Below are 113408 nucleotides of genomic sequence, written 5' to 3' on the forward strand. Positions count from 1 at the left end.
TTGTTATGCATCAGGGCGGGAAAGTCCCGCCCGACTAAAATAAAGACTACAGGCGTGCGGCGAGCACATCTTCCAGCTTCTGCTGGTCAACCGCGAACTGGCGGATGCCGTCAGAGAGTTTTTCAACTGCCATTGGATCCTGATTATGTTCCCAACGGAACTCCGCCTCGGAGAGCGGCGACGGCTGGTGGAAACCTTCAGTTGAAGGCTCCAGTTTGCGCTCAAGCGGCGCATCACTGTTCTGCAACTCTTCCAGCAGGTTAGGTGACAGGGTCAGGCGGTCGCAGCCTGCCAGCGCGATAATCTGCTCCACTTTACGGAAGCTGGCGCCCATGATGATGGTGCTGTAACGATGCTTTTTGTAGTAATCGTAGATGCGACGCACGGATTTCACGCCCGGATCTTCATCTGCCACGTAGGGGTCCATGGGTTTGCGCGAGTTATACCAGTCGTAGATGCGTCCAACGAACGGGGAGATCAGGAACACGCCCGCTTCGGCACAGGCACGCGCCTGAGCAAAGGAGAAGAGCAGTGTCAGGTTGCACTGAATGCCGTTTTTCTCCAGCTCTTCCGCTGCGCGGATGCCTTCCCAGGTCGAGGCCAGCTTAATCAGTACGCGTGAGCGATCGATACCGTGCTCTTCATACATCCGAATCAGTTTTTCTGCTTTGGTCACACACATGCCACGATCGAAGGAGAGGCGCGCATCCACTTCGGTCGAAACACGGCCCGGTATGCTTTTCAGGATTTCCATACCAAGGTTGATCGCCACTTTGTCGCTGGCGTTGATAATCTGCGTCTCTTTGCTGCCGCCCTGTTTTTTGGCGTACTCAATCGCGTCATCCATCAGGTGCTTATACCCTTCGAGACCGGACGCTTTCAGAATGAGTGAGGGGTTGGTGGTGGCGTCTTCCGGATGGTAATTACGAATCGATTCGATATCACCACTGTCCGCCACCACGGTGGTGAACTGTTTTAGGGCTTCTAGCTGGTTCATCTCTAAACTCCTTGAAAAGAAAAATGAAAGCGAACAGGGGGCACCTCAGGCCTCGCAGCCGGTCTGTGGCATGTTCTGCTACCGGGAACGCGAACCCATAACATTGCAACAGAGAGTTTCTGATGAACATGCGGTTTCTCTGATTGTTGCGCTGCGAGGCGGTGCGAAGGAGCCGTCATGCGGTGTTAACCGTGGGGTGCGCCATATTCCACCCATAAGCATAGCAGTCAGGAGGAATGACGCAGGCCACACTGTAGCAATCTGTGCCCTGTAAAAAAGAAGAGGCCGATCAGGCGAGAGGTAAGCGCAGCGCGGGTTGAGACCCGCGCTGCAGCGGCAGAAACGATCAGACTGGCAGGTTCAGCCAGTTCTTCACCGGCAGGAAATCGCGATAGAGGGCGGCTTCAGGTGAGTCGGCATCGGGCTGATAATCATATTCCCAGCGCACCAGCGGGGGCATCGACATCAGGATCGACTCAGTGCGACCGCCGGTCTGCAGACCAAACAGCGTGCCGCGGTCCCACACCAGATTAAACTCCACATAGCGGCCACGGCGATAGAGCTGGAACTGACGCTCACGATCGCCCCACGGGTGATCTTTACGGCGCGCCACAATCGGCCGATAGGCATCCATAAAGCCGCGGCCTACCGCCTGCATAAAGCTGAAGCTCTGCTCAAAGTCGGGCGTGTTGAGATCGTCAAAAAACAGGCCGCCAATGCCGCGCTGCTCATCACGATGCTTCAGATAGAAATAGTCATCACACCACTTTTTATAGCGCGGATAGACATCCTCGCCAAAAGGCTGGCAGAGGTCAGCGGCGGTCTGGTGCCAGTGCAGCGCATCTTCTTCGAAGCCATAAAAAGGGGTCAGGTCAAATCCGCCACCAAACCACCAGACCGGATCGGCACCCGGTTTCTCCGCGATAAAAAAGCGCACGTTGGCGTGGCTGGTGGGCACATAAGGGTTGTTCGGGTGGATCACCAGCGACACGCCCATCGCTTCAAAACTGCGACCCGCCAGCTCCGGCCGGTGTGCAGTGGCGGATGCCGGCATCTGATCGCCATGCACGTGCGAAAAGTTGACGCCCGCCTGCTCAAACACCGCGCCGTTGCGCAGCACGCGGCTCTGACCGCCGCCGCCGCCAGGGCGCTGCCAGCTATCTTCAGCAAACGCTGCGCCGCCATCTTCAGCCGCCAGCTGGTTACAAATCTCATCCTGCAATGCGAGCAGGAACGCTTTTACGCGGGAAATATCAGCCATTTTTTCGCTTATGGTTTGTCAAAGTCTGACGCGATTATACGCAAAACCGCGCCGCTTGCATGAGTGCGGCGAGTCGCACGGCCTGAACCGACGACATGCATCAGGCGTTGCGGCGATCAAACTCATCAAAGTAATTGACGATGCCGCTGGCAATAGCAGAGGCGATTTTCTGACGAAACGCGGTGGTGCCGAGCAGCTGCTCTTCACGCGGATTAGTAATAAAGGAGGTTTCGACCAGCACCGAGGGGATCGACGGTGACTTGAGTACTGCGAAGGCCGCCTGCTCGGTGTGCTGGCTGTGAAGATGATGAACCGGGCGGATCTGATCCAGGACATGCTTGCCCAGCGTCAGGCTGTTTTTGATGGTGTCCGTCTGCACCAGATCGAACAGAATCTGCTGCAGATAGTGATCCTGCTGCTGCGCTTTCACGCCACCCAGCTTGTCCGCATCGTTCTCCCGCTGTGACAGATAACGCGCCATCGAGCTGCTGGCACCGCGATTAGAGAGCGCAAACACCGAGGCACCGCTGGCATCGGGACTGGTAAAACCGTCGGCATGAATCGACATAAAGAGATCTGCGCCGTGCTGGTGGGCGATCTCTACCCGCTGATAGAGCGGAATAAAGTGGTCGCTGTCGCGGGTCAGACGCACTTCTATGCGCGGATGGCTCTGTAGCTGACGCTGCACGTTACCGGCAATCTCCAGCACGATGTGTTTCTCTTCGGAACCCTCTTCGCCAACGGCACCAGAGTCGATGCCGCCGTGACCTGGGTCGATCATCACGATACGTTTCCCGTTCTTAGCGGGCGGGGCAGGGCGCGAGTGACGATTTGCACCAGTAAGCGCAGACTGCTCTTTAGCCTGAACCGCGCGCGGCGATAAAATGGCCAGAGCCAGCCCGGAAAGCAGTAACTGACGGCGATGAATCAAACGTTTAAGCAGGTGCATGTGCGGGTCCGGTAACAGGAATCTTGCCGGTGTTATAGCCTAAGGGGCTGCTGCCTGCGATCACAGAACCATTTCAGGGCATTACTTTGTATTGCAGGTCGCGAACAGTAAATTTGCGCTTTTTTATTTGTCGCCCGTCATGGAGGGTTGCGTGCGGCAGAGAATGCGTGATAATCAGCAAATTGTGCTTATTTGCAGGTAAAGAAGATGGAAATCCGCGCCTTCCGCCAGGAAGATTTTGAAGAAGTGATCACCTTATGGGAACGTTGCGATTTGTTACGGCCATGGAACGATCCTGAGCTGGATATCGAACGCAAAATGAATCACGACCCCGATCTCTTTCTGGTCGCTGAAGTGGGCGGCGTGGTCGTGGGCACACTGATGGGCGGCTATGATGGCCATCGCGGCGCGGCTTACTATCTGGCCGTGCATCCCGACTATCAGGGACGCGGCTTTGCGAATGCGCTGATGAATCGTCTGGAGAAGAAGCTTATCGCGCGCGGCTGTCCGAAACTGCATCTGATGATCCGCGAAGAGAATGATCAGGTGGTGGCGTTCTATGAGAAGCTCGATTATGAGCCGGTTGATGCGCTGCTGTTTGGTAAACGTTTGATCGAAGATCGTGAATACTAAGCCGTCACCGGGCTATCTGCCGGACGAGTATGACGCCAGAGGGCAGCTGCGGCTGCCGTTTCTTTTTTGGCTGATCCTGTTACTCCAGGCACGGACCTGGCTGCTGCTGGTAATGGCCGGGGCGTCACGGCAGCAGGGCAACGATCTGCTGGCGCTGTTCTATCCGGATCGTCAGGCGTTCTGGATCGGTCTTGCGCTGGGTTTACCGGCGCTGGCGGGCCTGCTACTGACCGGGTATCGCACCCGCCTGCCGCGACTCTGGCAGCACTGGCGCAGCGTGCTGGCGCTGTCGCTGCTGGTGAATCTGCTCTGGCAGGGAATGCAGTTTGTGCAGGACGATCTGCTCACCTCACCGCTGCCATTGCTGCTGACGTTGTTTGACCTGCTGGCGCTGATCTGGCTGCAATCCAGTCGCCGCTGTCGCGACTGCTTTCTGCCCGAACATCATCTTCACTAAACTTTTTGTCGCTTTGCGACTCCAATCAGTTCCGCCTTTCCGGCATCGCATTTACAGGAGTTCTCATGAAAGCTGTTCGTTCCACGCTACTGATCGCCGCCGTTGTACTGAGCGGCTGTGCCAGTTCGGGTTCCGGCGCTGACAGCAGCCAGCAGGCAAGCTGGTGGAATCCGCTGACGTATCACTGGTCTTCGGCGCTGCCGTGGAACTGGTTCGGTTCCTCGCTGACCGCGACTGAACAGGGTGTGGGTGGGTTAACTGCCTTGACCGCCATGAAAGAGGACGCGATTAATGCCGGACTGAACGGTGACTATAGCCTGCGTCAGGGCATGCGCAGCCAGAATGGTCAGGTGGTCTCTTTCTGGCAGGCGCTGGATGATGGCAACGTTAAGCTGGTGATTTACGGGCAGTCGCAGGTCGAACGTATTGAGGTCATGGACAGCGCAATCGCCAGCAGCGATGGCAGCAAAGTGGGTGATGTCTTCAGTAATAAGTTCAGCAAAGCCTTCGACAACTGCACCTTAGCCAGCGGCACCGATGCGCGTGACGTGGCATGCCGTGCGCCTGGCAGTCAGCATCTGACCTATGTTTATCAGGGTGACTGGCATGGACCAGAGGGATTAATGCCCTCGGACGATACGCTGAAAAGCTGGAAAATCAGCAAGATTGTCTGGCAGCGTTAATCCCTCGTCTTCAGCGCGCCGCCCGTCAGGCGGCCGCTGAGCCTCTCAAAACCTTTGCCGGCGCGCACGGCACGGGGTTCCTCCTCCCCATCGGCTTTTGCTGATTTCTGCATAAACAGTGCCGTCGTCTTATGCTTTTTTCGACTTTGAAATCATCAAACGATATATAAAACCGTTACTGGTTTTCACTGAGTTATAAATAAACTGGTGCCTCAGCGGGTGAGATCCGCATCAAACTTTTTCAGGGTGCCAAATGACATTACAAGCGATGAAAAAAATCGTGAGCGGTATCGCGTTGTCGCTGAGCCTGGCCGGCGCAGCCAATGCCACTGAACTCCTCAATAGCTCTTACGATGTTTCGCGGGAGCTGTTTGTCGCCCTGAATGCTCCCTTCGTTAAGCAGTGGGATGCCAGCCATCCCAGCGATCCACTGACCATTAAGATGTCGCACGCCGGTTCATCGAAGCAGGCGCTGGCAATCCTGCAGGGACTGCGCGCGGATGTCGTCACATACAATCAGGTTACGGATGTGCAGGTGCTGCACGATAAAGGCAACCTGATTGCCGCAGACTGGAAAAGCCGTCTGCCGAATAACAGCTCGCCTTTCTACTCCACCATGGCGTTTCTGGTGCGCAAAGGGAATCCAAAACAGATTCACGACTGGTCAGATTTGACCCGAAGTGATGTGAAGCTGATTTTCCCGAATCCGAAAACCTCCGGGAATGGCCGCTACACCTATCTGGCCGCCTGGGGCGCAGCGGAGAAAGCGGACGGGGGCGATCAGGCCAAAACCCGTGCCTTTATGACGCAATTCCTGAAAAACGTTGAAGTGTTCGACACCGGCGGTCGCGGTGCGACCACGACCTTTGCTGAGCGTGGCCTGGGCGACGTATTAATTAGCTTTGAGTCCGAAGTGAATAACATTCGCAACCAGTACGGCAAAGATGAGTATGAAGTGGTGGTGCCGAAAACCAACATTCTGGCGGAGTTTCCGGTGGCATGGGTGGATAAAAACGTCACCACCAATAAAACCGCTGATGCGGCCAGCGCTTATCTGAACTATCTCTACACGCCTGAAGCGCAGAATATTATTACTCACTACTACTATCGCGTGAACAATGCACAGCTGATGGCGGAGCAGAAAGATCGCTTCCCGCAGACCAACCTGTTCCGGGTGGAAGAGGCGTTTGGCGGCTGGGATAAGGTGATGAAGACGCACTTCGTCAGCGGCGGTGAGCTTGATAAGTTGTTAGCGGCGGGGCGCGGATAATGTTTGCAGCCAGCCAGAAACGCGTGTTGCCCGGCTTTGGTCTCAGCCTCGGCACCAGTCTGCTCTTTACCTGTCTGATTCTGCTGCTGCCTATCAGCGCGGTGATCATGCAGCTGTCGCAGATGACGCTGCAACAGTACTGGGATGTGGTGACCAATCCGCAGCTGATTGCCGCCTATAAAGTAACGCTGCTCTCTGCAGGCGTCGCCTCACTGTTTAATGCGGTGTTCGGCATGCTGATGGCATGGATCCTGACCCGTTACCGTTTTCCGGGCCGGACGCTGCTGGATGGCCTGATGGATCTGCCGTTTGCACTGCCTACGGCGGTGGCGGGTCTGACCCTGGCCGGACTCTTTTCGGTCAACGGCTGGTATGGACAGTGGTTCGCTCAGTTCGACATCAAAATTTCCTATACCTGGATTGGTATCGCCATCGCCATGGCCTTTACCAGCATTCCGTTTGTGGTGCGTACCGTACAGCCGGTGCTGGAAGAGTTAGGCCCGGAGTATGAAGAGGCGGCCGAAACGCTGGGTGCCACGCCGTGGCAGAGCTTCCGCCGCGTCGTGTTGCCGGAAGTGGCACCGGCGCTGCTGGCCGGGACTGCGCTCTCCTTTACCCGCAGCCTGGGTGAATTTGGTGCGGTGATCTTTATTGCCGGTAACATCGCCTGGAAAACGGAAGTCACCTCACTGATGATTTTTGTCCGGCTGCAGGAGTTCGACTATCCGGCGGCCAGCGCCATCGCCTCGGTGATCCTGGCGGCATCGCTGATTCTGTTATTTGCGATTAACACATTACAGAGCCGCTTTGGCCGTCGTCTGGGAGGTCACTAATGGCTGAGGTTTCACAGATTAATCACGCTGCACGTCAGCCAGTGAACTGGGGCAAGTGGCTGCTGATTAGTATCGGCGCGCTGATCTCGATTCTGCTGCTGGTGGTGCCGATGGCCTCCATCTTCTGGGAAGCGCTGAATCAGGGGCTCATTGTCGCTCTCAGCAATCTGGCGGATCCGGACATGCTGCACGCCATCTGGCTGACCGTAATGGTGGCGCTGATCACCGTACCGGTTAACCTGGTGTTCGGCACGCTGCTCGCCTGGCTGGTGACGCGCTTTACCTTTCCGGGGCGTCAGTTGCTGCTGACCCTGTTCGATATTCCTTTTGCCGTGTCGCCGGTCGTGGCCGGTCTGATGTATCTGCTGTTCTGGGGCGTTAATGGCCCGGCAGGCGGCTGGCTGGATGCGCATAACATCCAGATTATGTTTGCCTGGCCTGGCATGGTGCTGGCGACGGTGTTTGTGACCTGTCCGTTTGTGGTGCGCGAACTGGTGCCGGTGATGCTGAGTCAGGGCAGTCACGAAGATGAAGCGGCGGTGCTGCTGGGCGCCTCTGGCTGGCAGATGTTCCGCCGCGTAACGCTGCCGAACATTCGCTGGGCGCTGCTGTATGGCATCGTGCTGACCAACGCCCGTGCGATTGGTGAATTTGGTGCGGTCTCGGTGGTATCGGGATCGATTCGCGGTGAGACCTACACGTTACCGCTTCAGGTTGAATTATTGCATCAGGACTACAACACCGTTGGCGCGTTTACCGCGGCTGCCCTGTTAACCCTGATGGCAATTGTGACGCTGTTTCTGAAAAGCATTGTGCAGTGGCGTTTAGAGCAACAGCACAAACGCCTGCAACAGGAGGGAAATCATGAGCATTGAGATTAACAAGATCAACAAATCCTTTGGTCGCACATCGGTGCTGAACGATATCTCTCTGGATATTGCCTCGGGTGAAATGGTGGCGCTGCTTGGCCCATCAGGCTCGGGTAAAACCACGCTGCTGCGCATTATTGCCGGGCTGGAGCATCAGAACAGCGGTCATATCCGTTTTCATGGCAACGATGTCAGCCGCCTGCATGCGCGCGATCGTCAGGTCGGTTTTGTCTTCCAGCACTACGCGCTGTTCCGTCATATGACGGTATTCGACAACATCGCCTTTGGCCTTACCGTGCTGCCACGTCGTGAGCGTCCTTCAACGGCGGAGATCAAACAGCGTGTTACCCGTCTGCTGGAGATGGTGCAGCTGGCTCATCTGGCGAATCGCTTCCCGGCACAGCTGTCGGGCGGTCAGAAACAGCGTGTGGCGCTGGCGCGTGCGTTAGCGGTTGAACCACAGATTCTGCTGCTGGACGAACCCTTTGGCGCGCTGGATGCTCAGGTACGTAAAGAGCTGCGCCGCTGGCTGCGTCAGCTGCATGAAGAGCTGAAATTCACCAGTGTGTTTGTCACCCACGACCAGGAAGAGGCGATGGAAGTCGCGGATCGCGTGGTGGTGATGAGTCAGGGCAATATTGAACAGGTCGGCACGCCAGATGATGTGTGGCGCGATCCGGCGACCCGTTTTGTGCTGGAATTCCTGGGTGAAGTGAACCGCTTTGATGGCGAGATTCAGGGATCACAGTTCCATGTTGGCGCGCACCACTGGCCGCTGGGCTATACCTCGGCCCACCAGGGCGCGGTTGAGCTGTTCCTGCGTCCTTGGGAAATCGACGTCTCACGCCGCAGCAGTCTGGAAACCCCGCTGCCGGTACAGGTACTGGAGGTGAGCCCGCGTGGACATTTCTGGCAGCTGGTCGTCCAGCCTGCCGGCTGGCAGAGCGAGCCGGTTTCGGTGGTGTTTGAAGGTGAGCAGACAGCGCCGATTCGCGGCGAGCGTCTGTTTGTTGGCTTACAGCAGGCGCGTCTCTATAAGGGCGATACGCCACTGCGCGCAGTTGCCTTTGCACAAAGCGCCTGATATTTTCTCTTCAACACCGGGCGGGAGTGACACTCCCGCCTTTTTTTCGCATCTGGTTTGTAAGATGCCAGGAACCGCACCGTGACGACTCTCGAAAATACCATCGGCAATACCCCGCTGATTAAGTTGCAGCGCCTGACGCCCGCCAACGGCAGCGAGGTCTGGCTCAAGCTGGAAGGCAATAATCCGGCAGGTTCGGTAAAAGATCGCGCGGCCTGGTCGATGATCAATCAGGCAGAGCTGCGTGGTGATATTGCACCTGGCGATCAGCTGATTGAAGCTACCAGCGGCAACACCGGGATTGCGCTGGCGATGATCGCGGCGATGAAAGGCTACCGACTTCGCCTGCTGATGCCCGACAACATGAGTCAGGAGCGGCAGGACGCGATGCGCGCCTATGGCGCAGAGTTAATCCTGGTGCCACGTGAACAGGGCATGGAGGGCGCACGCGATCTGGCCCAGGCGATGGCGGCGCGCGGTGAAGGCCGGGTGCTGGACCAGTTTAATAATCCCGATAATCCGCTGGGTCACTATCAGACCACCGGCCCGGAATTGTGGCAGCAGTCGAACCAGCGCATGACTCATTTTGTCTCCAGCATGGGCACCACCGGCACCATTACCGGCGTGGGGCGTTATCTGAAAGAGCTTAATACGGGCGTGCAGGTGATCGGTTTGCAGCCCAGCGAAGGCAGCAGTATTCCGGGTATTCGTCGCTGGCCGCTGGCCTATCTGCCGGGGATCTACCGTCCCGATCTGGTGGATGATGTGATGGATATGACGCAAAAGGAAGCGGAAGAGACGATGCGCGCGCTGGCACGCCGTGAAGGCATTTTCTGTGGCGTCAGTTCAGGCGGCGCGGTGGCGGGTGCGCTGCGCATTGCGCAGGCCAATCCTGGCAGCGTGGTGGTGGCGATCGCCTGCGATCGCGGTGACCGTTATCTCTCTACCGGACTCTATCATCAGTAACCTCTGCCAATGCGGAATCAGGCCTGTGCGTGCATTTACTGCCCACAGGCCTTTTTTTAACCCCAATTTTCAGTGCCAGACAGACTGAATCTGTAAGGATCGCGTAAATCAGGCTGCGCGAATGTTCAGCACAGGACAAAATAGCGGCAATTCTCCAGAGAGATAACCATGAAAATTTTGCTTGTTGATGATGATGTCGAATTAGGCACGATGTTAAGTCAGTACCTGATCGGGGAAGGGTTTGATGCCCAGCTGGTTCTGACCGGCAGCGCCGGCGTGCAGGGCGCGTTATCGGGAGAGTTCACCGCCATGATCCTGGACATTATGCTGCCTGACATGAGCGGCATTGATGTGTTGCGTCAGGTGCGCCAGAACAGCCGGATACCAGTGATTATGCTGACCGCCAAAGGCGATAATATTGATCGCGTGATCGGTCTGGAGATGGGCGCGGATGACTATATGCCCAAGCCCTGCTATCCCCGTGAACTGGTGGCGCGTCTGCGCGCCGTATTGCGCCGTTTCGAAGAGCAGGCGCCACAGCCAGACGCCAGAGAGCCGCTGCGCTGGGGAGAGCTGATGCTTAATCCCGCCACCCGCATAAGCGAATGGCAGGGTAAAACCTTTGATCTGACGGCGTCGGAATTTAATCTGCTGGATCTGCTGCTGCGTGCGCCGGACAGAGTGGTGTCAAAAGATGAGCTCTCCGAAAAGGGACTCGGTCGTCCGCGTGAAGCCTATGATCGCAGCGTCGATGTGCATATCAGTAACATTCGTCAGAAGCTCAGTGCATTAACCGCTGACAGCATCAACATCGAAACCGTTCGCAGCATCGGCTACCGTATTCGATGAAGCAGAGTTACCGTGGACGCATGTTCTGGAAGATCTTTATCGGCTTCTGGATCGTTTTCGTCATTATGAGCCAGCTTATCTGGCTCGGCTTTACGCTCTCCGGTAAACGGCATGAACCGCCTGAACTCGTGGCTATCCGTCGTATTGTGGATCTGCAGATGACCTCCGCCGCGGCAGTGCTGGAGCGGGGCGGGCCTGACGCGCTGAACGCGATGCTCTCGGACTGGGATAACAGCGATCGGCAGTTCTTCCACGTCACCCAACAGACAAAGCCGTCCCAATCAGAAAACAGCGGCAACCTGGATATCAGAGGGCGCTTTCCTGAAGAGGTGGTGCGCTGGGTTCGCGGCGCGGATGGCAAAGCCTATCAGCTGCGCTACGACCTGGATGGCATGCGTAAAGACAGCACGCTGAACATGATGCCGCGCAAATTTCTGAATATTCCTGAGCCGATGTTTGTCTTCGCCGGCTCGGTGGGATTGCTGTTCAGTCTGCTGCTGGCCTGGAATCTGACGCGACCTATGCGTCAGCTGCGGGAAGGATTTTCCCGCGTGGCTGAGGGCGATTTAAGCGTGCGGCTGTTTCCGATCATGCGTAAGCGCCACGACGAGATCTCAAACGTCGCTGAAGCCTTTGACGCCATGGTCGAGCGGCTCGATACCCTGGTGCGCGCCCGTGAAGAACTGTTGCATGATATCTCACATGAGCTTCGTTCACCGCTGGCGCGACTGCAGCTGGCGACCGGGCTGGCCAGACAGACGCCAGAAAGTGTGAATAGTTCGCTTGATCGCATTGATGAAGAGGCGCGTCGGCTGGACAAGATGATCGGTGAACTGCTGACACTGTCGCGGGCTGAGCATGAAAGCATCCCGGATGAGCAATATTTTGATCTGACCGGCTTGCTGCAGGCGGTTATTACCGATGTCCGTTATGAAGCGCAGATCCCAGGCGTGCAGGTAGAGTTGCAGGTCGACGGTCGGGCTGATTACACCGTGCGAGGCAATGCAGAGCTGATACGGCGCGGAGCAGAGAATGTATTACGCAATGCGCTGCGCTTCTCTCAGCCAGGGCAGCGGATTGATGTTCATCTGCGCGCAGAACAGCAGTGGCTGGTGATTCAGGTGCGCGATCAGGGGCCGGGTGTCGATGAGGATAAACTCTCCAGCATCTTTGACCCGTTTGTGCGGGTGAATTCGCCGCTGATGGGCAAAGGTTATGGTCTGGGACTGGCTATCGTTCGCAAGGTGGTGCTGGCGCATCATGGTGAGGTCGAGGCAAGAAACCGGCCAGAAGGCGGACTGGAACTGACGCTGCGTCTGCCGCACTGGCAGCCCTGAACAGGCATACAGCAGAAACGATAACGGCACCCGCGGGTGCCGTTATGTTATGAACGAATGCTTACTTTCTGATGCGAATCACCGGCGTTTCGCCGACGGTGACCTGGCCAGTCAGCTTAATCAATTCCTTGATTTCATCCATGTTGGAGATGACAACCGGTGTCAGGGTTGATTTCGCTTTCTCTTCCAGCAACGGCAGGTCGAACTCGATAACCACGTCGCCTTTTTTGACCTTCTGGCCTTCTTCAGCGATGCGTTTGAAGCCTTCACCTTTCAGTTCAACCGTATCGATACCGAAGTGGACGAACAGCTCAATGCCATTGTCTGATTCGATCGAAAAAGCGTGATTGGTTTCAAAAATCTTACCGATAGTGCCATCAACAGGAGCAACCATTTTGTTGCCGCTGGGCTTGATCGCAATACCGTCGCCCACGATTTTTTCTGCAAACACCACATCTGGTACGTCTTCAATGTTCACGATTTCGCCTGACAGAGGCGCTACGATGTCAATTGTCCCAGCGCTATCCGTTTTTTCGCCAAAAAGTTTAGAAAACAAACCCATGATCTTCTCCTAAGCAGTAATTTGGGGCCAGCATCATGCGGATTAGCAGAGCGTTTTTTCCTTAATGAACTTGTTTACCAGGTTCATTAAATCTTCCGCTGTCGGTTGAGCCAGTGCCTGCTCCGCCAATGCCTTCGCATCTTCAAAATTAGTATTACGAATGATTTTCTTGATGCCAGGGATAGAAATGGCACTCATGCTGAACTCGTCCAGCCCCATTCCCAGTAACAGTAGTGTAGCACGTTCATCACCTGCCAGCTCACCACACATGCCGGTCCATTTACCTTCAGCGTGAGATGCATCAATGACTTGCTTGATTAAGTTAAGCACAGACGGCGCCATTGGGTTGTACAGGTGCGAGATCAAATCATTACCACGATCGACCGCCAGAGTATACTGCGTCAGATCGTTTGTCCCAATACTGAAGAAGTCGACTTCCTTCGCCAGATGATGAGCAATCACGGCTGAAGCCGGGGTTTCCACCATGATGCCGACTTCGATGCTCTCATCAAAGGCTTTACCTTCTTCACGCAACTGCGCTTTCAGCAGTTCCAGTTCCGCTTTCAGGCTGCGTACTTCTTCAACCGAAATAATCATCGGGAACATGATGCGCAGTTTACCGAAAGAGGAGGCGCGCAGAATGGCACGCAGCTGCGCATGCAGAATCTCTTTGCGGTCCATGGCGATACGGATAGCGCGCCAGCCGAGGAACGGGTTCTCTTCTTTTGGCAGGTTCATGTAAGGCAGGTCTTTGTCGCCGCCGATGTCCATGGTACGCACGATAACGGCCTGTGAACCCATAGCTTCAGCGACGGCTTTATACGCCTGGAACTGCTCTTCTTCGCTTGGCAGTGAGTCACGATCCATAAACAGGAATTCGGTGCGGTAGAGACCCACGCCTTCAGCGCCGTTACGTTCAGCACCGGCGATATCGCGCACAGTACCGATGTTGGCGCAGACTTCAACCTGATGACCATCCAGCGTAACGGCTGGCAGATCTTTCAGCTTAGCTAATTCATGTTTTTCCGACAGATACTGGTTCTGTACGGCTTTCAGCTCTTCCTGAATCGCTTCTGAAGGATTGACGTGAATCGCATTGTTAACGCCATCCAGAATCAGGAAATCGCCATTTTTAACCGTGACGGTCACATTGCCGGTACCGACAATGGCTGGGATCTCCAGCGAGCGCGCCATGATTGAGGTATGTGAGGTACGGCCACCCAGATCGGTGATAAAGCCCAGCACCTTCTTCAGGTTCAGCTGTGCGGTTTCTGACGGCGTTAAATCTTTTGCCACCAGAATGGATTCGTCCGGAATAGCGCTCAGGTCAACGATATGCAGACCGAGGATGTTTTGCAGCAGACGCTTACCGATGTCACGTACGTCAGCCGCACGCTCTTTCAGATATTCGTCATCTAACTCCTCCAGTGCTTTCGCCTGGCCATCGATGACCGAGTAAGCAGCAGCATCGGCAGAAGCGTGATCTTTTTTGATCAGGTCGATGATTTCCTGCTCCAGCTCTTCATCTTCCAGCAACATAATGTGGCCTTCGAAGATTGCTGCTTTCTCTTCACCGAGGGTTTCACCCGCTTTGACGCGAATCGCTTCCAGTTGTAATGCCGCTTTGCTGCGGCCATCGAGGAAGCGCTGAACTTCCTGCTCAACCTGGTCATCAGAAATTTTCTTGCGGTTGATGACGATCTCGTCTTCTTTCAGCAGCAGTGCTTTGCCGAAAGCGATACCTGGTGATGCTAAAATGCCTGAAATCATAACGCTACCTTTTAATCACGATGGCTGATGGGACTCTGTGCGGTGCCATTGTCGCGGGACACGTACTCTACGAAAGCAATAACGCGGACAGGTTGTCCGCGATCAAGATGTTTGCACTCAATGGCGCAGAGGAGTCGATTTGCTGGAGAGCTGAGCGGAGATTACTCCAGTTCAGCCATCAGTTTGACCAGATGCTCAACTGCTTTCTGCTCGTCTTCACCTTCCGCGGAAAGGGTCACAACCGTTCCCTGGGTTAAACCCAGTGTCTGCAGCTTGAACAGGCTCTTCGCGCTCGCTGATTTACCGTTAGAGGTCACGGTAATTTCTGACTGGAAAGCTTTGGCTTCTTTAACGAATTGCGCAGCTGGGCGAGTGTGCAGACCGTTTGGTGCAGTAATGGTAACTTCTTGCTGGAACATTCTATTTCCCCAACGTTATCAGGATGAGTGTTATGGATCTAAAGTCTAGCCTGGAGCCTTTACTTTAGCCTGTGTAGGTGCGCGGGTATAGCTTCATGCTGACCAAAGACGCGCATGCGTCAAATCTACAGTCCGTTGCGTCTCAAAACCGATTCTACACGTCACCGGTTAATTATGCCGTGATTCGCCGTTTCACTGAATCCGTAAATCGATTCAGCTTGATCCACTTCAAACGCGGATTAATTTCAGGCATCGAAATAATTGGCAGTCTAAATACCAGAGCGGCGTCACTGAAATCAATCTGCCGGGTGATGAAAGTGAGATCTGCACCACAAAAAAGCACCCGATTGGGTGCTTTTTTCTCCATTTTCGGACTATCGGCCTCTGCTACTGAAGCTCTTTTTCAGTGAAGAGATCGGCAAACAAGGCGGTACTCAGATAGCGTTCACCGGAGGAGGGGAGGATCACCACAATATTTTTGTTGGCGAAGGCTTCATCTTCCTGCAGCTTCAGCGCCGCGGCAACGGCAGCACCGGATGAGATACCGGCCAGAATACCTTCCTCTTCCATCAGCCGACGCGCCGTACTGATCGCTTCTTCATTGGTGATGGCCACGACGCGGTCCACCAGATTCAGCTCAAGGTTGCCCGGGATAAAGCCTGCGCCGATACCCTGAATTTTGTGTGGGCCGGGCTTGATCTCATCGCCCGCCAGCGCCTGAGCAATCACCGGGGAATCGGTCGGCTCAACCGCGACGGTAATCAGATCTTTTTTGCCTTTGGTGTTTTTGATGTAGCGGCTCACGCCGGTCAGCGTACCGCCGGTGCCGACACCGGCAATAAAGACATCCACTTCGCCGTCCGTGTCTTCCCAGATTTCCGGGCCGGTGGTCTTTTCATGGATTTCCGGGTTGGCCGGGTTGCTGAACTGCTGCAGCAGCACATATTTATCCGGATTGCTGGCAACAACCTCTTCAGCTTTACTGATGGCACCTTTCATGCCTTTGGTGCCTTCGGTCAATATCAGCGTCGCGCCCAGCGCCTTCAGCAACTTACGGCGCTCAACTGACATGGTTTCTGGCATCGTCAGCGTTAATTTATAACCGCGCGCTGCGGCGACATAGGCCAGAGCAATACCGGTGTTGCCGCTGGTCGGTTCAACCAGTTCAACACCCGGTTTCAGAATACCGCGTTTTTCTGCGTCCCAAATCATATTGGCACCGATACGGCATTTTACGCTGAAGCTCGGGTTACGGGATTCAACTTTCGCAAGGATGCGGCCGTTACCGATGCGGTTCAGTCGAACCAATGGCGTATGACCAATTGTCAAAGAGTTGTCTTCATAGATCTTACTCATAGCCTGTCCTTAACTGTATGAATTATTGGGAACCCTATGAGCATACCTTTTCTGCCTGGTGGCGGAAGGAAAGAAATCGTATATCTATATGTCGCCCGGCAATAAGCCCTGCTAAAAAGAGCATAAGGCGCACTGATGAATTTAGCGCAACTCATCACGTGCCAGCGTTGGCCGGTAGCGATCGACCCACATGGCGGTGGCACCGCAGACGGCAACCGGCATGATCACCAGGTTCAGAACCGGGATCATGGTGAACAGACTGATTAGCGCGCCAAACTGCATATTGGCCGTTTTGTGTTGACGCAGGGCGTTGCGCATCTGCTGAAACGGCACTTTGTGGTTATCGAACGGATAGTCGCAATACTGGATGGACAACATCCAGGCGCTGAACAGGAACCACAGCACCGGCGCAACGGTCTGGCCAAAGCCAGGAATAAAGTAGAGCAGCAGCAGTCCCAGCGCGCGGGGCAGGTAATAACCCAGTTTTTGCAGCTCGCGCTTCATGATGCGCGGCACATCCTTAATCATCCCAGCCCAGCCGCTGTCCGGCAGGGGCTTGCCTGTCAGGCGGCCTTCCAGTTGCTCGGCCAGCAGGCCGCAAAACGGAGCGGCAATTAAGTTTGCCAGGGTCGAAAAGAAGTAGCTAAACACCAGCACAATCGCAATCACCGACAGCGGCCATAACAGATAGCTCAGCCACTGCAGCCAGTCCGGAATATGGGCCATCAGACGCGGGATCCAGTCACCGAGACGATAGAACAGCAAGATGAAAGCGCCACCCAGCATCACGATATTGATCAGCAACGGCATCACCACAAAGCGGCGAATGCCAGGCAGACGTACCAGTTTCCAGCCCTGGCTAAAGTAGTGCATGCCGTTAAAATTTGAGACGGAATTCTCAATGGCCATAAAGCCAGTTCTCCTGAAGATGTTAAGGCGCGCCCACTATAACCTGGCTTTTTCTCCAGGCCAGGTGCCGTTTGGGTAAAAAAACAGCGAAAAAGCGTGGGTTGCCTATCTTATTTGTCAGAAAATAGTGCACAGACTTGCACTTGTGTAGCAGGGCAAATACAGTTAGAGGATAAAGTTTGCCGCGGTGGCAAGGTATTGGAACAACAGAGAATACAATGATGCAGGATTTGCGTCTGATATTAATCGTTGTTGGCGCGATCGCCATTATAGCGCTCCTTCTTCACGGGCTGTGGACCAGCCGTAAAGAGCGTTCGTCAGTGTTCCGCGATCGCCCGCACAAACGTCTAAAACAACGTGATGAAAATGATGAGCAGGACCTGATTGACGACGAGGATGATGGCGTCGGCGAGGTTCGCGTTCGTTCTGATCGCAACGTACATCAGGAACCGCGTTTCGATGAGATTCGCGAGCCACAGCCAGAAGCGCCGCGTAAGCCTGCGCCCGCTGAGCCTGTGCGTCAGCCTGCGCCACGACCCGCACCGCAACCCGAACCTGAAAGCGACCCGCTTTTTAACACGGCACCGCAGCCTGCTCCGCAGTCGCGCCCTGAACCGGTTCGTCAGCAGCCCGCACCCACTTTTGTCGCGCCGCCCGTTCAGGCCGACCCACTGCTGGATCTCGACCCGCTGGAATCTGTACAGCCAGCACCGCAGTACCAGGCAGAACCTGAGCCGCAGCCTGAAGTGACATCGGCGCCCGCGCCAGCACAGCCTGCTGCTAAAGCGCCAGCGGAAAAACCGAAAGAAGCGGTACTGGTGCTGCATGTTGCCGCACACTCGGGCGGTGAACTGAACGGTGAGGCCCTACTGCAGGGTATTCTCCAGGCGGGCTTCCAGTTTGGTGAAATGAACATTTTCCATCGTCATCTCAGTCCGGCTGGCAGCGGCCCGGTATTGTTCAGTCTGGCCAATATGGTTAAGCCGGGCTCATTCAATCCTGACCTGATGACCGATTTCAGCACGCCTGGCATCTCTATCTTTATGATGGTGCCTTCTTATGGCGATGCGAATCAGAACTTCAAGCTGATGCTGCAGTCGGCTCAGCGTATCGCTGATGATGTAGGTGGCGTGGTGCTGGATGATGAGCGTCGCATGATGACACCACAGAAGCTGGAAACTTACAAAGCGCGTATCCGCGATGTGGTTGGCGTCTGAGACCTGCGCTAAACGCTATCTGAATTGTTAAAAACAAACCCCCGCCTGTCGGGGGTTTTTTATCTGATGGGGCTTTATGAAATCCGTCCAGGATCACATCACCGAACTGCGCACCACGTTGCGCCATCATGAATATCTCTATCACGTTATGGATGCGCCGGAAGTGCCGGATGCTGAATACGATCGTCTGATGCGCGAACTGCGTCAGCTGGAAGAGGAACACCCGGATCTCATTACGCCAGACTCGCCGACACAACGTGTGGGTGCCGCGCCGCTGACGGTCTTCGAGCAGGTGCGCCATGAAGTCCCGATGCTGTCGCTGGATAACGCCTTTGATGAAGCCACGTTTATGGCTTTCAACAAGCGGGTGCAGGATCGGCTGAAAAGCAGTGACGACATAACCTACTGCTGTGAACTCAAGCTCGATGGCGCTGCGGTCAGCCTGATGTATGAAAATGGTCTGCTGGTCCAGGCCGCAACGCGCGGTGACGGCACAACCGGCGAGAACATTACCGCCAATGTCCGCACCATTCGCGCTATCCCGCTGCGGCTTAAAGGCGACAACATTCCGGCACGGCTGGAAGTGCGTGGCGAAATATTTATGACGCAGCGCGGCTTTGAAAAGCTGAATGAGGAAGCACGCCGGACTGATGGCAAAGTCTTTGCTAATCCGCGCAATGCCGCAGCCGGTTCTCTGCGTCAGCTGGATCCGCGCATTACCGCCAAACGTCCGCTGACCTTCTTCTGCTACGGTTTTGGCCTGCTGGAAGGCGGTGAGATGCCGCACAGTCACATGGGGCGTCTGCAACAGTTTAAAGCCTGGGGCCTGCCGGTCAGCGACCGCATTAAGCTGGTGCACAACGCAGAAGAAGCCCTGGCCTTCTATCGTGATATTGAGCAACAGCGTCCGAATCTGGGTTTTGATATTGATGGCGTGGTGATCAAAGTCGATTCACAGGAACTGCAGGAAAAACTGGGCTTTGTGGCGCGCGCGCCGCGCTGGGCGATTGCCTTTAAATTCCCGGCACAGGAACAACTGACCTGGGTGCGGGACGTCGAATTTCAGGTTGGCCGCACCGGGGCTATCACACCGGTGGCTCGCCTTGAGCCGGTGCAGGTCGCGGGCGTGATCGTCAGCAATGCCACGCTGCATAATGCGGATGAAATCGAGCGGCTGGGATTACGCATCGGGGATCGGGTGGTTATTCGCCGCGCCGGTGATGTGATCCCGCAGGTGGTCAACGTGGTGCTCGCCGAGCGCCCTGAACAGACGCGTGAAGTCCTGTTCCCGGCACACTGTCCGGTTTGTGGTTCCGAGGTTGAACGGGTCGAAGGGGAATCGGTTACGCGCTGCACGGGCGGTTTAATCTGCGGTGCTCAGCGCAAAGAGGCGCTGAAGCATTTTGTCTCGCGCCGGGCACTGGATGTTGATGGCATGGGCGATAAGATTATCGACCAGCTGGTGGAGAAAGAGTACGTCAACACGCCAGCGGATCTGTTCCGTCTTACTGCGGGCAAACTGACCGGACTGGATCGCATGGGGCCGAAATCGGCGCAAAACGTTGTCGACGCGCTGGAGAAAGCGAAATCGACTACGCTGGCGCGTTTCCTCTATGCACTGGGCATTCGTGAAGTGGGTGAAGCCACCGCTGCCAATCTGGCTAACCATTTTGGTGAGTTGCAGAAGGTCATGGATGCCGATCTTGAGGCGCTGATTGCGGTGCCGGATGTCGGCAAAGTCGTTGCGGCACACGTGCGCAACTTCATGGAAGAGGAAAGCAACCGTGAGGTTATCCGCCAGCTGGTCGAGGATATCGGTATTCACTGGCCGCAGGTGGTGGTGGTGAGAGCCGAAGAGATCGACAGTCCGTTCGCGGGTAAAACGGTGGTGCTGACTGGCTCACTGTCGCAGATGAACCGCGATGATGCCAAAGCGCAGCTGATCGCGCTGGGCGCAAAAGTCAGCGGCAGTGTCTCAAAGAAAACTGATTTGCTGATTGCCGGTGAAGCGGCTGGTTCAAAGCTGGCGAAAGCAGCGGAGCTTGGCATTGAAGTGATTGATGAAGCGGAAATGATCCGCTTGCTGGGAGCCTCAGATGGATGAACATCAGCTGGTGGCGATAGCTAATACGCCTATGCCGTTTGGCAAATATAAGGGGCGGATGCTGATCGATCTGCCTGAGCCTTATCTGCTGTGGTTTGCCCGCAGTGGGGACTTTCCGTCTGGTCTGCTGGGTGATCTCATGCAACTCACCCTGACAATAAAAATTGAGGGTCTGGAAGGGTTAGTTAAACCGCTTCAGACCCGCAAGTAACGCTGCCCGCACTGGCGGGCAGCCGATCTATTTCTGAGACTCCATTACCGAATCCTTGACCTGCACAGCCTGCTGCTGCTTCTCATTGGTCTTCTTATAACGTCCGGCAATAAATGAGCAGACCATCAGCTGTACCTGATGGAAAATCATCAGCGGCAGCACAATAATCCCCACGGTACTGGCCGGGAACAGGATATTCGCCATCGGCACGCCATTCGCCAGACTCTTCTTCGAACCACAAAACAGCACCACAATCTCATCGGCGCGTTTAAAGCGGAACAGACGCGAGGCCAGCAGGTTGATAATCAGTACGGCGGTCAACAGGATGATTGAGCCTGCCACAATCCACAGCAGCGTAATCAACCCAACACGATGCCAGATGCCGTTAACCACCGCTTCACTGAAGGCGGAGTAGACTACCAGCAGAATGGAGGTCTGGTCGGTTTTGCCAATCAGGCTGCGGTGCTTTTCAACCCATCCCCCGATCCAGCGCCGGGAGAGGTGTCCCAGTACGAAAGGCACCATCAGTTGCAGCATAATCTTCCCGATCTGCTCCAGTCCATCGCTGGGCGCGCTGCTGTGAATATCCATCACCAGGTTCACCAGCAACGGCGAAATAAACACACCCAGCAGGCTTGATGCAGAGGCGCTGCATACCGCTGCCGCAACATTACCGCCCGCCATGGAGGTAAACGCGATAGCAGACTGCACGGTCGCAGGCAGGATACAGAGGTAGATAAAGCCGGTATAAATTTCCGGGCCGACATTAACCGGATGCCACCAGACCAGCAACAGACCCAGCACTGGAAACAGCACAAAGGTGCTGAACATAATCCACAGATGCAACCGCCAGTGACTGCTGCCTGAGATGATCTTTTCACGCGACAGCTTGGCACCATGCATAAAGAACAGCAGTGCTATCGCTGCCGTCGCGAGATAGCTGAATATATCAACGTAGATCCCTCTGGCTGGCAGGAAAGAGGCCAGCAGCACAGTGATGATGAGTTTAATCATCATCGGATCGAGTTTTAAAAATCCCATTGTTAAATTCCGGTAAATTTTTCAATAGCGCGATTGTGCGTGAAACCTGTTTAGAAATAAAATTGATTTATTGAATTAATCTATGAGCAGAATCGATGAATTACACCCTGCGTCAGCTACGAACCTTTATTGCGGTGGCACACTATGGCGGATTCAGCCAGGCGGGGCAGGCGATAGGTCTGAGTCAGTCGGCGGTAAGCCACAGTATTAAAGAGCTGGAAGCGGAAACCGGCGTGCGATTGCTGGATCGAACCACCCGGGAGGTGATGCTGACTGAAGCGGGAAAACAGCTGGCGTCACGCATGGAGCGCCTGCTGGAGGAGATTCATACCACGCTGCTGGATATCCGCAGTTTTGGCGAACAGCGCAGTGGTACCGTCAGGGTGGCAGCCAGCCAGACCATTTCCGCTCATCTGATGCCGCAATGTCTGGCCGCCAGCCAGCAACACTTTCCTGACATCAAAGTGATCCTGCACGATCGCGCCCAGCAGTGGGTGCTGCAAAGTGTGCGTAACGCCGAAGTCGATTTCGGGATTGTGATTGGGCCACTCAGCGACAGCGATTTTGACAGCATCGCGATTCTGGATGAGCCTTTCCTGCTGCTATGCCGTGATGATGATCCGCTGGCGCAGGTGGAAAGGGCAGAATGGTCAATGCTGGATGGCCGCACCATGGTGCTTCAGGACTACGCTTCCGGCAGTCGGGTCCTCATTGATGCGGCGATGCAGCAGCAGAATATCAGGGCTGAAGTCGTTCAGGAGATTGGTCATCCCGCTACGCTGTTTCCGATGGTACAGGTGGGGATCGGCATCAGTATTCTGCCCGCGCTGGCGTTACCGTTACCGGCGGATCGCGCATTAACGGTGCGGCGTCTATATCCTGAAATCAATCGCAGCCTCACGCTGATCAAGCGTAAAAACCGCTCGCTTACGCCTGCTGCCGAAGCGATCTGGCAGGAGGTGCGCCAGCAGGCGACGCTGCTGGCGCAACAACGCGAGGCCAGGCCCGCATTTTAGATGTAGACGTCAATTTTGTTGGTGTCGGTAGGGCGGTTAATCCCGTCTGCTTTGCTCTCACTGACGGACGAGCTGTCACTCTTTGGCTGATCCTGCTCGGCCTGCTTCTGTTCCAGCTGAGCAATCTGTGCCTGCAGCATGGTGATTTGTGACTGATACATCTGCTGCATTTCAGACTTCTGTTCGTCAGTCAGTTCTTTGTTGTCGGCCAGCTCTTTGACTTGCGTTAAGACGTTCTGAATCTGTTTATTCAGCGCCGCGACCTGAGAGGCAACACTGCCGCCACCGCTGTCACCGCCACTGACTGCACTGCTTAGAATTCCGGAAATTGAAGACATCATTTTTCTCCCTGTAAGTTGTCAGATACGTTATCGGCACGCTGTGAAACGACTTGAGAGCTGAAATTGTTAAGGTTGCGAAAAGGTGAGAGCTTATCTGTTAAGCCAATGTCAGTGCTCCCTGATCCAGCACGCTTTTTAAAGCCTGAAGTCGCAGAAAAGGGCAGTTCAGATTTAAGCATGGTTAAGTCAGTGCAGCAGAAACGAAAAAAGCGCCTTAAGGCGCTTTATTCTGAATTGGTGGGTCGTGCAGGATAGCCTCGGCCCGTCGTGGGCCTCGCCCTGCGGGTGATGCTGTCGCATCAGCCTGACTCGCTCCCTGCGATTCAGTCGAACCTGCAGCAGGTTCTCATCCTGCACGGTAAAGTCCGTGCCCCGGAAACGAAAAAAGCGCCTTAAAGGCGCTTTATTCTGAATTGGTGGGTCGTGCAGGATTCGAACCTGCGACCAATTGATTAAAAGTCAACTGCTCTACCAACTGAGCTAACGACCCGAAGTGGTGGGTGATGACGGGTTCGAACCGCCGACCCCCTCCTTGTAAGGGAGATGCTCTACCAACTGAGCTAATCACCCACTTCGTACTTCAGTACTACTAACAGGCAAGATATGGTGGGTGATGACGGGTTCGAACCGCCGACCCCCTCCTTGTAAGGGAGATGCTCTACCAACTGAGCTAATCACCCATATCTTCATACCTGTTCACTGCGGGCCACGCTGTTAAGAGTGGTGGGTGATGACGGGTTCGAACCGCCGACCCCCTCCTTGTAAGGGAGATGCTCTACCAACTGAGCTAATCACCCCCGCTGTGTGGAGTCGCATTATAGGGATAGTTGATTTTGAGTCAACGCTTTTTAAAACATAAATGTGCGTTCGGTTTATTTTTAAACACCCTGTCGCGCTTTTAGCCAATGTGCTGGTTTTACTGGCAGAAAAGCCCCTTTTCCCGGGCGGCAACTGGCGGGCATGCATTGAGGATTCACCGTCAGATGCTAGAATGTGCCCACTGTTTTTTCGCGTCTAACCTGTTTTTTGTCATCCAGACAGAGAACCCGCGCATCTAAGGCAATACTCAATGAAAATCAAAACACGCTTCGCGCCCAGCCCGACTGGCTATCTGCATGTAGGTGGCGCCCGTACCGCACTTTACTCCTGGCTCTTTGCCCGTCACAACCAGGGCGAGTTCGTGCTGCGCATTGAAGATACCGATCTGGAGCGCTCCACGCCGGAAGCTATCGAAGCCATCATGGATGGCATGAACTGGCTGAGCCTTGACTGGAATGAAGGCCCTTACTACCAGACAAAACGTTTTGATCGTTACAACGCGGTCATTGATGAAATGCTGGAAGCGGGCACAGCCTATAAATGCTACTGCTCTAAAGAACGTCTGGAAGCGCTGCGTGAAGAGCAGATGGCCAACAACGAAAAGCCGCGTTACGACGGCCGCTGCCGTGACAGCCATGAACATCATGCAGATGATGAGCCGTGCGTTGTGCGTTTCCGCAATCCGCAGGAAGGTTCGGTCATCTTTGACGACCAGATCCGTGGCCCGATTGAGTTCAGCAACCAGGAGCTGGATGATCTGATCATCCGCCGCACCGATGGTTCGCCAACCTACAACTTCTGCGTCGTCGTGGATGACTGGGATATGGGCATCACCCATGTGATTCGCGGTGAAGACCACATTAACAACACGCCACGTCAGATCAACATCCTCAAAGCAATTGGCGCGCAGGTTCCGGTGTATGCCCACGTCTCAATGATCCTGGGCGATGACGGCAAAAAGCTCTCCAAGCGTCATGGCGCGGTAGGGGTGATGCAGTATCGTGATGATGGCTACCTGCCAGAAGCGCTGCTCAACTACCTGGTTCGTCTGGGCTGGTCACATGGCGATCAGGAAATCTTCAGCGTGGCCGAAATGGCTGAGCTCTTTACCCTGGATGCGGTCAGTAAGTCTGCCAGTGCGTTCAACACTGAGAAACTGCAGTGGCTGAACCATCACTACATCAATACGCTGCCGCCAGAATATGTGGCGACACATCTGCAGTGGCATATTGAAGAGCAGAAAATTGATACCCGCACGGGCCCGGAACTGGCGAAGCTGGTTGGTCTGTTAGGCGAGCGCTGCAAAACGCTGAAAGAGATGGCTGCATCCTGCCGCTACTTCTATGAAGACTTTGCAGAATTTGATGCCGATGCCGCGAAGAAACATCTTCGTCCGGTAGCTCGTCAGCCGCTGGAAGTGGTACGCGATAAGCTGGCCGCGATCGAAGAGTGGACGGCTGAAAACGTACATCAGGCTATTCAGAGCACCGCAGATGAGCTGGAAGTCGGGATGGGGAAAGTGGGCATGCCGCTGCGCGTGGCCGTAACCGGTGCCGGTCAGTCACCCGGACTGGATGTCACCGTGGAAGCGATAGGCCGCAGCCGCAGCGTTGCACGTATTGAGCAGGCGCTGGCCTTTATCAGTGAGCGGGAAGCGCAGGCTTAATAAACAGAACCGGAAGCTTCGCGCTTCCGGTTTTTACTCTTCAGTAATATCCAGACGCTGCAACATGCCTTTAATACCTATCCGTAATATCAGCGCTGACAGCTGCTCCTGTTCAGCCTGACTCATTTGTGGAACCGCATTCACCAACAGTGCCGTCAGTGAATCTGCCGGAACCCTGTACATTGCGGCGGGTTCGTGCAGGCTACGCGTCGAATGGATAAATTTTTCTACGCGATCATCGACATGAATCAATCGCGCCTTGCCGCCCTGAATGCCGGGTCTGGGCAGGGTGGTCCAGTTTTCGCGCTTAATCCATTTGTTCACTGTCTGTCGGCTCAGGCCCGTCTCTGAGGCGAGTTCTTCGGGTGTTAACCATTCCTTTTTCATCATACCTTCCCTGATAAATTCACCTTACTCTTCGCTGATTCCCAGTCGCTGCAAAACGCCCTTGATACCTTCGCGTAAGATTAGTGCAGTGAATTGATCCTGCTCGTCCTGAGTCATTTGCTGGACGGAACTTATTAATAACGCAGGTAATGAATTAGACGGAGTGCCATAAGTTGCCGTCGGCTCGTTAAGGTTACGGGTCGACTGAATAAAACTTTTCACGCGCTCATCAATGTGAATCAATCGGGCTTTACCGCCTTGCACACCGGGCTTCGGCGTGGTCGTCCAGTTTTCCCGCTTGATCCATTTATTCACCGTTTGCCGACTGTAACCCGTCTCTGCAGCCAGCTCTTCGGGGGTAAGCCATTCCTTTTTCACGATGCAGTCCCTGATTAATACATTAGCAGGACATATTACAGCAAAACGTAACGGGTGAAAGTAACTGAAGCTGAAATTGCCTTTTGTCTCTCGACAAAAGGCAAAACATCATTACTGAGGATTACTGGCGGGTTCAGCGGCAGGGCGGAATGCAAGGAAATAGGCCAGACCAACGAACACGGCACCACCCACGGCATTGCCTGAGAAGACGGCAATAAAATTAGGGAAGTACTCTGCCCAGCTCATCTGACCGGCAAAAATGGCGGCCGGAATAATAAACATGTTAGCGACAACGTGCTGGAAGCCAATGGCCACAAATGCCATCACCGGGAACCACATGCCGAAGATCTTGCCGACCACATCTTTACTGGCAAAGGCCAGCCATACCGCCAGGCAAACCAGCCAGTTACAGCCGATGCCGGAAATAAAGGCGTGCAGGAAATCAGCGTGGACTTTTGCAGAGGCGATAGCAACGGTCTTCTTCAGGTAATCGCCCTCGGTCATACCCAGCATGTGACCAAAGAACCAGGCGACAGCCACGCTGCCGAGAAAGTTAGCCAGGGTAACCCAGAACCAGTTGCGCGCCACGCTCATAAAGCTGATGCGACGGGCGAACCAGGCCACCGGTAAGGTCATCATATTACCGGTCAGCAGTTCACCACCCGCCAGCACGGTCATGATGATCCCCACCGGAAAGACCGCGGCGCCTAACAGGCCGCCAAAAGAGCCCCATTCAGCGGGAAGGGTGTTGATCACGTGAAGATCCAGCAGGAAGCCGGTCGCAATAAATGCGCCCGCCATAAAGCCGAGAATCAGAAGGATGCTGACAGGTGCACGGCTTTTAGCCACGCCTGACTGGATCGCCAGTTGTGCGATTTCTTTAGGTGTATGCAGCGACATAGTATCTCAGTAGTTTTTTTATGATTAATGGGACGATAACGCCTGGTGGACGCGTGGTGCGCGGGAGAGGGTCCCGGGTACCACTAAATTAGCGGGCTAAGTTTTGCATGCGAAAAAGCCGAAGACAAGAAAATTCCTATAACATATTTAACCGTGAATTAACCTGACGGCAGACTGAATAACAGTTAAAAAACGGTCCTGTGTGAACAGACACGATTTTCCCCTGCAGCATGCTGCTGAAACTTCGCAGGTTGCCGCCTTTTTCAGCGATCAAACAGAGAATGTCATTTTGCCGTTGACACCCCGGAGGGGGTTTCATATTATGCCGTCCGTCGCTTAACGCGACAGTTTTTCGGTTCGGGGCTATAGCTCAGCTGGGAGAGCGCCTGCATGGCATGCAGGAGGTCAGCGGTTCGATCCCGCTTAGCTCCACCAAACTTCTTCCCAAAAGTTTGGCACTGAAAAACGATTCCAGATGTGGGGGTATAGCTCAGCTGGGAGAGCGCTTGCATGGCATGCAAGAGGTCAGCGGTTCGATCCCGCTTATCTCCACCATTTTCTGACACGCCGTTGTCAAAATCCTTTCTGATTAATCTCTTATTCGCCAGTTTCTGCGGATCCCAACGCTATTGCTTTGCCATACGCGCTGCTGCGCACGCTTAATTGCGTTATCAACCGGCATAACCTGCTATGACATCCGATGCTGTTTGCGGGACGCTGTGCCGCCTGTTGTGCACTATCTGAATGCAGATGTGACATGTGCAATGAAAGAGTTAACGCAGGAAAGTGGAATCAGCGGGAAGCAGAGCAAGGATAGAGCAGAAAGAGAAGGGCGAGACCTGCTCGCCCTTTGATGCTTAGAGTAGTGCGCAGAACCGTGCTTAGAACGCCAGAACCAGACCGGCGATAGCGGCGGAAAGCACGCTCACCAGCGTAGAGCCGTACAGCAGCTTCAGGCCAAAGCGGGAAACCACGTTGCCCTGTTCTTCGTTCAGACCTTTAATCGCACCGGCCACGATGCCGATAGAAGAGAAGTTAGCGAACGAGACCAGGAACACAGAAAGAATACCTTCTGAATGTGGCGACAGCTGACCCGCGATTTTCTGCAGATCCATCATGGCAACAAACTCATTCGACACCAGCTTGGTCGCCATAATACTGCCGACCTGCAACGCTTCGCCAGCAGGCACGCCCATCACCCAGGCAAACGGATAGAAGACAAAGCCGAGAACGCCCTGGAAGGAGATGCCGAAGATCAGATCAAACAGCGCATTCAGACCTGAAATCAGCGCGATAAAACCAATCAGCATGGCGGCAACGATAATCGCGACACGGAAACCGGCCAGGATATACTCGCCCAGCATCTCAAAGAAGCTCTGGCCTTTGTGCAGATCCTGCAACTGCAGATCTTCTTCGTTTTCTACACGATAAGGGTTGATCAGCGACAGCACGATAAAGGTGCTGAACATGTTGAGCACCAGCGCGGCGACTACATACTTCGGCTGCAGCATGGTCATGTAGGCGCCGACAATCGACATCGATACGGTCGACATCGCGGTCGCGGCCATGGTGTACATGCGGCGCTGTGACATTTGGCCCAGGATATCTTTATAGGCGATGAAGTTTTCTGATTGTCCCAGTATCAGAGAACTCACGGCGTTGAAAGATTCCAGTTTTCCCATGCCATTCACTTTCGACAGTACGGTACCAATACCGCGAATCACCCATGGCAGGATACGGAAATGCTGCAGAATACCGATCAGCGCAGAGATAAAGACGATAGGGCACAATACGTTAAGGAAGAAGAAGGCCAGACCTTTGTCGCTCATGTTGCCAAAGACGAAGTTAGTACCCTCAGCGGCATACTTCAGCAGATGGTCAAAGAAGCCCGCGAATCCTTTGACGAAACCGAGTCCCGCTTCTGAGTTCAGGAAGAACCAGGCGAGCACAATTTCAATCACCAGTAGCTGTATAATGTAGCGAATGCGAATGCTTTTACGATCGTGACTAACCAGCAAGGCGAGTATCCCGACCACCACCAGTGCTAAAAGAAATTGCAAAATATGGGACATGGTTGCTCCAAATTTGAGGAGGGTTGTATTTTGTTGCGTATTCTATGTAACGCGTTACTTAAAAACGAGATCTGAACCACAATATAAGTATTCGCTATCGTTATATTTTCCAGAAAAGTTCCAGAGATCACGTCCTGTTTACAAATACTTCACTTCAGATAACCACATAATTATTGTCTGAATTTTACACCGGGCGTAAAGTGACACTATTGCTCACATTTTTAGCAATCACATCCTTTACTGTAATGTATAGCAATGGCTATACTTTATAGCAGCATCTATTACACCGATAACAATAAACGAATTTCACTTGCACCTGCTAACCCTTAAGCTGCCGGGGCAGGCAAATGTTCAGACAGGGTACCGGATATGTTTGAAAGTCGTACCGCCGAGCGCGCCGCTCGCGGAGTCAGAAAAGTCAAACTCGCACTACTGGGGCCCGCTTTTATCGCCGCTATCGGCTATATCGATCCGGGCAACTTTGCGACCAACATTCAGGCGGGCGCTGCTTACGGCTACAAATTGCTGTGGGTGGTGGTATGGGCGAACATCATGGCCATGCTGATTCAGCTGATGTCAGCCAAGCTGGGTATCGCTACCGGCAAAAACCTCGCTGAACACATCCGCGATCGTTTTCCCCGGCCTGCCGTCTGGTTTTACTGGGTGCAGGCGGAAATTATCGCCATGGCCACTGACCTGGCGGAATTTATCGGTGCCGCGCTGGGGTTCAAACTGCTGCTCGGCATTTCTTTGATGCAGGGCGCGGTGCTGACAGGCATCGCCACGTTCCTGATATTGATGTTACAGAGCCGTGGGCAAAAGCCGCTGGAGCTGGTGATTGGCGGACTTCTGCTGTTTGTGGCGGCGGCCTATATCGTCGAACTCTTCTTCTCTCAGCCCAGTGTCAAAGAGCTGGTGATCGGTATGGCGCTGCCCGCGTTACCAACGTCGGATGCCGTATTCCTGGCGGCGGGTGTGCTGGGTGCGACCATTATGCCGCACGTGATTTACCTGCACTCCGCGCTGACGCAGGGCAAAAGTGAGGACAGCAAAGGTCAGCGGTACTCCTCAACTAAACTGGATGTGGCGATTGCCATGACCATCGCCGGATTTGTTAACCTGGCGATGATGGCGACCGCCGCAGCGGCGTTTCACTTCAGCGGGCACAGTAAAATCGCTGAACTCGATCAGGCCTATCTGACGCTGCAACCGCTGTTAGGTCAGGCAGCGGCGACGGTGTTTGGTCTGAGCCTGGTGGCCGCCGGATTATCTTCAACGGTGGTCGGTACGCTGGCGGGGCAGGTGGTGATGCAGGGCTTTATCCACTTCCATATTCCCCTGTGGGTGCGCCGAACCGTCACCATGCTGCCCTCTTTTATTGTCATCTGGGCCGGCTGGGACCCGACAAGGGTTCTGGTAATGAGTCAGGTGCTGCTGAGTTTTGGTATTGCGCTGGCGTTGATTCCGCTGCTCTCCTTTACCGGCAACCGCGAGCTGATGGGCGATGATATGGTTAACTCGCGTCTGATGCAGAATACCGGGCGACTGATCGTGCTGCTGGTGATTACGCTGAATCTTTACCTGCTGGTGGGTGAAGCGCTGGGGCTGTAGCGGTTATGGTAAACAAGAAAACGCCCGGCTATGCCGGGCATTTTCTTGTTGGCAACGTCTGGCCAGGTTCGCAGTGATACCGCGCCAGCGCAGGAAACACGGTCAGATCGGAAAGACGCAAAATCCGTCATCCATGACATGCTCGGCCCGCGCGATTACGCACCTCATCCTTGAGGTGCGCCCGTAGCCGGGCCAACGCGTTGCGTTGTTCAAAAACGCTCCCGGCGTTTTTGTCCATGGCGCGGGACGCTTTCCTCTTCTGACCGTGTTCCCTGCGCGTTGAGTTTATGCGTTGCGGCCAGAATCACACTGATTGAAGTCTTTGTGTTGTCTGAAACGCCCGGTTCTGCCGGGCGTTTTTATTAATGGCGATCGTGTCCGCGATGGTCAGGACCACGACGGTCATGATGATCCCAGCCACGATCACGATCGCGGCGATACTGATGTTCCCAGCGACGCTCACGGTCGCGCTCATGCCAGCGGCGTTCGCGCTCCCACTGCTGCTGACGACGCCACTCTTCGTGTCGCCACCAGCGGCGTTCGTTGTAAGAATAGCGGTCGTTCCACCAGCGCGGTTCACGCCAGCGACCACCATCCCAGTAATAGCCTCGGCGATCGCGATCGCCAAGATTCAGGGTGACGCCGGGGGCCAGAGTAATAGAGGCACTGGAGGCCTGGGCTGTGTGGTGTGCCAGCGGCGACAACAGGGCCAGCAGGGCAGCAAAAATAAGGGCTCTTTTCATTTTCTTCTCCTCATCAACAGTCTGACGCTGTTGCGGCGCAGCGATTATGCCTGCGTATTGCTGTTGTTACCGCATCATTGTGTCGGAGGATTGTGAGGAAATTGGGGAGAGAAAGGGGTTTGAGACTATTCTGGCGCAGAAAACGCCCGGCCTCAGCCGGGCGCTAAAACCGTTACAGCAGCGCCGCGTCAATCGCAGCTAACTCGCTGTCGCTGAACTGACGGCGAGCGAGCATCGCCACCGCGTCATCGATCTGGGCTGTTTTGCTGGCTCCGATCAGTACTGAAGTCACACGCTCATCGCGCAGCACCCACGCCAGCGCCATCTGCGCCAGCTTCTGTTCGCGCTGCTGCGCAATAGCATTAAGCTTGCGGACTTTCTCCATCTTCTCATCCGTCAGCTGGTTCTCATTCAGGAACTTGCTGCCGCTGGCCGCGCGCGAATCTTCCGGAATGCCCTGCAGATAGCGATCGGTGAGCACGCCGCCTGCCAGCGGAGAGAAGGCGATACAGCCGACGCCCGCATCGCCCAGCGTCTGAATCAATCCCTGCTCAGGTGTGCGTTCAAACATCGAATAGCGCGGCTGGTGAATCAGACAAGGGGTGCCGAGATCGCGCAGGATAGCTATCGCTTCGGCGGCGAGATCGGCCGGATAGTTAGAAAGGGCAGCGTAAAGCGCTTTGCCCTGGCGCACCACATGATCCAGCGCGCGCATCGTCTCTTCCAGCGGGGTTTCCGGATCGGGACGGTGATGATAGAAAATATCCACATACTCCAGCCCCATTCGCTTCAGGCTCTGATCCAGACTGGCGACCAGATATTTACGCGAACCCCAATCCCCATAAGGCCCCTGCCACATGGTATAGCCCGCTTTTGTGGAGATGATCAGCTCATCACGATGGGCACGAAAATCTTCCCGCAGAATACGCCCGAAGTTCTCTTCAGCTGAGCCAGGGGGTGGACCGTAATTGTTGGCTAAGTCGAAGTGCGTGATGCCAAGGTCAAACGCATGACGCAGCAGCTCACGGCTGTTATCGACCCGGGTACTGTCACCAAAGTTATGCCACAGCCCCAGCGAAATGGCGGGCAGTTTAATGCCGCTGCGGCCGCTGCGGCGATATTCCATCTGTTGATAGCGATCGGGATGAGGGAAAAGGGACATTCAGCGCTCCTGGGTAAAAACGGGGATATGTGCCAAAAGTCTATCAGTGTATACGGTTACACTCAGTGACAGCGCGCTACAATTCGCATTTTTACAGAATATTCCGCCAGCGTAACGTCGCCTTTCCAGCCATTGCGGCTGGCTAAAATAGCGGCACGCCTCGCTAATTTCATCCTCTGTCAGATACTTAACCCGACTCTTCCCTGAAAGGAATGCGCAATGTCAACTTTTACTGTTGGAGATTACCTGCTGACCCGTCTGCAGGAGATTGGTGTAAAGCATCTGTTTGGCGTGCCGGGCGACTATAACCTGCAATTTCTTGACCACGTCATCGCCCATCCGGCCATCAGCTGGGTAGGCTGCGCTAATGAGCTTAACGCAGCCTATGCGGCAGACGGTTATGCACGCTGCAACGGCGCAGGAGCGCTATTGACCACGTTTGGTGTGGGCGAGCTCAGCGCGATTAATGGCATTGCAGGCAGTTATGCCGAGTATCTGCCGGTGATCCATATCGTTGGCGCGCCTGCGACGCAGGCCCAGTTGCAGGGGGATTGTGTTCATCATTCGCTGGGCGATGGCGATTTCCAGCATTTTATTCGCATGGCCGCAGAAGTCAGTGCGGCAACGGCACAGCTTACCGCCGACAACGCCACGGCTGAGATTGATCGGGTGATCGTCTGTGCGCTGCAGGCCCGCCGTCCCGGCTATTTATCGCTGGCCGTCGACGTGGCGGCCATGGAGGTGCAGCCACCCGCGCAGCCCCTGAACAGTCATCAATCCTCTTCGCCCGCAGCGCGTCGCGCTTTCAGCGACGGGGCGGAACGTTTGCTGGCACCGGCGCAGCGGGTTTCACTGCTGGCCGATTTTCTTGCGCTGCGCTGGCAGCAGCAGTCCGCACTGGCCGCGCTGCGTGAACAGTGTGCGATTCCCTGTGCCAGCCTGCTGATGGGCAAGGGGGTTCTGGATGAACAGCAGCCGGGTTACGTCGGTACCTATGCCGGTGAGGCCAGCGCAGGTCAGGTGTGCGAACAGATTGAGCAGGTGGATGTGGCGATCTGCGTCGGGGTGCGATTTACCGACACCATTACTGCAGGCTTCACGCAGCAGTTTAACCCTGAGCGACTGATTGATCTGCAGCCCTCCAGCGCCAGCGTGGGCGGTGAACGTTTTGCGCCACTGTCGATGGCGGATGCGCTGAGCGAACTGCTGCCGCTGTTTGAACGCTATGGCCAGCAGTGGCAACCCGGTGCCACGCCGCCCGCCGCGCAATCTGCAGAACCGGCGGCAGTGATCAGCCAGCAGGCGTTCTGGCAGGCGATGCAGGCATTCCTGCAACCCGGTGACCTTATTCTGGCCGAGCAGGGGACAGCTGCCTTTGGGGCCGCCGCGTTAAGATTGCCCTCGCAGGCGCAGCTGGTGGTTCAGCCATTATGGGGATCAATCGGCTATACTCTTCCGGCAGCGTTTGGCGCGCAGACTGCCGATCCTGATCGCCGGGTTATCCTGATCATCGGAGACGGTTCGGCGCAGCTGACAATTCAGGAACTGGGTTCGATGCTGCGTGACCAGCAGCGACTGATACTCTTTTTGCTGAATAATGAAGGCTATACCGTTGAACGGGCGATTCATGGCGCAACACAACGTTACAATGATATTGCCCAATGGAACTGGACGGCCTTACCGCACGCCCTTAGCCTGCAGGGCCAGGCGCAGAGCTGGCGTATCAGTGAAACGGTGCAGTTAGAGGAAGTGATGGCGCGACTCTCAGAGCCGAAGTGGCTCTCTCTGGTTGAAGTCGTCATGCAGAAAGAGGATTTGCCGCCACTGCTACGAAAAGTCACCGCCTGCCTGAATCAACGCAACGGCGGCTAAGATTCAGATAGTTGCCGCTGTGCAGGGTGAACTATCGCGGTTAGGCTGTAGCACACCTGAGTAAGACGCTCACCAATCGCACCGGTGAGCGTTGTTGTTTTATGGGCAGAATTTTATAGTGTCCTCCAACTCTTAAGACCCCAAGCGGAGCAACAGAAGAATGACAACCTATGCCTTGGTCGGCGATGTCGGCGGTACTAACGCACGCCTCGCCCTGTGTGAGGTGGAAAGCGGCAGCATCACCCAGGCCAAAACATTCTCAACATCAGAATACGACAGCCTCGAAGCCGTCATCCGCCACTATCTTGATGAACAACAGCAGGACGTTAAAGATGGCTGTATTGCCATTGCCTGCCCGATTACCGATGACTGGGTTGAAATGACCAACCATGACTGGGCGTTTTCCACGCGCAAGCTCAAAGAGAACATCGGTTTTGAACACCTGGAAATCATTAACGACTTCACTGCGGTATCTATGGCGATCCCGATGCTGACCGCCGAAAACGTGATTCAGTTTGGCGGTACAGAGCCAGTCAAAGATAAACCTATCGCGATTTATGGTGCCGGCACCGGATTAGGCGTCAGCCATCTGGTGCATGTGGACAAGCGCTGGGTCAGCCTGCCAGGTGAGGGCGGTCATGTCGACTTCGCTGCCAACAGCGAAGAAGAAGATCAGATCCTGGAAGTGCTGCGCGAAGAACTGGGCCATGTTTCAGCGGAACGTGTGCTGTCAGGTGCCGGTCTGGTTAACCTCTATCGTGCGATTGTTAAAGTGGATAATCGCGTGCCGGAAAACCTGAAGCCGAAAGATGTCAGCCAGCGTGCGCTGGATGACAGCTGCACCGACTGCCGTCGCGCGCTGTCAATGTTCTGCGTCATCATGGGCCGTTTCGGCGGCAACCTGGCGCTGAATCTCGGCACCTTTGGTGGTGTCTATATTGCCGGCGGCATCGTGCCACGCTTCCTGGAGTTCTTTAAGTCGTCGGGTTTCCGTGCGGCGTTTGAAGATAAAGGCCGCTTCCGCGACTATGTTGCCAGTATCCCGGTTTATATGATTACGCACGACCAGCCTGGCCTGCTGGGCGCGGGCGCGCATCTGCGCCAGACGCTGGGTCGCGAAATCTGATTCTGCTTTACCTCGCGCGCACTGCCATTCTGCGCGCGAGCGATTTTCCCGATCTGCCTGCTTCAGCGGGGCAGGATCGGGAAAACCCCCCGGATTTTTTGCTGCTCTCCTGCTTCGCCACCCCCCTTTCTGAACAGGTCTTTAACCCTCCTGCGCTACAGGCGCATCAGCTGTCGAAACTGCTTCACCTTACTGCGGCTGACCGGCACCTGAAACTCCAGATCGCGCAGCTTCAGCAGATATGTATTGTTAAACCACGGCTCGATTTCACGAATCTTGCTGAGGCTGACGCAGTAAGAGCGGTGGCAGCGGAAAAATTGCTGCTCCGGCAGGCGTGAACAGAACTCGGTAATATTCATCGACATCACGTAGGATTCGCGCCGGGTATAAACAAAGGTCAGCTTCTCATGCGCCTCAACGTAGTAAATATCATTCACGTCAGTGACGATAATGCGCTCATCTTTGATCAGGTTGACCGTCTGCGGCGCGGGCGTGGCGCTGAGATGGCTGACCGCCTGCTGCGCCTGCGCTGTGGCTTCGAGCTTGTTCAGCATGGTAACAATCCGCGACTCCTGATAGGGCTTGAGAATGTAGTCAAACGCCTCCAGCTCAAACGCTTCCACCGCATGTTCTTTCCACGCGGTAATAAAGACAATCAGTGGCTTGTGGGCAAACTGATGGATATTCTGTGCCAGCAGCATGCCATCCAGTGAGGGGATGTTGATATCGAGGAAAATCACATCAACCCGATGCTGTTGCAGGTACTTCAGCACGTCCAGACCATCGTCAAAACAGGCTTCGATCTCGATTTTGCTGTGATGCTGAATCATCCAGCTCAGCTCCTGCTGCGCCAGGAATTCATCTTCCACAATAATGGCTTTCATAACAGATTCTCCGCCAGGCGCTGGCCATTCTTACTCAGCGTAAAGGAAATCTCGGTGCCCGGCTGATGCCGCACGATATTCAATCCCTGACCCGACAAAAGTTTTACCCGATGATGCACATTAAGCAGGCCGATTTTATTACCGGGCATTTCGTTACGCGCCACCCGTGCTATCACTTCGTCACTGATGCCCTGACCGGTGTCCCGCACCGAGATCCGTACCTGATCGCCCAGATCACGGACGCTCAGCGTCACCACGCCTTTGCCTTTACAGGGCTGGATGCCATGGACAATGGCATTCTCCACCAGAGGCTGGATCAGCAGACTCGGCAGCAGAAAATGGAGATCCTCATCGACGTCATAGATCATCGTCAGCTTATCGCCAAACCGGGCCTGCTCGATGGCGATGTAATCTTTCACCTGCCACAGCTCTTTACGGATGTCGATTAGCTCATCGTCGTTCAGTTCCAGGTTGTAGCGCAGATAGCGTGACAGGTTTATCACCAGCTGACGGGCGGTATCGGGATTGAGCCGGATAGAAGAGGAGATAGCATTCAGGGCGTTGAACAGGAAATGAGGATTTATTTTACTTTGCAGCGCACGCAGTTCCGCTTTATTAGCCATCTCGCGCAACTGCTCGGCACGCGACACTTCAAGCTGGGTTGAGATGATTTGTGACAGGCCGATCGCCATCTCCTTCAGCGAGCCGGTAATACGGTGTGCGCGGCGATAGTAGATTTTCAGCGTGCCGGTGACTTTGCCTTTCTCCCACAGCGGGATCACAATCATGGAGTGAATATCTTTGGTTCGATGCGCTTCATCGTTGTTCTTAATGATAATTTTACCGCTGGCGATCGACTGCGCCGTGGTGGGACTGATGCCATCATCCCCATGTTTATAGTTGTGTTCGCCATAGCCGACGTAGGCCAGAATCTGTTTTTTATCGGTCATCGCCACTGCATCGGCTTTGATCTCCCGTCGGATAATGTCACAGATGTTGCGCAGCGAGTCGCTGTTCACCTGACGAAACAGCGGCAGAGTTTTATTGGCGATCTCCAGCGCCAGCTTGGCCTGGCGGGCGGCAATCGCCTCTTTTTCCCCCTCGACGCTCTGCACCAGCAGTACAATGATGCCGATACTGGAGGCACCGAGGATCATCGGCAGAGCAATTTCTGACACAATCGCCAGCCCGAGTGAGGTGGGGCGCGCCCACACAACAATCAACAACATCGTCAGGGCTTCACAGAGCATGCCGCCGACGATACCGGCACGCCAGCGGTGCTCTTTCAGTACCCGGCGATTAATACCGCCCGCGACGATACCGGCAATGATGCTGGTAATCAGGCAGGGCACGGAGGTCACGCCGTGAATATCGATCAGAAAACGGTGCAGACCGGCGATAACCCCGGTGGCGATCCCGACCCAGGGGCCAAACAGAATGCCACCCGCCATCACGGCGATGACCCGCACATTCAGCAGTGAACCATCGACATCGACACCCGACCAGGTACTGAACAGCGCAAACAGGGAAAAGATGGCAGTAACGGCTACTTTCTCCGCACGGGTGTGTTCATCTTTTTGCAGCAGCTGACGAAACGGGCGGGTGCGTGTCAGGAAGAACAGGCAGATCAGCATCAGGGCGGCGCGGTCAAATACTGCCAGTAACATCGTGAAGTGGGAGGACACAGGCGACTCGTCGGCAATGGAAAGTGCCTCTATGATAAAAAATGTGATCGCGAACCGCTAGCGTCCCGATCAATCACGGCGGGAGTTAGTGTTTCAGATCAATTTTTACGGCATATCTGCAAAAAGAGGAAAGGTTGAGTGCATTAAAGGGGAACAGTTTTTTCGCCCTGCAGAGGCTGGTCGCTAAGGTGGTGTTTTGCTATGTTGCGCGATGAGGTGCGCCAGTGACCGCTGGAAAACCGCGCCCATCGGGAGCAGCAGATGCAACTTGTCACCGCCAGATTAACCCTGAGTAAATTACAGCCAGAAGACTGGCAACTGTTTCGTGCCGTCCATGAAGATCGCAACACCATGACCTGGGTGAGCGAAGTCCCCGATGAAGCGGATATCCGCCAGCGCTTCACCGAGCGTCTGGCACCCTGGCAGGCGAGCAGTTTTCATATGCTCTGCCTGGTTGCGCGACGTCGTGACAACGGTGAGCCGATTGGCCTGTTTGGCTGCAGCCCCGAATGGGAGCCATACCGTCAGGCGGAGGTGGGCTATATGCTGCTGCATCGCCACTGTGGTCAGGGATATGGCAGCGAAGCCCTGGCGGCGCTGTGTCAGTTTTTGCTTGAAGCCGATTTCCACAAACTCAAAGCGATGGTGATTGAAGGGAACTGGGCGTCACGCCGTATTCTGGAGAAAAACGGCTTTCAGCTGGAGGGCACGCTACGGGATAATTATCTGCTGAACGGCTGCTGGGTGAACGATTGGCTGCTGGGGCGGCTGAATCCGCAAAAATAAAAATATTTTCCGCCACCCTCGACAAAATGATCCTCGCCACGTTATGTTCGTAACGGGTCACCACAGTGACCCGCGTCGCTCGGACGGTCCGGGCGCTTACGTAATCCAGAGGACATCATGGCTGATAACAGCACACCCCGTCGTTTCTCGCGTATCGAACGCTTACCCCCTTACGTTTTTAATATCACCGCTGAACTGAAGATGGCTGCGCGTCGGCGCGGCGAAGATATCATCGACTTTTCGATGGGCAACCCGGATGGTCCGACTCCGCCGCACATCGTCGAAAAGTTATGCCAGGTGGCGCAGCGTGACGATACCCACGGTTATTCCACTTCTCGCGGTATTCCGCGCCTGCGCCGGGCGATCTCGCGCTGGTACGCCGATCGCTATCAGGTTGAGATCGATCCTGAATCAGAGGCTATTGTCACCATCGGTTCCAAAGAAGGCCTGGCGCACCTGATGCTGGCGACGCTGGATCACGGTGATACCGTGCTGGTGCCCAATCCCAGCTATCCGATCCATATCTACGGTGCGGTGATTGCCGGGGCGCAGGTACGCTCGGTGCCGCTGGTGGCGGGTGTCGACTTCTTCAATGAGCTGGAACGCGCCATTCGCGAGAGCTATCCCAAGCCAAAAATGATGATCCTCGGCTTCCCGTCCAACCCCACCGCACAGTGTGTGGAGCTCGACTTTTTCGAACGGGTGATTGCGCTGGCGAAGCAGTACAACGTGCTGGTGATCCACGATCTGGCCTATGCCGACATCGTCTACGATGGCTGGAAAGCGCCATCGATTATGCAGGTGCCGGGCGCGCGTGATGTCGCCGTCGAATTCTTTACCCTGTCAAAAAGCTACAACATGGCGGGCTGGCGTATCGGTTTCATGGTGGGCAACAAAGAGCTGGTCGCCGCGCTGGCGCGAATCAAAAGTTATCATGACTACGGCACCTTTACGCCACTGCAGGTGGCGGCGATTGCGGCGCTGGAAGGGGATCAACAGTGCGTGCGCGACATCGCAGAGCAGTACAAACGCCGCCGTGATGTGCTGGTCAAAGGATTGCATGAAGCGGGCTGGATGGTGGATAACCCGAAAGCCTCAATGTACGTCTGGGCAAAAATACCGGACCATTACGCACATCTTGGGTCGCTGGAGTTCGCTAAGCAACTGCTGCAGGAGGCGAAAGTCTGTGTCTCGCCCGGTATTGGGTTTGGCGACTATGGCGACACGCACGTGCGTTTTGCGCTGATAGAGAACAGCGATCGTATTCGTCAGGCGGTACGGGGAATTAAAGCGATGTTTCGTGCCGATGGCATATTGCCAGGCAGCATAAAAATGGAAGAAGAACGCTGACAGCCAGCAGGGGCGACTCAAGGGTCGCCCCGTGGCGGCACTGTCACGCCATTACTTCAGCAGCAGAACAAAGGTTCCGAACCAAAGTAACGCGAAAAAAGATATTCCCATCAAGGCATATTTCACAAAGCAACTCCTCTGAGCGGTTACGATGATGGCGATCCCAAACCAGTGCAACGCGAACAGATGTGGAAAAGAGATCGCCATTTACAGTCATGGTCTGCTCTCTTCCGGGTTGATCTGAATAACTCAGAACAGGATCGAGCGCTAATTTACGCGTAATCCTCCCCAAATGAAATAGGTCCGTTCTGAGATATTGCTCACAATTTTACGGCACTTCGATTTCAGGGATCGCCGACATGCCTACACGTAACTGAGCCAGATGCTGTTGGTCGCCATCCAGCACAATTTTCACCGGCAGACGTTGAACGACTTTAGTGTAGTTGCCGGTGGCGTTATCGGGAGAGATCGCCGAAAAAGTTGCGCCAGTGGCCGGTGCGATGCTGTCCACATGACCGGTAAAGGTCTCGCCCGGCAGGGCGTCCACCCGAATCCGCACCCGCTGGCCGGGACGCACATCGCTTAACTGCGTCTCAAGATAGTTAGCGGTAATGTAGGTTTGCTGCAGTGGCACCACCGCCAGCAGACGGGTGCCGGCTGATACGTACGCGCCGGTCCGCACCGAGCGCTGACCTACCATGCCGTCAACGGGCGCAGTAATGCGCGTGTAGGAGAGATTCAGCCTGGCCTGATCGACGCTGGCCTTCGCCGCTGCAACATCCGCTTCCGCAGAACGCACCGCCGCCTGTAACACCCCCACCTGTTTTACTGCTGACGCCAGCGCGGCCTGACTCTGATGCACGGCTGCCAGCGCCGAGCGCTGGTTTGAGCTGGCTTTCTGCTGATCGTCGGCTGCCACGGTACCGCTTTTATAGAGGCGGTTATAACGATCGGCGCTCTGACCGGCATACTGCGCAGAGGCTTCACTGGCCGCCACGCTGGCTTTCTGTTGATCAATCACCGACTGCTGCTGCTCCAGCTGTGCCTGACTGCTCAGCAGTTTCGCCTGGCTCACCTGCAGGTCAGCCTCCGCACTCTCAAGCGCCACACGATAGTCACGATCGTCCAGCGTCGCCAGCAGCTGACCCGCTTTGACCTGCTGATTATCCTGCACCTGCACGTGGCTGATGTAGCCCGAGACTTTCGGTGCCACCAGGGTGTAGTCCGCATTGACGTAAGCGTCGTTGGTGCGGTGATCATTGCCGGTCATCAGTGACCAGATCACAAAAGCGATGGTCAGTAACACCAGCAGCAACAGACTCAGCAGCAGGGTTCTTTTCATTTCGAAAGCACGCATATTCAGTTATTCCGGGAAGGGTTTTGAATCAAAGTTTGAGGCGGCCACACCCGTTTTGGCAGGATGACGGTAAGCAATAACAGGCAGGCGGCAAAGCCGGTCAGCATCAGCCAGCTGTCGCTCAGACCAAGGATCGTGGCCTGATGCCTGACCAGGGAAGCGAATCCGCTGAGATTATCGGCGGCGCTGATGCTGCCATCCGGCAACAGCGGCAAGCTGCTGCTGGCCTGACTGGCCGTCGGCGCTGTCATCAGCCAGCTGCGACTGGCCGCCTGATTAATCAGCACACTGGAGTGAAACTGCTCACGATGCGAAAGGAAAACCTCAACCAGCGTAGAGGCAGCGATGCTGGAAAAGCCGCGCACCGTATTAAACATTGCCGAGGCAAACGGGCCTTCTGGCGGGGCCACAACGCTGGTGGCGCTCATCAGTATCGGCAAAATGATCATCGGTTGTCCGAACGCCTGCAGGATCTGCAGCAGCCAGAAATTCTGTCTTGCCCAGTCACTGGTGATCTGTGTGCCCAGCAGACAGGAGGTCACCAGCAAGCCGACGCCCGCCGTCAGCATCCAGCGGCAGTCGATCCAGCGGATATTCAGCAGGGCTGCAATCAGCGGTGCGATCAGCAGTTGCGGCAGACCCACCGCCAGCGCCAGCGGGGCAAACTCAAGGGTGCGAAAGCCGCTGACCTGAGCAAAATAGGCCGAAGGCAGCGCGGAGCCAGAAAGCCCAAGGATGAGCACGCAGGCCAGGCCCAGCAAGCCATGCGCCAGATTTGGCCGTCGGAGCATCTGCAATTTAAACAGCGGCAGCGGGTGAAACCACTCATTAATCAGGAAAACCAGCAGCAGCGGCAGCGCGGTGAGCAACATACCGGTAATCAGTGGCGAGTTCAGCCAGTCGAGGCGCTCACCCTGGGTCAGCACCAGAATCAGCAGCGCAACACCACTGCAGCCGGTCACCATGCCGAACAGATCGATCTGCTGAAAGCGTTCCGGTCGCAGCGGATCCTGGGGCAATCCCCATCCTGTCAGCAGCATAGCGATCAGCATCAACGGCACGACCTGCCAGAACACCATCATCCAGCTGACGTGGTCGGTCCACAACGAGGCCAGCGAGGCCGCCATGTTGGGGCCAAACGTCGCAGTCAGGGCATAGCCCGCCAGGCCAAAAAGTTTAAAGGGCGGCGGCAGAAAGCGCAGGGCGACCGTCATCAGCATTGGCGGTAAGGCGCCGCCAAACAGGCCCTGCAATACGCGCAGGCTGATAAATAGCGTCGGATCCCGCACCAGCGGCAGCAGAATGCCAGTCAGCATAAATCCCGCCGACACGCCTAACGTAAAACGCCGCAGCGACAGGGTGACGGCAAACCAGGGCGCAATCATCATGGCGGCCACTTCTGCCGCCTGATAGCCAGAGATAATCCAGCTACCCTGATCGTAACTGATGCCGATCGCGGCACGGATATCGGCCAGCGCGATATCACTGACGCGATCGTTCAGCCCGGAGGTCAGGGCGGCGATGAGCACGCCGACTAATCCGAGTGCCAGTCGCAGTGTAAAAGGGTGAGGGGCCGGCGCGGCGGCAGGCTTAGCGTTCATTGCAGGCGATCTCGTTATTATGATGCAGTGTACTGCGATGTGATACAGGTCGTAATATTACATCCCGGTATACTGTATTGCAATGTGGTACAGGCTGTAAAAAGTGCGGCATTCGCGCTACAGTAAGGCAGCTCAAACAGGACGACGCTATGGCACATCAACCCTCCAGCCGCGAGGATGAAAAAACGGGCGGTATACAGGTCATCGCCCGTGCGGCAAAAATTCTTAATGCGCTTGGCGAACAGCCCGGCGGCATGAGCCTCGGTGAGATCGCTCAGGCGGTCGAACTGCCGCGCTCAACGGTGCAGCGTATTGTTGCCGCGCTCGACAGCGCAGAGCTGGTGCGCAGCAGCGGGGCGGGCGGACTGCGTCTGGGGCCGGCGCTGTTAAAACTGATCTCCAGCGTACATACCGATGTGGTTGATCTGGTCAGTCCGCTGCTGGAAAAACTCTCTTCCGACACCAATGAAACCGTCTCGCTGGCGCGCGCCAGCGGCAGTCAGCTGGCGATTATTCACCACGTGGTGGCGTCGCGTGAGCTTCGGGTGGTTCCGCATATGGGACTCAATCTGCCGCTCTACAGCACCTCCGGTGGACGGGCGTTGCTGGCGCTGGAGTGTGAAAAAGATGTACGGACGATCGTTGGCGACGCCTGGCAGGAGTTAACCGATATGACGGTGAAAACGCTGCCTCAGTTGCTGCAACTTATCAGGGAAGTGCGCGAAACCGGTATCGCCGTGGATCGCGGTGAAACGCTGGAAGGTATCTCTACCATGGCGTTTGCGCTGGATACGCTGTTTGGTCGCTTTTCTGTCTCTTTGCTGGTGCCCTCTGCACGTTTTCTGCGACACGAAGCCCGTTTTCGTGACGAAATGCTGAAGTGTAAAGAGGCACTGGTGCGTGAAATCGGCAAAGTCGCCGCGATAGAAGGATAAGCATTCGATGAAAACCCTGCTGATGGCCATTGATCACTCTCCGGTAGCGGAAAAAGTGGTCGCCTTAACCATTGAAGAAGCGCTGGCGCATCGCGCCGAGGTGGTCGTGCTGTGCTGCGTTGATCCCGCTTACTCTTCCTGTAATCAGCCAATGGAAATCGATGCGGGTGAAGATCCGGCCGATTTTGTGGCCGCGCAGGATGAGCAGAATACGGCAGAAATGGTGGTGCGCCATGCACTGGCTCCGTTACTGCGCGCGGGCATTAATGCGCGGGGCATGATTCTGGCGGGTGACGCGGCAGATACTATCGTTGCCCAGTCGCAACAGCTTAAGGCCAGCATGATTATCATGGGACGTCGCCATCTCTCCTCTTTGAATCGGCTGTTAAAAGGCTCAGTCAGCGCATCGGTTATTGAGCGCGCTCACTGTCCTGTGCTGATCGATGTGCGTAAGGATTAATCCCGCCGCATGAATGCTCTGCTTTTTATTACGCTGGCCGCGTTTGCGCTGCTGGCGCTGATTGTTATTGTGCTGATCAAAACCACCCGGCTGCGTTTGTGGCAGGGGCTGATCATCTTTCTGCTGCCCCTGATACTGGCGAATCTGCTCTGGTTCAGCTGGGTTGCGCCGCATCAGTTGCAGGCCAGTCAGCGTGAGCAGGCGGTAAATCAACTGGCAAAGATGCCCGGTTATCGGGTGCTGCAGACTCAGGAACCGGCGTTATGGCTGTTGCTGACCCAGGAGCTGACCCGGCGCATCCGTGCGGGGGAGCCATCTGAGAAGGCGACGGGCGAGCTACGTGGCTGGCTGATTGAGGTGATTAATCAGCGTCTGATGCGCGGAACTGACGCGGCGGTGGTCAACTATATCAGCGTCTCAGTTGAAGAGATGCGGGCGCTGAACCAAATCGATCCGGGCCTCTGCTTCCGTTATCTCTATCCGCAGGTGAGTGGTGGCATCAATCTGCTGACCACGCTGCCGCCGTCGCTGAATCGCAAAGAGGCGGACGCCATGGAGCAGCTGCTGCTGAACAGTCCATTGCCCGATCAGCCACTGGATAAGGCGCTGGCGCAGGATGATCTGCAAAAAATTGTCGCCCGGCTCTATCAGCAGTGGGGGGATAAGCTGCAGCAGCTGAATATGCCTGCCGACACGGCGGTTGATCGCTCATCGCTGTGTGCCATGTCGATTGATCTCTACAGCGCGATTCTGGCATTACCTGACAAGCGCGCCGCTAACCTGTTACGTAGAATGATTGCATTAACTGGCCAGTAAGCGGCAGCGGAGCAGCGGAATGGCGGGCGAAAAAAAGCCCGCTAAGCGCGGGCAGGGAAGAGAGGAACAGATTTTTATTTTTGGCATTTCCTGGTGTGGTGCAGTCTTCGTTTTGTCTGAATGCATCTTGTCACGCCGTGCATGATAGTGATAGCCGTTTAATCGTATTACATTAATCGGTAAAAGCTTCTCAAGTTTTGAACTTTCGCGCATTAATCCTATGGATGCGCGGCATGCTGCGTCATAAACTGCGCGGCAACGTGAGGATAACTTAATGAAAAAACTAATAACCGGCGCACTGGCGCTGATTTTGCTGAGTGGATGTACTGCCAGCAAACCCGGGGCATTTGAACGTGTAGATGAAGATCCAGGCTCAAATACCGTGCAGTACCGTTTTGACCCGGTAAAGGTCAATCGTGATGCAATGAATATTGATCTGGCGAATTACTGCAGTAATAAAGGCTTTGATAAAGTCGAGGCGTTACCTGCGCAGGAGAGTCATATTCCGGGACTGCAGAAAGCGTGGTTCCAGTGTAATTATGCTGTGAAAAGCTAAATAAAACGGGCGGGATAATTATCCCGCCCTTAAAGTTTAATGCTTTTATTTTATGCTGTGTGACATCTTTGCCCGTTAGCGGCGATGGTGACCGCCATGATACCCACCGTGATAACCTCCATAGTAGCCTCCATGATATCCGCCGCCACCCCCGCGGTGCCAGCCATTGTCGTGTCTGGGGCTGATGATACAACCACTTAATAAGGTCATCAGCGCAACCACCGAAGCGACTTTAATTAATCTCTTCATCGGAAGCTTCTCCTCTTTTCCAATGACTATGACACTACGCTGGAAAAGTGGAGTGAAGATGCAGGCTTTGTAGAGTTATTTAAGAAGATATGACGGAATATTTCAGAGTGCTGCGTTTTGCAGCGGAGAATAATAAAGAAATAAGAATGAACTGAATAGTAAATACTATCAAAGAGAATAGTCTCAAAATCAAGCGAAAATAATTCTCATTTGAAAGTTTTTACAACTACATTATTAGCATATCAGTTCAATGGGAGAGAAACATGGCGCATGACGTTAAAAATATTCTGGCTTTACAGGCTGAACTGGGCGAATGCCCGCTCTGGTCAGTGGAAGAACAGGTGCTGTACTGTGTCGATATTCTGGCACCCGCCATTCACCGTTTTGATCCGGTCAGCGGTGAACTGCAAACCTTCCCGCAGGCGGAAGAGGTGGGATGCATCGGTCTGCGTGAGCAGGGCGGTCTGATAGCTGCATTGCGTGGCGGTGTCTGGCTGCTGGATGCGCAGGGCAAGCCAGAGAAAAAGATCGCAGAGAATCCCGGTGTGGCTGCGCAGAGCCGATTTAATGATGGCCGTGTCGATCCCTGGGGGAATTTCTGGTGCGGCAGCCTGTGGGAACCGCAGGACAAAAATGGCGGGCTGCTGTGCCGTGTGACGCCTGACCTGAAGCTGGAGGTCAAAGCGCGCGACATTAAAATTTCCAACGGGCTGGCCTTCTCTCCCGACCGGCGCTGGATGTATCACAGTGACACGCCGAATGAAGCGCTCTATCGCTATCCATTAAACGCGCAGGGCGAACCGGGCGAACGCACCCTGTTCCGCCGTTTCGACGCGAAAGGGGGATTGCCGGATGGTGCCGCAGTGGATAGCGAAGGATTTTACTGGTCCGCACAGTTTGATGGCGGTCGCGTAGTACGCATCGATCCCCGGAGCAGCGAAATCGTCGATGAGATCCTGCTTCCGGTGAAGTGGCCAACCATGGTGGCCTTTGGTGGCGCCGATCTTAAAACGCTGTTTATTACCAGTTCACGGGAAGATCGCACCGAAGAGGAGTTGGCGCGCTATCCGCAGTCAGGCGATATCTTTGCGGTGGACGTCTCTGTGGCGGGCGTGGCAGAGCCGCGATTCCGCGGCTAAACGTGAACGGGCCGCTCTGGCGCGGCCCGTCGTGATGGTTAATGACGTTGCAATACAGGTGCTGCTGTAACAGAACTCTGTGGTAAGCGGATGGTGAGTGACAGGAACAGGGAGATGACCAGCAGCGTCATAATCAGACTGAAGGTGACGGTGAACCCGTCAAACAGCGAGGCGACCAGTGAGCCCAGCACGCTACCGATACCAAATCCGAGATAGAGCAGACCATAGTTTTTTGTCAGGTTGTTGAGGCCGAAAAAGTCACTGACCAGCGACGGGAATACCGTAATGGTACCGCCAAAGCTGAAGGCTACACAGGCGAGTGACAGGAAGAAGGTGATCTCATTCATCCGGGTAAACAGCAGCACGCTCATCCCGATCAGCGACACGATTTGCGCCAGTGAAATAACCCGGATGCGCATCATTTTGTCAGACAGTATACCCAGCACCAGGCGGCCACTCAGGTTGGCAATCGCAATCACAGTTACCGCACTGGCAGCGGTCTGCGTAGTCAGATGCACCAGCCCTTCGCCGATATCTTTAGCAACGCCTATCACATAGAGACCGCTCATGCAGGCTGTCAGGAACATCAGCGCCAGCATCCAGTACTGCGGCAGACGCACCGACTGTGCCAGCGTGTAATCTCGCGCATGTTGCTGACCATTCGTGCTGCTCCCGGTATCCTGAAGGGGGGCATCACGCATCAGCAGTGCACCGAGGATAATCATCGACATCGCGAGCACGCCCCAGATCATAAAGGTCTGCTCCAGACCCACCGTTGCCAGCAGCGCCCCGCAGATAAATTTGAATCCCAGACTGCCAAGACCGTAAGCGCCAATCGCACAGGCAGAGATCATCCCTTTGCGCTCCGGAAACCACTTCACGCAGTTTGAGAGCGTCATCAGGTAACCTGCGCCATCCGCCAGACCCACCAGCAGTCCGGCGCTGAAATAGAGCATCATCAGATTATTAGCATGCGCGGTAAGCCAGAAACCCAGCGCCATCAGCACACCCGCCCCGATAGTGACGCGGCGTACGCCAAAACGTTCCTGTAATTTACCGGCCAGCGAGGAGGCAATAGCCAGCCCCAGGCTCAGCAGACCAAACGAAAAAGCGACCTGACTGACCGTCGCATCCAGCTTCTGGGACAGCTGGCCGTTGAACAAACTCCATGTGTAGACTGACCCCAGCGCGAACTGAGTGATTACCGTTCCGAACAATGTAAGCCAGCGAGCACGCTGGTAAGAAGCCTGTTGAGTCTGGTTCATAATTTTTCTCTCCCGTCCGGGAATCCGGAAACTGCGGTCAGAATAAAGCAGTGATTCGCGCGCGTGAGCAGTAAAGGCATGAACGGAACGGATTGGGGAATGAAATGCCATTCAGGCGGTATGAATGGCATCGGGAGAGATTAGCGACGTCGCGTCAAAAGTAAGCAAAACGGCAGCTTAATGATTAAGCGTAATTAGCCGTAAGATAATGTTTCATTAAGATGATTCTGTGAGCAGGTTTACAGATTATTTGCCAGGCTAACAGTTCACTTATCAGGAGGAAATATGAAAGACCGGACATATGAATCCAGCACCAGTGAGGATGAAGTTTGCTGCATTATCGGTCAGGCGGTGATTGAACTCAGTACAGAACAGCAGCCTGTGACCAAATCGACGCTGGCATTAAAACTGCTGTCGATGGCCGATCGTGATAGTGACGATGAGCGTGTTCTGCTCTACTGGATTGCGCGTAAAGCGATCAATAAACCACAGAAACTCCTTCAGCAGCAGTGGGCATAACGCCCATCCGGACGCGGGCCTCAGCCCGCCTCCGCGTCAGATGATTATCCGGCGACGACTTGCCGGCCAACGGGCAAACATCACGATATTGCCCAGTAAAATCATGACAAGGCCAGGGATGGCGCTGGCATGCCACTCATATCCTTCGTAACGGGTAGAGAGTGCCAGCGCCACCAGCGGAAACAGCACCGTTGTATAGGCAGCCCGACTGGCTCCGATACGTCCCACCAGCGTAAAATAGGCCCCGAATCCCATCACCGATCCCACGATAGCCAGATAGATCAATGCCCCAAACCACTGTGTATTCCATGTCGGCTGCAGCGAAACACCCTGCAGCAGCGAGACCAGTGCCATGATCAGCGCACCGTATAACATGCCGTAACTGTTGGTTGTCAGCACGTCACGTTGCAGACGCTGATGCCGCTGACTGATCATATTGCCGAATGAAAATCCCAGGGTGCCCAGCGCACTTAACCCAATGCCCCACATCAAGCCGGTCGAGGCCTGAGTGCTGCGCAGATCGTGCCAGAACAACGCAACAATACCCGCCATGCCGAGCACTATCGCCGGAATCAGACGTGCGGAAGGGCGCTGACGGAAAAATATCCAGCTGTTAATGGCGTTATACATCACCGCCATAGAGAAAATGACCGACTCCAGTCCGCTGCTGATATAGCCAGAGGCGTAATAAAAGCAGACAAAGTTAAAGCCAAAAACGCAACAGCCCTGCAGCACACAGAAAAGGTGATCCTGCAGCGTCAGCCTGTGCAGACGCTTTATCAGCTTAAGCAGCAATAACATGACCAGCGAGGCCAGCAAAAAACGCCAGAAGACAGCGACAGTTACGGCGCTGATGCCTGCAGACTGTTGCGCATAAATCGCAATCCAGGTCGTGCCCCAGATCAGCACGACTGAGAGATACAAAAACAGGTTCATTGCCAGATTCTCCACCGCAAAACGCCGAGTCTGCACCCGCAACGCTCCCGGGTCTTGCAGCGAATTGCGCAGGGTTTGCAAAATCTTGCGCATTTTTACTCTCTGTCCCGATGTGCTCTGTTTTCTGTCCCGCGCAATCCGTAAACTGGCACTCTGTTTATCTGAACTGATACCCCGATGAGTCGCTTCCAGACCTTTGACATGCTGCAACGCCACAAAGCACAACTGCGCGATCAGGTGCAACTTAACAGCGGCATTCAGCTGGCAGCCTGGTTTAATAGTGGCGATCGCGTGACAAACCTCAGCGATCATCACACGCTAAGCCTTTATGTGGCGGGCGGCTACGATACCTGGCATAAAACCCCGCATGGCTGGCGTAACGGTGGCGCACCGGACCGCTTCTGTCTGATGCCGGCTGGCACAGAATCGACCTGGGATCTGCGTGCCGATCTCGCCTTTGTTCATCTCTATTGCAGCGAGAACCAGCTGCGGCAGCTAGCCGAACGGGTCTGGGACCGCAGTCCGGCGCAGTTAAACCTGCATGAGAAAATCTTTTCTGTTGATGACCGCATTACCCAGCTCTATCGACACTTTCTGCTGAGCAGCGACTGGCAACAGCCCGCCAGCCAGCTGACGCTGAGCAGCGCATCAACACTCCTGCTGACCCATCTGCTGCAGCACTACAGTGAAGTTAAGTGGCAACTGCCCCAGGTGCGGGGCGGACTGGCTCCCGCGGTATTACGTCGGGTTCTCGACTTCATTGAGGCTCACATTGACCAGCCTTTAACCCTGGCTGTGCTGGCGCAGGAAGCGGCATTGAGTGAGTTTCACTTTGCCCGCATGTTCCGCCATACCACTGGCGAAGCGCCGCACCAGTTCGTGATGCGTCGTCGAATGGATCGTGCAAGGATGTTGCTTGAGCGGCCCGAGCTGACGCTGACCGATATTGCCCTTCAGTGTGGCTACCACTCATCAGCCCACTTCAGCCATCGTTTCCGGCAGGTTTATGGCATGACGCCCTCGGCGTGTCGGCGGGGGAGTCGCTGAAATTTCTGAAATTGCCTCTATAGATACTGGTATTAAGCCACATTGAGGATCTACCTTTGGATTACCGTTTAACTATTCTGCAAGTTTCTTTATTTATGCGAATTCTGGCTTAATATGTGAGTCGTTATTTATCTTAATGCTTCATAAGTGTTTTTAAGACTGTATGGTTGGATTAATTATCATAATTTGAGAGAAATTATTACGGCTTAATAAAACACGAAGGTGCCAGTTTTAATTGACACCCTAAATAAATAATAAGCTTCAGATCGTGCTAAAACATCCAGTGTTCTTGAGACATTACTGTTCTTTGTTACCTTTAATATCCCACCCTGACTGAGTTTCCGCGCCTTTGCCGCCACTCGCTGACTGTTCCCAATACTGTGTTTTAACTTTTGATGCCTGAAACTGATATGAAACTCCGATCAGATCACGATTTGTAGTGCCATTGAAAACCACATTGGTGATAAGAACGTCTTCAAGCGTAATGCGGCAATACTCGATTTGGCTCCCTCCTGCCTTACATACCGAAAGCTCCACTTTGCCAATATGCTTGCCGTTGGAGACGTAACGCATTATTGCTGGAGTAGCTTTGTCTATAAGCGCCTGAACAGTGAGATCACGATACTGAACCTTTCCTGCGCCACCGCCCCCACCAACCGTCATGTTCCCTGGCTGGCTTGCACCCCAGGTGAATGATTCAATGCTGATGCAGCCTTTATGATTACTGTCCTGAGATTCGCCTGTAATGCCATCGATTTTTAAGAAGAGATCTGTACTCATAGCTGGTCCTTTTGCTTTCCCTGAGAAGAGGAATCTGATTAAATAACCTTAATGATACGTATAGTGACATAAAGGTACAGTCATGGACTACTGGAAACCAGACCGATTTAAGGATTACTTTCTGACAATGGCTAATGCTGAGGCTAATCAGCTACTTAGTACGTCAAGCCACCTCTCTTTAATTCACTTGTATGATGGCTACAACAGGGTTCAGTTTCAGGACGAAATGAAGATTTTCATTAACGCTCAAATGGATACTATTCGCTCAGGTGCCAGCGATGATGAATGCCAGCGATGTATACAAAATCTGAAAGAAGAACATCGTAATCTCATGAAACAAGATCAACTTCTGCGGACAGGTCAGGCGGCATTGCATGCTTCAGTACAGTTTGTTCAGCAAGGTGATATTTGGGGATATGTTATCAATGGTGTAGGAGTAGTTCTGAGTGGATTACAGGTAGTGGCTGGGTTTGGAGTCATGGCCGCTTCAGCTGCAACCGGAAATATAATAGGGGTTGGGTTTGGTGCAATGCTCACACTTCATGGTGTGAATGGGATCCAGGAGAGCGTGATGAATGTTATTACAGGAAAAAATGACGCCCAAGGTTTCTTAAAGGATGGCTATATTGGAGCAGCTAAGTTTTTAGGCTTCGATCAAAAAACAGGTGAAATTGCTTACAGCAGTATGGATCTTGCTCTCTCTGCCTACGGCATGTTCAGGCTGATAAGAAAACCCGAAACATTTCGTCTCTTTTACTACATAAACTCCGATTTTGTTCGGGGTATCAAAGATATGAGCCGTTTTGAACTAGGAGTTGAAATATATAACGACTATTCTGCTCTCAAATCGATATACGATAATAAAAAATAAGTCACTTTTTTCTTGTATATCGGAATGATTTGTATCCTAACTTCATCGGTGTAAAAATGTAAAAAATCGGAGCTATGATTAGCATTGTGATTGAGTACGAGGTGATAGCGAGGCTATCCTTATATATAAACGTGTATATCCAAACCACAGCAAGAATGATTACAAGGAGCATTGAGGCAATAAAGCGTAGGCTAAGCTCTTTAAGTAAAACTGGGTAAGTTGTTCCACTTTTTTCGGCTTGCATTCTTAAAGCAGCAATATCTTTCGCATTGAAACCGCTTTCAGCAAGTCTTCTTTCAATTTCAAAAACGTTCATATGGTCACCAGGGCTGTAAGTTTAGACCGATCATAACTCATATAGTCTGGTGGTTACCAGAAAAAGTTATATTGCCTTTCAAAAAGGTATATGTAAATTGCAGAGTGGTTGGGATTGGTTTCTTCTTATAATTCTCCCCTGAATAATTTGATCTTATTTTCAGGATTTATTTAAACAAAAAATATTTTTAATGTTCTTACATGACCAGAGTATGCTTGTTCGTTTGTAAGGTCGTCATTATATAATATAGATTTAAGATTGTAGAGTAATTGAGGTTCACCGCCATAGTCTACAGGTAATTCTGCCAAAAACAGAAGCTGAGTAGTTATAATTCAAATCATACTGTTTTTAACCTCAATTGGTGAGCTGATACTAAATGACTTGCCCGGTTTGCCAGATGCGCGCAACGGCACGTAAAAAAACAGAAAGCATCTTCAGCTGTCGGATGTTTGTTTCAAGTGCACCTATCTGGAATGTAGGCACACCTTTGTAATGATGGTCTCGTTTTCACATACTTTCAGTCCCAGTTCGTTAGCTGGAGATGGAAGGGTAAGGGAGCTGCTAAACGCGCTTGGGCAGGATGAGCGTAAACAGGTGCTTGAGTTACTTAGAGAGGAAGAGATTAAGGGTTAACTACTATGTCGGGCAGAACGTGAGCATCCGACTTACTTTTTGGATGGAAAAATTTCAATAGTCATTCTGATAAAGTCATCAAATATCAATGGATTATATTTCAATAATTTTGACTGAGATTGATTTATTTGGTCACGAAAAAATACAATTCCATTAAGTATCAATAAGTTGAATGAAAGTTTGATGGCTTGAAGTTGTTGCGAAACTGAAAAAAGTGAAATTCCTTTCAACGATTTCAGTCAAGGGTATGAGTCGTAAACCCTCTGCTACCGCGGGCGGAGATAGTGCTTTGAAGAAAATCAAAACTGAAATAATTTCTTGATACGGAAACCGCAGGCGGGTGCGGTGTAGCGCCGTTTTTGTTGGTGAGACATTTATTTTTCGGGCTGTGGCTGGGCCAGCGCAACGCTGCGCTGAAGGTAATACGTCGAATGGTTACATCGGTGCAGCGTTGTAAAGACGTTTTGTGCGGTCTGGTGACAGGCATAAAAAAACTGCTGCATTAGCGGGTTATTGTGTGATGGTGATTAACCAATGACGGGTGAGTATTTCTAGGCCAGCGGCGTGGCCTGCATGGCACTTTGTCCGATTGCGGTGCTGTTGGTTGCTGCCCACCCGGCAGATAGGTGCGGTGTAGTGCGATTTTGATAACTATGATAAATTTTACTCTTAAAACTATTAAATAAACCAATTTATAATTTAGGAGTTGGAGAAATGTATGTTTTTGCACAATGTTAAGGCTCAGGAGTACAAGGGGTTCAAAAATATTCATGTTGAGTTCAAGGAGAAATTCACTGTTTTATGCGGTCCGAATGGCGTCGGGAAGTCAACAGTCCTATTTGCTATTGCCAGTGCATTGAATTTGAATAATGAACGTGTTCGGCTGAATGAGCATAGTCAGTGCAAAATTGAATTTACATCGAGAGATTCTACTGAAAATGTATGTGGGTTCGGTAAAGGTTCTTACAAGATGGAATCTTTAAGGAGTAGTAGTTTTCAAGGTGGCCCTCATGAATACCAAAATGATGATGGTTCTTTTGAAAGAATATATAAGAATGATATAGCTGAACTTTTTTCACCATTGTTTATTGGTCCCAATAGAAATATTGATTATAAAAAAATTAATGGGATGACAGCTGAAAAAACGCCAGAAGAATATAGAAAGGAGTATATCAGGGGCTCATTACAAGGTTTAGCCTCAGCTTTTACGCCAGAAATTAAGCAGTGGATGATTAATAGGTATTTTATAATTGAGAAAGAGTGGGGTGCTGCTGAGAAATATAACTGGGATCTCATTATTTCAAACCTTGACTTCATCTTTGGGGGGGAGGGGAGAGTGTATTTTGATAAGATAGGGCGGGAGTTGGAACCAAGTTTTATTTTAGATGGGGCAGTTGTATATTTAGAGGATCTATCATCGGGTTTTAAATCGATATTATCAATTGTATTATCAATTGTTGAGTGGATTGAAAAGACTAATGCTAATGATGATATGCTTATTGATAAAGCTCAGGGGGTTGTTTTGATAGATGAGCTTGATGCTCATTTACATCCATCATGGCAAACCTCTCTAAGGGGGGTGTTAATTAAAATTTTCCCGAGGCTGCAATTCATTGTTACAACTCATTCCCCTCACATTATTAGTAGTTCTGAGGTCAATGAAGTTATTGTTCTTCGTCGCGATGGCGATGATATAATTCCTGTTAAGATTGAAAAATCTTTGTCGGCATGGAAAACTGATGATATATATTCCCTAATTATGGGAGTTAATACTGTACATCAATTGACTCTAAAGTATGTAATATCTGAGATTGAAGACCTTATAGAAAATGAATTATATGAACATGCCTTGATGGTGATTGAAGATTATGCAAAGCAAACTCCTGAATCTGATCCAACTGCACTAACTTTAAGAGCAAGAGTAAACGATCTGATTTTAAAAAATGAGAGAGACTCAAATGATTAGAATTAATCGTCCTGACGAGCCTCAAATTCTGACACAAAACAAGGATGCTTGGACTGCTCGGCTCATTGAAAAAATAGAAGAATATAAGGGTTATGAAAATATCCCTGATGATGAAAAGAAATTAGTGCTATCGCCATATAGACATGTCGATATTAAAAGCTCACTTTTTTTATCAAGCAACAAGAAATGTGCTTTTTGCGAGTGTATTCCAGAAGAGGGAGGCGGCTATTTACAAGTGGAGCATTTCCATCCTAAATCCATTTACCCACATGAGTGTTTTGAATGGATGAATTTATTGCCATGCTGCAATATTTGTAATGTTAATAAAGGTGTTTTAAATACCAAGGTAAGCTTTATTATAAATCCTTATGATGCAGATCCTGAAAAGCATTTTTATTGTAATTTCCTGAAGATCCTACCTAATCATAATGATGTTGCTGCGGCTATTACTGAGCGGGAAATTGAAATTAATTCTGCAAGGTTGATCAATAGTAGGACTGAACTGCTTAGAAAGTTGCAATTGTTAACTGAAGAATTGAGAGATTTGATCGAGTTGCTTGATGAGGCTGATACAGATCGTAAATCAGTTCGAAGGAAAAATATGTTGATAGAAAAATATAATGAAATAAATGAGTATGTGAGCCCAAAAAGTATCCATAGTTTTTTTTGCACATCGGTTATTTTGCAGGATAAGCACTATTTAGCTGCAAAGGCAATTTTATAACTGATGAAATCGGAATACCATTGAAGCATTTCTTTTCTTTTTGAAATATATTGCGCATGATTGTAAGTTCCTCTAATTGAGTTCTTATCAACATGCGCAAGCTGCATTTCAATCCATGCGCTTTCAAAGCCATGTTCATGCAAGATTGTGCTCATCATATGGCGGAAACCATGCCCCGTTAGCCGTCCATGATAGCCAAGCATCTTTATTACCTTGTTGATGCTGGCATCGCTCATCGGCTTTCTAACGTCGTTTCTGCCTGGGAACACTAGCTGATATTTGCCGGAAATGATCTTCAGCTTCTTCAAAATCTCAACCGCTTGAGACGATAGCGGTACTAAATGAGAACGGCGTTTTTTCATTCTTTCTTTCGGGATTTCCCACAGCGCGCTGTCCAAATCAAACTCACACCACCAAGCCTCTCTGAGTTCGACGGTACGAACACCAGTAAGCATTAGAAGCTGAGTGGCGTATTTAGTCAGTAAGCTGCCCTGATACCCTTTAAGCGCTCCAACAAAAGCTGGAATCTCTTTCTCTGTAAGGAATGGGAAATGGTTCTGTTTCGGCTTGTTTAAAGCGATGGCCAAATCGGGAGCAAAATTGTACTTTGCTCGGCCAGTTACCACAGTAAAACGGAGAACTTCACCGCAACGGCGGCGGATCTTACTTGCCTGCTCTAACGCGCCACGCTTTTCTATTTTTTGTAGCACGGCTAATAGCTCCAGCGGCTCTATTAGCTCAATGGGCCTGTGGCCAATGTAGGGAAAAATATCGCGCTCAAGGCAGCCTAAAACTTCTTTAGCATAACCATCCGTCCAAGTTGACTTCTTACCGCTGTGCCATTCTCTGGCAACGGCTTCAAAGCTGTTCTCATGCGAGAAACGCAGCGCTATTTTATCGGCTTTACGTGTGTCACTGAGGTTAAACCTCTTAGCGAGCAACGCACGCGCCCCCTCACGTTTGCGGCGAGCCTCTGTAAGCGAAACTTCCCCGTAAACGCCAAATGAAATCATTTAGGGTTTGCCAGCAAAGCGATAGCGGAAGAAGCAGCCCTTAACACCATTGACATCAACCAACAGAGATAGTCCTGCGCCATCGTTGAGCGTATAAGGCTTGTCTTGCGTATAGTACGTTTAATTTGAATATCAGATAGCAGTACGTGTATAGAGAAAAGATCGAACTAAGATATACGCAATTTTATACACATCAGTGTATAGATTCCATTGTACTTTACAGGACAGTGCTGGACATGAATTATGATTTATATTCATGTTTTGGAAGGGTTTTTAGATTTTTTTAGACAAGCTTAGACTTGCAAAAATTGTCCCCTGCAGGAATCGAACCTGCAACTAGCCCTTAGGAGGGGCTCGTTATATCCATTTAACTAAGAGGACAGCGGCGCGCAGTATAGCGCAAACAGGCAGTGAGATTCACTACATCGCCGTCCGTTTGCTCATTCCGCCAGCAATCCCGGTTTTCTGAACACGCTAACGTTACGTGCAGAAAGCGGAAACAGCTTACTGAAGTCCGGGATGTCATCCAGACTGAAGCGGCACCCCGACTCTAAAATCTTCACTCCCCTTTTGCAGCAGACACTTCCAGTAAACGTTTTTCAGACGCCCGCCTGGCAAATCGCCTTCAGCAAACAGACCAGAAAGGCAGACAGGGTAAACTGTCTGCCTTTCCTCTTACTCAGCCTTTTCCTGCTCTTCGCGCTGGCGACGTTTCTCCTGCTTCTTCTTCTCAGCCTTCGCTTTAGCCACGGCCGCTTCACTCATGTCGTTGCGGATCTGCGCGTGGCTGATCAGGGCAAAAATCAGCGTGCCGCCGGTAATGTTGCCGAGCAGCGTCGGCAGGGCAAACGGCCAGAAGAATTCATACCAGCTGATGCTGCCATTAAAGACCAGATAGAGCACTTCCACCGATCCCACCACGATATGCGCCAGATCACCCAGCGCAACCAGCCAGGTCATCATCACAATCACCAGCAGTTTGGCGCCGCCCGCCGAGGGGAACATCCAGACCATGGTGGCGATAATCCAGCCGGAGATCACCGCATTGGCAAACATCTCGCCGGGCGTATTTTCCATCACCTTCATACTGATGCTGGTAAACGCCTGACGGGTAGCTTCGTCAAATATCGGCATCTCATTAAACGCCAGCGCACCCAGTGCCGTCCCGATCAGGTTACCCAGCAAAACGATGCCCCATAAACGTAATAGCAAGGCGCCATTACTCCAGGTCGGTTTGTGCATTACCGGCAGGACTGCCGTAACGGTATTTTCGGTAAACAGCTGCTGACGCGCCATGATGACGATAACAAAACCAAAGGTATAACCCAGGTTTTCAAGCAGGAACGCCCCTGGTACGCCATCCAGATGCACCTGAAATATCCCCTTCGCCATCAGCGAGGCGCCCATGGATAAGCCCGCCGCAATGGCTGACCAGAGCAGCGCCATACCATCGCGCTCCAGCTCCTTCTCCCCATCCTGGCGGATCTCTTCATGGATGGCGGCGGCGCGGGAGGGTAAAGCCTCCTCATCGACTTCGATGTCAGTGCCCTTATCCTTCTCTTCACTCTCGACGTCGTTAGGACCCTGTTCATTACCTGATGAAGGCTTCATATTTTCTCCTGGTGATAGTGCTGTCGCGTAATAAGCGTAGCCGTTTTTTATTTGCCGATAATGTAACGATCGATGCGAATAAGCGTAACAACGTTTTTCGGAATTGCATTTTTATTCAGACTGCGGGCGATACCGCACGAATAAACCCATGGCATCGAAACTGAGCGGTGGCTCACACTTCGGCCCACAGCAACATTGTGGTAATATCCCGGCCACTTTTAGTTGGTGCGATTCCCCCCTCGATGTTGGAAATCATTACGCTCACTTGTGCATACGACGAACGTGCGCTGTTCCGGCAGCTCTCCTTTCGCGTCTCTGCAGGCGACATTGTGCAGATTGAAGGCCCCAATGGTGCCGGTAAGACCTCACTCTTACGCCTGCTGGCTGGCCTGAGCCGTCCTGAACAGGGTGAAATACGCTGGCAGCAGCGGCCAATCCTGCGGCAGCGCGAAGCCTGGCATCAGGCGATGCTCTATCTGGGCCATCATCCCGGTGTCAAAGGCGTGCTTACACCGCTGGAAAATCTGCGTTTCTACCATCCTGATTGCAGTGATGCGCAGATCTTTGCTGCGCTGGAAAGCGTCGATCTCACGGGCGACGAAGAGGTGCCGGTTAGCCGGTTATCGGCGGGCCAGCAGCGGCGGGTAGCGCTGGCGCGTCTGTGGCTCAGCCAGGCCCGCATATGGATTCTCGACGAGCCGCTGACCGCCATCGACAAAGCGGGTGTTAAAAAATTAATGGCGAAATTCGCCCGGCATGCCGATAACGGTGGCGCAGTGATCCTGACAACCCATCAGGATTTGCCCGCGGATGCTGCGCGGGTGCGCAAAATTCGCCTCGGCGACGGGGAGGAAGGCTGATGCTGTTTCGCCTCATCCAGCGTGAATTACGCATCGCCTTTCGCAGCGGGGCTGATGTGATCAATCCGCTCTGGTTTTTCCTGATTGTTATTACCCTGTTTCCGCTGGGCATCGGACCTGACCCGCAACAGCTGGCGCGCATTGCACCGGGCGTAGCCTGGATTGCCGCGCTGCTGGCGTCGCTGCTGGCGCTGGAGCGGCTGTTTCGCGATGACTTCAGCGATGGTTCGCTGGAGCAACTGGTACTGCTGCCGACGCCGCTCCCGGTAACGGTTATCGGCAAAGTAGTGGCGCACTGGCTGGTCACAGGCGTGCCGCTGATTATCCTGTCGCCGCTGGCCGCGCTGCTGCTGTCGCTGGATTTTAATGGCTGGCGGGCGATGGCCCTGACGCTGCTGCTCGGCACGCCAACCCTGAGTTTTCTCGGTGCCATTGGTGTAGGTCTCACGGTGGGTTTACGGCGCGGTGGCGTACTGCTTAGCCTGCTGGTGCTGCCGCTGGCCATTCCGGTTTTGATCTTCGCCAGTGCGGCGATGGAGGCGGCCAGTCAGGGGTTACCGATTAATGGCTATCTGGCGATTCTCGGCGCGATGCTGCTGGGCAGCGCCACGCTCTCCCCGTTTGCCACGGCGGCAGCGCTAAGAATTACTTTGCAATAACAGCCGTTGAAATAACCGCGCGTAAAAGACGCGGCAACACTCTTTTATCGTTAATGTGAGCATTTGATATGTGGAAAGCGTTACATCAGCTGGCCAGGCCCGAACGGCTCTATCAGTTTTCGGGGCGACTGGTGCCGTGGTTCGCCATCTTAGGGCTGGCGGCGTTGCTGCTGGGCTGGGCCTGGGGCTTTGGATTTGCTCCCGCTGACTATCAGCAGGGCGACAGTTTCCGCATCATGTACATTCATGTGCCCGCCGCGATGTGGTCGATGGGCATTTATGCCTCGATGGCCATCGCCGCCTTTATCGGCCTGGTGTGGCAGATGAAAATGGCCGATCTGGTTTCCGCCGCCATGGCACCGGTGGGCGCGGTCTTTACCTTTATTGCGCTGGTCACCGGATCCGCATGGGGCAAGCCGATGTGGGGGACCTGGTGGATCTGGGATGCGCGCCTCACTTCGGAGTTGGTGCTGCTGTTCCTCTATATGGGCGTGATTGCGCTCTGGCACGCTTTTGATGACCGCCGCACCGCAGGGCGGGCCGCGGGTGTTCTCATTCTGGTCGGCGTAGTTAATCTGCCGATCATTCACTTCTCAGTGCAGTGGTGGAATACCCTGCATCAGGGGTCGTCGGGCATTCTCCAGCAGGCGATTGCGCCAGTGATGCGAACGCCGCTGCGCTGGGCAATCATCGGTTATCTGCTGGTGTTTATCACGCTGACCCTGATGCGGCTGCGCAACCTGATTCTGTTAACCGAACGTCACCGTCCCTGGGCGATTGATGTGGCGAAGCGGGGAGAGCAGGCATGACACCCGCCTTTTCCTCCTGGCACGCCTTCTTTGAGATGGGGGGCTACGCCTTCTATGTCTGGCTGGCAGTTGCCTGCACGCTGATTCCGCTTGTCGGGCTGACGCTGCATACCCTGTTGCTGCGCCGCCGCCTGCTGGCTGAGATCCGCCAGCGCGACGCGCGGGAACGCCGCATCCGGGCAGCGAAATCTAAAAAAGCCGCGGCTGAAGCGGCAGGAGAGACATTGTGAATACCCGTCGACGCAACCGCCTCTATGCGGCAGTGGCGATTCTGCTCGGCCTCGGCCTGGCCACCGCGCTGGTGATGTATGCGCTGCGCTCAAACATCGATCTGTTCTATACCCCAGGTGAAATCCTTTACGGCAAAGGCGAGGCGCACGAGAAGCCCGAAGCGGGCCAGCGGCTGCGCGTCGGCGGCATGGTGATGCCCGGCAGCGTCCGGCGCGATCCGAATACGCTTGCCGTGTCGTTCAAACTTTATGATGCCCGCGGCGTGGTCAGCGTCAGTTTTGAAGGCATCCTGCCGGATCTGTTCCGTGAAGGGCAGGGCGTCGTCGCGCAGGGCGTGCTGGCGGCGGGCAACCAGGTGATCGCCAAAGAAGTCCTGGCGAAACATGATGAGAAATATACGCCGCCGGAGATTGAAGACGCGATGAAGAGTAATCACACCGGCCCCCAGTCGCTGTATCAGGCGGGAAATAAATCATTATGATGCCCGAGATTGGTACTTTTCTGCTCTGCCTGGCGCTGGGGCTCTCCCTGCTGCTGAGCAGCTATCCGCTATGGGGCGCAGTGCGCCAGGATGCCCGCCTGATGGCAATGGCACGTCCGCTGGCCTGCGGTCTGTTTATCTGCATCGCGGCGGCTTTCGCGCTGCTGGTCTGGGCCTTTATCAGCAACGATTTCACCGTTGCCTATGTCGTTACAAACTCCAACAGCCTGCTGCCGGTTTACTATCGCATTGCTGCCACCTGGGGCGCGCATGAAGGATCGCTGCTGCTGTGGGTGTTGCTGCTCAGCACCTGGACATTAGCGGTGGCGATATTCAGTCGCGGTATGCCACAGGATGCGCTGGCACGCGTTCTGGCGGTCATGGGCATGATCAATCTCGGCTTCCTGCTGTTTATCCTGCTGACCTCGAATCCGTTTGGCCGCACGCTGCCGGACTTTCCGATAGACGGGCATGACCTGAATCCGATGCTGCAGGATATCGGCCTGATCTTCCATCCGCCGCTGCTCTATATGGGCTATGTCGGCTTTTCGGTGGCGTTTGCCTTTGCTATCGCCTCGCTGATGGCCGGACGGCTGGATACGGCCTGGGCGCGCTGGTCGCGTCCCTGGACCACGGCGGCCTGGGTCTTTCTGACGATTGGTATTGTCCTTGGCTCGGCCTGGGCCTATTACGAGCTGGGCTGGGGCGGCTGGTGGTTCTGGGACCCGGTTGAAAATGCGTCGTTTATGCCGTGGCTGGCAGGTACCGCCCTGATGCACTCGCTGGCGGTCACGGAAAAGCGAGGCACCTTTAAGGCCTGGACCGTGCTGCTGGCGATTACCGCGTTTTCGCTGAGCCTGCTGGGGACGTTCCTGGTGCGATCCGGGGTGCTGGTGTCGGTGCATTCCTTCGCCTCGGATCCGGCACGCGGGATGTTTATCCTCGCGTTTCTGGTGATTGTTATCGGCAGTTCGCTCCTGCTCTACGCGATTAAAGGCGGGCAGGTACGTGGCCGGGTGCAGAATGAAACCTGGTCGCGCGAATCGTTTTTGCTGGGTAATAACGTGCTGCTGATTGCCGCGATGCTGGTGGTGCTGCTCGGCACGTTGTTGCCGCTGGTGCACAAGCAACTGGGCCTGGGCAGCATTTCGGTCGGTGAGCCGTTCTTCAACAACATGTTCAGCTGGCTGATGGCGCCGTTTGCGCTACTGATGGGGATCGGGCCGCTGGTGCGCTGGCGTCGCGATGAGCCGCAGAAGCTGGCAAAGCGGCTGGCGCTGGCGCTGATCGTGACCCTGGCCTGTTCCGTCATCATTCCCTGGTGGCTGCAGGATCGCATTGAGGCGATGACCGTGGTTGGCCTGCTGATGTCACTCTGGATTATCGTGCTGACGCTGCTGGAACTGCATGAACGCGCCACTCACCGTCATCCGTTCTTTGCCGGTTTACGTCACCTGTCGCGCAGTCACTGGGGCATGGTACTGGGCCATCTTGGGGTGGGGGTGACGGTGATCGGTATTGCATTCAGCACCCAGTACAGCGTGGAACGCGATGTGCGGATGAAGGCGGGTGATAGCATCGATATTCATCACTATCACTTTGTCTTCCGCGGCGTGCAGAATCTGCAGGGGCCTAACTACAGCGGTGGCATGGGCATCATCGATGTCACGCGCAACGGCAAACATGAAGCGACGCTGCAGGCAGAGAAACGCTTTTATACGGCCGCCCGCACCATGATGACCGAAGCGGCGATTGATGGGGGTTTCAGCCGCGATCTCTATGCGGCGCTGGGTGAAGAGCTGGAGGATGGCGGCTGGGCCGTGCGCATCTACTACAAACCCTTTGTCCGCTGGATCTGGTTCGGTGGCGCGCTGATGGCGCTGGGTGGGCTGTTCTGCCTGTTTGATCCCCGTTATCGTTCGCGCAAAAAAGCGGGAATTGAGGAGCGGACATGAACAAGAAAATCCTGTTTATTCCCCTGATGCTGTTTCTGTTGCTGGCGGCGGCGCTGCTGTGGCAGCTGACACGTAATGCCGATGGCGACGATCCGACCCGTCTCGAATCCGCTCTGATCGGCAAGCCTGTGCCGCTGTTCCGGCTGGAAGCACTCGATCAGCCAGGCAAAACCTACGACCAGCGCGTGCTGACAGATGGTAAACCGATATTGCTGAACGTCTGGGCGACCTGGTGTCCGACCTGTCGCGCCGAGCATCAGTATCTGAATACGCTGGCGGAGCGGGGCATTCGCGTCGTCGGGCTGAACTACAAAGACGATCGTCACAAGGCGGTTAACTGGCTGAATACGCTGGGTAACCCCTACGCGCTTAGCCTCTATGATGGCAACGGCATGCTGGGACTGGATCTCGGCGTCTATGGCGCGCCGGAAACCTTTCTGATCGACGGTAAAGGGATCATCCGTTATCGCCACGCGGGCGATCTCAATGCGCGCGTCTGGGATCAGGAAGTGAAACCCTTGTGGGTGAAATACAGCGCGGAGGCGGGATCATGAGAACGCTGTTACTGCTCTGCGGCTTGCTGTTCAGTATCAACTTGTGGGCAAGCATCGACACGCTGCAATTTGACTCGGTGGCCCAGGAAGAACAATACCGCGACCTGACCGCTTCACTGCGCTGTCCGAAGTGCCAGAACAACAGCATCGCCGACTCAAATGCCATGATTGCCGCCGATATGCGGATGAAAGTCTATCAGCTGATGAAACAGGGCCAGAGTCGCCAGCAGATCATCGACTATATGGTGGCGCGTTACGGCAACTTCGTCAGCTATTCGCCACCGGTCACGCCCTCAACCCTGGTTTTGTGGGCTGGTCCGGCGCTGTTTGCGCTGCTGGGCGGCGCGGTGATTATCCTGCGCAGCCGTCAGCGAAAAACCCGCAGTGAGCTGGATGAAGATGAGCAACAGCGTCTTAATGCGCTACTGAAGTCAGACAGGAAGCCGTAATGAGTGCATTTTGGATCACCCTTTTTCTGTTACTGCTGGCGGCCTGTACGCTGTTTATGGCGGCGGGCTGGCGGCAACGTCAGGCCAGCACAGGCGATCGCGATCGCCTTAATCAGCGCTTCTACCACCAGCGGATAGATGAGCTGGCGCAGGATGAAGATCAGGGCGTCGTCGCTGAGCGTCCGCTGATGGAACGGGAGTTACAGCAGACACTGCTGGCGGATATTCCGCCGGCACAGACGATGAAGTCACACAGCAGCAGCCGCTGGATTTTGCTGCCAGGCCTGATCGTGCTGATTGGGGTATCGCTGGGGACTTACCTGAAAACCGGTGGCCTGGCACAGCTCACGGGCTGGAAGCAGGTGCAGCAGGCGTATCCTGAGCTGCGTGCCCGACTGATGGATCCTGGCGCTAAACCGCTGAGCATGGAGGAGCTGGCGCGTTTACAGCTCGGATTGCGTACCGCGTTGCAAACGGAACCGGATAATCTGGCTGACTGGACGATGCTGGGACGGCTCGGCATGGTGCTGAATAATGCCGATATCGCCAGCCAGGCATTTGAGCATGCGCTACAGCTTGCTCCCAACGATCTGGCGCTAAAACAGGATTATGCCGAAGTCCTGACGCGATCTCCTGATCCGCAGGATAACCGTCAGGCGTCACTGCTGCTGCAGGCATTGCTAAAAGCGGATCCGCAAAACCTGCGTACGCTGAGCCTGCTGGCATTTAATGCTTACGGACAGCAGCAATATGATCAGGCTATCGACGCATGGCAGACCCTGCTGGGTCTGTTGCCGGCCGGTGATTCGCGACACGCTATGATCGCCCGCAGCATCGAAAAGGCCAGAAGTGCCGCCGGGCAACAGAGTCGTCAACTGGCGCTGACCGTGACGCTGGCACCTAAGGCAGAAAAAATGTTACCGCAGGACGGAGTGTTGTATATTTCGGTTTCTGACGGTGCTTCACCGGTGCCGGTGGCTGTTAAGCGGATGCCGCTCAGTCACTTCCCGCTGTCGCTGACGCTGGATGACAGCAACGCCATGATGCCGGATCGCCTGCTTTCGGCGCAGCATCAGGTCGAGGTCCGGGTGCGAATCTCCCGCGATGGCAGCGCCAATCCCCGGCCGGGTGACTGGCTGGGCCTGAGCGCAGTGACGCCCTGGGATGGGCATCAGCCGATCGCGGTAGAGATTAATCAGCAGCTTCCCTGAACGCATCAACTGACCGCGTTCAGGATGATGCGTGCCATTGCCTGCTGCCTCTGGCACAAAGTCAGCTATGCTCATCGGGTAAGTCGATTCGATACCGGGCTGTGACCTGAACGATGGGTAGACCTTTTTCATCCGCACAGGGAGATTGGAATGAATTATCGCCTGACCAGCCTGGCTGTCGCCAGCGTCCTTCTGGTAGGTTGTGCCAGTTCAAAGCCGGCGAATAGCGATCCTGCTCAGCGCAGCGATCCTTTCGAAGGCTTTAACCGCACGATGTTTAACTTTAACTACAACGTGCTGGATCCGTATGTATTGCGTCCGGTCGCTGTGGCCTGGCGTGATTATGTGCCGGTGCCGGCACGTACCGGCCTGAGCAATTTCCTCGGCAACCTGGAAGAACCTGCCAGCATGGTCAACGCCATCCTGATCGGTAACGGACGTGATGCAGGTATTCACTTCACCCGTTTCTTCCTGAACAGCGTGCTGGGACTGGGCGGCTTCATTGATGTTGCCGGTAAAGCGAATCCGGAACTGGCGCGTGAAGAGCCGCACCGTTTCGGTACTACGCTCGGTCACTATGGCGTCGGCTACGGGCCTTATGTTGAGTTGCCTGCTTACGGCAGCTTTACGGTGCGTCAGGATGGCGGCGACTACGTTGATACGCTTTATCCGATCCTTGGCTGGCTGACCTGGCCAATGTCGATTGGTAAATGGACGCTTGAAGGGATTGAGACTCGCGCGCAGCTGCTGGACTCTGATGCAATCCTGAAACAGCAGAGCGATCCGTACGCCTTTATCCGTAATGCTTACTTCCAGCGTCATGACTTCCTGGCGCGCGGCGGCAAGCTCAAGCCGGAAGATAATCCTAACGCGGCTGCGATTCAGGATGACCTGAAGGATATTGACGCCGAGTAATCGCCCGCGCTGCGCCGCCAGGGATGGCGGTTTATGCCTCTTTGGGCAGGGCGTATGCTCCCTGAGCCATTAAGCAATCCACGGCCACAAAAAAGGGCGACTCACCAGAGTCGCCCTTTTTGTTCGTACCATCCAGTCAGAACTTATAGTTAAAGTTCGCGCCGTAGAGCCAGGCCTTGCCTTCAGAGGTAAAGGTATAAGGACCTTCTTTCACCGTGACTTTCTGTCCGTGCATATAAGAGATGCCTAAATCCACCGAGGCATCATCGTTAAAGGCATAAGAAGTACCGGCACTCAGCCATAAACGATCCTGGTCCGGGATGGAGATAGAGCGCTTATCGGCCGGAACCGGGCTGTCATCAAACGCAATACCGGTACGGAAGGTCCAGTTCTTGTCGTAGGAATAGGTTGTGCCCAGTGCAATACGGTAGGCATCGTGGAAGCTTTCATCTTTATAGAACAGCGTCTGGCCGTTAGAGCCAGTGGCTTTCAGCTCCTGGAACTGGCTCCAGCTGGTGTAAGCCATGCTGTAGTGAACGGCCCACTGCGGTGCCACTTTATGCCAGCCTGACACTTCCCACATCTCTGGCAGATTAAGCGTTAACGCGCCTGGAACGGTGGTGCCGTTGGTGCCAAAAGGTACGCCTGACACTTCCGGATTATTCACCGCATTCAGCCGGGATGAGAGATTACTTTTGTAATCGCCATCAAAGTCGACTTTCACTTCTGAACGATAGGTAAAGCCGAAGCGGTTATTTTCATCCACTTCATACAGGATGCCAGCATTCCAGCCGTAACCCCACTCATCGCCTTTCAGATGGGCAACCTGCGTATCAGCCGGAACCCCCAGCCTCGCGCCTGACTCACCGGCATAACGCTCAATTTTGGCTTTAGCGTAAACCGCATCAAAACCGATGCCTGCACTAAAATGTTCATTAAAGCGATAAGCAGTGCTGAGATTTAAATTGCCGGTCATCAGGTCAGTTTTACCGCCGTAACCGCCAGCGGTGTAGCCATTATTAAACTCTGTTGCTAAGCCGTAGTTTGAGGTTGCAGATGCGCCAATCCACCACTGATCGTTGATGGGCTGGACGTAATGAATATTGGGTACCCACTGATTAGGGGCAATATTATTCGCATCCAGGCTGCGGCCACTGGGACTGCGACCACTGATATTTACATCCGGCGCAATATAGACAGCCCCGATAGAAAATTCCGGGCGATCCATTAACGCCATTGTCGCCGGGTTACGGCTGGCAGACGCCGCGGTATCACCCATTGCCCCTTCGCCTGAATATGCGCGACCTAAACCAATCGAAGAGAATTCATTTAACTGAAACCCAGCAGCGTAAACGTGGGAAGAGACAAGCGCCACTGCAGCCGCCACGGCTGACTTTGCAAACAGGTTTTTATGGTTCATGACCACAACCTCATGTGAATTATTATTTAACGCTATAACGTCGCGTAACAAAGGACGGCGGATTGTAGGGACTGATGTAAAGCGCACATATCAGACCAGTGCGGAGAGTATAGGTCCGACCTGTGTGCATGTTGCAATATTGTTTTTTAAATATTTCAGGTTTGATCGCTTAAAATTCGATCTGCATAACAAAAAGCCCCTGATTCTGGACAGCATAACCATTCCAGTTTGTTCTGGATCAATTTTTATTGTGATATTCGTCACTTAGCAACAGGTGCGTGGCGCATCTTTCAGCGAGCAGGTAAGATTTCGTCCATAAAATCGCTCAACCTATGCAATTGCTGGTCTGGAGAATGAAATGACTGATGCCATTAAAAAATGCAGTGCGACCGAAACCGCAGCCTGTTGTTGTGTTGATGTCGGCACGGTAATGGATAACACCGATTGCACCGCCAGCTGGTCAGAATGGTTTGCTCAGCGTGCCGATGCGGAAGCGAAATTAGCGCAACTGACCGAACGTGCCCGCGAGGTTGAATCAGAACCCTGTCTGATTGAATCGCGCTTCAGCGAAGTGGATCAGGGAGTGCAGCTGGATATCGATTTCACCTTCAGTTGCCAGGCTGAAACCATGATTTTTCAGCTCGGTTTGCGTTAAGTCCCATTACGCCGCGTCACTGCGGCGTTTTTCATTTTCGTGTTTCCCTTCGCACTTTTTCCCTTCCGATATTGGCGGCTCACCCGCTTGTGGTTAACACTGATCAGGTCAGACCTCTTCAGGCAATGATGCCACAGTCCCAGCCACAGGTGAGAACAATGAGCAAAGCGCAGCCGCTGCTGACGCGTGATGGTGAACGCATCGCAATAACCCACGGATTACGCACCCCTTTCTTACGCCAGGCGACCGGCTTCCATGGCATTCCCGCCATTGAGCTGGGACGCATGGTGGTCAGCGAATTAATGGCGCGCAGTGAACTGCCGGCTGAGGTGATCGAGCAACTGGTCTTTGGGCAGGTGGTGCAGATGCCGGAAGCGCCGAACATTGCGCGTGAAATTGTATTAAGCAGCGGGTTGAGTGTGCATACCGATGCCTACAGCGTCAGCCGTGCCTGCGCCACCAGCTTTCAGGCGGTAGCGAATGTGGCAGAAAGTCTGCTGGCGGGCACCATCTCTGCCGGTATTGCCGGTGGCGCAGACTCTTCGTCGGTGTTGCCGATTGGGGTCAGTAAAACGCTGGCCCGCGCGCTGGTGGATCTCAATAAAGCCCGCAGCTTCGGTCAAAAACTGCACATCCTGCGGCGTCTGCGCCCGCGTGATCTGCTGCCGGTCCCGCCCGCAGTGGCGGAGTATTCGACCGGCCTGCGCATGGGCGACACTGCGGAGCAGATGGCTAAGAGTCACGGCATCACGCGCGAAGCACAGGATGCGCTGGCGCTGCGATCCCATCAGCATGCCGCAAGGGCCTGGCAATCCGGGGTACTGAATCAGGAAGTCATGGCAGCCTTTGTGCCGCCGTGGAAAAGCGCCATCGATCAGGACAATAACGTGCGGATGAACGCCAAAGCGGAGGATTACGCCCGACTGCGTCCGGCATTTGATCGCCAGCACGGCAGCGTCACCGCGGCTAACAGCACGCCTCTCACCGACGGCGCGGCGGCAGTGATTCTGATGCGCGAGGGCCGCGCCCGTGAACTGGGCATCAGGCCGCTGGGCTATCTGCGCAGCTACGCCTTTACCGCCATTGGTGTGCAGCAGGATATGCTGCTGGGCCCGGCATACGCTTCACCACTGGCACTGGATCGCGCCGGCATAACCCTGCCCGATCTGACGCTGATCGATATGCATGAAGCTTTTGCTGCCCAGACGCTGAGCAACCTGCACATGTTTCGCGACGAGCGCTTTGCCCGTGAAGTGCTGAATCGCCCACACGCGCTGGGCGAAGTGAATGAAGAGCGCTTTAACGTGCTGGGCGGATCGATCGCCTATGGTCATCCTTTTGCCGCCACGGGTGCGCGCATGATCACCCAGACGCTGAATGAATTACGCCGTCGTGGTGGCGGGTTAGGACTGGTCACGGCCTGCGCGGCAGGCGGCCTGGGTGCGGCAATGATTCTGGAGGCCGAATAATGGAGCAGAATGCGTTTCATCTGAAGATGCGACTGGATCACGTCGGCATCATTACGATCGATGTCCCTGGTGAAAAGATGAACACCCTGAAAGCGGAATTTGCCGGGCAGATCACCGCCATCATTGCGGAAGCGCGGCGCGATCCGCAACTGGCTGGCCTGGTGTTGATTTCCGGCAAAGCGGACAACTTCATCGCGGGCGCAGACATCAGCATGATTGACCGCTGTAAGAGCGCGCAGGAAGCCGAAGCGCTGGCAAAACAGGGCCAGGAAGTGATGGCTGCGCTCGACGCGCTGCCGTTCCCGGTGGTCGCGGCGATCCACGGCGCCTGCCTCGGCGGCGGACTGGAACTGGCGCTGGCCTGTGATGCCCGTATCTGCTCGCTGGATGATAAAACCCGCCTCGGTTTGCCGGAAGTGCAACTCGGCTTACTGCCAGGCTCTGGCGGCACTCAGCGGCTGCCACGCTTAATCGGCGTGCAGCAGGCGCTGCCACTGATTCTGACCGGCAAAGCCCTGCGGGCGAAACAGGCCCGTAAGCTGGGCGTGGTCGATGACGCGGTGCCGCATGCGATTCTGCTGGAGACCGCCATTGCCCGGGTGAAAAAGGGCAAGGTTAGTGGACGAACGCTGCCGCTGCGCGATCGTCTGCTGCATGGTCCGGTTGGCCGTCAGGCGCTGTTTGCGCTGGCGACCCGACAGACCGCAGCCAAAACGCAGGGTAACTATCCGGCAGCAAAACGCATTATTGAGGTGGTGCGCATCGGGCTGGAGCAGGGAAGTCGGGCCGGACATGAGGCTGAAGCACGCGCTTTTGGTGAGCTGGCGATGACGCCAGAATCTGTTGCGCTGCGCGGGATCTTTTTCGCGACTACGGCTATGAAAAAGGAGCGGGGCGGTGAAGCGGAACCCGGCACCGTTAAGCGTGTTGGTATCCTCGGCGGCGGCCTGATGGGCGGCGGCATCGCCAGCGTCACTGCAATCAACGCCGGGTTGCCGGTACGCATTAAAGATATCAGCCTGGAAGGGGTGAACCATGCGCTGAAAACCAGCTGGGAACTGCTGAGCAAAAAGGTTAAACGGCGCCAGCTCACTCCGGCACAGCATCAGCAGCAGATGGCACGTATCACGGGCGGCATCGATTATCAGGGCTTCTCACAGCGCGACGTGGTAATTGAAGCCGTATTCGAAGATTTAGCCCTGAAGCAGCAGATGGTCAGCGAAGTGGAGGCACACTGTCAGCCGCATACGCTGTTTGCCTCAAATACCTCTTCGCTGCCGATTGAGGCGATTGCCGCCGGCGCCCAGCGTCCTGAGAATGTCATCGGGCTGCACTATTTCAGTCCGGTAGAGAAAATGCCGCTGGTGGAGGTGATTCCTCATCTCAATACCTCTACCGCGACGCTGGTGACGATTGTGGCGCTGGCGCGCAACCAGGGTAAAACCCCGATTGTGGTGGCGGACAAGCCTGGCTTCTATGTTAACCGTATCCTGACGCCCTATATAAATGAAGCGATGCGCTGCCTGCTGGAGGGCGAACCGATTGACCATATTGATCGGGCGCTGGTGAAGTTTGGTTTCCCGGTCGGCCCGATTCAGCTGCTGGATGAGGTCGGTATCGACGTTGGCAGCAAAATCAGTCCCATCCTGTATCAGGCTTATGGTGAACGCTTTGCCGCGCCAGCCGCTTTTGATGCGGTGCTGAAAGATGGCCGCAAGGGACGTAAAAACAGCAAAGGCTTTTATCGCTATGACCAGCCGCGCTGGCAGCGTAAAAAACCGGACGCTTCGCTGTATACGTTGCTGAAAGTCTCGCCGCAGGCCAGGCAGAGTGAAGCGCAGATTGCTGAACGCTGCGTGATGATGATGCTGAACGAAGCGGCTCGCTGTCTTGATGAGCAGGTGGTTCGCTGCGCCCGCGATGGGGATATCGGTGCGGTGTTTGGCATCGGCTTTCCGCCTTTCTTAGGCGGCCCGTTCCACTACATGGACAAACTGGGCGCGACGGACGTGGTCAACAGATTAACCCGGCTTGCGCAGCAGCATGGCGAACGATTCATACCCTGTGAGGCGCTGATTCAGGCGGCTGCAAAATAGACGAAATTTTACATTTCTGCTGAAAATGGAATAACCAATCCGATTCAGCGGCTTAGAAAAGCGCCGCCAGAGTGTGCGGCGCAGCATGATTCTGAGAAGTGCTTATTTAATAAACAACCGGTTGACTATACTAAAGCCATTAGGGTAAAACACAGCGTTCATTCGCAGAGTGAAGAGTCAGGCGCTACGCGTCGGGCGATGTCGACAAACAACAGCGGTGCTTTATGCAAGTTTTTATCATGCGTCACGGCGATGCGGCTCTGGAAGCAGCCAGTGATTCAGTCAGGCCTTTAACCTTATGTGGCTGCAATGAATCACGTCAGATGGCCAACTGGCTTAACAGCCAGACGCCGGACATTGAGCGTGTCCTGGTGAGTCCCTATTTACGCGCGCAGCAAACGCTCGCGACCGTGCGTGAAGCCTTTCCCCTGCCAGAAAGCCAGGACGTTCTGCCGGAATTAACGCCGGGCGGCGATCCGGAGATGGTCGGGTGTTATCTGCAGGCCCTGGCGAATGAAGGCGTGAAATCGGCTCTGGTGATCTCACATTTACCGTTGGTGGGGTATTTAGTCTCTGAACTGTGCCCGCAGGAAGCACCGCCAATGTTTGCCACTTCCGCTATTGCCTGCGTGGAATTCGATCCCGCAGCGAGTGCCGGTAAACTGCTGTGGCAGGTCAGTCCCAAAAAGCTGGCTAAAGCAATCTGACGTCTGTGGGCCGATCATTCCGGCCCCTCTCAGGGCAATTCAGGCGGTTGCCACTCCTCAATCTCAATCAAAACCAGCAGCGCGGCGTCACCGCCGAACATTTTGGGTGCCTGATGAAAAGCCATCACCCACGGATGCTGGGCCAGCCACAGCGGCGTCTGCTGCTTCAGAATATGCTTTCCATGACCGGTCATGACGCTGGCGCAGAACAGATGTTCACGGCGGCAGGCGGCGATCAGTGCCCCCAGTTCCTGCTTGGCCTGCTGCTGCGTTAAGCCGTGCAGATCGAGGAAAATCTCCGGCGTATAGTCGCCACGACGTAATTTTTTCAGCTCAAAATGGCTGACATCGGCGCGCACGTAACGGGTGGCACCTTCCGTTGAGAGCAGTGGCTGAAACTCATCCGAAAAGTAATGACTGTTGTCCGCCTGCTCTGAAAGCAGACGTTTTACCGGGATGTGGCGGGTTTTAACCGGCGCTTTGTGGACAAACGTGTCCTGTTTTAACTGGCGTGTACCCGTCATCAACTGGCGAAACAGCGCCTGGTCATCCGGGCTTAGTGGTGTTTTTTTACTCATGGCAGGTCAGTCATATCAGAAAAGGCTGTCACACAGCAGAGCCGATACCTTACCGTTAAGCGTCATTAAATGTCAGCTTTTTCACCTCGCTGCGCTGAATTCTCCCCGGCTTCATGGCACACTACTGGCCGATTTAGCAAAAGGCCTGCGGAGGGCTACGTGGACAAAATTTTCGTCGATGAGGCAGTGAACGAACTGCACACCATTCAGGACATGCTGCGCTGGGCGGTCAGCCGCTTTTCCGCTGCCGGAATCTGGTACGGACATGGCACAGACAATCCCTGGGACGAAGCCGTTCAACTGGTCCTGCCGTCACTCTGGCTGCCGCTGGATATTCCTGAAGATATGCGCAATGCGCGTCTGACCGCCAGCGAACGTCTTCTGATCGTTGAGCGCGTCATTCGTCGCGTTAACGAGCGCATTCCGGTCGCCTATCTGACCAATAAAGCCTGGTTCTGCGGCCACGAGTTCTTTGTTGATGAGCGCGTGCTGGTGCCGCGTTCACCGATTGGCGAACTGATTGAGAACCGCTTTGCCGGTCTGGTCAGCTCGCCACCCCATCATATTCTGGATATGTGTACCGGCAGCGGCTGCATCGCGATTGCCTGCGCCTATGCCTTCCCGGAAGCGGAAGTGGACGCGGTGGATATCTCCACCGGTGCGCTGGCGGTTGCTGAGCAGAACATTGAAGAACATGGCCTGATTCATCAGGTTACGCCGATTCGCGCTGACCTGTTCCGCGAATTGCCACCGCTGAAATATGATCTGATCGTCACCAATCCACCGTATGTTGATGCGGAAGATATGGATGATCTGCCGAACGAATATCGCCACGAACCAGAGCTGGGGCTGGCGGCAGGCAGCGACGGCCTGAAGCTGGTGCGTCGCATTCTGGCCTGTGCACCGGATTATCTCAGCGAGCAGGGCGTCCTGGTCTGCGAAGTGGGTAACAGTATGGTGCACATGATCGAGCAGTATCCCGATGTGCCCTTTACCTGGCTGGAATTCGACAACGGCGGTGACGGCGTCTTTACGCTGACGCGCCAGCAGATTGTCGACGCACAACACCATTTCTCTTTTTACAAAGACTAAAAATGGGGCGAAGCATCGCCCGCGGAACCCTGAGAAGGAAATAGCATGGCCGGAAACAGCATCGGGCAATTTTTTCGAGTAACGACCTTTGGCGAGTCCCATGGGCTTGCGCTGGGCTGTATCGTTGACGGCGTGCCGCCAGGCATTCCGCTGACCGAAGCGGATATTCAGCATGATCTTGATCGCCGCCGCCCTGGCACATCGCGCTATACCACGCAGCGCCGCGAGCCGGATCAGGTGAAAATTTTGTCCGGTGTGTTTGAGGGGGTGACCACCGGCACCTCGATTGGCCTGCTGATTGAGAACACCGATCAGCGTTCGCAGGATTACGGCGCTATCAAAGATCTCTTCCGGCCGGGCCATGCTGATTACACCTATGAGCAGAAATATGGTCAGCGTGACTATCGTGGCGGTGGCCGCTCGTCGGCGCGCGAAACCGCGATGCGCGTGGCGGCCGGTGCGATAGCCAAGAAATACCTGCAGATGAAACACGGTGTGGTGGTGCGCGGCTATCTGTCACAGATTGGTGACATCGCCTGTGAGCTGAAAGACTGGAGCATCGTGGAAGAGAATCCGTTCTTCTGCCCGGATGCGGACAAGCTGGAGGCGCTGGATGAACTGATGCGCGGCCTGAAAAAAGAGGGCGACTCTATTGGCGCTAAAGTCACGGTCATGGCAGATCACGTGCCGCCAGGCCTGGGCGAGCCGGTATTTGACCGACTGGATGCCGATCTGGCACATGCGCTGATGAGCATCAATGCCGTTAAAGGCGTTGAAATCGGCGACGGCTTTGCGGTGGTTAACCAGCGCGGCAGCCAGCATCGCGACGAGATCCGCCACGATGGTTTCCAGAGCAACCACGCCGGGGGGATTCTGGGCGGCATCAGCAGCGGCCAGACCATCAGCGCCAATCTGGCGATGAAACCAACCTCCAGCATCACCGTGCCGGGTAAAACCATTACCCGCGACGGCGAAGAAGTGGAGATGATCACCAAAGGCCGCCACGATCCCTGCGTCGGGATCCGCGCAGTGCCGATCGCCGAGGCGATGATGGCGATCGTCCTGATGGATCATCTGCTGCGCCAGCGGGCGCAGAACGGTGACGTTAACAGCTCCGTACCGCGCTGGTGATGCCATGAAGGCTCTTCTGCTTACCCTGAGTGCGCTGTTGATCAGCGCCTCCAGCCTGGCGGCGACGCCGTGGCAACGCATCCAGCAGCCGATTACCGGTGCACCGCAGTCAATCGGCGGCTTTGCCAACGGCTGTATTGTTGGCGCCGAGGCGCTGCCGCTGAATTCACCGCACTATCAGGTGATGCGTCAGGATCAGCGGCGCTACTTTGGTCATCCCGATCTGATTCAGTTTATTCAGCGTCTCAGTACGCAGGTGCATAACCTGCAACTGGGCAACGTGCTGATTGGTGACATGGGCATGGCAGCAGGCGGACGTTTCAGCAGTGGTCACGCCAGCCATCAGACCGGACTGGATGTCGATATCTGGCTGCAACTGCCGAAAACCCGCTGGAGCGCCCAGCAACTGCTGAAGCCGCAGCCGCTCGATCTGGTCGGGCCGGGTGACAAAAATGTGATTGCGCGTCACTGGCAGCCAGAAATTGATAGCCTGATTAAACTGGCCGCCAAAGATGATGATGTGACACGGATCTTCGTCAATCCGGCGATTAAAAAGCAGCTTTGTGCCGATGCGGGTAACGATCGTGACTGGCTGCGTAAAGTGCGCCCGTGGTTTGCTCACCGTGCCCATATGCATGTGCGCCTGCGCTGCCCGGCGGGCAGTATCGGCTGTGAAGATCAGCCTGCACCGCCTGCTGGCGATGGCTGTGGCGCAGAGCTGCAGAGCTGGTTCCTGCCGAAACAGCCTGGTTCGGGCGCGCCGGTTAAACGTGAGCCGCCGCCATTACCGCCTGCCTGTCAGGCCCTGCTGGATAAACATCTACTGTAAGGGATTCCATGGATTGGTTTGTGGTCAGCCCGCTGCTCGTCGGGCTGCTGTTTTTAATCGCCATGCTCGCCGGTTTTATTGATTCAATCGCGGGTGGCGGGGGATTACTTACGGTACCTTCGTTGCTGGCGGCGGGCCTCTCTCCGGCCCAGGCGCTGGCGACCAATAAACTGCAATCGGTCGGTGGATCGTTTTCCGCCAGTCTCTACTTTATCCGGCGTGGTGCGGTCAATCTGAATGAACAGTGGCTGAACATTGCCATGACGCTGCTGGGTTCTGTGCTGGGCGCGATACTGATTCAGCGCCTGCAGGCGGATTTCCTGCGCCAGATGCTGCCGCTGTTTTTAATCGCTATCGGTCTGTGGTTCCTGCTGATGCCGCGCCTCGGCGAAGTGGATCGCGCGCGCCGTCTGCATGGTCTGGCCTTTGCCCTGGTCGGCGGCGGGGCTGTGGGATTCTATGACGGATTTTTCGGACCGGGTGCAGGATCTTTTTATGCGCTGGCTTTCGTCACGCTCTGCGGCTACAACCTTGCCAAAGCGACCGCCCATGCCAAGGTCCTCAACTTCACCTCGAACCTCGGCAGCCTGCTGTTCTTTATGTTCGGCGGCAAAGTAGTGTGGGGAACCGGCCTGATCATGATGCTCGGCGCTTTCTGCGGCGCGCGTCTGGGCGCAAGACTGGTGCTGAGCCGCGGACAGAAGCTGATCCGCCCGATGGTGGTGATTGTGTCTGCCGTCATGAGCATTAAATTACTGTGGGACAGCCATGGCAGCGCCGTTATGGCCTGGCTTGCCACGCTGCAATCGTAACCTAAAACCTGATACCGTCATGAACCCGACTCATCATTATGAACAGCTGATCACGCTGTTTGATCGCTGTTTCAGCGATGAATTTCAGACCCGTCTAATTAAAGGCGATGATGAACCGATCTATCTTCCTGCTGATGCCGAATCGCCGTGGAACCGTGTGGTCTTTGCTCACGGCTTCTACGCCAGCGCCCTGCATGAGATCTCTCACTGGTGCATCGCCGGTGAAGCGCGCCGCAAACTGGTCGATTTTGGCTACTGGTACTGTCCGGATGGCCGCGATGCGCTGACCCAGAGTCAGTTTGAAGCGGTGGAAGTTAAGCCACAGGCGCTTGAGTGGATGTTTTGTACGGCGGCAGGCTTTCCCTTCAACGTGAGTTGTGACAATCTCGACGGGGATTGTGAGCCGGATCGCATTGCGTTCCAGCGTAAAGTGCATGCTCAGGTCATGAGCTATCTGACGTCGGGCATTCCCGACCGTCCCGCGCGTTTTATTACCGCCCTGGCGGAATTTTATGGCAGGCCTTCATTAACAGCATCGCAGTTTCCCTGGCCGGACGATCTGTGATGCAGAAAGGCATTATTAAAAGAGGAATTGAGATGATCGCAGAATTTGAAGCGCGTATTCTGGCCCTGATTGACGACATGGTCGAGCATGCCAGTGACGATGAGCTGTTCGCCAGCGGTTATCTGCGCGGGCATCTGACACTGGCCGTCGCTGAAGTGGAGCAACTGGGCGAACATACGCCAGAAGCGCTGCAGATTCAGGTGACCCGCAGTTTGCAAAATGCCATTGCTGCCGGAGAACTTTCGCCGCGCGATCAGGCATTAGTGGTCGGGATGTGGGATAACCTGTTTGTTCAGGCACGCCAGCTCTCCGCGTAGTGGTGCAGGGCGGCGTGCCGCCCTTAGCGTCCGCTAAACGGCTTTTCCCTTCAGTAATTTCCTCACCCAGTAACGATTCGGATTGAGTGCTGCCAGGGTACTGGCATCCAGAGGCTGCGGCTCGCCCGCCAGCTGAGCTGCCAGTACTTCGGCCGCCAGCGGCGCACTGCACAGGCCGCGCGATCCCAGCGCCCCAAACAGATACAAGCCCGCAAGATCGGGTGCGTCAGCGATATCGCCGCCTGCCGCCTGCTGTGCCGGTAAATCAGCATACTGCGCCAGCGTAGCAGCATAATCCGGCACGCCGCCCACCATCGGCAGGTGATCCCGGGTGGCGCAGCGCACCCCCATTCTTGCCTCTCCGTTACTGACATCCACCGTTTCGGCCCAGCTGCTGTCAGGCAGGCAATGCAGCAGGCGGCTGCGGTTCTGCTGCTGATCCTCTTCCCGATACGCGGTTGCGGTATTGCCACGGTGATAGCTGGCCCCGATACAGTGCGTACCAAACTGCGGGCTGACAGGCGTCAGATAGCCGTCGTAACAGAGCACCGTTTGCAGCGCGTTGAGGCCCGGCGTGGAGGGAACATGGCTTACCTGACCGGCCACCGGATAGGTCGGCAGCGGGGCGCTTTGCGCAAAGTCGGCAATCGCATGACCGTTTGCCAGTACGACGGTCGGATGACGCACAGCCGGACGATCGCTGAACGTCAGCGTCCAGTGATCATCCTCCCGGGAAAGCGCGCTCACCCGGTGCAGCCAGTGAATGCGCAATCCCTGGGTCTCGCCATGCGCCAGCATCGCGGTGGTCAGCTCTGCCGGTGAGAGCCAGCCGCCTTGCGGATAGAAAATGCCGCCACAGCCATGTTCAACATTTGCCCGTTTTTCAGCTTCTGCCACATCGACGCCACAGGCGATGATTTCAGGCAGGTCCATCGCCAGCATCTGATCGATCTTCTTACGGCTTTTCTCATCCCAGCCCAGCTGCAGCACACCGCTCCAGTGATGCTCATAGGTGACGGTTAATTGATCATAGAGCCGCCGGGCAAAGCTGAAGGCCGAGGGAAAAAAGGTGGCAAGTGCAGGGTCGTGCTGATTGAGCAGCGGATAGAGCGCTCCCTGACGATTGCCGGATGCGCCCAGTGCGGGCGCCTCATCGGCGCAATAAAGTGTTACCCGCCAGCCGCGACGCAGCAGCGCCAGCGCCAGGGTGGCACTGGCGACGCCGCCGCCAATAAGAGCCACATCACGCTGCTCCGCACATTGACGATGATACCAGGGCTGCGCGGCGGGCAGCGGAGGCGCATCCTGCAACGGCCCGCATAGCATTTCGCGCTTCGGACCAAATCCTTTGCGGCGGATGACCGCAAAGCCCGCCTGCTGCAGACCGCGCCGGACAATACCTGCGGCCGTAAAGGTCGCGAAGGTCCCCTGCGGCCGCGCCAGTTTTGCCATCATGCCAAACAGCTCCGGCGTCCACATATCCGGGTTCTTTGAGGGCGCGAACCCATCCAGGAACCAGGCATCCACCTGACGATTCAGGCTCTCATCCAGCTGGCCCATCAGCAGGTTAATATCGCCCAGCCACAGGTCGAGCGTGATGCGGCCGCCATCAAACAGCAGACGCTGACAGCCGGGCAGGGCAGCGGGCCACTGCGCCTGCAGCGCCTCCGCCCAGGGGGCCAGTTCGGGCCAGTGCTGCTGCGCCGCAGTTAAATCTTCACGGGTTAACGGAAATTTCTCAAAGCTGATGAAATGCAGACGTTTTAAAGTGGCGTCGGGCTGTTCGCGCTGAAACGCATCGAACGCCTGCCACAGCGTCAGGAAATTAAGACCGGTGCCAAAACCGCTCTCCGCCACGATCAGCAGATCGCGCGGATGCTCAGTAAAACGCTGGGGAAAACCGTTGCCGCCAAGGAAGACATAGCGTGTCTCTTCCAGACCGTTGTCATTAGAGAAATAGACATCGCCAAACGCTCGGGAAACAGGTGTACCCTGTTCATTCCAGTTTAGCTTTGCATGTTCAACCGGGGTCAATTTCACGGTAAAGGCTCGTTTTTCAGGCAGTGGCGCGATTCTAGCGACCCGCGTGACATGACGCAAATTTACAAAAGGAAATAGCTGATCGGACTTGTTCGGCGTACAAGTGTACGCTAGAGTGCATGCCAATTAAGAAGAAGTGGATGAGGAAGATTGAATGAAACGTGCTGTGATTACTGGCTTAGGGATCGTTTCCAGTATTGGTAATAACCAGCAGGAGGTGCTGTCATCTCTGCGTGAAGGACGCTCTGGCATCACCTTTTCTGAAGAGATGAAAGATTCCGGCATGCGTAGTCACGTCTGGGGTAACGTTAAATTAGATACCACCGGCCTCATCGATCGCAAAGTTGTGCGCTTTATGAGTGATGCGTCCATCTATGCTTATCTTTCCATGGAAGAAGCGATTAAAGATTCTGGCCTTAGCGCTGAAGCGTATCAGAGCAACCCACGTGTGGGTCTGATTGCGGGTTCAGGCGGCGGCTCCCCACGTTTCCAGGTATTTGGTGCTGACGCAATGCGCAGCCCACGCGGCCTGAAAGCGGTTGGCCCTTATGTTGTCACCAAAGCGATGGCCTCTGGCGTCTCTGCCTGCCTCGCAACGCCATTCAAAATTCATGGCGTAAACTACTCCATTAGCTCCGCCTGTGCCACCTCTGCGCACTGTATCGGTAACGCCGTTGAGCAGATCCAGCTTGGCAAACAGGATATCGTTTTTGCGGGCGGCGGCGAAGAGCTGTGCTGGGAAATGGCCTGTGAGTTCGACGCCATGGGCGCGCTCTCTACCCGTTACAACGACACGCCAGAAAAAGCGTCACGCACTTATGACAATGAGCGCGACGGCTTTGTTATCGCCGGTGGCGGTGGCATGGTCGTCGTTGAAGAACTGGAGCATGCGCTGGCACGTGGTGCGCATATCTATGCCGAAATCGTCGGTTATGGTGCCACTTCAGACGGTGCAGACATGGTTGCTCCATCAGGTGAAGGCGCAGTGCGCTGCATGAAGATGGCGATGCACGGTGTCGATACCCCGATTGACTATCTGAACAGCCACGGAACCTCTACCCCGGTGGGTGATGTGAAAGAGCTGGGTGCGATTCGTGAAGTGTTTGGCGATAACACGCCATACATCTCAGCAACGAAAGCGATGACCGGCCACTCTCTGGGTGCGGCTGGCGTGCAGGAAGCGATCTACTCGCTGCTGATGCTGGAGCATGGCTTTATCGCGCCAAGCATCAACATCACCTCGCTTGATGCGGCAGCAACCGGTATGAACATCGTCACTGAGCCGATGGAAAAAGAGCTGACTACCGTGATGTCTAACAGCTTTGGTTTTGGCGGCACCAACGCCACGCTGACCATGCGTAAATATCAGGCGTAATTATTACGTCAGCACTCTGAAGGGCCGGCTTGCCGGCCCTTTTTGTTTTACAGCCCATCCGCTTTACCTCGTTCAACCCTCCGTTTTAGCCCTCCCGCTGCAGCAGCCGCAGCAATGTATCGCATCCTGCCACAATCTCGTCAGGCGTCAGTGCGGCAAAGCCCAGCATCCAGCCTTGCTGAGATGAAGGCCCGGCATAGAGCGGACTCAGACGCGGCAGCAGCAAACCCTGTTGAGCCGCCAATGCGCTTAATCGCGCTTCATCCTGTTGCAGTCTGACAGTTACCTGTAATCCGCCGCTGCTGACAATCGGCGTGATCCACGGCGACAGTTGCTGAGCGATTAGCGTCAGCAGCAGATCGCGACGGCTGTGATAGAGCTGACGCATCAGCCGCAGATGGCTGGCGAAATGTCCCTGTTGCAGAAAGGCGGCTGTGACAGCCTGCGGCAGCAGGGCGCTGTGTCCATCCAGCACGCTGCGTGCCTGGCCTATGGGGGTAATCAGCGCGGGCGGGACCACCATCCAGGCCAGCCGCAGGGAGGGAAACAGCGACTTCGAGAAGGTGCCCAGCGTAATCACCCGCTGATGGCGATCCAGTCCCTGTAGCGCAGGGATAGGACGTTCGTCGTAGTGAAATTCGCTGTCATAATCGTCTTCGATCAGCCAGCACCGGTTGCGCTGCGCCCAGTCCAGCCACGCCAGGCGTCGCGTCAGGCTCAGCGTCACGCCGGTAGGGTAATGATGCGATGGCGTCAGATACATCAGTTTTGCACTGCCGCTGGCGGGGATGGCACCTTCGGCATCGACCTCAATCCCGCGCACCTGTGCGCCGGCAGCCAGAAAGGCGTTACGCGCACCAGGATAGCCCGGCTCCTCCATCCATACCTCATCACCGGGATCGACGAACATCAAAGCCAGTAACTGCAGTGCCTGTTGTGAACTGGTCAGAATGATCACCTGTTCCGGCTGGCATGCCACGCCCCGGGAAAGTGCCAGATAATCCGCGAGTGCGCTGCGTAACGGCAGGTAGCCGCAGGGATCGCCATATCCCATTGCGGCACTGCCCAGTGAACGCTGCACGCTGCTGCCGAGGCGTCGCCACGTGTCATGGGGAAAAGCGCGTAACTCCGGTGAACCGGCGGCGAATGCATGGGGAAAAGGGGGATCCTGACAGCCACCGGTTGCCAGTACCTGCTGGCCCCGCGCCGAGAAACGGACGGGCTGAGGCCGGGCCGGAAATGATGATGAGTGGGTGGGGATGATGATGGCAACAAAAGTACCGCGACCGGTCTCGCGTCGCAGATAGCCTTCACTTTCCAGCTGTCCGTAGGCCGCTTCCACCGTCACACGTGACAGACGCAGATCCTGCGCCAGCTGCCGACTGGACGGCAACTGCTGACCAGCATGCAGATGGTGCCGGTTGATCGCCAGTCGCAGGGTAGAGCAGAGCCGCTCGCGCACGCCGCCACTGGTCTGATGCTGGAAAAGTTGTAATAACGGTGAAGACATATGGGTCTTATACCTGATGGGGAATGGGTATCAGTAAGCAGTCCACTTTGCCGTAAACTGCAGACTCACCACAACAGGAGAATCGCTATGTCATCGGTTTTACGAATTCCGGCCGCCACCCCGCAGCAAAGCCTCGACTATCTGCAGGCAAAACTCGCTTTTTACACCGACGCCTGGGATCTGGCGGAAGATCTGGGGCGGCAAATCCCGGATATCGTGGTAATCGATGCTCGCGCACCGGAGGCTTATCGCGCCGGGCATATTTGCGGCGCGATCAACTTTCCGCATCGCGAGATGGATGCCACTACCACGGCCCGGCTCGATCGCAGCAAAGTTTATGTCACGTATTGTGACGGCATTGGCTGTAACGGCTCGACGAAAGCGGCCTGGAAACTGGCCTCGCTGGGATTTCAGGTGAAGGAGTTGATTGGCGGGCTGGATTTCTGGAAACGTGACGGTCATCCGCTGACCTGGGGTGATGCACCGGGCGAATGGCCAGTCGCCGCGCCCAAAGCATTCTGTGGCTGTTAACTCAGAGGACCACCCAGAGTAAAAGGGTGATGACGACCAGTGCGACAAAGAAGCCCAGCAGGGGGCGCTCTGCCAGAGGCTGAATCGCGGGCGGCAGCGACGCAACAAAGGGTGACCAGATCGGCTGGGGTTTTATCTCGCTGGCAGCCAGCGGCTGTTCGAGAAGTTTTTCTGCCCGGTCGGCGCGCCGGCTGAACAGGAAGTTCAGCAGATCCTGGGTCTGCGTTACGGTGAGCACCGTCTGCGGTGTCGCCTGAAAACGCTGCTGGCTGTAATCCTCCAGTTGCTGCCGCTCCTGCTGATCAAGCGGCTGTTTCAGGGACGCTTCCAGCAATTGCAGCGTCGGTGCACTGTGCTGACTCAACGTCTGGCGCACCTGCAGATACTGGGTCAGCAGCGGGAAGTGGCGCGACGGGATGGGATCACCGCTGGTGAGGTTGACCAGTTTCAGCGCAGCCGTCCACAGCTTACCGGTGGATTCGCCAGTGGCAGCGGCCAGGCGTACCACCTGCTGATTCAGCGTATGGTGCTCGGCAGGCAGCAGCGTGCGATCGCTGACGCGGATCTGCTGCGGCTGAGGAATCGTCATCTGCCCGTTCTGCAGCATCGTCAGCACCTGGCGCAGCTGATCCTGGCTCAGCGCGCTCAGTACGGTCTGACCAAATTGCTGACGGATAAAGTCGCTGACGGCCTGACGGTTATTCCCTTTCGGCAGCAGATCGGTGAGCTGGGTCATCAGCTGGCGTGTGGCATGCCCATTTTGCGTCTGCGTAAGGCGGCCATTAAGGTACTGTTCCGCTGCCGGAAAATGACGCGACTGCAACTCCGCTTCACTTTTTACGCCCACTTCATGGCGTACGCCCGCCCACAGTTCAGGCGCTTTAAGATTACTGAGCGATGAGATACGCACGATCAGGCGTTCTAACGTCGTGCGCTGCGCAGGGGAGAGGGGCTGTTCACCGGCCACTGAACCGTGACGCGTAACGCCAGTTTGCGGATTGACAGATGAACGATCGCCGACCGGCACACCGGGGCCGCTGAGTGGTTGCATGGCGGATTCCTTGGGAAAACAGAACAGCGTGGGGTGCGCCGGAAAATGAATAGGCCATGATAGCAAAAGCCCCCGGGAAATCCCACGGGGGACATGCGTTTCGGCGCGAGATTTACGCTTCAGCTGTAGCCTCTCTTCACTGCCATCCTCAACAGTACCCTCACTCGCCACAGCCGCTACCCGTAATCTGCCGGCCGCGCTATTCAGGGCAGCGGGTGACTCACCGGTTTACGGCGGGTTAAGGGGGTACGCAGCCGCTGCGCCAGTATCACACCGCCAAGCGTCAGACCGCCGCCAATCCAGTGGTAACTGTGTAGTTGCTCATGCAGAAAAATCACCGCGATCACCGCGGTAAATACCGGGATCAGATTCATAAAGATACTGGTGGTGCTGGCACCCAGACGCTGCACACCGTGGATCCACAGGAACGGCGCGATGATCGAAGCAAACAGACCGGCAAAGGCCACCAGCGGCAGGTTGTGTCGGTTAAGCGCCACCTCGGGGGCCAGCAGAAAACCAGGCAGCAGCAGAACGACGCCAAATAAAATCTGCACATACAGGCTTTGCCAGATCGGCAGCGGCAGTGCCCAGCGTCGTGTCAGCACGCCATACAGCGCATAGGCGGCGGAGGCGGCCAGCATCAGCAGTTCACCTTTGCCCAGACCGTGATTCAGCAGCTGCATCACGTTGCCCTCACTGACCAGCCACACCAGACCGGTAAAGGAGATGATGCTGCCGAGCAGGATGCCCAGCGTCGGCGCAATCCGTAGGATCACCACGCTCAGCAGCACGGTGAGCAGGGGGATGAGGGCGCCGATAATGCCCATAAAGAGTGCGCTGACACTTTGTGCTGCGTAGTAGGCGAGACTCTGATAGAGCACCATGCCGAGCAGGCCAAGGATCGCCAGCCGCCAGAGGTGCGGTTTAATGACCTGACGCGTGCGCCAGACGCCGGGCAGCACAAAGGGCGTCAGCACCAGCAGCGCCAGTAACCAGCGGTAGAATGAGATCGCCGCCGGATCGATCGCATCCGCCGAGAGTTTGCTGACAATTGAGTTGATCGACCAGATTATTACCGCAAAGAGCGGGTACAGGAAAAACATGCTGACTCTCCACACGCCATAATGAGGCGCAGTGTACGCTTGTCCGGATTTATTCAGATAGTTAATATCGGACAAAATTAGTTGTGGAGCGGACAGAATGACCCTGAAAGTGATCTACCAGCCGCCCCTTGACGCGCCGCAACTGCGCTACTTTATGCGTTATGAGCAGGCCAATGCCCGCACCGAATATCTGCCGCATGCGCATGCCTGGGGTCAGCTCATTATGGTGAAAAGCCACGTACTGGAGATGCAGGTCGAGGGTGAGCGATTGCTGACACCGGCAGATATTCCGGTCTGGATCCCACCGGGTCAGCTTCATAGTAGCTATAACCATCGTCAGGCACAGTTCCGTACCTTTAATCTGGCGGCTCCGTTATGCGCCGATCTGCCCCGGCGCGCCTGCCTGCTGCTGGTCGATCCCATTGCACATGCCATTATGGATGAGTTTGCTGAGCAGCAAATCGAGCAACCCGAAACGGATGCGCAGTGGCGGCTGTGCGAGGTGCTGCGCGATCGCCTGCAGCTGGCGCAGGTACAGGAGAGTTATCTGCCCACCTCTGACGATAAATTTCTGGCGCCGGTGTTACATGCGCTGGAAGCGCATCCGGGCGATAACACCACGCTGGCAGGCTGGGCGGCGCGGGTCTTTACCACCGAACGGACGCTGGCGCGTCGCTGCCAGCAGCAGCTTCATATGACCTTTGGCGAGTGGCGGCAGCGGCTGCGGTTTCTGCGCGCCATTGTGCTGCTGGAGCAGGGGGAAAGCGTGCAGAGCATCGCCCATGAGCTGGGATACAGTTCAGCTTCGGCACTGATTGTGATGTTCCAGCAACAGGCGGGAACCACGCCCGAACGCTACCGTGCGCGGTTAGGCTAACGCGTCGCTTTGTGCCAGAATAATTGCCTGATATGTAACTGACAGGAAAGCCGTGGTGAAAATTCTGGTCGATGAAAATATGCCTTATGCCCGTGAGCTATTCAGCCGTACCGGCGACGTGGTCGCGGTGCCGGGGCGTCCGCTGCCGGTGGCTGAACTGGCCGATGCCGATGGCCTGATGGTGCGCTCAGTCACCCAGGTTAATGAGGCCCTGCTGGCAGGAAAGCCGGTGAAATTTGTCGGAACCGCCACGGCGGGCACCGATCATATCGACGAGAACTGGCTGCAGCAGGCGGGCATTGCGTTCTCTGCCGCACCCGGCTGTAACGCCATTGCGGTGGTGGAGTATGTTTTTTCTGCGCTGCTGCTGCTGGCGGAACGCGATGGTTTCCAGCTGCGTGACCGCACTGTCGGCATCGTTGGCGTCGGTAACGTCGGTGGGCGACTGCAAAAGCGTCTTGAGGCCTGGGGCATCAAAACCCTGCTGTGCGATCCGCCGCGCGCCGATCGCGGTGACGAGGGGGATTTCCTGTCGCTGGAGGCTGTGACAGAGCAGGCTGATATTCTGACGTTCCATACGCCGCTGTTTAAAGAGGGCCCGTATAAAAGCTGGCATCTGGCGGATGCGGCGCTGCTGATGGCGCTAAAGCCTAATACTATTCTGATCAACGCCTGTCGCGGCCCAGTGGTGGACAACAGCGCGCTGCTGGAGGTGCTGAAAATGCGGCACGATCTTAGCGTCGTGCTGGATGTCTGGGAGCCGGAGCCGGATCTGTCGCTGGCGCTGCTGGATAAGGTCGATATCGCCACGCCGCACATCGCGGGCTACACGCTGGAAGGCAAAGCGCGCGGCACCACCCAGGTGTTTGAAGCCTGGTGCGACTTTATTGGTCAGCCGCAGCAGGTGCCGCTCAGTACCTTACTGCCGGTGCCGGAATTCAGTGAAATCACCCTGAATGGCCCGCTGGATCAGCCAACGCTGAAACGCCTGGCGCATCTGGTGTATGATGTGCGCCGCGATGATGCCCCCCTGCGTAAAGTGGCGGCGAAACCCGGCGAGTTTGATCGCCTGCGCAAGCAGTATCAGGAGCGCCGCGAGTGGTCATCGCTGCAGGTGAACTGCGATGACGCCACAACCGCTGAGCTGCTGAACCAGCTGGGCTTTAACGCAATCATCTCCCCGGAATAGCGGGCGCTACAGGTCAGGCGCCCTGGCGCGATTTCTGCACTGAATTAATCAGTGAACGGAAGGCGCGCGCTGCTGGCATGTCTGCATGACGGCGGGTTCTGGGGGGATATACCCAATGGATTTCGGGTTGCATTGAGGCGGCAAGAGAACGAATCCCGATGAGCTTACTCATGTAAGTGATTCGGGTGAGTGAACGCAGCCAACAAAGATGCAACGTGAAAGACGACGGGGATAAATCTGAATCCCTGGGCGGTGAATATCACCGCCTTCTGTTTTTATGTCATTGTCTGGAGTAAACCAACATGTCTGACGGCTGGAATATTGCGCTACTTGGCGCGACAGGCGCAGTAGGGAACGCTGTACTGGAACTGCTGGCGGAACGCCAGTTCCCGGTTGGTGAATTATATTTGCTGGCCAGCGAAAACAGCGCGGGCGAAATCAAACGTTTCGAAGGCCGCTCGGTGCGGGTCGAAAATGCGGAGACGTTCGACTGGTCACAGGCGCAGCTGGCCTTTTTCGTGGCGGGACGTGACGCCTCGGCGCGCTTTGCCGAGGAAGCGGCCAATGCCGGTTGTCTGGTGATCGACAGCAGCGAGCTGTTTGCGCTGGAACCCGATGTGCCGCTGGTGGTGCCGGATGTGAATCCGCAGGTGCTGGCAGATTATCGCAATCGCAACATCATCAGCGTGGCGGATAACCTGGTAAGCCAGCTGCTGACCGCAATTAAACCGCTGGTGGATGCAGCCGGATTGAGTCGTTTACAGGTGACTAACCTGATCTCAGTCTCCAGCTACGGCAAAGTGGCTGTCGATGCGCTGGCCGGGGAAAGTGCCCGCCTGCTGAACGGTATTCCGGCCGATGAACACCATTTTGGTCGTCAGCTGGCGTTTAACCTGATGCCACAACAGGCCGACGCAGAAGGCAGCGTGGAGAGTGAGCGTCGCCTGATTGATCAGGTGCGTAAGGTATTGCAGGACGAAGGCTTACCAATCGCGGTCAGCAGCGTACAGGCTCCGGTGTTCTACGGTAATGCGCAGATTGTGCATATCGAAAACCTGCGCCCGCTCTCTGCGGAAGAAGCGCGTGCCGAACTGGCGCTGGCGTCAGATATTCGTCTTAGCGAAGAGGATGAAGTGCCGACGCCGGTCACGGATGCCTCAGGCAACGGCGAACTGAGCATCGGCGCTGTGCGCAACGACTACGGTATCCCCGAACTGCTGCAGTTCTGGTCAGTGGCGGACAACATTCGTTTTGGCGGCGCACTGATGGCGGTGAAAACCGCTGAGAAACTGGTTCAGGAGTATCTGTAACCATGTCCGATGGTCAGACGCAAAAACTGGCGCTCGGCATCGAGTATGACGGCAGCCGTTACTACGGCTGGCAGCGTCAGAATGAAGTCCGCAGCGTGCAGGAGAAGGTTGAGCGCGCGCTGTCGAAAGTCGCCGATCATCCGGTCAGCATTTTTTGTGCTGGCCGCACCGATGCAGGCGTACACGGGACGGGGCAGGTGGTCCATTTCGAGACCACCTCGCAGCGGCCTGATGGCGCCTGGACGCTGGGCGTCAACGCTAATCTGCCGCCGGATATTGCGGTGCGCTGGGTGAAAGCGGTGCCGGATGAATTTCATGCCCGCTTCAGCGCCACGGCCCGACGCTATCGCTACCTGATCTACAATCAGCGCCTGCGTCCGGCAGTGCTGGCGCAGGGCGTGACGCACTTTTACCATCCTCTGGATGCAGAGAAAATGCAGCGAGCCGGGCAGTGTTTGTTAGGCGAGAATGATTTCACCTCATTCCGAGCCGTGCAGTGCCAGTCGCGTACACCGTGGCGCAACGTGATTCACCTCAACGTGACGCGTCAGGGCCCCTACGTGATTGTGGATATCAAAGCCAACGCCTTTGTGCATCACATGGTGCGCAATATCGTGGGCAGCCTGATGGAGATAGGCTGCGGCAATAAGCCGGAGTCATGGATGGCAACGCTGCTGGCGGCGAAGGATCGGACATTAGCCGCAGCCACAGCCCGGGCAGAGGGGTTGTATCTGGTGGCGGTGGATTACCCATCCCACTTTGCGTTACCACAGCCGTCGATGGGACCGTTGTTCCTCGCGGATTAATTCACTTTCAGGACTTAAAAGGGCGCGCCATGGAGTTTCTCCATTTTCTGGTTGATTTTATTCTGCACATTGATGTGCATCTTGCCGAACTGGTTGCACAGTACGGTATCTGGATTTACGCTATTTTGTTCCTGATTTTGTTCTGCGAAACCGGTCTGGTGGTGACGCCCTTCCTGCCGGGTGACTCGTTGCTGTTTGTGGCGGGCGCACTGGCGGCGTTGCCGGGTAACGATCTTAATGTGCATGTGATGGTGGCATTATTAGTGGTGGCCGCGGTTCTGGGCGATGCAGTGAACTACACCATTGGCCGCCTGTTTGGCGAACGGTTGTTCAGTAACCCGAACTCGAAGATTTTCCGTCGCAGCCATCTGGATAAAACCCATGCGTTTTATGCCCGTCATGGCGGAAAAACCATTATCCTGGCGCGCTTCGTGCCGATCGTGCGAACCTTTGCGCCGTTTGTTGCCGGTATGGGCCATATGTCCTATCGCCACTTCGCGCTGTTCAACGTAACGGGTGCGCTGCTCTGGGTGCTGCTGTTCTCCTATGCCGGCTACCTGTTTGGCGATCTGCCGGTGGTGCAGGAAAACCTGAAGCTGCTGATTGTGGGCATTATCCTGGTCTCGATTCTGCCAGGTGTGATTGAAGTCTGGCGTCATCGCCGTCAGGCTAAGCAGCAGAAGCAGCCGTAAGGCTGCGCTCAGGGGTAAGACCAGATTTTTATCCACAGTCTGAACAGGTTGTGGTTTAATGAGCGACATTTACCGTCTGCTGAAGCGGTTTTCAGCAGTATCAAGACGACTGGACCAGGTCAGTTTTAAACAGAAAGGTCATCAATGAGCTGGATTGAACGCATTCTTAATAAAAGCACCGGAACACCTGTGCGCAAAGCCAGTATCCCGGAAGGGGTCTGGACCAAGTGTGACAGCTGTGGTCAGGTGCTCTACCGCGCCGAGCTGGAGCGTAATCTTGAGGTCTGCCCGAAGTGTGACCATCACATGCGGATGCACGCACGTGAGCGCCTAGGCAGTGTCCTCGATCAGGGCACGATGGTTGAGCTGGGTAGTGAACTTGAACCTAAAGATCTGCTCAAGTTCCGTGACTCCAAAAAGTACAAAGATCGTCTGATCGCGGCCCAGAAAGACACCGGTGAGAAAGATGCGCTGGTGGTCATGAAAGGTCAGCTGCACGGCATGCCGGTTGTTGCGGCGGCCTTTGAATTTGCCTTTATGGGCGGTTCAATGGGCTCTGTGGTCGGTGCGCGTTTTGTACGTGCGGTTGAGCAGGCGTTAGAAGATAACTGCCCGCTGATCTGCTTCTCCGCCAGCGGCGGGGCGCGTATGCAGGAAGCGCTGCAGTCGCTGATGCAGATGGCGAAAACCAGTGCGGCACTGGCAAAAATGCGTGAGCGCGGTCTGCCTTATATTTCCGTGCTGACTGACCCGACTATGGGTGGTGTTTCGGCCAGTTTTGCCATGCTGGGCGACCTCAATATCGCGGAACCTAAAGCACTGATTGGCTTTGCCGGCCCACGCGTTATTGAGCAGACCGTGCGTGAAAAACTGCCGCCGGGCTTCCAGCGCAGTGAGTTCCTGATTGAAAAGGGCGCGATTGATATGATCATTCGCCGTCCGGAAATGCGCTACAAACTGGCAAGCCTGCTGGCAAAAATGATGAACCTGCCGGCACCGCTGCATGATGGTGAACAGTCCGCTCCGGCGACGACTGAATCGGAAAGCAACGAGGCCTGACAGGAGATAGAGAGGTGCGTCCAAAGCACCTCTTACCAATGCACCGTATACCGCAGCAGCAGCCTGCCTGGTATAAATAAGCAAAACGGGACATATGGACAATCTTCACCTTCCCCAAGCCACGTCGCCTTTGGCCACGTGGCTTTATTATCTTGAGCACCTGCATACTCAGGCCATTGAACTGGGTCTGGACCGTATTCGTCAGGTAGCGCTTCGTCTCGACCTGCTGAAACCCGCTCCTTTTGTCTTTACCGTGGCCGGTACTAATGGCAAAGGCACCACCTGTCGCACCCTGGAAACGCTGCTGATCGCCGCGGGCTACCGCGTTGGCGTGTACAGCTCACCGCATCTGGTGCGCTATACCGAGCGCGTTCGGGTTCAGGGAGAGGAGCTGAGTGAAGCGCAGCACTGCGCCAGTTTTGCGGAGATTGAAGCCGGACGTGCAGATATTTCGCTGACCTATTTTGAATTTGGCACGCTCTCTGCGTTGAATCTGTTCCGCCAGGCGCAGCTGGATGTCGTGATCCTCGAAGTCGGCCTCGGCGGACGGCTGGATGCGACAAACATCGTGGATGCCGATGTCGCGGTGGTCACCAGCATTGCGCTCGATCACACCGACTGGCTTGGTCCGGATCGCGAAAGCATCGGGCGTGAAAAAGCCGGTGTGTTCCGGGCGGGGAAACCTGCGGTAGTGGGTGAACCGGATATGCCGCAGAGTATTGCCGTGGTCGCACAGGAAAAAGGTGCGCAGCTGTTGCAGCGCAACCGTGACTGGTCGTGGCATGCGCAGGCAGAAAGCTGGTCACTGCGTGATGCGACGGGTGAGCTGAACGATCTGCCGCTGCCGCAGGTGCCGCTGCCTAACGCGGCGACCGCGCTGGTGGCGCTGCGGGTCTCCGGGCTTGAGGTCAGTGAGGCGCAGATTCGCGCCAGCCTGCCGCTGGCGATGCTGCCAGGCCGTTTTCAGACCCTCAGCGAATCACCGCGCGTTATTCTGGATGTCGCCCATAACCCGCATGCGGCAGCGTATCTGGCGTCGCGGCTGGCGTCACTGCCGAAACGCGGCAAAGTGCACGCCGTGGTGGGCATGCTGCATGATAAAGATATCGCCGGAACGCTGGCGGCGCTGGCACCGGTGGTCGATGCCTGGTACTGCGCGCCCCTCGAGGGTCCGCGCGGCGCCAGTGCTGAGCAACTGCTGAACAACCTTTCGCAGGGCGAGGCTTTTAGTTCGGTTGAGCTCGCCTGGCAGCAGGCACGCCAGCGGGCAGCGCCGCAGGACATTGTGCTGGTCTGTGGTTCATTCCACACCGTTGCACAGGTCATGGAATCGATTGAAACGGAGAAAGGACGTGGCGAGTAAGTTTCAGAACCGTTTAGTCGGCACCGTTATTCTGGTCGCCGTTGGCGTGATTGTGCTGCCAGGGCTGCTGGATGGTCAGAAAAAGCATTACAAAGAGGAGTTTGCCGCCATTCCGCTGGTGCCGAAACCTGACGATCAGCAGGACAGCGAAATGGTGCCGCCGGTAACCCAGTCGCTGCCGGCACAGCCGCCGGAAGGCGCGGGCAATGCGGTCAGCAGCAGCAATGGCAACGGTAAAACCAACGCTACAGCAGAGCAGGGTCGGACTCAACCGGAAGACGAGAGCGATCCGGTAGTGGTCTCGCCGCCGCCGGTCCATCAGTCTGTGCCCGCACAGACGGTGACGAAGCCGAAGGTCGTTGAGCAGCAGAAACCGAAAGTAACAGAGCAGCCTAAGCAGAAGCCGGTCGAACAGCAGAAGCCAAAAGCCGTGGAGCAGCCTAAACCTAAACCGGTTGAACAGCCTAAAGTGGTCGAACAGCCGAAGCAGGAAGAGGCGCCAAAATCAGCAGAGACGACAGCGCCGGCAGGGCAGGCTTATGTGGTGCAGTTAGGTGCGCTGAAAAACGCCAGCAAAGTGAATGAGATTGTCGCGCAGCTGCGGCTGTCGGGCTATCGCGCCTTTACCGTGCCTTCAACGCCGGTACAGGGTCAGATCACCCGCATTTACGTTGGGCCGGATGCGTCGAAAGCCAAAATGCAGAGTGCGGTTGGCGAGCTGAAAAGCATCTCAGGACTGGGCGGTGTGGTGAAGCCATACAGCGCCCGCTAAAACCGGCGATTGGCGCTGCCGATAGCAGTAACAGGCAGCGTCTTTTACCCCTCAGGCAGCGCGTTTAAAGCGCGCTGCCGTGCAAAATAGTCAAGATTTTCAACGGCCTGTCCGGCTTAGAATCACCCGGGCGATAGCGTTTTTTTTCATCGCCTTTTTTATGGATGCAGAAAAAGAAAAGCGCTACGCAAACGTTTTCTTTTTCTGTTAGAATGCGCCCCGAACTGGATGCAGGGGTGCAATTGCACTGGCGCTGGAAGAGTTCATGATCTGGATTGATTACGTCATTATTGCGGTAGTTGGTTTTTCGGCTCTGGTCAGCCTGGTCCGTGGGTTTGTCCGGGAAGCCTTATCTCTTGTTACCTGGGGATGCGCGTTTTTTGTCGCCAGTCATTACTACGCCTACCTTGCAGTCTGGTTTACAGGTTTTGACGACGAACTGGTTCGTAACGGTATCGCTATCGGTGTGCTGTTTGTGGCGACCCTGATTGTGGGGGCCATTGTGAACTACGTTATCGGCACGCTGGTGGAAAAAACCGGCCTGTCGGGAACCGACCGGGTGTTGGGCGTCTGTTTCGGGGCATTGCGTGGTGTGCTGATCGTAGCCGCTTTGCTGTTCTTCCTCGATACATTCACTGGCTTTTCCAAAAGTCCGGACTGGCAACAGTCTCAACTCATTCCCGAGTTCAGTTATATAATCAGGTGGTTTTTTGATTACCTGAAAAGCACGTCGAGTTTTTTACCCCGGTGATGTGACCGGGAGTGCGGCTTAATGAGGAAATGACAACATGTGCGGTATTGTCGGTATCACCGGTTTCATGCCGGTCAACCAGTCGATCTATGACGCGTTAACGGTGCTCCAGCACCGCGGGCAGGATGCCGCAGGCATTTGTACTATCGATGCGCTGAAATGTTTTCGCCTGCGAAAGGCAAACGGCCTGGTCAGCGACGTTTTCGAAGCACGCCACATGCAGCGTCTGCAGGGCAATATGGGGATCGGTCACGCGCGTTATCCAACCGCGGGAAGCTCCAGTGCCTCTGAAGCGCAGCCATTCTATGTAAACTCCCCGTATGGCATCACCCTGGCGCACAACGGTAACCTGACCAACGCCCACGTGCTGCGTAAGCACCTGTTTGAAAAGGGCCGCCGTCACGTTAATACCACCTCAGATTCTGAAATCCTGCTGAACATCTTTGCGCAGGAGTTAGATCGTTTCCAAAACGATCCGCTGACAGCCGACAACATCTTTGCTGCGGTTGCTGCCGTGCATCAGCAGGTGCGCGGAGCCTATGCGGTAGTGTCGATGATTATCGGCCACGGCATGGTCGCCTTCCGTGATCCTAACGGTATCCGTCCGCTGGTGCTGGGCAAGCGCGTTATCGCTGATGGCCGCACCGAATATATGGTCGCCTCCGAGAGCGTGGCGCTGGATACGCTGGGCTTTGAGTTCATCCGTGACGTTGCACCGGGTGAAGCGGTTTATGTGACTGAGGCGGGCCAGCTGTCTACCCGCCAGTGCGCTGAAAATCCGAAAAGCAATCCGTGCCTGTTCGAGTATGTCTATTTTGCGCGTCCCGACTCCTTCCTCGACAAAATCTCGGTCTACAGCGCCCGTGTCCGTATGGGTACCAAGCTGGGTGAGAAAATTGCGCGCGAGTGGGAAGATCTCGATATCGACGTCGTGATTCCGATTCCTGAAACCTCCACCGATATCGCGCTGGAAATTGCACGTATTCTCGACAAACCCTATCGCCAGGGCTTCGTGAAGAACCGGTACGTTGGCCGTACTTTTATCATGCCGGGCCAGCAGTTACGCCGCAGCGCGGTGCGCCGCAAGCTCAACGCTAACCGCGCCGAATTCCGTGATAAAAATGTGCTGCTGGTGGATGACTCTATTGTTCGCGGTACCACCTCAGAGCAGATCATTGAGATGGCGCGTGAAGCGGGCGCAAAACGGGTTTATCTGGCGTCAGCGGCGCCGGAAATTCGTTTCCCGAACGTCTACGGTATCGATATGCCCAGCGCCACGGAACTGATTGCGCATGGCCGTGAAGTGGAAGAGATTCGCCAGCTGATTAAAGCCGATGCGCTGATCTTCCAGGATCTGGACGATCTGATCGAAGCGGTTCGCGAAGAGAATCCGGACATTGCACAATTTGAGTGCTCGGTGTTCAACGGCATTTACGTGACGAAAGATGTCGATCAGCAATATCTGGAGTATCTCGAGTCGCTGCGTAATGATGATGCCAAAGCGCTTCAGCGGCAGAACGAAGTCGAAAACCTCGAGCTGCACAACGAAGGCTGATACCTTCAGCAGGCGGGCAGCATAAAACAGGGCGGGAGCAATCCCGCCCTGTTTGTTTTCAGAAACCCGCAGGCCGCGTATGATGGCCCATTGGCTGAAATAAGGTTGGAATATGAAACGACTCATCATTGGCATCTCTGGCGCAAGCGGGGTGATCTATGGCGTGCGCATGCTGCAGGTGTTGCAGCAGGTGGAAGAAGTAGAAACGCATCTGGTTATGAGTCAGGCGGCGCGTCAGACGCTGGGACTGGAGAGCGATTATTCGCTGCGTGACGTGCAGGCGCTGGCCGATGTGGTGCATGACGTGCGCGATATTGCAGCAAATATCTCATCTGGATCGTTTAAAACGCTGGGCATGGCGATTTTACCCTGCTCAATGAAAACGCTCTCTGGCATCGTCCACAGTTACAGTGACTCGTTGCTGACCCGTGCGGCTGACGTGGTGTTAAAAGAGCAGCGTAAGCTGGTGCTGTGCGTGCGCGAAACCCCGCTGCATGTTGGCCATCTGCGAATGATGACCACCGCCGCAGAGCTGGGTGCCATTATTATGCCACCCGTGCCGGCATTCTATCATCGGCCTGAAACGATCGATCAGCTGATCGATCAGACCGTTAACCGGGTGATCGACCAGTTTGATATCGAATTATCGGAAGATCTCTTCACGCGCTGGCAGGGTGCATAAAGTTCCGCTGGCGCACTTATTTAGTGCATAAGCGCGCCTCGGATCACTCTTCGTGCATTTGACGCACCAAAAGTTAACAACGTCGCTTTTTCTCTTTTACTTCACTGCTATATTCCCCTCACAAACACAGCGTTTTCGCCTGTCTGACATCACGCTAACAGCGTGGTTAACTTGCAGAACTGGCATGAAACATGCAAATTACTTTGCGCAAACACATCACGAACCACATAACAAAAAGCACTTCACTTGAGGGTAATCTATGAAAAAGCGTGTTCTGGCTCTTTCCCTGATGCTGGGCTTATCCAGTGCTGCCAGCGTCTTCGCGGCGGTTCCGGGTTCAATCCGTATCGGCACAGATCCAACTTACCCACCGTTTGAGTCGAAAAACGCGCAAGGCAAGTTAGTGGGCTTCGATATCGACCTCGCTAACGAAATCTGTAAACGTATTCATACCCAATGTACCTATGTAGAGAGCGACTTTGATGCGCTGATCCCTTCGCTGAAAGCGAAGAAAATTGATGCCATCATCTCCTCACTTTCCATCACAGCGAAACGTCAGGAAGAGATCGCCTTCTCGGAAAAACTCTACGCCGCTAACGCGCGTTTAGTCGCGCCGAAGGGATCGAAAATTGAGCCGACCATTGAGTCCCTGAAAGGCAAAAACATCGGTCTGCTGCAGGGCACCACGCAGGAAACTTACGCCAATCAGAACTGGCGGCCAAAAGGGGTGAACGTCACGCCTTATGCAAACCAGGATCTGGTCTATCAGGATCTGAATGCCGGTCGTATTGATGCTGCCTTCCAGGATGAAGTGCAGGCCAGCGAAGGATTCCTGAAGCAGCCGGTCGGTAAAAATTACGCCTTCGCCGGTCCGGCCGTGAAAGATGACAAGATTTTTGGCGTCGGTACCGGCATGGGACTGCGTAAAGATGACAGCGAACTGAAAGCCGCCATCGACAAAGCCTTTGCTGACATGCGTAAAGATGGCACCTACGACAAGATTGCGAAGAAATACTTCGATTTCAACGTGTACGGCGACTAACCATCCTGTCGCTTTACCCTCTGTGTCCGTTTTGCCGGGTCTGAGCCGGTTCTGCCAGGTGCAGAATCGGGTTCTTTTCCGCTAATGGCGGATGGCATCTGCAACAGAGAGGTAAAGCTAAACTGCCCGTCTCGCTTGCGGGCAGCGTTTCGTTTTCACCCCACGACAGGACCCTCTCGATGCTGTATGGCTATTCTGATGTAATTCTTCGGGGCACGCTGGTGACGCTGGAACTGGCGCTCACTTCCGTCGTGCTGGCAGTGCTGCTGGGCCTGATTGGCGCAGGCGCGAAACTGTCGCGCAGCCGGCCACTGGCGATGATTTTTGAAGGCTACACCACGCTGATTCGTGGCGTGCCAGACCTTGTACTGATGCTGCTGATCTTCTACGGTCTGCAGATTGTCCTCAACCAGATAACCGATGCGCTGGGTATGGCGCAGTTTGATATCGACCCGATGGTCGCCGGTATCATCACGCTCGGCTTTATCTATGGTGCCTACTTCACCGAAACGTTCCGCGGCGCCTTTATGGCCGTGCCTCAGGGGCAGATTGAAGCAGCAACCGCGTTTGGCTTTACCGGCGCGCAGGTGTTCCGCCGCATTCTGTTTCCGGCCATGATGCGCTACGCGCTGCCAGGCATCGGCAACAACTGGCAGGTGATTCTGAAAGCCACCGCGCTGGTCTCGCTGCTGGGGCTGGAAGATGTGGTGAAGGCGACGCAGCTGGCAGGAAAAAGTACCTGGCAGCCGTTCTACTTCGCCATTGTGGCCGGTGTGATTTATCTGGTATTTACCACGCTGTCAAACGGTGTGCTGTGGTGGCTCAACCGGCGCTATACGGTAGGTGTAAAGAGGGCGAGTTATGATTGATATTATTCAGGAATACTGGAAATCGCTGCTCTGGACTGACGGTTATCGTTTTACCGGTGTAGCTATCACCCTGTGGCTGCTGATCCTCTCGGTCACCATTGGCGGATGTCTGGCAATCCTGCTGGCGATAGCGCGGGTTTCCCCTAACCGGTTTATCAGCTTTCCGGTCTGGCTCTTCACCTACGTCTTTCGCGGCACGCCGCTCTATGTGCAGCTGCTGGTGTTCTACTCCGGCATGTACACGCTGGAGATTGTGAAAGGCACTGAACTGCTGAATGCCTTTTTCCGCAGTGGTCTGAACTGTACGCTGCTCGCCTTTACCCTCAACACCTGCGCCTACACCACGGAAATTTTTGCCGGTGCGATTCGCTCGGTGCCACACGGTGAAATTGAGGCGGCACGGGCGTACGGCTTCTCTACTTTTAAACTCTATCGCTGCATTATCCTGCCATCGGCGCTGCGTACGGCACTGCCGGCCTACAGCAACGAAGTGATTCTGATGCTGCACTCCACGGCGCTGGCCTTCACCGCCACCGTGCCGGATCTGCTGAAAATCGCGCGGGATATTAACTCGGCGACCTATCAGCCGTTTACCGCCTTTGGTCTGGCGGCTGTGTTGTACCTGATTATCTCTTACGTGTTGATCAGCCTGTTCCGCCTGGCGGAACGTCGCTGGCTGGCCCACGTGAAACCCTCTTCATCGCATTGAGTAGAACTATGGCTGACAATAAATTAAGCGTCACCGAATTGCATAAGCGTTACGGTGAACATGAAGTGCTGAAAGGGGTCTCGTTAACTGCTAAAGCGGGCGATGTGATCAGTATCATTGGATCGTCCGGCTCAGGGAAAAGTACCTTTTTACGCTGCATCAACTTCCTCGAAAAACCGAGTGAAGGCAGCATCATGGTGAATAACCAACAAATCACCTTAGTCCGTGACAAAGATGGTCAGCTCAAAGTGGCTGACAAAGAGCAGCTGCGCGCGTTACGTACCAGCCTGACCATGGTGTTCCAGCACTTTAATCTGTGGAGTCACATGACCGTGCTGGAAAACGTGATGGAAGCGCCGATTCAGGTGCTGGGGTTGAGTAAAGCGGCGGCGCGTGAGCGTGCCATCAAATACCTCGATAAAGTCGGAATTGATGCGCGGGCACAGGCAAAATATCCGGTTCACCTCTCCGGCGGTCAGCAGCAGCGTGTGTCGATTGCGCGCGCGCTGGCGATGGAGCCAGAGGTGTTGCTGTTTGACGAACCCACTTCGGCGCTTGATCCGGAGCTGGTCGGGGAAGTACTGCGCATCATGCAGAAGCTGGCTGAGGAGGGCAAAACCATGGTGGTCGTGACCCACGAGATGGAGTTTGCCCGTCACGTCTCCAGCCATGTCATTTTCCTGCATCAGGGTAAAATCGAAGAGCAGGGACCGCCTGCGGAACTGTTCGGCAGCCCGAAAAGCCCGCGTTTACAGCAGTTCCTCAAGGGATCGCTGAAGTAATCCCGCGCCCGCGTCTCGCTGGCGCGGGCCAGGATTAATGCTTCACAACATCCTGCAACGCCTCCTGCAAATCGTACCAGCGGAAGCCAAAGCCTGAGGCTTCCAGCCGTTTTGGCAGCACATGCTGTCCTCCCAGCACCAGTACCGACGATTCGCCCATCATCAGTTTAATGGCGCTGGCAGGCGTGCGCATAAAGGCCGGACGATGCATCACCCGGCCCAGCGTGGCGGCAAACTGCTCGTTACGCACCGCGTAGGGAGCGACCATATTGAACGGACCCCGCAGATCGTCATGCTCCAGCAGCCAGATAATGGCGTTTAGCATGTCATCAATGTGAATCCACGGCATGTACTGTTTACCACTGCCAATCGGCCCGCCGATGCCGAGTTTAAAGGGCAGCTTCATTTTGCTGAGTGCGCCGCCCTCAGACGCCAGCACCACGCCGGTTCGCAGCAGGCAGACGCGGGTGCGTTCGCTTTCAGCCGCGAGCGCCAGCTGCTCCCAGCGGGCGCAGAGCTGATGAGTAAACTCATCCTGACCCTGATCCTCTTCAGTCAGTACCAGATCGCCGGTGTTACCATAAAAGCCGGTTGCCGAACCTGAGATCAACACGGACGGTGGTGTGGCGCTGGCGTTGATCAGTGAGACGATCTGCTCGGTTATCTGCCAGCGGCTTTCACACAGCTGCTGTTTATGCGGCTCCGTCCAGCGTTTGTCGGCAATAGGTTCTCCCGCCAGATTAATGACCGCATCGATCGTATCCAGGTTCGACTGTTGCGCCAGCCCTGACCAGAGCGCGACCTCTTCGCCCAGTTTTTCACGCGCGCTGACCACGTCACGCGTCACCACACTGATCTGATGCCCCAGCTGTTGCAGGCGCGGAATCAGGTGACGGCCAATCAGTCCCGTGCCACCGGTAATAAGAATGTGCATGTTGCGGCTCCCTTGATGTTTTTTGTTATTTGCACCTTTCAGCATAGAAGAGTCGAGCCACTCTATCGTGAGTCGCGTCGCGCTTTCTTATTCCGGAGGCAGAGATCGGATCAGCTCAGCGTTGCCTTCCCAAATAAAAATCGGTAAACATGATGCAACCCTGACAGCCAATTGAGGTAACCGATGAATTATCCGTCCATCACCCTGTGGTCAGATTCATCATTTTTCAGTCCTTACGCCATGTCGGCCTATGTTGCTCTTACCGAAAAAGGGATCCCTTTCCAGCTGAAGCGCGTCGATTTGTCGCAGAATCAGCAATACGCCACGGCTTACCGCGAGCTGTCGCTGACCTGCCGGGTTCCGACCCTTCAGATTGATGCGTTCCTGTTAAGCGAATCCTCGGCGATTACCGAATATCTTGAAGAGCGCTTTGCAGCGCCCGAGTTTGAGCGCCTCTATCCCCGCGACCGCGAGAAGCGTGCCCGCGCCAGAGAGATCCAGGCCTGGCTGCGCAGTGACTTCCTGTGGATACGTCAGGAGCGTCCCACAGAAGTGCTGTTTGCCGGTGAGCGCTTTGCGCCGCTGACCGCATCAGCGCAGCAGGCGGTGGATAAACTGGTTATGGCCGTCGATCGCCTGCTGCCGGACGGGCAACAGAACCTGTTTGGCGAGTGGTCAATTGCGGATACCGATCTGGCGGTGATGCTTAACCGGCTGGTATTGCATGGCGATCCTTTGCCCGCGCGTCTGCGGGATTATGCTGAGTTTCAGTGGCAGCGAGCCTCAGTACAGCTGTGGTTAGCAGAAAGTGGTAAAAATCGGTAACAGCCAGGGCTTGCTCAGGCTGCCGGAAGTGATTACCTTACGCCACATAAAAATAAAGACGTGGCAAACTGCGTACCCAAGTGTACGCCAAACAGGAAAGGGTTACGGATGGTGGATCAAACTGCGGGTGACGGCATCGAGTGGGTCGATATCGTAAACGAAGAGAATGAAGTTGTTGCTCAGGCAACACGTGCGCAGATGCGCGCTGAGTGCCTGCGTCACCGCGCTACCTATATTGTGGTTCATGACGGTATGGGCAAGATTCTGGTGCAGCGTCGCACTGAGATAAAAGATTTTATGCCGGGCAAACTGGACGCAACCGCAGGCGGCGTGGTGCAGAGCGGTGAAGATATGCTGGAGTCTGCGCGACGTGAAGCGGAAGAGGAGTTAGGAATTGCCGCGGTGCCGTTTGCTGAGCATGGCAAATTCTACTTCGAAGATCAGCACTGTCGCGTCTGGGGCGGTCTGTTCAGTTGTGTGTCACACGGGCCATTCGCCATGCAGGAATCGGAAGTCGATGAGATTATCTGGATGACGCCCGATGAGATCACCGCACGTTGTGATGAGTTCACTGATGATTCGCTTAAAGCGCTCTCTCTGTGGATGAGCCGCAACGGCGATAACCGGGCCTGAAAACGGGCGCTTTAACGCGTCTCAGCGATCCGCGTTAAAGCCTCCGGCTCTGTTACCGGCGAAAAAAAGGCATGCCCTTGGGCATGCCTTTTTCGTTCTTACCTGACGCTTAGCCTTGTTCAGCCTGCTGAGACTGAATGGCGGTTAAGGCGATGGTATAGACGATGTCATCAACCAGCGCACCGCGCGACAGGTCGTTAACCGGCTTACGCATACCCTGCAGCATCGGCCCGATTGAGATCAGATCGGCTGAACGCTGTACCGCTTTATACGTGGTGTTACCGGTGTTCAGATCCGGGAAGATAAAGACGGTGGCGCGACCGGCAACCTGTGAATCTGGCGCTTTCGACTTCGCCACATCTTCCATAATCGCGGCGTCATACTGCAGCGGACCATCAATGACCAGATCAGGACGTTTTTCCTGCGCGATACGCGTTGCTTCACGCACTTTTTCAACGTCGCTGCCTGCACCTGACGTGCCGGTAGAGTAGGAGATCATCGCAACACGTGGATCGATACCAAAGGCTTTAGCAGAGTCGGCTGACTGAATAGCGATCTCAGCCAGCTGCTCAGCGGTGGGATCCGGGTTAATCGCGCAGTCACCGTAAACCAGCACCTGCTCCGGCAGCAGCATAAAGAACACCGATGAAACCAGTGAGCTGTTAGGCGCTGTTTTGATCAGCTGCAGAGGCGGACGAATGGTGTTGGCGGTAGTGTGAACCGCACCTGAAACCAGGCCATCCACTTCGCCACTTTCCAGCATCATGGTGCCCAGCACCACGTTATCTTCCAGTTGTTCCTGGGCGACCACTTCGGTCATGCCTTTGCTCTTACGCAGCTCAACCAGACGCGGCACGTAGTTTTCACGCACCTGTTCCGGATCAACAATTTCAACCCCTTTGCCCAGTTCGACACCCTGAGCCGCAGCAACACGCTGAATCTCATCCGGGTTGCCTAACAGTACGCAGGTAGCGATACCGCGTTCAGCACAGATAGCGGCCGCTTTAACCGTACGCGGCTCGTCACCCTCTGGCAGCACGACGCGTTTGCCCGCTTTGCGCGCCAGCTCAGTCAGCTGATAGCGGAAGGCCGGTGGCGACAGGCGACGGCTGCGCTCTGACGTGGCGGTCAGTGACTCAATCCAGTCGGCATTAATGTAGCTGGCAACATATTCCTGCACTTTCTCGATGCGCTGCGTATCGTCAGCGGGCACTTCAAGATTAAAGCTCTGCAGGCTCAGAGAGGTCTGCCAGGTATTGGTTTTCACCATGAACACCGGCAGGCCGGTCTGGAAGGCACGGTCACAGAGGCGCGCGATGCGATCGTCAATCTCGTAGTTACCGGTCAGCAGGATAGCGCCAATCTCAATGCCGTTCATGGCGGCCAGACAGGCGGCGACCAATACATCCGGGCGGTCTGCGGAAGTCACCAGCAGTGAGCCTGGACGGAAATGCTCCAGCATGTGCGGGATACTACGGGCGCAGAAGGTGACCGATTTAACCCGGCGGGTCTGAATCTCACCTTCGTTGATGATGCGCGCATCCAGGTGGCGGCACATATCGATTGCGCGGGTGGCGATCAGATCAAAGCTCCACGGCACGCAGCCCAGCACCGGCAGCGGGCTGTCTGAGAACAGCTGCTTAGGATCGATATTGGCGATGCTGGCTTTTGACGAGTCATCAAAAATTTCTGACAGGTCAGGGCGGGTACGCCCCTGATCATCGACCGGCGCGTTGAGTTTATTGATGATCACGCCAGTGATATTTTTATTCTTCTGACCGCCGAAGCTGCTCTGCGTCAGTTCAATGCGCTCTTTCAGCTGTGCCGGAGAGTCATTGCCCAGCGCCATCACGAAGACGATTTCCGCATTCAGGGTTTTCGCGATTTCATAGTTCAGCGCGTTGGCGAACTGATGCTTACGGGTAGGGACCAGACCTTCAACCAGCACCACTTCCGCATTCTGCGTGTTGGCATGGTAACGGGAGATGATCTCTTCCATCAGCACATCCTGCTGGTTCGATCCCAGCAGTGATTCAACACGTGACATCTGCAGCGGTTCAGCGGCAGGAATCGAAGAGTTCTTACGGATAATAGTGGTGGTTTGATCCGGCGTATCGCCGCCGGTACGCGGCTGAGCAATCGGCTTAAAGACGCTAAGTCGAACGCCTTTGCGTTCCATGGCGCGGATAACGCCGAGGCTGACGCTGGTCAGGCCGACGCTGGTGCCGGTCGGAATGAGCATAATTGTACGTGACACGTTTGAACCTCTCAGTAATGGCAGGGTGTCAAAAACAACTCCGTCAGCCTGAGCTGACGGAGAGAAGTGTTTACGCAGTCAGACGCGCGGCGTCCTGGGCGATGACCAGCTCTTCGTTGGTCGGGATCACCAGCGCCGGGCGGGTGCCTTCTTTATTGATGTAACCAGATTTACCGAAACGGGCCGCCAGGTTGCGATCGTGATCGACGTCAAAGCCCAGCAGTGCCAGTTTTTTCAGTGAGAGTTCACGAACCATCGCGGCGTTTTCACCGATGCCGCCAGTAAATACCACGGCATCAAGGCGGCCATCCATCAGCGCAGTGTAGCTGCCGATATATTTCGCCAGGCGATGACAGAAGACATCCATTGCGCGCTTCGCATCTTCTTTGGTGGTGTAGTTATCTTCCACGTAGCGGCAGTCGCTGGTGACTTCAGTCAGACCTAACAGGCCAGACTCTTTGGTCAGCAGTTTATTGATGGCATCGACGCTCATACCCAGCGTATCGTGCAGGAAGAAGATAATTGCCGGGTCGATGTCGCCACTGCGGGTACCCATCACCAGGCCTTCCAGTGGGGTCAGGCCCATTGAGGTATCCACACACTCGCCGTTGCGAATGGCAGAGACAGAACCGCCGTTACCGAGGTGGCAGGTAATAATATTCAGTGACTCAAGCGGCTTGTTGAGCATTTTGGCCGCTTCATGGGTCACATAGAAGTGGCTGGTACCATGCGCGCCATAGCGACGAACGCCATGCTCTTTATACAATTTGTACGGCAGCGCATAGAGATAAGACTCTTCCGGCATTGTCTGATGGAAAGCGGTGTCAAATACCGCGACATTCTTATCTGACAGGTGCGGGAAGTTTTTCATCGCTTCATCAATACCGATCAGATGAGCCGGATTGTGCAGCGGTGCAAAAGAAGAGGCGTCTTTGATGCCCTGTACCACTTCTTCAGTGATGATGACTGACTGAGTCAGCTTCTCGCCGCCATGAACGATACGATGGCCGATTGCAGCAATTTGTGCCGAAAGCTCAGGTTTTTGTGCCAGAATGGTTTTAACGATAAAGTTCAGCGCTTCACTATGCGCTGCGCCAGCACCCAGAGGCGCTTCCTGTTTTTCGCCTTCCAGCTTCCATTTGATGCGGGCTTCAGGAAGGTGGAAACATTCCGCCAGGCCAGACAGGAATTCTTCACCGCTGGCAGGGTTGAGGATGGCAAACTTAAGGGAAGAGCTGCCACAGTTCAGAACCAGAACTAACTTACTCGACATGGAAGTACCTATTTTTTGAGAGTGGCTAAATAAAACGCAATCAGACTAACAGCGTAGCCCATGAAAGCTGGTAGATTAATGACAAACATCATGCGGTAGACAGAATTCTGCATTTCCGCAAAATATTTCGGCAATCTTACGCGAAAATTTGAAGATTGCCTCGTCTGAACCTGGCTCAGGCCTCTTCCCAAAAGCGCAATCCGCTTCCGGAAAGGGGGTAAAACGGCGTCAGAATAGCTGGAGTCACCTTTAAAGACAAAAATAATTGAAGGATGTCACGTAAAGTTGTGTAGTTATAACTATTTTTTAATTTTTACAGCATTAGTTGAGGTGAGCCATGGCGAATGAATCTGGCAGTACCAATTGGTTTCGGATGTTTCAGCGCGGCCAACACTATATGAAGACCTGGCCGGCTGATAAGCGCCTGGCACCTATGTTCCCGGAAAACCGTGTTTCATCGGCAACGCGTTTTGCTATTCGCTTTATGCCCCCTTTGGCGATTTTTACGCTGACCTGGCAGATCGCGATGGGCGGTCAGTTAGGCCCGGCCGTGGCGACCGCGCTGTTTGCCTGTACCCTGCCGATGCAGGGATTATGGTGGCTGGGAAAGCGTTCTGTGACGCCGCTGCCGCCGACGCTGCTTAACTGGTTTCATGAAGTTCGTGCCCGGCTGGAAGAAGCGGGGCAGGCGACAGCGCCAGTAGAAGGCAAGCCGACCTATCAGGCGCTGGCCGATCTGCTAAAGCGGGCGTTCAAACAACTCGACCGCACTTTCCTCGACGATCTCTGACCTATCCCGGGCTGGCGGTAAAATATTTACCGCTAACCTGCGGCCAAATCAAAGAATGGTGATACGGCGATTTCCGTGTCGCTAACGCTGTGCAATGATTTCTCCATTGTCGATTAACTGAGCGGTCTCTGACCGGGAGTAAATGATGGAAATGACCCATGCGCAGCGTTTGATTCTCACTAATCAGTACAAAATGATGGCCATGCTTGAGCCGGAAAATGCGGAGCGTTTTCGCCGTTACCAGACCATCATCGAGCGCGGTTATGCGCTGCAGATGCGGGAGCTGGACAAAGAGTTTGGCGAACTCAGCGAAGCGATCTGCCGGACGGTGATCGATATTATGGAAATGCATCACGCTCTCCACGTCTCCTGGTCGAACCTTAAAGAGAAAGGTGAGCTTGAAGAGCGGCGTCTGGCCTTTCTGGGCTTCGATGCGGCAACGGAAGCGCGCCTGCTGGGTTATGTCCGTTTTATGGTCAATACAGAAGGGCGTTATACCCACTTCGATTCCGGCACCCATGGTTTTAATGCGCAGACCCCGATGTGGGAAAAGTATCAACGGATGTTAGCTTTGTGGCAGACTTGTCCGCGCCAGTACCATTTAAGTGCAAACGAAATTGCGCAAGTGATTAATGCCTGATGAGGAGGAGCGCGTGACCTACAGAGGTTTTCTATTTGATTTAGACGGCACGCTGGTGGATTCACTGCCAGCGGTTGAACGAGCCTGGAGCCAGTGGGGTGCCCGTCATGGCATCGCGGCTGATGAGATTCTGGATTTCATTCATGGCAAACAGGCGATCACCTCTCTGCGTCATTTCATGGCAGGCCAGTCGGAAGAGGCTATTCAGGCGGAGTTTGTTGCGCTGGAGCAGGCTGAAGCGGCGGACACCGACGGTGTGCAGGCGCTGCCAGGGGCCAACGCGTTGCTGAACCGGCTGAACGAACTGCAGATTCCCTGGGCGATTGTCACTTCCGGTTCAGTGCCGGTCGCACATGCACGTCATAAAGCCGCAGGCTTACCGAAGCCTGCCGTGTTTATTACCGCTGAACAGGTGGCTAAGGGCAAACCGGAGCCCGATCCCTACCTGCTTGGCGCGGAGAAGCTGGGGTTAGCGGCGACATCGTGCGTGGTTGCAGAAGATGCACCTGCCGGAATCTTATCCGGCCTGAATGCTGGCTGTGCGGTGATTGCCATCAATGCGCCGGCGGAGACACCCCGGCTGGATGAGGTAGCGCTTCAGCTCGACTCACTGGCATCACTGGTGATAACCCGCGAGTCTGACGGCAGCTTTACCTTCCGTCAGCAGGCTTAAAGGCTGGCCCGGCGGCCAGACCGCCGGGCTTAGAGTGGCGTATCCTGCGAGATTTCATCCAGTGACAGGCTGAAGCTCGGAATAAACACCTCAACGAAGTAATCCATCTCCGGTGAACGCCGAAGTGCCAGGGTCTTTTCCAGCCGCGCTTTGGCCAGTAAAAATTCGTTGTTCCCGGCAGACAACTCCTCAAGACATTTTACATATGCACAGAGCGCATCCGCCTGTTTCACAACAGCCTGCTCCTCTTCGCTGTGCAGATGCTCATCGATCAGCGGGCGATAGATCGCCTGAAACTCTTCAGGCAGCATCTCAATCAGCTTCTGCTGAGCAATCTTCTCGATTTTCTTATATTCGTGGGCGATCTGCGCGTTGTAATACTTTACCGGAGTCGGTAAATCGCCGGTGAGCACTTCACTGGCATCGTGGTAAAGCGCCAGCATGGCAATGTGATCGGCATTAAGCGACCCGTTGAATTTAAGGTTTTTGATCACGGCCAGGGCATGCGCCACCATAGCGACCTGCAGACTGTGTTCGGAGACATTTTCGGTGCGCACATTGCGCATCAGCGGCCAGCGATTGATCAGCTTAAGACGGGAGAGATGAGCAAAGAAGTGGCTTTGTGTCATGAGCGTTCCTGTTGGCTGGCGGGGGAGAGACAGGCTCTGACTCTCCCCAAATAGCGTCAGTATACGCGGGCCCGATTATTGACGATAGCCTTGCAGGAAGCGGCCAAATTTATTGATCGCCATCTCAAGATCATCCACACGTGGCAGCGTAACAATGCGCAGGTGATCGGGCCATGGCCAGTTAAAGGCACTGCCCTGAACCAGCAGCACCTTCTCCTGTAACAGAAAATCCAGCACCATCTTCTGATCGTCGAAAATGTTGAATTTTTTGGCATCGATTTTCGGGAACATATAAAGCGCGCCCTGTGGCTTCACACAGCTGACGCCTGGAATATCGTTGATCAACTCCCAGGCGCGCTGCCGCTGCTCGTAGAGACGACCACCCGGCATGATAAATTCGCTAATGCTCTGGTAGCCGCCCAGCGCCGTCTGAATCGCATGCTGCGCCGGTACGTTGGCACACAGGCGCATCGAGGCGAGCATCTCCAGTCCTTCTATATAGCCTTTAGCATGTTTCTTTGGCCCGTTCAGTACCATCCAGCCCTGACGGAAACCGGCAACGCGATAGGTTTTAGAAAGGCCATTAAAGGTAACAGTCAGCAGATCGGGTGCCAGCGCTGCGATGCAGTGATGCTGTGCATCGTCATAGAGGATCTTGTCGTAGATCTCATCGGCGAAAATAATCAGGTTATGCTGACGCGCAATTTCAACCACCTCTAACAGCAGCTCTTTGCTGTAGACCGCGCCAGTGGGGTTATTCGGGTTGATAATCACGATGCCGCGGGTACGAGGCGTTATCTTGCTGCGGATATCATCGAGGTCAGGGAACCAGCCTGCTGATTCGTCACACAGATAGTGCACTGCTTTACCGCTGGAGAGGGAAACCGCAGCCGTCCATAACGGATAGTCGGGGGCCGGCACCAGCATTTCGTCGCCGCTGTTCAGTAACGCCTGCATCGCCTGCACGATGAGTTCTGAAACACCGTTGCCAATGTAGATATCTTCTACGGTGACATCGCGCATGTCGCGCGCCTGGTAGTGCTGCATGATCGCTTTACGGGCGGAATAGAGACCCTTGGAGTCACAATAGCCCTGAGAGCTGGGAAGGTTACGAATAACATCGACCAGTATCTCATCCGGTGCTTCAAAACCAAACGGCGCCGGATTGCCAATGTTCAGCTTCAGAACTTTGTTACCTTCTTCTTCGAGGCGCTTAGCCTCTTTCAGTACCGGGCCACGGATGTCATAGCAGACGTTATCGAGTTTTCCGGATTTATCAATTTGAAAAGTCATTGTTACCGCCTTAATGGGCAGAATCCTTTTGGCTGCCACAGAAATCCAACCAGCACAATGTACTCTCCTGACAGTCACAAAAGAAGGGTGCCGCCCCGTTTTGGCGGGTTCAACAACTTTTTGCCCAGTGCGCAGCGTAAAAAATATTTGTTGTCGCGTAAACTGGTTAATAAAACCATAAATTGGCATTAATGCAGGATTTTAACTTGTCCAAAGCGCTGCTGAACCGACATATGGCTTTAGCATCATGAACGCTATCTGGAAGTTATTGAAATGGAACTTTTCTTTGCACCTGAAATATACACTTAGAGAAATAGTTAAAGGATATTTTATAAATGTTCAAATTATGGACGATTTTATAACGTGCCTAAAGATTACGCCTTAACGCTGCTTAAGAGTGGCGCGTTTAAGGCCTTGTGTTCGCCGGAAAAGTGCCAAAAGCAGAGCTTCATATGGCACCTTTATTGCAGGATTGTGAGCCGTACTTAACACTTCCTCACTAAATTTCAGAACGCTGAAGGCTTAAAAAGTGATCAATAATGTGGCATAAGGGTCTGGAAATGCCTTTAGCACAAAATTTACAGCGCTTTTCACAAAATCATTTCCATTTTGAAGTCAAAAATGATTAAGTATAATTTATTATTTAGTGCACTTTGCCGCTTCGCTTTGATAGCCCGTAAAGTGCGCTTTCTATCCCACACGATTCTTTCTGGTGGGAATAAGACAACTACGCAGCTTCCTGCATTTGCGCACCCAGCGCCATCGGTTCAGAAGTTGTATCTGTCTTGAATAGCACTATGACCCTTCAGAGGAGTCAACAGTGCAGGATCCACATAAACTTTTTTTGTGTCAGTCTTCACACAGGACTGTCATTGAGCACCATTACTGCTTATCACTTTGATAAGCTTGTGATAACACCAGGGTAGTAGTTCGTAAAAATCTTATAAGTGAAGAAAAAACATGACTAATGCAAATCGTCCGATACTGAATCTCGACCTCGATCTGCTGAGAACCTTCGTTGCCGTTGCGGATTTGAATACCTTTGCAGCTGCTGCTGCAGCGGTCTGCAGAACCCAGTCAGCAGTCAGTCAGCAGATGCAGCGTCTGGAACAATTGGTAGGTAAAGAGCTGTTTGCCAGACATGGACGTAATAAGCTTCTGACAGAGCACGGTATCCAGCTTTTAGGCTATGCGAGAAAAATTCTTCGTTTTAACGACGAAGCCTGCACATCTCTGATGTACAGCAACATTCAGGGCGTGCTGACTATTGGCGCCTCTGATGACACCTCTGACACTATTCTGCCGTTCCTGCTAAACCGGGTGACCTCGGTGTATCCGAAACTGGCAATCGATGTGCGGGTTAAACGTAATCCGTTTATGATGGAAATGCTCAATCAGGGTGAAGTGGACCTGGTTGTGACGACTTCCAGCCCGGGCAATTTTACCTATCAGGTACTGCGTACTTCACCTACCTTGTGGTACTGCGCAGCGGATTATATCTTCCAGCGTGGCGAAGCCATTCCATTGGTGTTGCTGGATGAGCCAAGTCCATATCGTGATATGGCTATCGATCATCTCAACGAAGCGGGCATCCCGTGGCGTATCTCTTATGTCGCTTCCACACTGGCTGCAGTACGCGCAGCGGTGAAAGCGGGACTGGGTGTGACGGCACGTCCGGTCGAGATGATGAGCCCGGAACTGCGTGTTATGGGTGCAGCTGAAGGACTGCCGGTATTGCCGGATACGCAATATCTGCTGTGCCGTAATCCAGACAGCGATAATGAACTGGCGCTGGCCATCTTCAATGCCATGCAGTCCACCAATGATCCTTATAACCTGAGCAATAATCCCGACGGTTCACTGTTGCTGGATGATGAAGAGTAATTTCGCTAACGTGTTGTACTCAATACCCGCGTGATTGCCTTAATAAACGCTTATAAATAAGCCTCTCCTTCCCTGAAAAGAACGAGAGGCTTTTTTGTGCCTGACCCTCGTCCGATGTTCCTTACTGCTCATCTGCCTCTCCTGACCCGACTAAAAAAGTTTCACCACCTGCTTAATTGAAACATCCAGACCAAAAAACCGAACGCTTTGTTCCGAATCACCGTTTCAGGTGGGGAAAATTAACGCATAAAGGGCAAAAGTGTGTTCTGGATCAAAAAAATAGCCCTGGAAAGGGGAGGGAAAATTCAGTGATACCTGTCAAAATATGTTTGTTAAATGCACGAT

At 54.8% G+C, this 113408-nt stretch carries 110 protein-coding genes, 7 tRNA genes, 1 other RNA gene and 1 pseudogene; 75 read left to right on the top strand and 44 right to left on the bottom strand.

From position 1 onward, the window contains the following. Positions 1-46: 46 nt before the first annotated feature. From tal to amiA, 3 genes are all read right to left on the bottom strand, one after another. Entirely contained in the window at positions 47-997 is a 951-nt protein-coding gene (gene tal, locus OK409_RS00775) for a transaldolase (RefSeq protein WP_010259954.1), read from the bottom strand. 346 nt (positions 998-1343) lie between these two features. Continuing rightward, on the bottom strand, positions 1344-2258 hold the full coding sequence (hemF, locus tag OK409_RS00780) for an oxygen-dependent coproporphyrinogen oxidase (protein ID WP_010671360.1): 915 nt from the start codon (positions 2256-2258) through the stop codon (positions 1344-1346). Positions 2259-2358: 100 nt separating this feature from the next. Continuing rightward, a complete protein-coding gene (gene amiA, locus OK409_RS00785) occupies positions 2359-3207 on the bottom strand; it encodes an N-acetylmuramoyl-L-alanine amidase AmiA (RefSeq protein WP_010259947.1) in 849 nt (282 codons plus the stop codon). Between the two features lie 207 nt (positions 3208-3414). Between amiA and OK409_RS00790 the strand changes: the two genes are divergently transcribed. The 10 genes from OK409_RS00790 (at position 3415) to OK409_RS00835 (ending at position 12188) form a co-directional block, all read left to right on the top strand. Continuing rightward, entirely contained in the window at positions 3415-3840 is a 426-nt protein-coding gene (locus tag OK409_RS00790) for a GNAT family acetyltransferase (protein WP_003848834.1), read from the top strand. Next, entirely contained in the window at positions 3830-4297 is a 468-nt protein-coding gene (locus tag OK409_RS00795; protein WP_264366648.1) for a DUF2919 domain-containing protein, read from the top strand. The genes OK409_RS00790 and OK409_RS00795 overlap by 11 nt, the downstream gene beginning before the upstream one ends. 65 nt (positions 4298-4362) lie before the next feature. Continuing rightward, positions 4363-4980: an RpoE-regulated lipoprotein gene (locus OK409_RS00800; protein WP_250327870.1), complete on the top strand. Its 618-nt coding sequence runs from the start codon at positions 4363-4365 to the stop codon at positions 4978-4980. 253 nt (positions 4981-5233) lie between these two features. After that, the gene (locus OK409_RS00805; RefSeq protein WP_192072746.1) at positions 5234-6250 is read left to right on the top strand and encodes a sulfate ABC transporter substrate-binding protein; all 1017 of its coding nucleotides are present in this window, start codon (positions 5234-5236) and stop codon (positions 6248-6250) included. Further along, entirely contained in the window at positions 6250-7083 is an 834-nt protein-coding gene (cysT, locus tag OK409_RS00810) for a sulfate/thiosulfate ABC transporter permease CysT (RefSeq protein ID WP_010259932.1), read from the top strand. The genes OK409_RS00805 and cysT overlap by 1 nt, the downstream gene beginning before the upstream one ends. Further along, complete coding sequence (cysW, locus tag OK409_RS00815) at positions 7083-7958, top strand: sulfate/thiosulfate ABC transporter permease CysW (RefSeq protein WP_010259929.1); 876 nt, start codon at positions 7083-7085, stop codon at positions 7956-7958. The genes cysT and cysW overlap by 1 nt, the downstream gene beginning before the upstream one ends. Beyond that, positions 7948-9036, top strand: a complete 1089-nt coding sequence (cysA, locus tag OK409_RS00820) for a sulfate/thiosulfate ABC transporter ATP-binding protein CysA (RefSeq protein ID WP_010259925.1) — start codon at positions 7948-7950, stop codon at positions 9034-9036. The genes cysW and cysA overlap by 11 nt, the downstream gene beginning before the upstream one ends. Before the next feature lie 81 nt (positions 9037-9117). Beyond that, positions 9118-10002 carry a cysteine synthase CysM gene (gene cysM, locus OK409_RS00825; protein ID WP_010259921.1) on the top strand — a complete coding sequence of 295 codons (885 nt, stop codon included), beginning with the start codon at positions 9118-9120 and terminating at the stop codon, positions 10000-10002. Between the two features lie 168 nt (positions 10003-10170). Next, positions 10171-10851, top strand: a complete 681-nt coding sequence (locus tag OK409_RS00830) for a response regulator transcription factor (protein WP_010671364.1) — start codon at positions 10171-10173, stop codon at positions 10849-10851. After that, positions 10848-12188, top strand: a complete 1341-nt coding sequence (locus OK409_RS00835; protein ID WP_264366649.1) for an ATP-binding protein — start codon at positions 10848-10850, stop codon at positions 12186-12188. The genes OK409_RS00830 and OK409_RS00835 overlap by 4 nt, the downstream gene beginning before the upstream one ends. 61 nt (positions 12189-12249) lie before the next feature. Here OK409_RS00835 and crr read toward each other — a convergent pair whose 3' ends face one another. The 5 genes from crr to cysZ form a co-directional block, all read right to left on the bottom strand. Continuing rightward, entirely contained in the window at positions 12250-12750 is a 501-nt protein-coding gene (gene crr / locus OK409_RS00840; RefSeq protein ID WP_010259911.1) for a PTS glucose transporter subunit IIA, read from the bottom strand. Positions 12751-12792: 42 nt separating this feature from the next. Continuing rightward, a complete protein-coding gene (gene ptsI / locus OK409_RS00845; RefSeq protein WP_010259908.1) occupies positions 12793-14520 on the bottom strand; it encodes a phosphoenolpyruvate-protein phosphotransferase PtsI in 1728 nt (575 codons plus the stop codon). A 161-nt stretch (positions 14521-14681) separates the two neighbouring features. Further along, positions 14682-14939, bottom strand: coding sequence for a phosphocarrier protein Hpr (gene ptsH, locus OK409_RS00850; RefSeq protein ID WP_003848868.1), 258 nt, complete (start codon positions 14937-14939; stop codon positions 14682-14684). A gap of 387 nt (positions 14940-15326) precedes the next feature. Then, on the bottom strand, positions 15327-16295 hold the full coding sequence (gene cysK / locus OK409_RS00855; protein ID WP_010671366.1) for a cysteine synthase A: 969 nt from the start codon (positions 16293-16295) through the stop codon (positions 15327-15329). 141 nt (positions 16296-16436) lie between these two features. After that, positions 16437-17204, bottom strand: a complete 768-nt coding sequence (cysZ, locus tag OK409_RS00860) for a sulfate transporter CysZ (RefSeq protein ID WP_264366650.1) — start codon at positions 17202-17204, stop codon at positions 16437-16439. 218 nt (positions 17205-17422) lie between these two features. Between cysZ and zipA the strand changes: the two genes are divergently transcribed. The 3 genes from zipA to OK409_RS00875 all read left to right on the top strand — a co-directional run bounded on the left by zipA (position 17423) and on the right by OK409_RS00875 (position 20736). After that, a complete protein-coding gene (gene zipA / locus OK409_RS00865) occupies positions 17423-18421 on the top strand; it encodes a cell division protein ZipA (protein WP_029519439.1) in 999 nt (332 codons plus the stop codon). Between the two features lie 76 nt (positions 18422-18497). Beyond that, positions 18498-20525 carry an NAD-dependent DNA ligase LigA gene (ligA, locus tag OK409_RS00870; protein ID WP_022624163.1) on the top strand — a complete coding sequence of 676 codons (2028 nt, stop codon included), beginning with the start codon at positions 18498-18500 and terminating at the stop codon, positions 20523-20525. Then, on the top strand, positions 20518-20736 hold the full coding sequence (locus OK409_RS00875) for a DUF3820 family protein (RefSeq protein ID WP_003848878.1): 219 nt from the start codon (positions 20518-20520) through the stop codon (positions 20734-20736). Before ligA ends, OK409_RS00875 begins: the two co-directional genes overlap by 8 nt. A 27-nt stretch (positions 20737-20763) precedes the next feature. Here OK409_RS00875 and OK409_RS00880 read toward each other — a convergent pair whose 3' ends face one another. Continuing rightward, positions 20764-21777 carry a bile acid:sodium symporter family protein gene (locus tag OK409_RS00880; RefSeq protein ID WP_124890186.1) on the bottom strand — a complete coding sequence of 338 codons (1014 nt, stop codon included), beginning with the start codon at positions 21775-21777 and terminating at the stop codon, positions 20764-20766. A gap of 95 nt (positions 21778-21872) precedes the next feature. On the opposite strand from OK409_RS00880, the gene OK409_RS00885 reads away from it, so the two are divergent. Continuing rightward, the gene (locus tag OK409_RS00885) at positions 21873-22793 is read left to right on the top strand and encodes a LysR family transcriptional regulator (RefSeq protein WP_010259882.1); all 921 of its coding nucleotides are present in this window, start codon (positions 21873-21875) and stop codon (positions 22791-22793) included. On the opposite strand, the gene OK409_RS00890 is transcribed toward OK409_RS00885, so the two are convergent. The 6 genes from OK409_RS00890 to OK409_RS00915 all read right to left on the bottom strand — a co-directional run bounded on the left by OK409_RS00890 (position 22790) and on the right by OK409_RS00915 (position 23931). Next, positions 22790-23131: a FlxA-like family protein gene (locus tag OK409_RS00890; RefSeq protein ID WP_010259880.1), complete on the bottom strand. Its 342-nt coding sequence runs from the start codon at positions 23129-23131 to the stop codon at positions 22790-22792. The genes OK409_RS00885 and OK409_RS00890 overlap by 4 nt on opposite strands. Positions 23132-23369: 238 nt before the next feature. After that, a non-coding RNA gene (locus tag OK409_RS00895) (RtT sRNA) lies at positions 23370-23505 on the bottom strand. Positions 23506-23548: 43 nt separating this feature from the next. After that, positions 23549-23624 (bottom strand) — tRNA-Lys (locus OK409_RS00900). A 4-nt stretch (positions 23625-23628) separates the two neighbouring features. Then, positions 23629-23704, bottom strand: a tRNA-Val gene (locus OK409_RS00905). A gap of 34 nt (positions 23705-23738) precedes the next feature. Then, positions 23739-23814, bottom strand: a tRNA-Val gene (locus OK409_RS00910). A 41-nt stretch (positions 23815-23855) separates the two neighbouring features. Then, positions 23856-23931, bottom strand: a tRNA-Val gene (locus tag OK409_RS00915). A 272-nt stretch (positions 23932-24203) separates the two neighbouring features. Between OK409_RS00915 and gltX the strand changes: the two genes are divergently transcribed. After that, positions 24204-25619: a glutamate--tRNA ligase gene (gene gltX, locus OK409_RS00920; protein ID WP_010257834.1), complete on the top strand. Its 1416-nt coding sequence runs from the start codon at positions 24204-24206 to the stop codon at positions 25617-25619. A 33-nt stretch (positions 25620-25652) separates the two neighbouring features. Here gltX and OK409_RS00925 read toward each other — a convergent pair whose 3' ends face one another. The 3 genes from OK409_RS00925 to OK409_RS00935 form a co-directional block, all read right to left on the bottom strand. Continuing rightward, the gene (locus OK409_RS00925; protein ID WP_010257835.1) at positions 25653-26006 is read right to left on the bottom strand and encodes a YfeC-like transcriptional regulator; all 354 of its coding nucleotides are present in this window, start codon (positions 26004-26006) and stop codon (positions 25653-25655) included. Between the two features lie 24 nt (positions 26007-26030). Then, on the bottom strand, positions 26031-26384 hold the full coding sequence (locus OK409_RS00930; protein WP_010257838.1) for a YfeC-like transcriptional regulator: 354 nt from the start codon (positions 26382-26384) through the stop codon (positions 26031-26033). A 111-nt stretch (positions 26385-26495) separates the two neighbouring features. Then, complete coding sequence (locus OK409_RS00935) at positions 26496-27284, bottom strand: formate/nitrite transporter family protein (protein WP_010257841.1); 789 nt, start codon at positions 27282-27284, stop codon at positions 26496-26498. A gap of 359 nt (positions 27285-27643) precedes the next feature. Here OK409_RS00935 and OK409_RS00940 point away from each other — a divergent pair. Beyond that, positions 27644-27719, top strand: a tRNA-Ala gene (locus tag OK409_RS00940). A 44-nt stretch (positions 27720-27763) separates the two neighbouring features. Then, positions 27764-27839 (top strand) — tRNA-Ala (locus OK409_RS00945). A 326-nt stretch (positions 27840-28165) separates the two neighbouring features. Here the strand turns inward: OK409_RS00945 and OK409_RS00950 are convergent. Continuing rightward, positions 28166-29356: a NupC/NupG family nucleoside CNT transporter gene (locus tag OK409_RS00950; RefSeq protein WP_010671371.1), complete on the bottom strand. Its 1191-nt coding sequence runs from the start codon at positions 29354-29356 to the stop codon at positions 28166-28168. Between the two features lie 369 nt (positions 29357-29725). Between OK409_RS00950 and OK409_RS00955 the strand changes: the two genes are divergently transcribed. Continuing rightward, positions 29726-30967 (top strand): Nramp family divalent metal transporter, encoded by a 1242-nt coding sequence (locus OK409_RS00955; protein WP_010257845.1) that lies wholly within the window; start codon positions 29726-29728, stop codon positions 30965-30967. Positions 30968-31329: 362 nt separating this feature from the next. On the opposite strand, the gene OK409_RS00960 is transcribed toward OK409_RS00955, so the two are convergent. Together OK409_RS00960 and mgrA are read right to left on the bottom strand one after the other, a co-directional pair. Further along, positions 31330-31710 carry a DUF2502 domain-containing protein gene (locus tag OK409_RS00960; protein ID WP_033758570.1) on the bottom strand — a complete coding sequence of 127 codons (381 nt, stop codon included), beginning with the start codon at positions 31708-31710 and terminating at the stop codon, positions 31330-31332. Positions 31711-31882: 172 nt separating this feature from the next. Then, positions 31883-32872 (bottom strand): L-glyceraldehyde 3-phosphate reductase, encoded by a 990-nt coding sequence (gene mgrA / locus OK409_RS00965; protein ID WP_010257851.1) that lies wholly within the window; start codon positions 32870-32872, stop codon positions 31883-31885. Positions 32873-33091: 219 nt separating this feature from the next. On the opposite strand from mgrA, the gene ipdC reads away from it, so the two are divergent. Beyond that, positions 33092-34744 carry an indolepyruvate decarboxylase gene (ipdC, locus tag OK409_RS00970; RefSeq protein WP_264366651.1) on the top strand — a complete coding sequence of 551 codons (1653 nt, stop codon included), beginning with the start codon at positions 33092-33094 and terminating at the stop codon, positions 34742-34744. 160 nt (positions 34745-34904) lie between these two features. Beyond that, positions 34905-35870 (top strand): glucokinase, encoded by a 966-nt coding sequence (gene glk / locus OK409_RS00975; RefSeq protein WP_010257856.1) that lies wholly within the window; start codon positions 34905-34907, stop codon positions 35868-35870. A 155-nt stretch (positions 35871-36025) separates the two neighbouring features. Here glk and OK409_RS00980 read toward each other — a convergent pair whose 3' ends face one another. Both OK409_RS00980 and OK409_RS00985 read right to left on the bottom strand, forming a co-directional pair. Continuing rightward, positions 36026-36754: a LytR/AlgR family response regulator transcription factor gene (locus OK409_RS00980; protein WP_003848909.1), complete on the bottom strand. Its 729-nt coding sequence runs from the start codon at positions 36752-36754 to the stop codon at positions 36026-36028. Further along, positions 36751-38421, bottom strand: coding sequence for a sensor histidine kinase (locus OK409_RS00985; RefSeq protein WP_010257859.1), 1671 nt, complete (start codon positions 38419-38421; stop codon positions 36751-36753). The genes OK409_RS00980 and OK409_RS00985 overlap by 4 nt, the downstream gene beginning before the upstream one ends. 279 nt (positions 38422-38700) lie before the next feature. On the opposite strand from OK409_RS00985, the gene OK409_RS00990 reads away from it, so the two are divergent. Together OK409_RS00990 and alaC are read left to right on the top strand one after the other, a co-directional pair. Further along, complete coding sequence (locus tag OK409_RS00990; protein WP_010257862.1) at positions 38701-39225, top strand: GNAT family N-acetyltransferase; 525 nt, start codon at positions 38701-38703, stop codon at positions 39223-39225. 117 nt (positions 39226-39342) lie between these two features. Continuing rightward, positions 39343-40575 (top strand): alanine transaminase, encoded by a 1233-nt coding sequence (alaC, locus tag OK409_RS00995; RefSeq protein ID WP_033758563.1) that lies wholly within the window; start codon positions 39343-39345, stop codon positions 40573-40575. A gap of 51 nt (positions 40576-40626) precedes the next feature. Here the strand turns inward: alaC and ypdK are convergent, their stop codons facing one another. From ypdK to OK409_RS01010, 3 genes are all read right to left on the bottom strand, one after another. Continuing rightward, positions 40627-40701 carry a membrane protein YpdK gene (gene ypdK, locus OK409_RS01000; protein WP_099257831.1) on the bottom strand — a complete coding sequence of 25 codons (75 nt, stop codon included), beginning with the start codon at positions 40699-40701 and terminating at the stop codon, positions 40627-40629. 202 nt (positions 40702-40903) lie between these two features. Beyond that, entirely contained in the window at positions 40904-41932 is a 1029-nt protein-coding gene (locus OK409_RS01005; RefSeq protein ID WP_182504392.1) for an HlyD family secretion protein, read from the bottom strand. A gap of 2 nt (positions 41933-41934) precedes the next feature. Beyond that, complete coding sequence (locus OK409_RS01010; RefSeq protein WP_264366652.1) at positions 41935-43533, bottom strand: MFS transporter; 1599 nt, start codon at positions 43531-43533, stop codon at positions 41935-41937. A gap of 149 nt (positions 43534-43682) precedes the next feature. On the opposite strand from OK409_RS01010, the gene OK409_RS01015 reads away from it, so the two are divergent. The 5 genes from OK409_RS01015 (at position 43683) to OK409_RS01035 (ending at position 47688) form a co-directional block, all read left to right on the top strand. Beyond that, positions 43683-44468 carry an IclR family transcriptional regulator gene (locus OK409_RS01015; protein WP_010257875.1) on the top strand — a complete coding sequence of 262 codons (786 nt, stop codon included), beginning with the start codon at positions 43683-43685 and terminating at the stop codon, positions 44466-44468. A 7-nt stretch (positions 44469-44475) separates the two neighbouring features. Continuing rightward, positions 44476-44928 carry a universal stress protein gene (locus tag OK409_RS01020; protein WP_010257878.1) on the top strand — a complete coding sequence of 151 codons (453 nt, stop codon included), beginning with the start codon at positions 44476-44478 and terminating at the stop codon, positions 44926-44928. Between the two features lie 9 nt (positions 44929-44937). Continuing rightward, the gene (locus OK409_RS01025; RefSeq protein ID WP_245116284.1) at positions 44938-45744 is read left to right on the top strand and encodes a hypothetical protein; all 807 of its coding nucleotides are present in this window, start codon (positions 44938-44940) and stop codon (positions 45742-45744) included. A gap of 274 nt (positions 45745-46018) precedes the next feature. Beyond that, positions 46019-46300, top strand: coding sequence for a lipoprotein (locus OK409_RS01030; RefSeq protein WP_033758553.1), 282 nt, complete (start codon positions 46019-46021; stop codon positions 46298-46300). Positions 46301-46812: 512 nt separating this feature from the next. Next, positions 46813-47688: an SMP-30/gluconolactonase/LRE family protein gene (locus tag OK409_RS01035; RefSeq protein ID WP_264366653.1), complete on the top strand. Its 876-nt coding sequence runs from the start codon at positions 46813-46815 to the stop codon at positions 47686-47688. 38 nt (positions 47689-47726) lie between these two features. Here the strand turns inward: OK409_RS01035 and OK409_RS01040 are convergent, their stop codons facing one another. Beyond that, the gene (locus OK409_RS01040) at positions 47727-48953 is read right to left on the bottom strand and encodes an OFA family MFS transporter (protein WP_264366654.1); all 1227 of its coding nucleotides are present in this window, start codon (positions 48951-48953) and stop codon (positions 47727-47729) included. A gap of 285 nt (positions 48954-49238) precedes the next feature. Between OK409_RS01040 and OK409_RS01045 the strand changes: the two genes are divergently transcribed. Next, on the top strand, positions 49239-49472 hold the full coding sequence (locus OK409_RS01045) for a hypothetical protein (RefSeq protein ID WP_010257893.1): 234 nt from the start codon (positions 49239-49241) through the stop codon (positions 49470-49472). Positions 49473-49508: 36 nt separating this feature from the next. Here OK409_RS01045 and OK409_RS01050 read toward each other — a convergent pair whose 3' ends face one another. Then, positions 49509-50408 (bottom strand): DMT family transporter, encoded by a 900-nt coding sequence (locus tag OK409_RS01050; RefSeq protein ID WP_033779729.1) that lies wholly within the window; start codon positions 50406-50408, stop codon positions 49509-49511. A 177-nt stretch (positions 50409-50585) separates the two neighbouring features. On the opposite strand from OK409_RS01050, the gene OK409_RS01055 reads away from it, so the two are divergent. Then, positions 50586-51455 (top strand): helix-turn-helix domain-containing protein, encoded by an 870-nt coding sequence (locus OK409_RS01055; protein WP_109650932.1) that lies wholly within the window; start codon positions 50586-50588, stop codon positions 51453-51455. Positions 51456-51752: 297 nt separating this feature from the next. Here OK409_RS01055 and OK409_RS01060 read toward each other — a convergent pair whose 3' ends face one another. Then, the gene (locus OK409_RS01060; protein ID WP_086906201.1) at positions 51753-52235 is read right to left on the bottom strand and encodes an Hcp family type VI secretion system effector; all 483 of its coding nucleotides are present in this window, start codon (positions 52233-52235) and stop codon (positions 51753-51755) included. 82 nt (positions 52236-52317) lie between these two features. On the opposite strand from OK409_RS01060, the gene OK409_RS01065 reads away from it, so the two are divergent. Further along, positions 52318-53106, top strand: coding sequence for a DUF4225 domain-containing protein (locus tag OK409_RS01065; protein WP_061703728.1), 789 nt, complete (start codon positions 52318-52320; stop codon positions 53104-53106). 1 nt (position 53107) lies between these two features. On the opposite strand, the gene OK409_RS01070 is transcribed toward OK409_RS01065, so the two are convergent. Beyond that, entirely contained in the window at positions 53108-53422 is a 315-nt protein-coding gene (locus tag OK409_RS01070) for a hypothetical protein (protein WP_061703729.1), read from the bottom strand. Between the two features lie 1351 nt (positions 53423-54773). Between OK409_RS01070 and OK409_RS01075 the strand changes: the two genes are divergently transcribed. Both OK409_RS01075 and OK409_RS01080 read left to right on the top strand, forming a co-directional pair. After that, entirely contained in the window at positions 54774-56021 is a 1248-nt protein-coding gene (locus OK409_RS01075; protein ID WP_264366655.1) for an AAA family ATPase, read from the top strand. After that, positions 56014-56745 (top strand): hypothetical protein, encoded by a 732-nt coding sequence (locus OK409_RS01080; RefSeq protein WP_264366656.1) that lies wholly within the window; start codon positions 56014-56016, stop codon positions 56743-56745. The genes OK409_RS01075 and OK409_RS01080 overlap by 8 nt, the downstream gene beginning before the upstream one ends. On the opposite strand, the pseudogene OK409_RS01085 reads toward OK409_RS01080, so the two are convergent. The 3 genes and pseudogenes from OK409_RS01085 to OK409_RS01095 form a co-directional block, all read right to left on the bottom strand. Beyond that, a pseudogene (locus tag OK409_RS01085) lies at positions 56718-57910 on the bottom strand (tyrosine-type recombinase/integrase). The gene OK409_RS01080 and the pseudogene OK409_RS01085 sit on opposite strands and share 28 nt — an antisense overlap. Before the next feature lie 157 nt (positions 57911-58067). Next, positions 58068-58139, bottom strand: a tRNA-Arg gene (locus tag OK409_RS01090). A 294-nt stretch (positions 58140-58433) separates the two neighbouring features. After that, positions 58434-59369, bottom strand: coding sequence for a formate/nitrite transporter family protein (locus OK409_RS01095; protein ID WP_069025244.1), 936 nt, complete (start codon positions 59367-59369; stop codon positions 58434-58436). Between the two features lie 242 nt (positions 59370-59611). Between OK409_RS01095 and ccmA the strand changes: the two genes are divergently transcribed. From ccmA to mlaA, 10 genes are all read left to right on the top strand, one after another. Further along, positions 59612-60229, top strand: coding sequence for a cytochrome c biogenesis heme-transporting ATPase CcmA (gene ccmA, locus OK409_RS01100; RefSeq protein WP_033767505.1), 618 nt, complete (start codon positions 59612-59614; stop codon positions 60227-60229). Then, a complete protein-coding gene (gene ccmB, locus OK409_RS01105; RefSeq protein WP_264366657.1) occupies positions 60229-60888 on the top strand; it encodes a heme exporter protein CcmB in 660 nt (219 codons plus the stop codon). Before ccmA ends, ccmB begins: the two co-directional genes overlap by 1 nt. Before the next feature lie 68 nt (positions 60889-60956). Next, complete coding sequence (locus OK409_RS01110; protein WP_264366658.1) at positions 60957-61697, top strand: heme ABC transporter permease; 741 nt, start codon at positions 60957-60959, stop codon at positions 61695-61697. Continuing rightward, a complete protein-coding gene (gene ccmD, locus OK409_RS01115) occupies positions 61694-61927 on the top strand; it encodes a heme exporter protein CcmD (protein ID WP_010257916.1) in 234 nt (77 codons plus the stop codon). The genes OK409_RS01110 and ccmD overlap by 4 nt, the downstream gene beginning before the upstream one ends. Further along, on the top strand, positions 61924-62409 hold the full coding sequence (ccmE, locus tag OK409_RS01120; RefSeq protein ID WP_061901238.1) for a cytochrome c maturation protein CcmE: 486 nt from the start codon (positions 61924-61926) through the stop codon (positions 62407-62409). The genes ccmD and ccmE overlap by 4 nt, the downstream gene beginning before the upstream one ends. Further along, positions 62406-64364 carry a heme lyase CcmF/NrfE family subunit gene (locus OK409_RS01125; protein WP_264366659.1) on the top strand — a complete coding sequence of 653 codons (1959 nt, stop codon included), beginning with the start codon at positions 62406-62408 and terminating at the stop codon, positions 64362-64364. The genes ccmE and OK409_RS01125 overlap by 4 nt, the downstream gene beginning before the upstream one ends. Beyond that, a complete protein-coding gene (locus OK409_RS01130) occupies positions 64361-64918 on the top strand; it encodes a DsbE family thiol:disulfide interchange protein (protein WP_208443310.1) in 558 nt (185 codons plus the stop codon). The genes OK409_RS01125 and OK409_RS01130 overlap by 4 nt, the downstream gene beginning before the upstream one ends. Beyond that, a complete protein-coding gene (locus OK409_RS01135) occupies positions 64915-65367 on the top strand; it encodes a cytochrome c-type biogenesis protein (protein WP_080760127.1) in 453 nt (150 codons plus the stop codon). Before OK409_RS01130 ends, OK409_RS01135 begins: the two co-directional genes overlap by 4 nt. Next, a complete protein-coding gene (gene ccmI / locus OK409_RS01140; protein WP_109650876.1) occupies positions 65367-66578 on the top strand; it encodes a c-type cytochrome biogenesis protein CcmI in 1212 nt (403 codons plus the stop codon). The genes OK409_RS01135 and ccmI overlap by 1 nt, the downstream gene beginning before the upstream one ends. A gap of 150 nt (positions 66579-66728) precedes the next feature. Then, complete coding sequence (gene mlaA, locus OK409_RS01145) at positions 66729-67493, top strand: phospholipid-binding lipoprotein MlaA (protein ID WP_010257927.1); 765 nt, start codon at positions 66729-66731, stop codon at positions 67491-67493. Positions 67494-67629: 136 nt separating this feature from the next. Here mlaA and fadL read toward each other — a convergent pair whose 3' ends face one another. Next, complete coding sequence (gene fadL, locus OK409_RS01150) at positions 67630-68913, bottom strand: long-chain fatty acid transporter FadL (RefSeq protein WP_010671434.1); 1284 nt, start codon at positions 68911-68913, stop codon at positions 67630-67632. 358 nt (positions 68914-69271) lie between these two features. On the opposite strand from fadL, the gene OK409_RS01155 reads away from it, so the two are divergent. From OK409_RS01155 to sixA, 4 genes are all read left to right on the top strand, one after another. Beyond that, complete coding sequence (locus OK409_RS01155) at positions 69272-69568, top strand: YfcZ/YiiS family protein (RefSeq protein WP_010671435.1); 297 nt, start codon at positions 69272-69274, stop codon at positions 69566-69568. Between the two features lie 158 nt (positions 69569-69726). Then, on the top strand, positions 69727-71037 hold the full coding sequence (gene fadI, locus OK409_RS01160) for an acetyl-CoA C-acyltransferase FadI (protein WP_258994910.1): 1311 nt from the start codon (positions 69727-69729) through the stop codon (positions 71035-71037). After that, entirely contained in the window at positions 71037-73133 is a 2097-nt protein-coding gene (gene fadJ / locus OK409_RS01165) for a fatty acid oxidation complex subunit alpha FadJ (protein WP_264366660.1), read from the top strand. The genes fadI and fadJ overlap by 1 nt, the downstream gene beginning before the upstream one ends. 224 nt (positions 73134-73357) lie before the next feature. Next, positions 73358-73840, top strand: coding sequence for a phosphohistidine phosphatase SixA (sixA, locus tag OK409_RS01170; protein ID WP_010257941.1), 483 nt, complete (start codon positions 73358-73360; stop codon positions 73838-73840). Between the two features lie 29 nt (positions 73841-73869). Here sixA and smrB read toward each other — a convergent pair whose 3' ends face one another. Further along, entirely contained in the window at positions 73870-74418 is a 549-nt protein-coding gene (gene smrB / locus OK409_RS01175) for an endonuclease SmrB (RefSeq protein ID WP_010257944.1), read from the bottom strand. Between the two features lie 159 nt (positions 74419-74577). Between smrB and prmB the strand changes: the two genes are divergently transcribed. Genes prmB through OK409_RS01205 form a run of 6 tightly spaced genes read left to right on the top strand, consistent with a single transcriptional unit; the run spans position 74578 to position 79164 of the window. Next, positions 74578-75510: a 50S ribosomal protein L3 N(5)-glutamine methyltransferase gene (gene prmB / locus OK409_RS01180; RefSeq protein ID WP_137240805.1), complete on the top strand. Its 933-nt coding sequence runs from the start codon at positions 74578-74580 to the stop codon at positions 75508-75510. 45 nt (positions 75511-75555) lie between these two features. Further along, positions 75556-76641: a chorismate synthase gene (gene aroC, locus OK409_RS01185; RefSeq protein WP_010257950.1), complete on the top strand. Its 1086-nt coding sequence runs from the start codon at positions 75556-75558 to the stop codon at positions 76639-76641. A gap of 4 nt (positions 76642-76645) precedes the next feature. Then, entirely contained in the window at positions 76646-77470 is an 825-nt protein-coding gene (gene mepA, locus OK409_RS01190) for a penicillin-insensitive murein endopeptidase (RefSeq protein ID WP_010257953.1), read from the top strand. An 8-nt stretch (positions 77471-77478) separates the two neighbouring features. After that, a complete protein-coding gene (locus OK409_RS01195) occupies positions 77479-78282 on the top strand; it encodes a sulfite exporter TauE/SafE family protein (protein ID WP_010257955.1) in 804 nt (267 codons plus the stop codon). A gap of 19 nt (positions 78283-78301) precedes the next feature. Further along, positions 78302-78847: an elongation factor P hydroxylase gene (locus tag OK409_RS01200; RefSeq protein ID WP_003854284.1), complete on the top strand. Its 546-nt coding sequence runs from the start codon at positions 78302-78304 to the stop codon at positions 78845-78847. Positions 78848-78879: 32 nt separating this feature from the next. Next, entirely contained in the window at positions 78880-79164 is a 285-nt protein-coding gene (locus OK409_RS01205; protein ID WP_010257960.1) for a YfcL family protein, read from the top strand. A gap of 33 nt (positions 79165-79197) precedes the next feature. Here the strand turns inward: OK409_RS01205 and mnmC are convergent, their stop codons facing one another. Beyond that, on the bottom strand, positions 79198-81204 hold the full coding sequence (gene mnmC, locus OK409_RS01210) for a bifunctional tRNA (5-methylaminomethyl-2-thiouridine)(34)-methyltransferase MnmD/FAD-dependent 5-carboxymethylaminomethyl-2-thiouridine(34) oxidoreductase MnmC (RefSeq protein ID WP_264366661.1): 2007 nt from the start codon (positions 81202-81204) through the stop codon (positions 79198-79200). A 154-nt stretch (positions 81205-81358) separates the two neighbouring features. Here mnmC and fabB point away from each other — a divergent pair, with 154 nt between their 5' ends. Next, the gene (gene fabB / locus OK409_RS01215) at positions 81359-82579 is read left to right on the top strand and encodes a beta-ketoacyl-ACP synthase I (protein ID WP_010257968.1); all 1221 of its coding nucleotides are present in this window, start codon (positions 81359-81361) and stop codon (positions 82577-82579) included. Between the two features lie 85 nt (positions 82580-82664). Here fabB and OK409_RS01220 read toward each other — a convergent pair whose 3' ends face one another. After that, positions 82665-84089 (bottom strand): PLP-dependent aminotransferase family protein, encoded by a 1425-nt coding sequence (locus OK409_RS01220; RefSeq protein ID WP_089413977.1) that lies wholly within the window; start codon positions 84087-84089, stop codon positions 82665-82667. Positions 84090-84176: 87 nt separating this feature from the next. Here OK409_RS01220 and OK409_RS01225 point away from each other — a divergent pair, with 87 nt between their 5' ends. Then, a complete protein-coding gene (locus tag OK409_RS01225; protein WP_010671442.1) occupies positions 84177-84620 on the top strand; it encodes a rhodanese-like domain-containing protein in 444 nt (147 codons plus the stop codon). A 1-nt stretch (position 84621) separates the two neighbouring features. On the opposite strand, the gene flk is transcribed toward OK409_RS01225, so the two are convergent. After that, complete coding sequence (flk, locus tag OK409_RS01230; RefSeq protein WP_010257977.1) at positions 84622-85671, bottom strand: flagella biosynthesis regulator Flk; 1050 nt, start codon at positions 85669-85671, stop codon at positions 84622-84624. A 203-nt stretch (positions 85672-85874) separates the two neighbouring features. Beyond that, positions 85875-86774, bottom strand: a complete 900-nt coding sequence (locus tag OK409_RS01235; RefSeq protein ID WP_010671444.1) for a DMT family transporter — start codon at positions 86772-86774, stop codon at positions 85875-85877. 97 nt (positions 86775-86871) lie between these two features. Between OK409_RS01235 and OK409_RS01240 the strand changes: the two genes are divergently transcribed. The 15 genes from OK409_RS01240 (at position 86872) to hisP (ending at position 101232) form a co-directional block, all read left to right on the top strand. Then, positions 86872-87651, top strand: coding sequence for an AraC family transcriptional regulator (locus OK409_RS01240; protein ID WP_010257982.1), 780 nt, complete (start codon positions 86872-86874; stop codon positions 87649-87651). Positions 87652-87706: 55 nt separating this feature from the next. Next, positions 87707-88840: a 4-phosphoerythronate dehydrogenase PdxB gene (gene pdxB / locus OK409_RS01245; protein WP_033778724.1), complete on the top strand. Its 1134-nt coding sequence runs from the start codon at positions 87707-87709 to the stop codon at positions 88838-88840. Between the two features lie 302 nt (positions 88841-89142). Continuing rightward, a complete protein-coding gene (locus OK409_RS01250) occupies positions 89143-90150 on the top strand; it encodes an aspartate-semialdehyde dehydrogenase (RefSeq protein WP_064703769.1) in 1008 nt (335 codons plus the stop codon). Positions 90151-90152: 2 nt separating this feature from the next. Beyond that, positions 90153-90956: a tRNA pseudouridine(38-40) synthase TruA gene (gene truA, locus OK409_RS01255; RefSeq protein WP_008926481.1), complete on the top strand. Its 804-nt coding sequence runs from the start codon at positions 90153-90155 to the stop codon at positions 90954-90956. A 29-nt stretch (positions 90957-90985) separates the two neighbouring features. Then, positions 90986-91648: a DedA family protein gene (locus OK409_RS01260; protein WP_010257990.1), complete on the top strand. Its 663-nt coding sequence runs from the start codon at positions 90986-90988 to the stop codon at positions 91646-91648. A gap of 144 nt (positions 91649-91792) precedes the next feature. Beyond that, on the top strand, positions 91793-92707 hold the full coding sequence (gene accD / locus OK409_RS01265) for an acetyl-CoA carboxylase, carboxyltransferase subunit beta (protein ID WP_010257992.1): 915 nt from the start codon (positions 91793-91795) through the stop codon (positions 92705-92707). Between the two features lie 94 nt (positions 92708-92801). Then, positions 92802-94070: a bifunctional tetrahydrofolate synthase/dihydrofolate synthase gene (gene folC / locus OK409_RS01270; protein ID WP_264366662.1), complete on the top strand. Its 1269-nt coding sequence runs from the start codon at positions 92802-92804 to the stop codon at positions 94068-94070. Then, on the top strand, positions 94060-94842 hold the full coding sequence (dedD, locus tag OK409_RS01275; RefSeq protein ID WP_033772302.1) for a cell division protein DedD: 783 nt from the start codon (positions 94060-94062) through the stop codon (positions 94840-94842). Before folC ends, dedD begins: the two co-directional genes overlap by 11 nt. 265 nt (positions 94843-95107) lie before the next feature. Then, positions 95108-95593 carry a colicin V production protein gene (cvpA, locus tag OK409_RS01280; RefSeq protein ID WP_003854265.1) on the top strand — a complete coding sequence of 162 codons (486 nt, stop codon included), beginning with the start codon at positions 95108-95110 and terminating at the stop codon, positions 95591-95593. Between the two features lie 37 nt (positions 95594-95630). Then, the gene (gene purF, locus OK409_RS01285) at positions 95631-97148 is read left to right on the top strand and encodes an amidophosphoribosyltransferase (protein WP_010258001.1); all 1518 of its coding nucleotides are present in this window, start codon (positions 95631-95633) and stop codon (positions 97146-97148) included. A gap of 112 nt (positions 97149-97260) precedes the next feature. After that, complete coding sequence (locus OK409_RS01290) at positions 97261-97830, top strand: UbiX family flavin prenyltransferase (protein WP_010258003.1); 570 nt, start codon at positions 97261-97263, stop codon at positions 97828-97830. A gap of 259 nt (positions 97831-98089) precedes the next feature. Further along, positions 98090-98872, top strand: coding sequence for a lysine/arginine/ornithine ABC transporter substrate-binding protein ArgT (gene argT / locus OK409_RS01295; RefSeq protein ID WP_010258004.1), 783 nt, complete (start codon positions 98090-98092; stop codon positions 98870-98872). Between the two features lie 179 nt (positions 98873-99051). Then, positions 99052-99741, top strand: a complete 690-nt coding sequence (locus tag OK409_RS01300) for a histidine ABC transporter permease HisQ (RefSeq protein WP_010258006.1) — start codon at positions 99052-99054, stop codon at positions 99739-99741. After that, complete coding sequence (locus OK409_RS01305; protein WP_010258010.1) at positions 99734-100450, top strand: ABC transporter permease; 717 nt, start codon at positions 99734-99736, stop codon at positions 100448-100450. Before OK409_RS01300 ends, OK409_RS01305 begins: the two co-directional genes overlap by 8 nt. 8 nt (positions 100451-100458) lie before the next feature. Continuing rightward, a complete protein-coding gene (hisP, locus tag OK409_RS01310; protein ID WP_010258014.1) occupies positions 100459-101232 on the top strand; it encodes a histidine ABC transporter ATP-binding protein HisP in 774 nt (257 codons plus the stop codon). A 34-nt stretch (positions 101233-101266) separates the two neighbouring features. Here hisP and OK409_RS01315 read toward each other — a convergent pair whose 3' ends face one another. Next, positions 101267-102166: a TIGR01777 family oxidoreductase gene (locus OK409_RS01315; protein WP_033767475.1), complete on the bottom strand. Its 900-nt coding sequence runs from the start codon at positions 102164-102166 to the stop codon at positions 101267-101269. 183 nt (positions 102167-102349) lie between these two features. On the opposite strand from OK409_RS01315, the gene yfcF reads away from it, so the two are divergent. Together yfcF and yfcD are read left to right on the top strand one after the other, a co-directional pair. Beyond that, on the top strand, positions 102350-102991 hold the full coding sequence (gene yfcF, locus OK409_RS01320) for a glutathione transferase (protein ID WP_250327906.1): 642 nt from the start codon (positions 102350-102352) through the stop codon (positions 102989-102991). Positions 102992-103099: 108 nt separating this feature from the next. Then, positions 103100-103624 (top strand): NUDIX hydrolase YfcD, encoded by a 525-nt coding sequence (gene yfcD, locus OK409_RS01325; RefSeq protein ID WP_010258035.1) that lies wholly within the window; start codon positions 103100-103102, stop codon positions 103622-103624. Positions 103625-103733: 109 nt separating this feature from the next. On the opposite strand, the gene pta is transcribed toward yfcD, so the two are convergent. Further along, the gene (pta, locus tag OK409_RS01330; protein ID WP_031292718.1) at positions 103734-105866 is read right to left on the bottom strand and encodes a phosphate acetyltransferase; all 2133 of its coding nucleotides are present in this window, start codon (positions 105864-105866) and stop codon (positions 103734-103736) included. A gap of 85 nt (positions 105867-105951) precedes the next feature. Then, positions 105952-107154 (bottom strand): acetate kinase, encoded by a 1203-nt coding sequence (ackA, locus tag OK409_RS01335; protein WP_010258040.1) that lies wholly within the window; start codon positions 107152-107154, stop codon positions 105952-105954. 337 nt (positions 107155-107491) lie between these two features. Between ackA and yfbV the strand changes: the two genes are divergently transcribed. The 3 genes from yfbV to OK409_RS01350 all read left to right on the top strand — a co-directional run bounded on the left by yfbV (position 107492) and on the right by OK409_RS01350 (position 109257). Continuing rightward, on the top strand, positions 107492-107944 hold the full coding sequence (yfbV, locus tag OK409_RS01340) for a terminus macrodomain insulation protein YfbV (protein ID WP_010258042.1): 453 nt from the start codon (positions 107492-107494) through the stop codon (positions 107942-107944). A gap of 145 nt (positions 107945-108089) precedes the next feature. Next, the gene (locus OK409_RS01345) at positions 108090-108584 is read left to right on the top strand and encodes a YfbU family protein (protein WP_010671451.1); all 495 of its coding nucleotides are present in this window, start codon (positions 108090-108092) and stop codon (positions 108582-108584) included. Positions 108585-108597: 13 nt separating this feature from the next. Next, the gene (locus OK409_RS01350) at positions 108598-109257 is read left to right on the top strand and encodes a sugar phosphatase (protein WP_010258046.1); all 660 of its coding nucleotides are present in this window, start codon (positions 108598-108600) and stop codon (positions 109255-109257) included. Between the two features lie 29 nt (positions 109258-109286). On the opposite strand, the gene yfbR is transcribed toward OK409_RS01350, so the two are convergent. Both yfbR and OK409_RS01360 read right to left on the bottom strand, forming a co-directional pair. Beyond that, positions 109287-109886 (bottom strand): 5'-deoxynucleotidase, encoded by a 600-nt coding sequence (yfbR, locus tag OK409_RS01355; protein ID WP_010258048.1) that lies wholly within the window; start codon positions 109884-109886, stop codon positions 109287-109289. A 75-nt stretch (positions 109887-109961) separates the two neighbouring features. Next, the gene (locus OK409_RS01360; RefSeq protein WP_010258051.1) at positions 109962-111179 is read right to left on the bottom strand and encodes a pyridoxal phosphate-dependent aminotransferase; all 1218 of its coding nucleotides are present in this window, start codon (positions 111177-111179) and stop codon (positions 109962-109964) included. A 960-nt stretch (positions 111180-112139) separates the two neighbouring features. Between OK409_RS01360 and lrhA the strand changes: the two genes are divergently transcribed. After that, positions 112140-113063, top strand: coding sequence for a transcriptional regulator LrhA (lrhA, locus tag OK409_RS01365; protein ID WP_010258055.1), 924 nt, complete (start codon positions 112140-112142; stop codon positions 113061-113063). Positions 113064-113408 lie beyond the last annotated feature (345 nt).

The organism is Pantoea sp. RG18 (assembly GCF_025910075.1).
Lineage (GTDB): Bacteria > Pseudomonadota > Gammaproteobacteria > Enterobacterales > Enterobacteriaceae > Pantoea > Pantoea agglomerans.

Excerpts from the sequence above, each read along its gene's own strand:
- OK409_RS01125 (WP_264366659.1), top strand. The coding sequence starts at position 62,406 with ATGATGCCCGAGATTGGTACTTTTCTGCTCTGCCTGGCGCTGGGGCTC.
- amiA (WP_010259947.1), bottom strand. The coding sequence starts at position 3,207 with ATGCACCTGCTTAAACGTTTGATTCATCGCCGTCAGTTACTGCTTTCC.
- ccmB (WP_264366657.1), top strand. The coding sequence starts at position 60,229 with ATGCTGTTTCGCCTCATCCAGCGTGAATTACGCATCGCCTTTCGCAGC.
- OK409_RS00890 (WP_010259880.1), bottom strand. The coding sequence starts at position 23,131 with ATGTCTTCAATTTCCGGAATTCTAAGCAGTGCAGTCAGTGGCGGTGAC.
- OK409_RS00960 (WP_033758570.1), bottom strand. The coding sequence starts at position 31,710 with ATGAAAAGAGCCCTTATTTTTGCTGCCCTGCTGGCCCTGTTGTCGCCG.
- OK409_RS00925 (WP_010257835.1), bottom strand. The coding sequence starts at position 26,006 with ATGAAAAAGGAATGGTTAACACCCGAAGAACTCGCCTCAGAGACGGGC.
- OK409_RS01065 (WP_061703728.1), top strand. The coding sequence starts at position 52,318 with ATGGACTACTGGAAACCAGACCGATTTAAGGATTACTTTCTGACAATG.
- OK409_RS01135 (WP_080760127.1), top strand. The coding sequence starts at position 64,915 with ATGAGAACGCTGTTACTGCTCTGCGGCTTGCTGTTCAGTATCAACTTG.
- yfbV (WP_010258042.1), top strand. The coding sequence starts at position 107,492 with ATGGCGAATGAATCTGGCAGTACCAATTGGTTTCGGATGTTTCAGCGC.
- mlaA (WP_010257927.1), top strand. The coding sequence starts at position 66,729 with ATGAATTATCGCCTGACCAGCCTGGCTGTCGCCAGCGTCCTTCTGGTA.
- OK409_RS01195 (WP_010257955.1), top strand. The coding sequence starts at position 77,479 with ATGGATTGGTTTGTGGTCAGCCCGCTGCTCGTCGGGCTGCTGTTTTTA.
- OK409_RS01300 (WP_010258006.1), top strand. The coding sequence starts at position 99,052 with ATGCTGTATGGCTATTCTGATGTAATTCTTCGGGGCACGCTGGTGACG.
- accD (WP_010257992.1), top strand. The coding sequence starts at position 91,793 with ATGAGCTGGATTGAACGCATTCTTAATAAAAGCACCGGAACACCTGTG.
- sixA (WP_010257941.1), top strand. The coding sequence starts at position 73,358 with ATGCAAGTTTTTATCATGCGTCACGGCGATGCGGCTCTGGAAGCAGCC.
- fadI (WP_258994910.1), top strand. The coding sequence starts at position 69,727 with ATGAGCAAAGCGCAGCCGCTGCTGACGCGTGATGGTGAACGCATCGCA.
- OK409_RS01045 (WP_010257893.1), top strand. The coding sequence starts at position 49,239 with ATGAAAGACCGGACATATGAATCCAGCACCAGTGAGGATGAAGTTTGC.
- OK409_RS00985 (WP_010257859.1), bottom strand. The coding sequence starts at position 38,421 with ATGTTACTGGCAGTATTTGACCGCGCCGCCCTGATGCTGATCTGCCTG.
- OK409_RS01050 (WP_033779729.1), bottom strand. The coding sequence starts at position 50,408 with ATGAACCTGTTTTTGTATCTCTCAGTCGTGCTGATCTGGGGCACGACC.
- alaC (WP_033758563.1), top strand. The coding sequence starts at position 39,343 with ATGGCTGATAACAGCACACCCCGTCGTTTCTCGCGTATCGAACGCTTA.
- OK409_RS01070 (WP_061703729.1), bottom strand. The coding sequence starts at position 53,422 with ATGAACGTTTTTGAAATTGAAAGAAGACTTGCTGAAAGCGGTTTCAAT.
- OK409_RS01075 (WP_264366655.1), top strand. The coding sequence starts at position 54,774 with ATGTTTTTGCACAATGTTAAGGCTCAGGAGTACAAGGGGTTCAAAAAT.
- OK409_RS00790 (WP_003848834.1), top strand. The coding sequence starts at position 3,415 with ATGGAAATCCGCGCCTTCCGCCAGGAAGATTTTGAAGAAGTGATCACC.
- OK409_RS01015 (WP_010257875.1), top strand. The coding sequence starts at position 43,683 with ATGGCACATCAACCCTCCAGCCGCGAGGATGAAAAAACGGGCGGTATA.
- OK409_RS00950 (WP_010671371.1), bottom strand. The coding sequence starts at position 29,356 with ATGTCCCATATTTTGCAATTTCTTTTAGCACTGGTGGTGGTCGGGATA.
- mepA (WP_010257953.1), top strand. The coding sequence starts at position 76,646 with ATGAAGGCTCTTCTGCTTACCCTGAGTGCGCTGTTGATCAGCGCCTCC.
- zipA (WP_029519439.1), top strand. The coding sequence starts at position 17,423 with ATGATGCAGGATTTGCGTCTGATATTAATCGTTGTTGGCGCGATCGCC.
- OK409_RS00990 (WP_010257862.1), top strand. The coding sequence starts at position 38,701 with ATGCAACTTGTCACCGCCAGATTAACCCTGAGTAAATTACAGCCAGAA.
- fadL (WP_010671434.1), bottom strand. The coding sequence starts at position 68,913 with ATGAACCATAAAAACCTGTTTGCAAAGTCAGCCGTGGCGGCTGCAGTG.
- OK409_RS01240 (WP_010257982.1), top strand. The coding sequence starts at position 86,872 with ATGACCCTGAAAGTGATCTACCAGCCGCCCCTTGACGCGCCGCAACTG.
- ackA (WP_010258040.1), bottom strand. The coding sequence starts at position 107,154 with ATGTCGAGTAAGTTAGTTCTGGTTCTGAACTGTGGCAGCTCTTCCCTT.
- lrhA (WP_010258055.1), top strand. The coding sequence starts at position 112,140 with ATGACTAATGCAAATCGTCCGATACTGAATCTCGACCTCGATCTGCTG.
- ipdC (WP_264366651.1), top strand. The coding sequence starts at position 33,092 with ATGTCAACTTTTACTGTTGGAGATTACCTGCTGACCCGTCTGCAGGAG.
- OK409_RS00980 (WP_003848909.1), bottom strand. The coding sequence starts at position 36,754 with ATGAAAGCCATTATTGTGGAAGATGAATTCCTGGCGCAGCAGGAGCTG.
- hemF (WP_010671360.1), bottom strand. The coding sequence starts at position 2,258 with ATGGCTGATATTTCCCGCGTAAAAGCGTTCCTGCTCGCATTGCAGGAT.
- OK409_RS01200 (WP_003854284.1), top strand. The coding sequence starts at position 78,302 with ATGAACCCGACTCATCATTATGAACAGCTGATCACGCTGTTTGATCGC.
- cysK (WP_010671366.1), bottom strand. The coding sequence starts at position 16,295 with ATGAGTAAGATCTATGAAGACAACTCTTTGACAATTGGTCATACGCCA.
- argT (WP_010258004.1), top strand. The coding sequence starts at position 98,090 with ATGAAAAAGCGTGTTCTGGCTCTTTCCCTGATGCTGGGCTTATCCAGT.
- OK409_RS00885 (WP_010259882.1), top strand. The coding sequence starts at position 21,873 with ATGAATTACACCCTGCGTCAGCTACGAACCTTTATTGCGGTGGCACAC.
- OK409_RS00800 (WP_250327870.1), top strand. The coding sequence starts at position 4,363 with ATGAAAGCTGTTCGTTCCACGCTACTGATCGCCGCCGTTGTACTGAGC.
- OK409_RS01220 (WP_089413977.1), bottom strand. The coding sequence starts at position 84,089 with ATGTCTTCACCGTTATTACAACTTTTCCAGCATCAGACCAGTGGCGGC.
- yfcD (WP_010258035.1), top strand. The coding sequence starts at position 103,100 with ATGGTGGATCAAACTGCGGGTGACGGCATCGAGTGGGTCGATATCGTA.
- OK409_RS01130 (WP_208443310.1), top strand. The coding sequence starts at position 64,361 with ATGAACAAGAAAATCCTGTTTATTCCCCTGATGCTGTTTCTGTTGCTG.
- mgrA (WP_010257851.1), bottom strand. The coding sequence starts at position 32,872 with ATGTCCCTTTTCCCTCATCCCGATCGCTATCAACAGATGGAATATCGC.
- OK409_RS00875 (WP_003848878.1), top strand. The coding sequence starts at position 20,518 with ATGGATGAACATCAGCTGGTGGCGATAGCTAATACGCCTATGCCGTTT.
- OK409_RS00935 (WP_010257841.1), bottom strand. The coding sequence starts at position 27,284 with ATGTCGCTGCATACACCTAAAGAAATCGCACAACTGGCGATCCAGTCA.
- OK409_RS00955 (WP_010257845.1), top strand. The coding sequence starts at position 29,726 with ATGTTTGAAAGTCGTACCGCCGAGCGCGCCGCTCGCGGAGTCAGAAAA.
- OK409_RS01080 (WP_264366656.1), top strand. The coding sequence starts at position 56,014 with ATGATTAGAATTAATCGTCCTGACGAGCCTCAAATTCTGACACAAAAC.
- ccmD (WP_010257916.1), top strand. The coding sequence starts at position 61,694 with ATGACACCCGCCTTTTCCTCCTGGCACGCCTTCTTTGAGATGGGGGGC.
- OK409_RS01030 (WP_033758553.1), top strand. The coding sequence starts at position 46,019 with ATGAAAAAACTAATAACCGGCGCACTGGCGCTGATTTTGCTGAGTGGA.
- OK409_RS01005 (WP_182504392.1), bottom strand. The coding sequence starts at position 41,932 with ATGCGTGCTTTCGAAATGAAAAGAACCCTGCTGCTGAGTCTGTTGCTG.
- OK409_RS00835 (WP_264366649.1), top strand. The coding sequence starts at position 10,848 with ATGAAGCAGAGTTACCGTGGACGCATGTTCTGGAAGATCTTTATCGGC.
- OK409_RS01020 (WP_010257878.1), top strand. The coding sequence starts at position 44,476 with ATGAAAACCCTGCTGATGGCCATTGATCACTCTCCGGTAGCGGAAAAA.
- OK409_RS01305 (WP_010258010.1), top strand. The coding sequence starts at position 99,734 with ATGATTGATATTATTCAGGAATACTGGAAATCGCTGCTCTGGACTGAC.
- fabB (WP_010257968.1), top strand. The coding sequence starts at position 81,359 with ATGAAACGTGCTGTGATTACTGGCTTAGGGATCGTTTCCAGTATTGGT.
- truA (WP_008926481.1), top strand. The coding sequence starts at position 90,153 with ATGTCCGATGGTCAGACGCAAAAACTGGCGCTCGGCATCGAGTATGAC.
- OK409_RS01345 (WP_010671451.1), top strand. The coding sequence starts at position 108,090 with ATGGAAATGACCCATGCGCAGCGTTTGATTCTCACTAATCAGTACAAA.
- OK409_RS01055 (WP_109650932.1), top strand. The coding sequence starts at position 50,586 with ATGAGTCGCTTCCAGACCTTTGACATGCTGCAACGCCACAAAGCACAA.
- pta (WP_031292718.1), bottom strand. The coding sequence starts at position 105,866 with ATGCTCATTCCGACCGGCACCAGCGTCGGCCTGACCAGCGTCAGCCTC.
- OK409_RS00805 (WP_192072746.1), top strand. The coding sequence starts at position 5,234 with ATGACATTACAAGCGATGAAAAAAATCGTGAGCGGTATCGCGTTGTCG.
- OK409_RS01290 (WP_010258003.1), top strand. The coding sequence starts at position 97,261 with ATGAAACGACTCATCATTGGCATCTCTGGCGCAAGCGGGGTGATCTAT.
- crr (WP_010259911.1), bottom strand. The coding sequence starts at position 12,750 with ATGGGTTTGTTTTCTAAACTTTTTGGCGAAAAAACGGATAGCGCTGGG.
- smrB (WP_010257944.1), bottom strand. The coding sequence starts at position 74,418 with ATGAGTAAAAAAACACCACTAAGCCCGGATGACCAGGCGCTGTTTCGC.
- OK409_RS01360 (WP_010258051.1), bottom strand. The coding sequence starts at position 111,179 with ATGACTTTTCAAATTGATAAATCCGGAAAACTCGATAACGTCTGCTAT.
- OK409_RS01025 (WP_245116284.1), top strand. The coding sequence starts at position 44,938 with ATGAATGCTCTGCTTTTTATTACGCTGGCCGCGTTTGCGCTGCTGGCG.
- OK409_RS01035 (WP_264366653.1), top strand. The coding sequence starts at position 46,813 with ATGGCGCATGACGTTAAAAATATTCTGGCTTTACAGGCTGAACTGGGC.
- OK409_RS00880 (WP_124890186.1), bottom strand. The coding sequence starts at position 21,777 with ATGGGATTTTTAAAACTCGATCCGATGATGATTAAACTCATCATCACT.
- cysW (WP_010259929.1), top strand. The coding sequence starts at position 7,083 with ATGGCTGAGGTTTCACAGATTAATCACGCTGCACGTCAGCCAGTGAAC.
- OK409_RS01095 (WP_069025244.1), bottom strand. The coding sequence starts at position 59,369 with ATGAAGCCTTCATCAGGTAATGAACAGGGTCCTAACGACGTCGAGAGT.
- cysZ (WP_264366650.1), bottom strand. The coding sequence starts at position 17,204 with ATGGCCATTGAGAATTCCGTCTCAAATTTTAACGGCATGCACTACTTT.
- cvpA (WP_003854265.1), top strand. The coding sequence starts at position 95,108 with ATGATCTGGATTGATTACGTCATTATTGCGGTAGTTGGTTTTTCGGCT.
- fadJ (WP_264366660.1), top strand. The coding sequence starts at position 71,037 with ATGGAGCAGAATGCGTTTCATCTGAAGATGCGACTGGATCACGTCGGC.
- purF (WP_010258001.1), top strand. The coding sequence starts at position 95,631 with ATGTGCGGTATTGTCGGTATCACCGGTTTCATGCCGGTCAACCAGTCG.
- OK409_RS01250 (WP_064703769.1), top strand. The coding sequence starts at position 89,143 with ATGTCTGACGGCTGGAATATTGCGCTACTTGGCGCGACAGGCGCAGTA.
- OK409_RS01205 (WP_010257960.1), top strand. The coding sequence starts at position 78,880 with ATGATCGCAGAATTTGAAGCGCGTATTCTGGCCCTGATTGACGACATG.
- OK409_RS01155 (WP_010671435.1), top strand. The coding sequence starts at position 69,272 with ATGACTGATGCCATTAAAAAATGCAGTGCGACCGAAACCGCAGCCTGT.
- folC (WP_264366662.1), top strand. The coding sequence starts at position 92,802 with ATGGACAATCTTCACCTTCCCCAAGCCACGTCGCCTTTGGCCACGTGG.
- OK409_RS01260 (WP_010257990.1), top strand. The coding sequence starts at position 90,986 with ATGGAGTTTCTCCATTTTCTGGTTGATTTTATTCTGCACATTGATGTG.
- hisP (WP_010258014.1), top strand. The coding sequence starts at position 100,459 with ATGGCTGACAATAAATTAAGCGTCACCGAATTGCATAAGCGTTACGGT.
- ccmI (WP_109650876.1), top strand. The coding sequence starts at position 65,367 with ATGAGTGCATTTTGGATCACCCTTTTTCTGTTACTGCTGGCGGCCTGT.
- OK409_RS01060 (WP_086906201.1), bottom strand. The coding sequence starts at position 52,235 with ATGAGTACAGATCTCTTCTTAAAAATCGATGGCATTACAGGCGAATCT.
- yfbR (WP_010258048.1), bottom strand. The coding sequence starts at position 109,886 with ATGACACAAAGCCACTTCTTTGCTCATCTCTCCCGTCTTAAGCTGATC.
- ccmA (WP_033767505.1), top strand. The coding sequence starts at position 59,612 with ATGTTGGAAATCATTACGCTCACTTGTGCATACGACGAACGTGCGCTG.
- gltX (WP_010257834.1), top strand. The coding sequence starts at position 24,204 with ATGAAAATCAAAACACGCTTCGCGCCCAGCCCGACTGGCTATCTGCAT.
- OK409_RS01010 (WP_264366652.1), bottom strand. The coding sequence starts at position 43,533 with ATGAACGCTAAGCCTGCCGCCGCGCCGGCCCCTCACCCTTTTACACTG.
- cysA (WP_010259925.1), top strand. The coding sequence starts at position 7,948 with ATGAGCATTGAGATTAACAAGATCAACAAATCCTTTGGTCGCACATCG.
- flk (WP_010257977.1), bottom strand. The coding sequence starts at position 85,671 with ATGCAACCACTCAGCGGCCCCGGTGTGCCGGTCGGCGATCGTTCATCT.
- ptsI (WP_010259908.1), bottom strand. The coding sequence starts at position 14,520 with ATGATTTCAGGCATTTTAGCATCACCAGGTATCGCTTTCGGCAAAGCA.
- aroC (WP_010257950.1), top strand. The coding sequence starts at position 75,556 with ATGGCCGGAAACAGCATCGGGCAATTTTTTCGAGTAACGACCTTTGGC.
- yfcF (WP_250327906.1), top strand. The coding sequence starts at position 102,350 with ATGAATTATCCGTCCATCACCCTGTGGTCAGATTCATCATTTTTCAGT.
- OK409_RS01040 (WP_264366654.1), bottom strand. The coding sequence starts at position 48,953 with ATGAACCAGACTCAACAGGCTTCTTACCAGCGTGCTCGCTGGCTTACA.
- tal (WP_010259954.1), bottom strand. The coding sequence starts at position 997 with ATGAACCAGCTAGAAGCCCTAAAACAGTTCACCACCGTGGTGGCGGAC.
- OK409_RS01235 (WP_010671444.1), bottom strand. The coding sequence starts at position 86,774 with ATGTTTTTCCTGTACCCGCTCTTTGCGGTAATAATCTGGTCGATCAAC.
- glk (WP_010257856.1), top strand. The coding sequence starts at position 34,905 with ATGACAACCTATGCCTTGGTCGGCGATGTCGGCGGTACTAACGCACGC.
- OK409_RS01225 (WP_010671442.1), top strand. The coding sequence starts at position 84,177 with ATGTCATCGGTTTTACGAATTCCGGCCGCCACCCCGCAGCAAAGCCTC.
- ptsH (WP_003848868.1), bottom strand. The coding sequence starts at position 14,939 with ATGTTCCAGCAAGAAGTTACCATTACTGCACCAAACGGTCTGCACACT.
- OK409_RS01315 (WP_033767475.1), bottom strand. The coding sequence starts at position 102,166 with ATGCACATTCTTATTACCGGTGGCACGGGACTGATTGGCCGTCACCTG.
- OK409_RS01110 (WP_264366658.1), top strand. The coding sequence starts at position 60,957 with ATGTGGAAAGCGTTACATCAGCTGGCCAGGCCCGAACGGCTCTATCAG.
- ligA (WP_022624163.1), top strand. The coding sequence starts at position 18,498 with ATGAAATCCGTCCAGGATCACATCACCGAACTGCGCACCACGTTGCGC.
- OK409_RS00830 (WP_010671364.1), top strand. The coding sequence starts at position 10,171 with ATGAAAATTTTGCTTGTTGATGATGATGTCGAATTAGGCACGATGTTA.
- cysT (WP_010259932.1), top strand. The coding sequence starts at position 6,250 with ATGTTTGCAGCCAGCCAGAAACGCGTGTTGCCCGGCTTTGGTCTCAGC.